Source organism: Mesorhizobium sp. CA12, from assembly GCF_020165255.1.
In the GTDB taxonomy this organism is placed as follows: Bacteria; Pseudomonadota; Alphaproteobacteria; order Rhizobiales; family Rhizobiaceae; genus Mesorhizobium.
The window spans coordinates 281296-395871 of sequence record NZ_JAIUHT010000002.1; the positions used below are offsets into that span (position 1 = coordinate 281296).

General features: G+C 64.2%; 108 protein-coding genes, 1 tRNA gene and 1 pseudogene (2 of these 110 cut by a window edge). 78 read left to right on the plus strand and 32 right to left on the minus strand.

Features of this window, described 5'->3' with window-relative positions:
* Positions 1 to 3: the end of a helix-turn-helix transcriptional regulator gene (locus LB520_RS05470; RefSeq protein WP_140541759.1), read on the plus strand. The gene continues 768 nt to the left of window position 1, outside the view; the window shows 3 of its 771 coding nt (coding positions 769-771); the start codon falls outside the window, past its left edge; it ends in the stop codon at positions 1 to 3.
* Positions 4 to 164: 161 nt separating this feature from the next.
* On the opposite strand, the gene LB520_RS05475 is transcribed toward LB520_RS05470, so the two are convergent.
* The 6 genes from LB520_RS05475 to motA are packed head-to-tail and all read right to left on the minus strand — an operon-like array spanning position 165 to position 5049.
* Positions 165 to 602 (minus strand): hypothetical protein, encoded by a 438-nt coding sequence (locus LB520_RS05475; RefSeq protein ID WP_095766394.1) that lies wholly within the window; start codon positions 600 to 602, stop codon positions 165 to 167.
* 17 nt (positions 603 to 619) lie between these two features.
* The gene (flhB, locus tag LB520_RS05480) at positions 620 to 1702 is read right to left on the minus strand and encodes a flagellar biosynthesis protein FlhB (RefSeq protein ID WP_224636732.1); all 1083 of its coding nucleotides are present in this window, start codon (positions 1700 to 1702) and stop codon (positions 620 to 622) included.
* Between the two features lie 24 nt (positions 1703 to 1726).
* Complete coding sequence (locus tag LB520_RS05485; RefSeq protein ID WP_224626682.1) at positions 1727 to 2749, minus strand: flagellar motor switch protein FliG; 1023 nt, start codon at positions 2747 to 2749, stop codon at positions 1727 to 1729.
* 43 nt (positions 2750 to 2792) lie between these two features.
* Positions 2793 to 3173: a flagellar motor switch protein FliN gene (gene fliN, locus LB520_RS05490; protein WP_224636733.1), complete on the minus strand. Its 381-nt coding sequence runs from the start codon at positions 3171 to 3173 to the stop codon at positions 2793 to 2795.
* Positions 3174 to 3203: 30 nt separating this feature from the next.
* The gene (locus LB520_RS05495; protein WP_224603454.1) at positions 3204 to 4139 is read right to left on the minus strand and encodes a FliM/FliN family flagellar motor switch protein; all 936 of its coding nucleotides are present in this window, start codon (positions 4137 to 4139) and stop codon (positions 3204 to 3206) included.
* A gap of 34 nt (positions 4140 to 4173) precedes the next feature.
* Positions 4174 to 5049 (minus strand): flagellar motor stator protein MotA, encoded by an 876-nt coding sequence (gene motA / locus LB520_RS05500; RefSeq protein WP_095766389.1) that lies wholly within the window; start codon positions 5047 to 5049, stop codon positions 4174 to 4176.
* Positions 5050 to 5197: 148 nt separating this feature from the next.
* Here motA and LB520_RS05505 point away from each other — a divergent pair, with 148 nt between their 5' ends.
* From LB520_RS05505 to LB520_RS05660, 32 genes are all read left to right on the plus strand, one after another.
* Positions 5198 to 6319 (plus strand): DUF1217 domain-containing protein, encoded by a 1122-nt coding sequence (locus LB520_RS05505; RefSeq protein WP_224636735.1) that lies wholly within the window; start codon positions 5198 to 5200, stop codon positions 6317 to 6319.
* Positions 6320 to 6326: 7 nt separating this feature from the next.
* On the plus strand, positions 6327 to 7049 hold the full coding sequence (gene flgF / locus LB520_RS05510; protein ID WP_224543323.1) for a flagellar basal-body rod protein FlgF: 723 nt from the start codon (positions 6327 to 6329) through the stop codon (positions 7047 to 7049).
* Positions 7050 to 7053: 4 nt separating this feature from the next.
* Positions 7054 to 8460, plus strand: coding sequence for a flagellar protein export ATPase FliI (gene fliI / locus LB520_RS05515; RefSeq protein WP_224636736.1), 1407 nt, complete (start codon positions 7054 to 7056; stop codon positions 8458 to 8460).
* Positions 8441 to 9217, plus strand: a complete 777-nt coding sequence (locus LB520_RS05520; RefSeq protein WP_224636737.1) for a hypothetical protein — start codon at positions 8441 to 8443, stop codon at positions 9215 to 9217. The genes fliI and LB520_RS05520 overlap by 20 nt, the downstream gene beginning before the upstream one ends.
* A 195-nt stretch (positions 9218 to 9412) precedes the next feature.
* Positions 9413 to 9793: a flagellar basal body rod protein FlgB gene (gene flgB, locus LB520_RS05525; RefSeq protein WP_140542872.1), complete on the plus strand. Its 381-nt coding sequence runs from the start codon at positions 9413 to 9415 to the stop codon at positions 9791 to 9793.
* A gap of 2 nt (positions 9794 to 9795) precedes the next feature.
* Complete coding sequence (gene flgC / locus LB520_RS05530; protein ID WP_095766383.1) at positions 9796 to 10212, plus strand: flagellar basal body rod protein FlgC; 417 nt, start codon at positions 9796 to 9798, stop codon at positions 10210 to 10212.
* Positions 10212 to 10541 (plus strand): flagellar hook-basal body complex protein FliE, encoded by a 330-nt coding sequence (locus LB520_RS05535; protein WP_224636738.1) that lies wholly within the window; start codon positions 10212 to 10214, stop codon positions 10539 to 10541. The genes flgC and LB520_RS05535 overlap by 1 nt, the downstream gene beginning before the upstream one ends.
* 4 nt (positions 10542 to 10545) lie before the next feature.
* Positions 10546 to 11334, plus strand: a complete 789-nt coding sequence (gene flgG / locus LB520_RS05540; protein ID WP_095766381.1) for a flagellar basal-body rod protein FlgG — start codon at positions 10546 to 10548, stop codon at positions 11332 to 11334.
* 6 nt (positions 11335 to 11340) lie between these two features.
* Positions 11341 to 11862: a flagellar basal body P-ring formation chaperone FlgA gene (gene flgA, locus LB520_RS05545; protein ID WP_224636739.1), complete on the plus strand. Its 522-nt coding sequence runs from the start codon at positions 11341 to 11343 to the stop codon at positions 11860 to 11862.
* 149 nt (positions 11863 to 12011) lie between these two features.
* Positions 12012 to 13100 (plus strand): flagellar basal body P-ring protein FlgI, encoded by a 1089-nt coding sequence (locus LB520_RS05550; RefSeq protein ID WP_224636873.1) that lies wholly within the window; start codon positions 12012 to 12014, stop codon positions 13098 to 13100.
* A gap of 2 nt (positions 13101 to 13102) precedes the next feature.
* Positions 13103 to 13714, plus strand: a complete 612-nt coding sequence (locus LB520_RS05555; protein ID WP_411969859.1) for a MotE family protein — start codon at positions 13103 to 13105, stop codon at positions 13712 to 13714.
* Complete coding sequence (gene flgH, locus LB520_RS05560) at positions 13711 to 14415, plus strand: flagellar basal body L-ring protein FlgH (RefSeq protein ID WP_095766377.1); 705 nt, start codon at positions 13711 to 13713, stop codon at positions 14413 to 14415. The genes LB520_RS05555 and flgH overlap by 4 nt, the downstream gene beginning before the upstream one ends.
* A gap of 18 nt (positions 14416 to 14433) precedes the next feature.
* A complete protein-coding gene (fliL, locus tag LB520_RS05565) occupies positions 14434 to 14928 on the plus strand; it encodes a flagellar basal body-associated protein FliL (RefSeq protein WP_095766376.1) in 495 nt (164 codons plus the stop codon).
* The gene (fliP, locus tag LB520_RS05570; protein WP_095766375.1) at positions 14925 to 15656 is read left to right on the plus strand and encodes a flagellar type III secretion system pore protein FliP; all 732 of its coding nucleotides are present in this window, start codon (positions 14925 to 14927) and stop codon (positions 15654 to 15656) included. The genes fliL and fliP overlap by 4 nt, the downstream gene beginning before the upstream one ends.
* Before the next feature lie 244 nt (positions 15657 to 15900).
* Positions 15901 to 16887: a flagellin gene (locus LB520_RS05575; RefSeq protein WP_095766374.1), complete on the plus strand. Its 987-nt coding sequence runs from the start codon at positions 15901 to 15903 to the stop codon at positions 16885 to 16887.
* Positions 16888 to 17146: 259 nt separating this feature from the next.
* Positions 17147 to 18217: a flagellin gene (locus LB520_RS05580; RefSeq protein WP_224524346.1), complete on the plus strand. Its 1071-nt coding sequence runs from the start codon at positions 17147 to 17149 to the stop codon at positions 18215 to 18217.
* Between the two features lie 173 nt (positions 18218 to 18390).
* Entirely contained in the window at positions 18391 to 20049 is a 1659-nt protein-coding gene (gene fliF, locus LB520_RS05585) for a flagellar basal-body MS-ring/collar protein FliF (RefSeq protein WP_224636741.1), read from the plus strand.
* Positions 20050 to 20052: 3 nt separating this feature from the next.
* Complete coding sequence (locus LB520_RS05590; RefSeq protein WP_224636742.1) at positions 20053 to 20679, plus strand: hypothetical protein; 627 nt, start codon at positions 20053 to 20055, stop codon at positions 20677 to 20679.
* A complete protein-coding gene (locus LB520_RS05595) occupies positions 20676 to 22061 on the plus strand; it encodes a MotB family protein (RefSeq protein ID WP_224636743.1) in 1386 nt (461 codons plus the stop codon). The genes LB520_RS05590 and LB520_RS05595 overlap by 4 nt, the downstream gene beginning before the upstream one ends.
* 122 nt (positions 22062 to 22183) lie before the next feature.
* A complete protein-coding gene (locus tag LB520_RS05600) occupies positions 22184 to 23620 on the plus strand; it encodes a chemotaxis protein MotC (RefSeq protein WP_411969862.1) in 1437 nt (478 codons plus the stop codon).
* Complete coding sequence (locus tag LB520_RS05605) at positions 23617 to 24966, plus strand: flagellar hook-length control protein FliK (RefSeq protein ID WP_224636746.1); 1350 nt, start codon at positions 23617 to 23619, stop codon at positions 24964 to 24966. Before LB520_RS05600 ends, LB520_RS05605 begins: the two co-directional genes overlap by 4 nt.
* Complete coding sequence (locus LB520_RS05610; protein ID WP_224524331.1) at positions 24896 to 25486, plus strand: transglycosylase SLT domain-containing protein; 591 nt, start codon at positions 24896 to 24898, stop codon at positions 25484 to 25486. The genes LB520_RS05605 and LB520_RS05610 overlap by 71 nt, the downstream gene beginning before the upstream one ends.
* A gap of 222 nt (positions 25487 to 25708) precedes the next feature.
* Positions 25709 to 26377 (plus strand): response regulator transcription factor, encoded by a 669-nt coding sequence (locus LB520_RS05615; RefSeq protein WP_095766367.1) that lies wholly within the window; start codon positions 25709 to 25711, stop codon positions 26375 to 26377.
* Positions 26378 to 26591: 214 nt separating this feature from the next.
* Positions 26592 to 27845 carry a flagellar hook protein FlgE gene (locus LB520_RS05620; RefSeq protein ID WP_224636748.1) on the plus strand — a complete coding sequence of 418 codons (1254 nt, stop codon included), beginning with the start codon at positions 26592 to 26594 and terminating at the stop codon, positions 27843 to 27845.
* Between the two features lie 29 nt (positions 27846 to 27874).
* The gene (flgK, locus tag LB520_RS05625; RefSeq protein WP_224636750.1) at positions 27875 to 29326 is read left to right on the plus strand and encodes a flagellar hook-associated protein FlgK; all 1452 of its coding nucleotides are present in this window, start codon (positions 27875 to 27877) and stop codon (positions 29324 to 29326) included.
* A 3-nt stretch (positions 29327 to 29329) separates the two neighbouring features.
* On the plus strand, positions 29330 to 30379 hold the full coding sequence (locus LB520_RS05630; protein ID WP_224636752.1) for a flagellar hook-associated family protein: 1050 nt from the start codon (positions 29330 to 29332) through the stop codon (positions 30377 to 30379).
* 31 nt (positions 30380 to 30410) lie between these two features.
* Positions 30411 to 30758, plus strand: a complete 348-nt coding sequence (flaF, locus tag LB520_RS05635) for a flagellar biosynthesis regulator FlaF (protein WP_040989989.1) — start codon at positions 30411 to 30413, stop codon at positions 30756 to 30758.
* On the plus strand, positions 30755 to 31192 hold the full coding sequence (gene flbT / locus LB520_RS05640; RefSeq protein ID WP_095766363.1) for a flagellar biosynthesis repressor FlbT: 438 nt from the start codon (positions 30755 to 30757) through the stop codon (positions 31190 to 31192). The genes flaF and flbT overlap by 4 nt, the downstream gene beginning before the upstream one ends.
* Before the next feature lies 1 nt (position 31193).
* On the plus strand, positions 31194 to 31601 hold the full coding sequence (gene flgD / locus LB520_RS05645) for a flagellar hook assembly protein FlgD (RefSeq protein ID WP_140632323.1): 408 nt from the start codon (positions 31194 to 31196) through the stop codon (positions 31599 to 31601).
* A gap of 121 nt (positions 31602 to 31722) precedes the next feature.
* Positions 31723 to 31989, plus strand: coding sequence for a flagellar biosynthesis protein FliQ (fliQ, locus tag LB520_RS05650; RefSeq protein ID WP_095766361.1), 267 nt, complete (start codon positions 31723 to 31725; stop codon positions 31987 to 31989).
* Between the two features lie 159 nt (positions 31990 to 32148).
* Positions 32149 to 34014 (plus strand): asparagine synthase (glutamine-hydrolyzing), encoded by a 1866-nt coding sequence (asnB, locus tag LB520_RS05655; RefSeq protein WP_224524325.1) that lies wholly within the window; start codon positions 32149 to 32151, stop codon positions 34012 to 34014.
* Between the two features lie 150 nt (positions 34015 to 34164).
* Positions 34165 to 35808, plus strand: coding sequence for an MFS transporter (locus LB520_RS05660; RefSeq protein WP_224636754.1), 1644 nt, complete (start codon positions 34165 to 34167; stop codon positions 35806 to 35808).
* Between the two features lie 99 nt (positions 35809 to 35907).
* On the opposite strand, the gene LB520_RS05665 is transcribed toward LB520_RS05660, so the two are convergent.
* Entirely contained in the window at positions 35908 to 37689 is a 1782-nt protein-coding gene (locus LB520_RS05665; RefSeq protein WP_224636756.1) for a chloride channel protein, read from the minus strand.
* A gap of 322 nt (positions 37690 to 38011) precedes the next feature.
* Positions 38012 to 38311 carry a putative quinol monooxygenase gene (locus LB520_RS05670; protein WP_224636757.1) on the minus strand — a complete coding sequence of 100 codons (300 nt, stop codon included), beginning with the start codon at positions 38309 to 38311 and terminating at the stop codon, positions 38012 to 38014.
* A 123-nt stretch (positions 38312 to 38434) separates the two neighbouring features.
* Between LB520_RS05670 and flhA the strand changes: the two genes are divergently transcribed.
* The 7 genes from flhA (at position 38435) to LB520_RS05705 (ending at position 43765) form a co-directional block, all read left to right on the plus strand.
* Positions 38435 to 40522 (plus strand): flagellar biosynthesis protein FlhA, encoded by a 2088-nt coding sequence (flhA, locus tag LB520_RS05675; RefSeq protein ID WP_224524281.1) that lies wholly within the window; start codon positions 38435 to 38437, stop codon positions 40520 to 40522.
* Positions 40519 to 41271 carry a flagellar biosynthetic protein FliR gene (fliR, locus tag LB520_RS05680; RefSeq protein WP_224636758.1) on the plus strand — a complete coding sequence of 251 codons (753 nt, stop codon included), beginning with the start codon at positions 40519 to 40521 and terminating at the stop codon, positions 41269 to 41271. The genes flhA and fliR overlap by 4 nt, the downstream gene beginning before the upstream one ends.
* Before the next feature lie 5 nt (positions 41272 to 41276).
* The gene (locus LB520_RS05685; protein ID WP_224524279.1) at positions 41277 to 41663 is read left to right on the plus strand and encodes a hypothetical protein; all 387 of its coding nucleotides are present in this window, start codon (positions 41277 to 41279) and stop codon (positions 41661 to 41663) included.
* Positions 41664 to 41733: 70 nt separating this feature from the next.
* On the plus strand, positions 41734 to 42303 hold the full coding sequence (locus LB520_RS05690) for a rod-binding protein (RefSeq protein ID WP_224524267.1): 570 nt from the start codon (positions 41734 to 41736) through the stop codon (positions 42301 to 42303).
* An 8-nt stretch (positions 42304 to 42311) separates the two neighbouring features.
* Positions 42312 to 42731, plus strand: a complete 420-nt coding sequence (locus LB520_RS05695) for a hypothetical protein (RefSeq protein WP_140542843.1) — start codon at positions 42312 to 42314, stop codon at positions 42729 to 42731.
* 30 nt (positions 42732 to 42761) lie between these two features.
* A complete protein-coding gene (locus tag LB520_RS05700; RefSeq protein WP_224543362.1) occupies positions 42762 to 43289 on the plus strand; it encodes a hypothetical protein in 528 nt (175 codons plus the stop codon).
* A 191-nt stretch (positions 43290 to 43480) separates the two neighbouring features.
* Entirely contained in the window at positions 43481 to 43765 is a 285-nt protein-coding gene (locus LB520_RS05705; RefSeq protein ID WP_224636759.1) for an SCP2 sterol-binding domain-containing protein, read from the plus strand.
* A 120-nt stretch (positions 43766 to 43885) separates the two neighbouring features.
* Here the strand turns inward: LB520_RS05705 and LB520_RS05710 are convergent, their stop codons facing one another.
* On the minus strand, positions 43886 to 44476 hold the full coding sequence (locus tag LB520_RS05710; RefSeq protein WP_140842274.1) for a GNAT family N-acetyltransferase: 591 nt from the start codon (positions 44474 to 44476) through the stop codon (positions 43886 to 43888).
* A gap of 277 nt (positions 44477 to 44753) precedes the next feature.
* Positions 44754 to 45887, minus strand: coding sequence for an ornithine/lysine decarboxylase (gene odc2 / locus LB520_RS05715; protein ID WP_224636760.1), 1134 nt, complete (start codon positions 45885 to 45887; stop codon positions 44754 to 44756).
* A 539-nt stretch (positions 45888 to 46426) separates the two neighbouring features.
* Here odc2 and LB520_RS05720 point away from each other — a divergent pair.
* The 5 genes from LB520_RS05720 (at position 46427) to LB520_RS05740 (ending at position 50991) form a co-directional block, all read left to right on the plus strand.
* The gene (locus tag LB520_RS05720) at positions 46427 to 47623 is read left to right on the plus strand and encodes an amidase (RefSeq protein WP_224636761.1); all 1197 of its coding nucleotides are present in this window, start codon (positions 46427 to 46429) and stop codon (positions 47621 to 47623) included.
* Positions 47624 to 47625: 2 nt separating this feature from the next.
* On the plus strand, positions 47626 to 48525 hold the full coding sequence (locus tag LB520_RS05725) for a LysR family transcriptional regulator (protein ID WP_224636762.1): 900 nt from the start codon (positions 47626 to 47628) through the stop codon (positions 48523 to 48525).
* Positions 48526 to 48603: 78 nt separating this feature from the next.
* Positions 48604 to 49272: a DUF1007 family protein gene (locus LB520_RS05730; RefSeq protein WP_140688713.1), complete on the plus strand. Its 669-nt coding sequence runs from the start codon at positions 48604 to 48606 to the stop codon at positions 49270 to 49272.
* A 154-nt stretch (positions 49273 to 49426) separates the two neighbouring features.
* A complete protein-coding gene (locus LB520_RS05735) occupies positions 49427 to 50494 on the plus strand; it encodes a nickel/cobalt transporter (RefSeq protein WP_263483622.1) in 1068 nt (355 codons plus the stop codon).
* Between the two features lie 143 nt (positions 50495 to 50637).
* Positions 50638 to 50991, plus strand: a complete 354-nt coding sequence (locus tag LB520_RS05740; protein WP_224603415.1) for a hypothetical protein — start codon at positions 50638 to 50640, stop codon at positions 50989 to 50991.
* Positions 50992 to 51014: 23 nt separating this feature from the next.
* Here LB520_RS05740 and denD read toward each other — a convergent pair whose 3' ends face one another.
* Genes denD through LB520_RS05760 form a run of 4 tightly spaced genes read right to left on the minus strand, consistent with a single transcriptional unit; the run spans position 51015 to position 53938 of the window.
* Positions 51015 to 51983, minus strand: coding sequence for a D-erythronate dehydrogenase (gene denD / locus LB520_RS05745; protein ID WP_224636764.1), 969 nt, complete (start codon positions 51981 to 51983; stop codon positions 51015 to 51017).
* Positions 51984 to 51985: 2 nt separating this feature from the next.
* Positions 51986 to 52192 (minus strand): hypothetical protein, encoded by a 207-nt coding sequence (locus LB520_RS05750; RefSeq protein ID WP_095766345.1) that lies wholly within the window; start codon positions 52190 to 52192, stop codon positions 51986 to 51988.
* A gap of 50 nt (positions 52193 to 52242) precedes the next feature.
* Complete coding sequence (locus LB520_RS05755) at positions 52243 to 53238, minus strand: cation diffusion facilitator family transporter (protein ID WP_224636765.1); 996 nt, start codon at positions 53236 to 53238, stop codon at positions 52243 to 52245.
* Between the two features lie 13 nt (positions 53239 to 53251).
* A complete protein-coding gene (locus LB520_RS05760; protein WP_224636767.1) occupies positions 53252 to 53938 on the minus strand; it encodes a GNAT family N-acetyltransferase in 687 nt (228 codons plus the stop codon).
* Between the two features lie 82 nt (positions 53939 to 54020).
* Here LB520_RS05760 and LB520_RS05765 point away from each other — a divergent pair, with 82 nt between their 5' ends.
* Positions 54021 to 55205 carry a pyridoxal phosphate-dependent aminotransferase gene (locus tag LB520_RS05765; protein WP_224603410.1) on the plus strand — a complete coding sequence of 395 codons (1185 nt, stop codon included), beginning with the start codon at positions 54021 to 54023 and terminating at the stop codon, positions 55203 to 55205.
* A 12-nt stretch (positions 55206 to 55217) separates the two neighbouring features.
* Here LB520_RS05765 and LB520_RS05770 read toward each other — a convergent pair whose 3' ends face one another.
* The 3 genes from LB520_RS05770 to LB520_RS05780 form a co-directional block, all read right to left on the minus strand.
* Positions 55218 to 55979, minus strand: a complete 762-nt coding sequence (locus LB520_RS05770; RefSeq protein ID WP_140688699.1) for an SDR family oxidoreductase — start codon at positions 55977 to 55979, stop codon at positions 55218 to 55220.
* A 238-nt stretch (positions 55980 to 56217) separates the two neighbouring features.
* A complete protein-coding gene (locus tag LB520_RS05775; RefSeq protein ID WP_224636768.1) occupies positions 56218 to 56949 on the minus strand; it encodes a tellurite resistance TerB family protein in 732 nt (243 codons plus the stop codon).
* Positions 56950 to 57071: 122 nt separating this feature from the next.
* Positions 57072 to 58001, minus strand: a complete 930-nt coding sequence (locus LB520_RS05780) for a rhodanese-related sulfurtransferase (RefSeq protein WP_224636876.1) — start codon at positions 57999 to 58001, stop codon at positions 57072 to 57074.
* A 245-nt stretch (positions 58002 to 58246) separates the two neighbouring features.
* On the opposite strand from LB520_RS05780, the gene LB520_RS05785 reads away from it, so the two are divergent.
* Positions 58247 to 58885 carry a 2-dehydro-3-deoxy-phosphogluconate aldolase gene (locus LB520_RS05785; RefSeq protein ID WP_224636769.1) on the plus strand — a complete coding sequence of 213 codons (639 nt, stop codon included), beginning with the start codon at positions 58247 to 58249 and terminating at the stop codon, positions 58883 to 58885.
* A gap of 71 nt (positions 58886 to 58956) precedes the next feature.
* Here the strand turns inward: LB520_RS05785 and LB520_RS05790 are convergent, their stop codons facing one another.
* Positions 58957 to 60822, minus strand: a complete 1866-nt coding sequence (locus LB520_RS05790) for a DUF882 domain-containing protein (RefSeq protein WP_224636770.1) — start codon at positions 60820 to 60822, stop codon at positions 58957 to 58959.
* Positions 60823 to 61201: 379 nt separating this feature from the next.
* Positions 61202 to 62749 carry a sigma-54-dependent transcriptional regulator gene (locus LB520_RS05795; protein ID WP_224636771.1) on the minus strand — a complete coding sequence of 516 codons (1548 nt, stop codon included), beginning with the start codon at positions 62747 to 62749 and terminating at the stop codon, positions 61202 to 61204.
* Between the two features lie 148 nt (positions 62750 to 62897).
* On the opposite strand from LB520_RS05795, the gene LB520_RS05800 reads away from it, so the two are divergent.
* The 11 genes from LB520_RS05800 (at position 62898) to LB520_RS05850 (ending at position 76118) form a co-directional block, all read left to right on the plus strand.
* A complete protein-coding gene (locus LB520_RS05800) occupies positions 62898 to 64736 on the plus strand; it encodes a M3 family oligoendopeptidase (protein ID WP_224636772.1) in 1839 nt (612 codons plus the stop codon).
* 353 nt (positions 64737 to 65089) lie between these two features.
* Positions 65090 to 65794: a proton-conducting membrane transporter gene (locus LB520_RS05805; RefSeq protein WP_224636773.1), complete on the plus strand. Its 705-nt coding sequence runs from the start codon at positions 65090 to 65092 to the stop codon at positions 65792 to 65794.
* 386 nt (positions 65795 to 66180) lie between these two features.
* The gene (locus LB520_RS05810) at positions 66181 to 67326 is read left to right on the plus strand and encodes an aminodeoxychorismate synthase component I (protein WP_224636774.1); all 1146 of its coding nucleotides are present in this window, start codon (positions 66181 to 66183) and stop codon (positions 67324 to 67326) included.
* Complete coding sequence (locus tag LB520_RS05815; protein WP_224636775.1) at positions 67275 to 67937, plus strand: aminotransferase class IV family protein; 663 nt, start codon at positions 67275 to 67277, stop codon at positions 67935 to 67937. The genes LB520_RS05810 and LB520_RS05815 overlap by 52 nt, the downstream gene beginning before the upstream one ends.
* Before the next feature lie 39 nt (positions 67938 to 67976).
* Positions 67977 to 68912, plus strand: a complete 936-nt coding sequence (locus tag LB520_RS05820) for a heme-dependent oxidative N-demethylase family protein (RefSeq protein ID WP_224636776.1) — start codon at positions 67977 to 67979, stop codon at positions 68910 to 68912.
* A gap of 132 nt (positions 68913 to 69044) precedes the next feature.
* Entirely contained in the window at positions 69045 to 70490 is a 1446-nt protein-coding gene (locus LB520_RS05825) for a homospermidine synthase (RefSeq protein ID WP_095766334.1), read from the plus strand.
* A 188-nt stretch (positions 70491 to 70678) separates the two neighbouring features.
* On the plus strand, positions 70679 to 71053 hold the full coding sequence (locus LB520_RS05830) for a hypothetical protein (protein ID WP_095766333.1): 375 nt from the start codon (positions 70679 to 70681) through the stop codon (positions 71051 to 71053).
* A gap of 190 nt (positions 71054 to 71243) precedes the next feature.
* On the plus strand, positions 71244 to 73337 hold the full coding sequence (locus LB520_RS05835; RefSeq protein ID WP_224636777.1) for a bifunctional metallophosphatase/5'-nucleotidase: 2094 nt from the start codon (positions 71244 to 71246) through the stop codon (positions 73335 to 73337).
* Between the two features lie 145 nt (positions 73338 to 73482).
* Complete coding sequence (hemH, locus tag LB520_RS05840; RefSeq protein WP_224636778.1) at positions 73483 to 74547, plus strand: ferrochelatase; 1065 nt, start codon at positions 73483 to 73485, stop codon at positions 74545 to 74547.
* Positions 74548 to 74682: 135 nt separating this feature from the next.
* On the plus strand, positions 74683 to 75633 hold the full coding sequence (locus LB520_RS05845; RefSeq protein WP_224636780.1) for an SPFH domain-containing protein: 951 nt from the start codon (positions 74683 to 74685) through the stop codon (positions 75631 to 75633).
* 20 nt (positions 75634 to 75653) lie between these two features.
* Positions 75654 to 76118 (plus strand): NfeD family protein, encoded by a 465-nt coding sequence (locus tag LB520_RS05850; RefSeq protein ID WP_095766329.1) that lies wholly within the window; start codon positions 75654 to 75656, stop codon positions 76116 to 76118.
* A gap of 56 nt (positions 76119 to 76174) precedes the next feature.
* On the opposite strand, the gene LB520_RS05855 is transcribed toward LB520_RS05850, so the two are convergent.
* Positions 76175 to 77176 carry an SIS domain-containing protein gene (locus LB520_RS05855; RefSeq protein WP_095766328.1) on the minus strand — a complete coding sequence of 334 codons (1002 nt, stop codon included), beginning with the start codon at positions 77174 to 77176 and terminating at the stop codon, positions 76175 to 76177.
* A gap of 158 nt (positions 77177 to 77334) precedes the next feature.
* Between LB520_RS05855 and LB520_RS05860 the strand changes: the two genes are divergently transcribed.
* Positions 77335 to 79128, plus strand: coding sequence for an outer membrane beta-barrel protein (locus LB520_RS05860; RefSeq protein ID WP_224636781.1), 1794 nt, complete (start codon positions 77335 to 77337; stop codon positions 79126 to 79128).
* Between the two features lie 158 nt (positions 79129 to 79286).
* Here the strand turns inward: LB520_RS05860 and galU are convergent, their stop codons facing one another.
* Positions 79287 to 80192 carry a UTP--glucose-1-phosphate uridylyltransferase GalU gene (gene galU / locus LB520_RS05865; protein ID WP_140842140.1) on the minus strand — a complete coding sequence of 302 codons (906 nt, stop codon included), beginning with the start codon at positions 80190 to 80192 and terminating at the stop codon, positions 79287 to 79289.
* Positions 80193 to 80425: 233 nt separating this feature from the next.
* Here galU and LB520_RS05870 point away from each other — a divergent pair, with 233 nt between their 5' ends.
* The 3 genes from LB520_RS05870 (at position 80426) to LB520_RS05880 (ending at position 83511) form a co-directional block, all read left to right on the plus strand.
* On the plus strand, positions 80426 to 81646 hold the full coding sequence (locus tag LB520_RS05870; RefSeq protein WP_224543544.1) for a lytic murein transglycosylase: 1221 nt from the start codon (positions 80426 to 80428) through the stop codon (positions 81644 to 81646).
* Between the two features lie 112 nt (positions 81647 to 81758).
* Positions 81759 to 82976: a DUF459 domain-containing protein gene (locus LB520_RS05875; protein WP_224636782.1), complete on the plus strand. Its 1218-nt coding sequence runs from the start codon at positions 81759 to 81761 to the stop codon at positions 82974 to 82976.
* 88 nt (positions 82977 to 83064) lie between these two features.
* Positions 83065 to 83511, plus strand: coding sequence for an MAPEG family protein (locus tag LB520_RS05880; protein WP_224636783.1), 447 nt, complete (start codon positions 83065 to 83067; stop codon positions 83509 to 83511).
* A gap of 42 nt (positions 83512 to 83553) precedes the next feature.
* Here LB520_RS05880 and LB520_RS05885 read toward each other — a convergent pair whose 3' ends face one another.
* On the minus strand, positions 83554 to 85008 hold the full coding sequence (locus tag LB520_RS05885; protein ID WP_140842147.1) for a glutamate synthase subunit beta: 1455 nt from the start codon (positions 85006 to 85008) through the stop codon (positions 83554 to 83556).
* Positions 85009 to 85205: 197 nt separating this feature from the next.
* Entirely contained in the window at positions 85206 to 89942 is a 4737-nt protein-coding gene (gene gltB / locus LB520_RS05890; RefSeq protein ID WP_224636784.1) for a glutamate synthase large subunit, read from the minus strand.
* Between the two features lie 490 nt (positions 89943 to 90432).
* Between gltB and LB520_RS05895 the strand changes: the two genes are divergently transcribed.
* Entirely contained in the window at positions 90433 to 91482 is a 1050-nt protein-coding gene (locus LB520_RS05895; RefSeq protein WP_224636785.1) for a threonine aldolase family protein, read from the plus strand.
* 25 nt (positions 91483 to 91507) lie between these two features.
* The gene (locus tag LB520_RS05900) at positions 91508 to 92401 is read left to right on the plus strand and encodes an MBL fold metallo-hydrolase (RefSeq protein ID WP_224636786.1); all 894 of its coding nucleotides are present in this window, start codon (positions 91508 to 91510) and stop codon (positions 92399 to 92401) included.
* A 10-nt stretch (positions 92402 to 92411) separates the two neighbouring features.
* Here LB520_RS05900 and LB520_RS05905 read toward each other — a convergent pair.
* The 3 genes and pseudogenes from LB520_RS05905 to LB520_RS05915 form a co-directional block, all read right to left on the minus strand.
* Positions 92412 to 93172 (minus strand): annotated as a pseudogene (locus LB520_RS05905) (sulfite exporter TauE/SafE family protein).
* Between the two features lie 124 nt (positions 93173 to 93296).
* A complete protein-coding gene (locus tag LB520_RS05910) occupies positions 93297 to 93764 on the minus strand; it encodes an Hsp20 family protein (protein ID WP_095766320.1) in 468 nt (155 codons plus the stop codon).
* A 200-nt stretch (positions 93765 to 93964) separates the two neighbouring features.
* Entirely contained in the window at positions 93965 to 94399 is a 435-nt protein-coding gene (locus LB520_RS05915; protein WP_224636787.1) for a hypothetical protein, read from the minus strand.
* Here LB520_RS05915 and LB520_RS05920 point away from each other — a divergent pair.
* On the plus strand, positions 94382 to 95338 hold the full coding sequence (locus tag LB520_RS05920) for an alpha/beta fold hydrolase (protein ID WP_224524175.1): 957 nt from the start codon (positions 94382 to 94384) through the stop codon (positions 95336 to 95338). The genes LB520_RS05915 and LB520_RS05920 overlap by 18 nt on opposite strands.
* A gap of 10 nt (positions 95339 to 95348) precedes the next feature.
* Here the strand turns inward: LB520_RS05920 and hisN are convergent, their stop codons facing one another.
* Positions 95349 to 96122 (minus strand): histidinol-phosphatase, encoded by a 774-nt coding sequence (gene hisN / locus LB520_RS05925; protein WP_224636788.1) that lies wholly within the window; start codon positions 96120 to 96122, stop codon positions 95349 to 95351.
* Positions 96123 to 96480: 358 nt separating this feature from the next.
* Positions 96481 to 97437 carry an N-formylglutamate amidohydrolase gene (locus LB520_RS05930; protein ID WP_095766700.1) on the minus strand — a complete coding sequence of 319 codons (957 nt, stop codon included), beginning with the start codon at positions 97435 to 97437 and terminating at the stop codon, positions 96481 to 96483.
* 150 nt (positions 97438 to 97587) lie between these two features.
* Here LB520_RS05930 and cpdR point away from each other — a divergent pair, with 150 nt between their 5' ends.
* From cpdR to LB520_RS05945, 3 genes are all read left to right on the plus strand, one after another.
* Positions 97588 to 97950, plus strand: a complete 363-nt coding sequence (cpdR, locus tag LB520_RS05935; RefSeq protein WP_006199474.1) for a cell cycle two-component system response regulator CpdR — start codon at positions 97588 to 97590, stop codon at positions 97948 to 97950.
* Positions 97951 to 98065: 115 nt separating this feature from the next.
* Positions 98066 to 98140: transfer RNA gene (locus tag LB520_RS05940), tRNA-Val, on the plus strand.
* Positions 98141 to 98347: 207 nt separating this feature from the next.
* On the plus strand, positions 98348 to 99016 hold the full coding sequence (locus LB520_RS05945; protein ID WP_224636790.1) for an outer membrane protein: 669 nt from the start codon (positions 98348 to 98350) through the stop codon (positions 99014 to 99016).
* 40 nt (positions 99017 to 99056) lie between these two features.
* Here the strand turns inward: LB520_RS05945 and LB520_RS05950 are convergent, their stop codons facing one another.
* The 4 genes from LB520_RS05950 to LB520_RS05965 all read right to left on the minus strand — a co-directional run bounded on the left by LB520_RS05950 (position 99057) and on the right by LB520_RS05965 (position 103797).
* A complete protein-coding gene (locus tag LB520_RS05950; RefSeq protein WP_224636791.1) occupies positions 99057 to 100487 on the minus strand; it encodes a hypothetical protein in 1431 nt (476 codons plus the stop codon).
* Positions 100474 to 101442, minus strand: coding sequence for a GDP-L-fucose synthase (gene fcl, locus LB520_RS05955; RefSeq protein ID WP_224636793.1), 969 nt, complete (start codon positions 101440 to 101442; stop codon positions 100474 to 100476). Before fcl ends, LB520_RS05950 begins: the two co-directional genes overlap by 14 nt.
* A 12-nt stretch (positions 101443 to 101454) precedes the next feature.
* The gene (gene gmd / locus LB520_RS05960; protein ID WP_224636795.1) at positions 101455 to 102561 is read right to left on the minus strand and encodes a GDP-mannose 4,6-dehydratase; all 1107 of its coding nucleotides are present in this window, start codon (positions 102559 to 102561) and stop codon (positions 101455 to 101457) included.
* Between the two features lie 81 nt (positions 102562 to 102642).
* Positions 102643 to 103797 carry a dihydrodipicolinate synthase family protein gene (locus tag LB520_RS05965; protein WP_224636797.1) on the minus strand — a complete coding sequence of 385 codons (1155 nt, stop codon included), beginning with the start codon at positions 103795 to 103797 and terminating at the stop codon, positions 102643 to 102645.
* Between the two features lie 240 nt (positions 103798 to 104037).
* Here LB520_RS05965 and LB520_RS05970 point away from each other — a divergent pair, with 240 nt between their 5' ends.
* The 10 genes from LB520_RS05970 to LB520_RS06015 all read left to right on the plus strand — a co-directional run.
* Positions 104038 to 105081 carry a LacI family DNA-binding transcriptional regulator gene (locus LB520_RS05970; RefSeq protein WP_224636877.1) on the plus strand — a complete coding sequence of 348 codons (1044 nt, stop codon included), beginning with the start codon at positions 104038 to 104040 and terminating at the stop codon, positions 105079 to 105081.
* Entirely contained in the window at positions 105078 to 106094 is a 1017-nt protein-coding gene (locus LB520_RS05975) for a Gfo/Idh/MocA family protein (RefSeq protein ID WP_224636799.1), read from the plus strand. Before LB520_RS05970 ends, LB520_RS05975 begins: the two co-directional genes overlap by 4 nt.
* Positions 106091 to 107692, plus strand: coding sequence for an acyl CoA:acetate/3-ketoacid CoA transferase (locus LB520_RS05980; RefSeq protein WP_224636800.1), 1602 nt, complete (start codon positions 106091 to 106093; stop codon positions 107690 to 107692). The genes LB520_RS05975 and LB520_RS05980 overlap by 4 nt, the downstream gene beginning before the upstream one ends.
* Positions 107685 to 108458 (plus strand): enoyl-CoA hydratase/isomerase family protein, encoded by a 774-nt coding sequence (locus LB520_RS05985; RefSeq protein ID WP_224636802.1) that lies wholly within the window; start codon positions 107685 to 107687, stop codon positions 108456 to 108458. Before LB520_RS05980 ends, LB520_RS05985 begins: the two co-directional genes overlap by 8 nt.
* Positions 108459 to 108468: 10 nt before the next feature.
* Positions 108469 to 109980, plus strand: coding sequence for an aldehyde dehydrogenase family protein (locus LB520_RS05990; protein ID WP_224636803.1), 1512 nt, complete (start codon positions 108469 to 108471; stop codon positions 109978 to 109980).
* A gap of 58 nt (positions 109981 to 110038) precedes the next feature.
* Positions 110039 to 111292, plus strand: a complete 1254-nt coding sequence (locus tag LB520_RS05995) for an ABC transporter substrate-binding protein (protein ID WP_095766309.1) — start codon at positions 110039 to 110041, stop codon at positions 111290 to 111292.
* Positions 111293 to 111417: 125 nt separating this feature from the next.
* A complete protein-coding gene (locus LB520_RS06000) occupies positions 111418 to 112377 on the plus strand; it encodes a carbohydrate ABC transporter permease (protein ID WP_224603331.1) in 960 nt (319 codons plus the stop codon).
* A complete protein-coding gene (locus tag LB520_RS06005) occupies positions 112374 to 113318 on the plus strand; it encodes a carbohydrate ABC transporter permease (protein WP_224636804.1) in 945 nt (314 codons plus the stop codon). The genes LB520_RS06000 and LB520_RS06005 overlap by 4 nt, the downstream gene beginning before the upstream one ends.
* Before the next feature lie 21 nt (positions 113319 to 113339).
* The gene (locus LB520_RS06010) at positions 113340 to 114455 is read left to right on the plus strand and encodes an ABC transporter ATP-binding protein (protein WP_095766306.1); all 1116 of its coding nucleotides are present in this window, start codon (positions 113340 to 113342) and stop codon (positions 114453 to 114455) included.
* Between the two features lie 6 nt (positions 114456 to 114461).
* Positions 114462 to 114576: the 5' portion of a GMC oxidoreductase gene (locus LB520_RS06015; protein ID WP_224636805.1), read on the plus strand. Its footprint extends 1388 nt past the window's final position; only the first 115 of its 1503 coding nucleotides appear in the window; the start codon lies at positions 114462 to 114464; its stop codon lies beyond the right edge, outside the window.

Consider the following 114576-nt stretch of genomic DNA (forward strand, 5'->3'; position numbering starts at 1 on the left):
TGACGTCACGCCTGCGGCGCTGAACGTGCCGCGGCTAAAGCATGTCTCCCGAAAGTGGGAACCGGTTTCGGGGCAAAGACATGCGCAAAATCAAAAGCCTAAAGCGCAGGGAGCGAATCCAAAAGATTGCGACGCGCTTTAGATTGGCTCGCCTGCTATCAATCTCAGGGGAATGCCAGCGGCTCGGTCCTGCGGATGCGAGCCTCTTCGATCGCGTCCTCGAGCAAGGCCGTGTTGTGCTCGGGCGTCTCGCCAGGCTTCTCGAACGACACGTAGTTGACCGTCACAGCTGCCTCGTGCTCGATCAGCGTAAGCTGGAAATAGACCGTCACGCCGCGCGGCCGAAGCTCGAGGTCGAGCACGATGCGCGGGCTGCCGCTCCAGTCGACATGCGCCTCGCCGCCATGGCCGAGCCGCAGCATGCCCGGCCGGAAGTAGAGCTCGGCCGCCGAATCCACCAGGTCCGAGAGGCAGGCGAAATGCTCAAGCCGGATGAAGGCGATATAGTCGGCAACGTCGATGAGCCTCAATTCGCCCACCACGGGCTCGATGGCGCTGGCGACGATCAGCTCGCGGGAATTGGCGTGTGGTTGCCGGTCCATGGGTTAGCGGCGTCCGTTCATTGGGTTGCTTTTCGCGCTGCCTTCTTCGAGTAGACGATCCGCACCAACTCGGCGACCGCCTGGTAGAATTGCGACGGGATCACGCTATCAACCGAAACTTGCTTGTACATGGAGCGCGCGAGCGCCACGTCCTCGAAGATCGGGATGTTGTTCTCCCTGGCGATCTCGCGGATCTTGAGCGCCACCAGGTCCTGTCCCTTGGCCAGCACGATCGGCGCGGAATCTTCCTCGCGCACATATTTCAGCGCGATCGAATAGTGCGTCGGGTTGGCGATCACCAGCGTCGCGCGCGGCACGGCCGTCATCATGCGTTTGCGCGCCCGGTCGCGCGCCAGCGAGCGCAGCCGCGACTTGACGATCGGATCGCCTTCCGACTGCTTCAGCTCGTCCTTGACTTCCTGCTTGGTCATGCGCAGGTCGCGCCGCCAGTGGAAACGCGACCAGACGATGTCGACCACCGCGATCAGCCCCATGACGAAGACGATCGCAACCAATATGTCGACGAAGATGCCGCGTATGACCAGGCCGAACGAGGCCGGATTGGTGATCATGCCGGCGAGCAGCTTGCGATGATCTTCCGAGAGCGTGAAGGTCAATACCGCGATAGCGAAGCCGAGCTTGGCCAGCGACTTCAGGAACTCGACCCAGCCCTGCACGCCGAACATCCGGCTCCAGCCCTTGGCGATCGAGATGCGCGACAGCTGCGGCCTGATCCGCTCGCCGACGATTTGCGGCATGTTCTGGAACACCGAGGCGCCGATGCCGGCAACCGTCAGCAGCACCAGCAGGCTGACGACGGCGCCGCCGATCTCGACCAAGACCTGCTTGTAGAGCGAGATGACGTCGGTCTCGGTGTCCATCGGCCAGGCTTCCGGCTTTTCCAGGAACGTCGACAGGAACATGCCGAGATCGACGATCGCGTCCTTGGCGTAGAAGACGGCGAAAACCAGTATGGCGAGGAAGGAGGCAAAGATCGCGGTCTCACGCGAATGGGGCAGCTTGCCCTGTTCGATCGTGTCGCGGATCTTCTTTTCTGTGGCTTCCTCTGTTTTGGAATCCTTGTCGACCGCTTCAGCCATGGCGTCCTGACCGGGCTATGATCGTCAGGCGGCTTCGGCGGTGGCGGTCTGCATCGAGGGCAGCTCGAAAGCCCCTTCGCGCGACAGCCGGATGGCGGCGACCGATATGCTCTTGCGCGCCGCCATGATGTCGGCAAGGGCAATGCCTTCCGATCCTTGTCCGAGCTCGGATTCGATCATGCGGCGGGAGCGTGCGCCGATCGCCGAGAGCACCGATTCGGCGAGTTCCGGCGGCGCGCCGCGCAGCGCCAGCGTGACGAGCTCCGTCGACAATCCGTCGAACAGCAGAACCCGGGCTTTCTGCGGCAGCAGCGGCAGATCGTCGAAGGCGAACAGCCGCGACCTGACGCCGGCGAGATCTGGCGTGCCGGCTTCCTCCAGGTCCTGCATAAGGTCGTCCAGTTCCGGCTTCGCCATTTCATTGAGCATGCTGGCGACGCGCTCCTGGCCGGCAGTGGTGTCCCGGCTGGCTTTCTGCGACAGCACGCTCACGCGCAGCTGGTTCTCGACGATCCGCGATGCCGCGTCCGGGATGTTGGCCATTGTCACCATGCGCTTGATGATCTGGCTGCGCATCGGTTTTTCCATGGTGAGCAGCACGTTGGCGGCTGTCTGCGGCGCAAGCTTCGACAGCACCATGGCCGATGTCTGCGGATGCTCGCCCGCAAGGAAGCTGCCAAGGCGCGCCGGCTCGAGCTTCTCGAGGTCCGGCCAAATCGGCGCGGGTCCTTCCGGGACAGGCTCGAACTTCTTGTCGCCCATGATGGCGCTCATTTCCTCGGGCGACAGCGATTCGTTGAGGATCGTGTCCATTCGGTCGGCTGAATCGAGCAGGCCGGCGCCCTCGGTGAACTCGGCTTCGAACTCGGCGACGATCCGTTCCAGATCAGCCTGCGGAATGGTGCGTAGGAGACGCGCGCCCTCGATCAGCGCCTTCAGCTCGTCCTGCTTGAAGAATTTGAGCAGGCGGCTGGCCGCGGGCTTGCCCATGGCCACCAATATGGCCGCCGCCTTTTGCGGACGTGTGAGCGCCAATGCCGTCGTCATGCGTGTTGTCCTCGCTGCCGATTGGTCCGCCCGCCGGCCATTCTCAGGCGCTCTTCGTCGCGGCGATGATTTCGGTGAGCCGGATACCGAAACGCGTCGGATCGCTTTCCAGCACCGTGATCTCGCCGCGCGCTATTCTGCGGCCGTTGACCACGACGTCGACCGGCTCGCCGATGCGGCGGTTGAGCGCGACGGTGGAACCCTTTTGCAGCGCCATCAGCTCCGACACGGGCATCTCCGTGCTGCCGAGCATGATCTGCACGTCGACCGGAATGGTCATGATGATCGAGGAATTGGCACCCGAATACAGCGCCCCATCCGGGCGCTTTTCCTCTTCCCGCAGCACGCCGCGCAGTTCCTCGATGGCCCGGTCGAGCTGTTCGTCGGGCTGATCGGGTTCGGCTTCCACCTTGGTTTTTGCCATCTGTCGTCTCCATGAATCCCGTGCCTGGCGTCAGCCCGGCATCAGTCCGTCGATGAAATCCTGCCCGGCGTCATGCGGATGGCTGATGCGGACGGTGTAGTTCTGCCCCAGCTTGCCGAACTCGCAGACAAACAGGGTCTTGTCGCGGGCGCTGAGCCTGGCGTTGAGCTGGGCGTTCTCCTCCAATTCGATCACCTGGCCGGGCTCGAACGCGGCGAGGTCGCCGAGCGTCAGCCGGGCGAGGGGCATCGTCGCTTCGAGCCGGACGGTCGAGCGCATCACCTCTTCGGAGAAGCGGGCCCGCCAGTCGAATTCACTGGCTTCGCCTTCTTCGGTTCTGGCGGTGGCTCCGCGCGTAGACAGAAGGACGCGCTGCGGAATCATCACCGTGATGGTGCCGGTATCGGTCGGCGTGGAGACACCGAACACGATGCGGACCGCGGCGCCGTCGCGCAGCACGCGCCGCCTCGCTTCGCCGCCAGACGTCGCCTTTGGCACCGGCAGGCGCAGCTCGAGCGAGCGCTTGCCGGATCCGTTGAGCGCCGCCGCGACCTCCTGGAACACCATGGTCGCGACATCGGCCTCGATCTGCGACAGGTCGCGCTCGATCGGCGCCACCGGCTGGTCGGGATCGCCGCCGAACAGCGCGCTCACCATGACGGCCACCGCATGCGCATCCATCACCAGCGTCATAGCGTCGGCCGAGGCCGGCGAGGACACGATGGTCAGCGCGAAGGCATCGCCGGCGCGCGAACGCGCCTCTGGAACGCGGCCGACCTCTACCACTTGCAGATCGACGGTCACCGCCGCGCCGAGTTCTGCGACAAGCGCCTTCTGCAGCAACGGCAGCGCCCGCTCGGCCATGCCGCGGCCGACGCCGATCACCTGCGCCGCCTCGCCGCTGTCGCCGACGAGCCGCTCGATGATCAAGGCCCGCGTTTCTGACGGACTGGCCGGACTGGTCATGACGGCAGGCGGCCCTGTCTGCGATGGAGCATGCTCAGGCCGCCTTCTTCTCGGCGGTGCCGGCGTTCATGGTGCTCTGCTCCACCGCATCGATCGTCGGACGTTCGTAAGAGGATATGGTCTTGCGGCCGAATTCGATCGCCACCTGCGGCAGGGCGCCGTTCATATACGCAAGCAGTGTCTGTTTGACGATGATGTAGAGGCGGTTCTTCTTTTCGCGCACCGTCTTGATCTTGGTGGCCACCGGACCGACCACAGCATAGGACAGGAAGATGCCGAGGAAGGTTCCGACGAGTGCCGCGCCGATCAGGCCGCCGAGGATCTCCGGCGACTGGTCCAGCGCGCCCATCGCCTTCACCACTCCGAGCACGGCCGCGACGATGCCCAGCGCCGGCAGGCCGTCGCCGACCGCGACCATCGCGTGGTAGGCCTTCAGCTTGTCGGTACGGATCGTCTGGATCTCCTCGTCCATCAGCGCCTCGATCTCATGCGAGCGGGCGTTGCCGATGATGATGATGCGGCAGTAGTCGCAGATGAAATGGGTCAGGTCGTGGTTCTTCAGCACGGTCGGAAAGGCCTGGAAGATGGCCGACTCCTCCGGATTGTCGATATGCGCTTCGACCTCGCTGCGCGACTTCGAGCGCAGCTCGCGCATCAGGCTGTGCAGGACGCCCAGCGTCTCGAGGTAGTCGCGCTCCTTCGGCACCGCCTGCTTGAAGGCTTCGAGAATGCCCTTGCCGGTATCCTTGACCGTCTTCATCGGATTGGCGACGAGGAAGGTGCCGAGGGCGGCGCCGCAGATGACCACCGCTTCCCACGGCTGCAGCAACACATGCAGATGGCCGCCCATGGCCATGAAGCCGCCGAGAACGCAGCCGAGCGTCACCACAAGTCCGATCAGAATGCCCACGACAGGTCCTTCCGCATGTCACATCGTGGATCAGGGATAGTCCTCGTGCCTTGTGTGAGGCTTGAATCGAACGCATCGAACGCGATTCAGCTTCGCGCAAGGAAGTGACGCTATTGTGCGGGGATAGCTTCGGCCGGAGGCATGCCCTTTGCTTAGCACCTACATCAGCTACCAGTTGATCGCCAAAGACATCCCTAAGTCTATCGCCCGCATCGAGCAGCAGCCGACGGTCGATCGCGATACCCAATACTATCTGGCCAACATCACCAAGGTGAAATCGATCGACGATTTCGTCAAAAACGACCGGCTGTTCAAATACGCCATGAAGGCTTACGGGCTGGAGAACATGGACTATGCCAAGGCCTTTATGGTCAAGGCGCTGAAGGAAGGCATCTCGAATCCCGACAGCTTCGCCAACAAGCTGACCGACAAGCGCTACGCCCAATTCGTCCGCGCTTTCAACTTCGCGGCGGATGGTGCCGATGCGACGGTCTACAATCCGGCGCAGCAGCTGGTCACGAAGAACTACGCAATGCAGGCTGAGATCGCCGGTCTCGACCCGGATTCGGACTATGTGAAGGGCGAGACGACATATTATCTCGCCAACATCACCAAGGTGAAATCGGTCGACGACCTGATGTCGAACGACCGGCTCTACACCTACGCGCTGGCCGCATTCGGTCTCGACTCCGCCACCGAAGACAAGGACCTGATCAGGCAGGTCCTTGAGGGCGGTGTGCGCGATCCGGACAGCGTTGCCAACAAGCAGACCAACAAGGCCTATGCCGGGCTGGCCTCGGCCCTCAACTTCGAGCAGTACGGCGCAAATGCCACCACCTATGTTCCAGCGCAGCAGCCGACCGTCGACAAATACCTGCGCCAGACCTTGGAAGAGGACGCCGGCCAGACCAACGAGGGCGTGCGACTGGCGCTCTATTTCCAACGCAAGGCGCCGGACATCACCAGCTGGTACGACGTGCTGGCCGACACCGCTTTAGCCAGCGTGGCGCGGACCGCGCTCGGCCTGCCCGATTCCTTCGCCACCGCCGACATCGACAAGCAGGCGCAGCTGTTCGAGCAGAAGCTTGACATCAAAGACTTCACCGACCCCGACAAGCTCAGCAAATTCCTGACCCGCTTCACCAGCATGTACGAGATCAACCACCCCACCTCGACGGCGGTGACGTCGGTCAGCGTGCTCTTCGCGCAGCCGACCAGTGTCGGCATATCCACCGACCTGATGATGGCCATGCAGCAGTTGAAGTTCTGAGAAGATCATGCAGGACAGCCTTTACGTCGCCCTTTCCTCTCAGATCGCGCTCGAGCGCCGTCTCGACACCATAGCCGACAACGTCGCCAACGCCTCGACCATCGGCTTTCGCGCCACCGGCGTGAAGTTCGAGGACGTGGTCTCGGGCACCGGGCCGAAGTCGGTTTCCTTCGCCTCTTCCGGCAAGACCTATCTTTCCGGCGCGCATGGCGCGCTGACCGAAACCGGCAACCCGTTCGACTTCGCCGTCCAGGGCGACGCCTGGTTCGCCATCGAGACGCCCGCCGGCACGGTGATGACGCGCGACGGCCGCTTCTCCATGAACGAGAACGGCGAATTGATGTCGATCGAAGGCTACCCCGTCCTGGACGGCGGCGGCGCTCCGATCCAGCTCGATCCGCGCAACGGCCCGCCCAAGGCAGGCGCCGACGGCTCGCTCAGACAGAACGATCAACTGGTCGGCGCGATCGGCCTCTACAATTTCGACCCCGGCGAGAATTTCGTCCGCTATGGCAATTCGGGTGTCGTTCCGGCGCGCACGCCCGAACCCGTCACCGACCGCTCGGACGTCGGTATCGCCCAAGGGTTTCTGGAAGAGTCGAACGTCAACCCGGTGCTGGAAATGACTCGGCTGATCCAGGTGCAGCGCGCTTTCGAGAACACGGCGGCGCTGATGCGGCAGGCCGATTCCTCCACCGACGACGCGATCAAGACGCTCGGCTCGAAGTGACGGCATGACGACCGGCTCGTCCCTGTTGCGCGCTTCCGACAGCCCGGCGGCCACCGAACGGACCGACAGGCTGGCCGCGCTCGAACGCGTCTGGCGGCGGTTCGACGATCCGCAGGCGCTGCTTTCACGCGGCGGCCGCGTCGCCGAGATATCGCCGACGCATTACAAGGTCCGCGGCCTGTCCGGGATTGCCAGGCTCGGCGACATCGTCGAGCAGCGCGGCAAGGCCGGCGCACGCCGCGGCGAGATCGTCAAGATCGGCAGCGACGAGGTGGTGGTCGCGCCTTTCGAACGCAGCGCCGACGCCGGCATCGGCGACGTCGTTTTCCGCCGCGGCCCGCTCGCGGTCGCACCGCATGTCTCCTGGCGCGGGCGCGCCATCGATGCCTTGACGCGGGTCATCGACGGCGGACCGCCGCTGATCAGGCCGAATGCCGCCGGTGCTGCGGACGGGGCGACACCCGGCGCCTTGGCACGTCAGCGCGTCGGCACCGGCTTCCTCACCGGCGTCAGGGTCATAGACATCTTCACGCCGCTCTGCTTCGGCCAGCGGCTCGGCATCTTCGCCGGCTCCGGCGTCGGCAAGTCGACGCTGCTTGCGATGCTGGCCGGCGCCGAGGCCTTCGATACGGTGGTCGTGGCGCTGATCGGCGAGCGCGGCCGCGAGGTGCGCGAATTCCTCGAGGATACGATCGGCGCCCACAGCATGGCCAAGACCGTCGCCGTCGTCGCCACCAGCGACGAAAGCGCCATGATGCGCCGGCGCGCGCCCGACACCGCCATGTGCGTGGCAGAGCATTTCCGCGACCAGGGCCATCGCGTGCTGCTGGTGCTGGATTCCATCACCCGCTTCGCCCATGCGCTGCGTGAGGTGGCGACCGGAACCGGCGAGCCGCCGGTCGCGCGCGGCTATCCGGCCTCGGTGTTCACCGACCTGCCGAAGCTGCTCGAGCGAGCCGGGCCGGGGGCCGAAGGCAAGGGTTCGATCACCGCCATCATTTCCGTGCTGGTCGACGGCGACGACCATAACGATCCGGTCGCCGATTCGGTGCGCGGCATCCTCGACGGCCATGTCGTGCTCGACCGCGCACTTGCCGAGCAGGGTCGTTATCCGCCGGTCAATCCGCTGTCGTCGATCTCGCGCCTCGCCGACAAGGCTTGGAGCGCGGAGCAGCGCATGCTGGTGACAAGGCTGAAATCGATGATCGCGCGCTTCGAGGACACGCGCGACATCCGTCTGCTGGGCGCTTACCAGAGCGGCGCCGATGCCGAGCTCGACATCGCGGTGCGCCAGGTGCCGCTGATCTACGAGGCGCTCACGCAATCGCCGAGAGACCGCGCATCGGCCGATCCGTTCGCCGACCTCGCCCGCCACCTCAAGGGGAAGCTGAATGGCGATCAAGGAGACTGAGCTCCAATACACCGAGCGCATGTTGCGCGACATGCTTGCCGAGGCCGAGGCAGCTGAGAAAGCCGCTGCCGATGAAGCAAGAATTGCCAGGAACAGAGCCGCGCGCGCCAGGACGGAGAAGGCGACGGCTCTTCTAAGCAGCGCCAACAGGCCGCATCCGCCGAGGGCGACCGCCGATATGGCACAGGCCAGCCGCGATTCGTTGCTCGATGGCCTTTTTCCCCGCACCGAGTGGCCGGAACCGCCGAAAACCCAGTTCCCGCGCCTCGCCGACAAGAGCGCGGACCGCCGCAGCGATTTCGTCATCGCCGCGCTCGGCATCACGCTCGGGCTGATCTGCGCCCTGTTTCCCTGGTACATCTTCTTCAACCAGGAGCAGTTCGGCGTCCAGGCCATCAAGTTCGGCGGCAGCGGCAGCAATTCCGGACGCGACGGCGGCGGCGTTGTGGCCGAACGCAGCGGGCCGCTGACGGTCAAGGACATTCCAAATGCCGATATCGACCTGTTTGCCACCGGAACGGTGCAGGACGACCCCGCGCCGGCGCCCGGCGATCAGCCTTTCCCGGCCGCCGCTTCGGAATTCAAGATGGTGCATGCCGCCAACGGCCGCGCCATGATCGAGGACGATACCGGTCTGTGGATCGTGCAGCGCGGCTCCGTCCTGCCGGATTCCAGCCGCGTCGCCTCGATCGAGCAGCGCGGCGGCAAATGGGTGATCGTCACCAGCGCCGACAAGGTGATCCAGCTCTCGAAGTAGCCGCTAGAGCATGATGCCGAAAAGTGTGAAGCGGTTTTCGGACGACGTCGTGCTCTATTCCTTGATGTAGAAGCGGATTCAGATTTCAGGTCCATAGACCTGAAATCATACGGCTCCAGGGCGCAAGCCCACCCCGCGCAAGGTCCACGCAAGACTGGCCGCCTAGTCTTGCGCGTACTTGCCCGGGAGATTCCCATGGAACCCGTAAATCTTTTCGATCTCGCCACGCGGCAGTCGCAATGGCTGGCCGTGCGCCAGTCGGCGATTGCCTCCAACATCGCCAATGCCAACACGCCCGGCTACACCGCCAATGACGTCGAGCCCTTCGAAAAGGTCCTCGACCGGACCGCGGTGACGCTTGCCGCCACGCAGACTGGCCACCTTGGCGCCGAAAGGGCCAATGCCGGCTTCAACGTCAAGCCCGAGGACCCTGACGGCGCGATCATGCCGTCGAAGAACACCGTGGTTCTCGAACAGGAGTTGATGAAAGCCGGCGAGGTTCGCCGCTCCTTCGAGCTCAACACGGCGATCGTCAAGGCCTTCCACTCGATGATGACGATGGTGGTGAAGAGCTGATCATGGATGCGCTGACTGCAGCCCTCAAAGTCGCGGCATCCGGCCTTGGCGCCCAGTCCGAGCGGCTGCGCGTGGTCTCGGAGAACCTTGCCAACGCCCAGTCGACCGGCAGCACGCCCGGCGCCGATCCCTATCGCCGCAAGACCATCACCTTCCAGTCCGAGGTCGACCGCGCAACCGGCGGCTCGCTGGTGGAAGTCAACGCGATCTCCCGCGATCCTTCGGACTTCCCGATCGAATTCCAGCCGGGCAACGAAGCCGCCGACGCCAAAGGGTACGTCAAGATGCCCAATGTCAACACGTTGGTCGAAATGGCCGACATGAGCGAGGCGAACCGCTCCTATGAAGCCAACCTGCAGGTCATCAAGCAGGCTCGCGATCTGATTTCCATGACCATCGACCTGATGAGGAACCAGTAATGATCGGCGGTATCGGGGCAATACAATTCAAGACGGCGGTTGATGGGGCGGAGCAGGCGTCACCGAACCTGCTGCAGGGCGGCGTCGGAACGCAGGCCGGCGAAAGCGTCGGCAGCAGCTTCGCCGAGGTGCTCAGCCAAGCGGCGACGAAGACCGTCAACACCCTGCAGGGCGCCGAGCAGATGTCGATACAGGCCCTGAAGGGCGACGCCGATACGCGCCAGGTCGTCGATGCGGTGCTGAGCGCCCAGCAGGCGCTGCAGACCACCATCGCGATCCGCGACAAGGTCGTCTCGGCCTATCTCGAAATCAGCCGCATGAGTATCTAGCGTCATGAAAGCCCTTGCCATCGCCGCCACCGGCATGAATGCCCAGCAGACCAACCTGGAAGTCATCGCCAACAACATCGCCAACATCAACACCACCGGCTACAAGCGGGCGCGGGCCGAATTCTCCGACCTGCTCTACCAGGTCGACCGCACCCAAGGGGTGCCCAATCGTTCCAACACCTCGCTGGTGCCGGAAGGCGTCTCGATCGGTCTTGGCGTCAAGACGACGGCGGTGCGCAACGTCCACACGCAAGGCGAGCTGACCAGCACCGGCAACAGCTTCGACCTGGCGTTGACCGGCAGGGGCTGGTTCCAGATCGAGGGCGCCGATGGAGCCACGCTCTACAGCCGCGCCGGCGCCTTCAACACCAACGCCACCGGGCAGCTCGTGACGGTCGACGGCGCCAATGTCATTCCGGCCATCTCTGTGCCGACCGACGCGGTCGAGGTGATCGTCAACAAGACAGGCCAGGTCTTCGCCCGCATCCAGGGCCAGACCGACCTCCAGCTGCTCGGCCAGCTTCAGATCGCCAACTTCGCCAACGAGGCGGGCCTGGCGCCGCTCGGCGACAACCTCTTCCAGGAAACGGCCGCCTCAGGCCCGGCCAATGTGGGCGTCCCCGGCGATCCGGGCTTCGCCACGATCCAGCAGGGCTATCTCGAATCCTCCAACGTCGATCCGGTGAAGGAAATCACCGAGCTGATTTCGGCGCAGCGCGCCTACGAAATGAATTCCAAGGTCATCCAGGCCGCCGATGACATGGCCTCGGTGGTCTCAAAGAACATCAGGTAACGGATGATGGCCTGGCCGATCTCCTCCGCACTTCGTCGCGCCGTGCTGGCCACCGTCCTGGTGGCCGCCGGCACGCCGGCTTTGGCGCAGGACCCGACCGGCCAGTCGGCAAACCAGATCGCCGCCGGCCAGGCCGTCGGCGAGGCCGTGCTGATCCCCAACCGGGTCATCTATCCCGGCGAGACCATCGAGCCCGCCTCGCTCAAGCAGGTGACGCTCATCCCCGGCAAGCACAAGCCGGACGGCATGGCGACGCGCTCGGAGGAGCTTCAGGGCAAGGTTGCCAAGCGCACGCTGCTGCCCGGCCGCTACATCCCGGTGACTGCCATCCGCGACGCCTGGCTGGTCGAGCAGGGCGCTTCCGTCCAGGTCTATTTCACCGCCGGCTCGCTCACCATTTCGGCCGCCGGCGTTACGCTGCAACCAGGTGCTGCCGGTGACCAGATCAAGATCCGCAACACCGACAGCGGCAAGATCATCTCCGGCACGGTGATGGCCGACGGCACCATCAAGGTCGGCGCTTCGTGATGCGCGCCTTTGTTCTTCTGCTGAGCGCCGCCATCGGCCTGCAGCCGGCATTCGCGGATGGGCTGACGCCCAAGGCCAAGCGGGAGCTCGCGCAGAAAAACGGCGGTGTCTACGACGATCCGGAATACGATCCGGCCACCACCCAGCGCATGTTCCGGGTCTCGACCGGGCCAAGCACGCTGCCGCCCGGTCAGGTCGCGGCGCGCATCAAGGACATCGCCCAGCTGCAGAGCGCGCGCGACAACCAGCTCGTCGGCTATGGTCTGGTCATCGGCCTCGCCGGAACCGGCGACAGCCTGCGCAACTCGCCGTTCACCGAACAGTCGATCCGGGCCATGCTGGAGAATCTCGGCATTGCCACCGAAGACGGCCGAGCGCGCGCCAAGAACGTGGCCGCCGTCATCGTCACCGCCAACATGCCGCCCTTCGTCCAGTCGGGCAGCCGTATCGACATCGACGTCTCCTCGATGGGCGACGCCACCTCGCTCGCCGGCGGCACGCTGGTGATGACGCCGCTGAAGGCGGCCGACGGCGAGATCTATGCCGTCGGGCAGGGCTCGGTGATCGTCGGCGGTTTCACCGCCCAGGGCCAGGCCGAGCAGTTGACGCAAGGCGTGCCGACCGCCGGCCGCGTGCCGAACGGCGCCATCGTCGAGCGCTCGGTGCCGGCCGAGTTCGATGACCAGGGCGTGTTGACGCTGCAATTGCGCAATCCCGATTTCTCGACCGCCATTCGCATCGCCGACGCCATCAACGACTACACCTCGCAGCGCTTCGGCATGCGGGTCGCCGCCGAACGCGATGCCCGCACGGTGCAGATCAGGCGGCCGAGGAATGTCTCGGCCGCGCGTTTTTATGCTGAGATCGAAAATCTCGTCGTCGAATCCGACGCCCCTGCCCGCGTCGTCATCGACGAGCGCACCGGCACCATCGTCATCGGCAGCAATGTCAGGATCTCGCGCGTGGCGATCAGCCACGGCACCCTCACCGTGCGCATCACCGAAGCGCCGAAGGTGGTTCAGCCGGAACCCTTCTCCAAGGGTCACACCGCCGTCGAGCCCTTCACCGCCATCGAGGCGAGCCGGCCCGACGCCCGCGTTGCCGTGCTCGACGGTCCCGACCTCGAAACGCTGGTCTCGGGCCTCAATCGCCTCGGCGTGAAGCCCGACGGCATCATCGCCATCCTGCAAGGCATCAAATCGGCCGGCGCCTTGCAGGCCGATCTGGTTCTCCAATAGGCATGCCGATGATCGCGCTTTCCTCCCTAACACCCCGCCGTCACCTGAGCTTCCGGGCCATCGCAGCAATGGTTGCTCTGCTTGGCGGCACCGCTGCCCATGCGGACGAGGTACGACAGATGTTGCCGGGCGGTCAGGCGCCGGTTCAGCCGGCACAGCTCACACATGAAAACGCGCCGCTTCAGCCGGCTGCGCTCGCAGGCGGCAAGGCGCCGGACGAAAGCGAGATCCAGCGCTTCTGTTCCAACATCGCGGACGCCGCGCGCGACCGCCGCTACGCTCTCCAGGCCGAGGAATTGAAGCAGCTGCAGGCCGGCATCGACGAGCGCATGAAAGCGCTGGAGGCAAAGCGGGCCGAATACGAGGAATGGCTGAAGCGCCGCGAGGTGTTCCTGGCGCGTGCCGAGGACGGCGTCGTCAAGATCTATGCCGGCATGAAGCCCGATGCCGCCGCCGAACGTCTGGCGATGGTCAACGCCGAGCTCGCGGCGGCCATCCTGATGAAGCTCGATTCGCGCAAGGCCGGCGTTATCCTGAACGAAATGGACCAGAAGGCGGCGGCGACGCTCACCGGCATCATGGCCAGCGCGGCGCGAAGGGTCGATCCGTCATGAAGTTGAAATTGCTAGCCCTGATCGCCCTCGCCACCCTGGCCGGCTGCGGTACCGATCTCAGGGAGGTCGGCAGGGAGCCCGCTTTGTCGCCGGTCGGCTCCGGCATCGGCGAAGGCGGTTCCGGCCCTTACAGCTACCCCGAGCCGCCTGTCTCCCGGCCGAAGAAATTCTCGCTGTGGGACGATCGCCAGAGCCGGCTGTTTACCGATCCGCGCGCGCTGCGCGCCGGCGACATCCTGACCGTCAACATCAGGCTCAACGACAAGGCCAATTTCAAGAACCAGAACGACCGCAGCCGCACCGCCGCGCGCAAGCTTGGCTATGACATCAATCTCGGATGGGAAAAGGCAAGCACCAGCGGCAAGGGCGACGCCGGCCTGAGCTCCAGCACCGAGACCAATGCCGACGGAGAGATCAAACGCTCGGAAAACCTCGAGCTCAATGTCGCCGCCGTCGTCACAGACGTGCTGCCCAACGGCAATCTGATGATCAGGGGCTCGCAGGAGGTCCGCGTCAATTACGAGCTTCGGGTGCTGACCATCGCCGGCATGGTCCGTCCGTCCGACATCGGCGCGGAAAACACCATCCCCTACGAGCGCATCGCCGAGGCGCGCATTTCCTATGGCGGCCGTGGCCGTGTGAGCGAGGTCCAGCAGCCAGCCTATGGCCAGCAGATCCTCGACCAGGTTCTTCCTTTCTAGGGCCGGGAGAGCGCTGCCGTGGCAAATGTCGAGCAAATCCAGCCCAAGAAGGGACCTTCCCTGGCGATCCAGCTCGCCATGCTGTTGGCCATGACCGGCGCGGCCGTCGGCATGGGTTGGCTTTCCGGCGGCTATCTCAAGCAAGGCGAAACGCCGGCAGCGGTGCCCGCAGCTCCGGAAAACGCCGGTGCCGCGGAAAAACCCGCCGAAGGCGGCAAGGTGGGCGCCGGGCCAGCGCTGGTGCAGCTGGCGCCGATCACCACCAATCTCGCCTCGCCGTCGGAAGTCTGGATCCGGCTGGAGGCGTCGCTGCTCTACGATGCCCCGCAGCCGCAGGAGATGACCGAGCAGATCCACCAGGACCTGCTCGCCTATGTGCGCACGCTCAAGCTGCATCAGATAGAAGGCGCCAGCGGCTACCAGCATCTCAAGGCCGATCTCGAGGAGCGCGCGGCGCTGCGCAGCGGCGGCCACGTCAAACAGGTTCTCGTCAGGACGATGCTGCTCGAATGAGAAAGTTCCTCATAGCCACGGCGCTCATCGTCGTCACCACCTCCGTCGCCGCGGCTCAGCAGCTCGATCTTGGCGGCATCGGCAAGGCCGACGGCACGACCGTCGGCTATCTGATTCAGATGTTCGGCCTGCTCACCGTGCTCTCGGTGGCCCCGGGCCTTTTGATCATGGTGACGAGCTTCACCCGCTTCGTCATCGCCTTCTCGATTCTGCGCGCCGGCATCGGTCTGCAATCGACGCCGGCCAACCTGATCCTGATCTCGCTGTCGCTGTTCATGACGTTCTATGTCATGGCGCCGACCTTCGACCAGGCCTGGAACACCGGCGTCAAGCCGCTGATGGACAACCAGATCACGCAGGGCGAGGCGTTCGAGAAGATTTCCGGCCCGTTCCGCGACTTCATGCTGCACAATGTGCGCGACAAGGATTTCGACCTCTTCGCCGACCTCGCTCGCGAGCGCGGCCAGACCGTCTCGCGCGAGACTGTCGACCTGCGCATCCTGGTGCCGGCCTTCATGATCTCGGAGATCCGCCGCGGCTTCGAGATTGGCTTCCTCATCGTCCTGCCGTTCCTCGTCATCGACCTGATCGTTGCCACCGTCACCATGGCCATGGGCATGATGATGCTGCCGCCGACGGTGGTATCGCTGCCGTTCAAGATCCTGTTTTTCGTGCTGATCGACGGCTGGAACCTTCTGGTCGGCAGCCTGGTACGATCCTTCACCTGATCGTTCCCGCCGGACCGCACAAGCATGCCGCGCCACGCCTCGACAGCTTGAGCAAGCTGCGCGCAAATCTTCCAACATTATTTTCGATTAACCGTCCGATTTAGGTCTTTGGTAGCAACTTGCCGCCATAGTCGCCTGCAGATGGCGGGTGACCCAATTGAGCGGTCATTGGCATGATGCCGCACCGTCATACCGGACATGCCGGTATGTCAAAAAATCCGTGTAAAAATAAGGTACGAGTACCATGGCCAGTATCATGACCAATGCCTCGGCGCTGACCGCGCTGCAGAGCTTGAACGCCACCCAGAAGAACCTCGACACCACCCAGTCCCGCATCTCGACGGGTTATCGCGTTTCCCAGGCTTCCGACAACGCCGCTTACTGGTCGATTGCCACCACGATGCGCTCCGACAACCAGGCCATGTCCACCGTTTCGGACGCGCTCGGCCTCGGCGCCTCGAAGGTCGACACCGCCTACACCGGCATGGACAGCGCGATCACGACCATCAACCAGATCCAGCAGAAGCTGACCGCTTCCTACGGCCAGACGGATGCTTCGAAGGAAAAGACCCAGGTCGAAATCGCCGCTCTTCAGAAGCAGCTGAAGGCCTATGCCGACGGCGCCACCTTCTCCGGCACCAACATGCTGTCCGTCTCGACGGCTTCAGGCACGGCGGCGGACGTCAAGATCGTCTCGGCCTTCAACCGCAGCGCCGCTGGCGCGGTTTCGATCTCGACGATCGACGTCAATGTGGAAAGCATCAAGCTCTATGACTCGGGCGCTGCCCCGACCTCGAAGGGTATCCTCGATGCGGCTCGCCTCGGCACCACCGGCGCGACGACCGCCACGGCTCAGAACCCGACCTTGGGTGCAGCTCCCGCAGCCGGCGATACCTATTCGGTTGCCAGCCTGGCCATCTTCTCGGGCACCACCGCTGCCAGCGACGCTCAGATCCAGCAGATGATGAACGTCGTCGACGCCGCGCTCAAGGACATGACCAACGCCGCCACCAAGCTCGGCGCCGCCAAGAGCTCGATCAACCTGCAGAAGACCTTCACCTCGAGCCTGATGGACTCCATCGATCGCGGCGTCGGCCAGCTCGTCGATGCCGACATGAATAAGGAATCGACCCGCCTCCAGGCGCTGCAGGTTCAGCAGCAGCTTGGCGTCCAGGCGCTGTCGATCGCCAACGGCTCGTCGCAGTCGATCCTGTCGCTCTTCCGCGGCTGATCGCTTCATACTGACCGGACCAAAGCATCGGGCCGCGCCAAAAGCGCGGCCCGATTTGCGTTTGCTCAAGGCTCGCGCAACCCTCGTTCCCTAACCTCTCGGAAGCCTACTTTTAACAGGCCATTAACCATATCGCGCTAGGTATGGTTAACCAATCACTTAGGTTGTCGAATCGGCCCGACCGGCACGATTCGCAACCCATGGACAGGTCGAGACCCGGCCTGCGTGGCATGCCGGCTTTTGAGAAGGAGCGAGTTTCTTGGCGAGCATCATGACGAACGCTGCGGCGTTGACTGCACTTCAAAGCCTCAACGCCACCAACAAATCGCTCGAGCAGACGCAGGCCCGGATCTCGACCGGCTACCGGGTCTCCGAGGCCTCCGACAACGCCGCCTACTGGTCGATCGCCACCACCATGCGCTCCGACAATTCGGCGCTGTCGACTGTGCAGGATGCGCTCGGTCTCGGCGCCTCGAAGGTCGACACCGCCTATACCGGCATGAACAACGTCCTTTCGACGATCGGCCAGATCAAGACAAAGCTTTTGTCGGCTGTCGGCCAATCGGGTGCCAACAAGGCCAAGACGCAGACCGAAATCACCACGCTGCAGGCGCAGATGAAATCCTTCGCCGATGCCGCCACCTTCTCCGGTTCGAATTACCTTTCGGTCACGTCAACCCAAGTCGCGGCCGCCAATGACGGCGTCCAGCCCGACGCCCAGATCGTCTCCTCGTTCAACCGCTCCTCGTCCGGCGCCATCTCGCTCGGCACCATCGACATCAATGTCGAGAGCACCAAACTATTCGATTCCGGCCTCGCGACGGCCGTCAAGAACCAGGGCATTCTCGATCGCAAGACTTCGATCTATTCCACCGCCGCGGACCAGTCGGCATATGATGCCGCTTACGCGGCCTCGATCGCCGGCGGCGCCACCGACATCGCCGCCAACACCGCGGGCCAGGCCGCTGTGTCGGGCTCGCCCGTCAAGATCGACAACGTCTCCGCCTTCAATCTCGACATCACGGCGACGGGCGTGACCGACGACATCATCACGCAGATGGTCACCAAGATCGACAACGTCATGAGTCAGCTTACCGACGCCGCCACCGTGCTCGGCGCCGCCAAGAGCTCGATCGACCTGCAGAAGACCTTCACCCAGAGCCTGATGGACTCCATCGACCGCGGCGTCGGCCAGCTCGTCGATGCCGACATGAACAAGGAATCGACCCGCCTTCAGGCGCTGCAGGTGCAGCAGCAGCTCGGCATCCAGTCGCTGTCGATCGCCAACAGCTCCTCTCAGTCGATCCTGGCGCTATTCAAGAACGGCTAATCGGCAGAAATATTCCGACCGGCGAAAGGCCGCGCCTCGGGCGCGGCCTTTTTCGTTTTTCGATAAGAGCCGGGTCGACGCTTTGCTGGACCTTCGGCGGCACGCCTATCATCCTCGCACAAGCTTCGCGGTCTAGTCTTCCGGCGGACAGTCATGCTGGGAGCGGTTGAATCGTGCCGGAACAGATCCAGAGCATCATCGCGAATTTGAAGAGCTTCGGCGTGAGGCGTCTGGCGCTCATGGGCGGCATCGCGGCCCTGGTCATGGCCGTCATCGGCATCGCGTCGGTCTATCTCAACCGTCCGGCCTATGAGACGCTCTATGTCGGCCTCGAGCGTTCCGACGTCAATCAGATCGGACTGGTGCTGGCCGACGCCGGCATCGGCTTCGACGTCGGCTCCGACGGCACATCCGTGATGGTGCCGGCCGGCACCACCGCGCAGGCGCGCATGCTGCTTGCCGAGAAAGGCCTGCCGACCAGCGCCAACGCCGGCTATGAGCTGTTCGACAATGTCGGCTCGCTCGGCCTCACCTCCTTCATGCAGCAGATCACCCGCGTGCGCGCCCTGGAAGGCGAGATCGCGCGCACCATCCAGTCGATCTCCGGCGTCAAGGCGGCTCGAGTCCACATCGTCATGTCCGAGCGTGCCAATTTCCGTCGCGACGAGCAGCAGCCCTCCGCCTCGGTGGTCATCCGCTATGCGGGCAGCGATGCCGAGAAGAGCGCCATGTCGATCCGCCACCTCGTCGCCGCGGCCGTTCCCGGCCTCTCGGCCGACAAGGTCACCGTGCTCGATTCCAACGGCAACCTTTTGGCCGCCGGCGACGACCCGTCCAACACGAGCGCCGCGCGCACGCTGGGCGTCGAGCAGACGGTCGAGGCGCAGATCGGCGACAACATCCGCCGCGCGCTCACCCCTTATCTCGGCCCGGACAATTTCCGCGCCAGCGTCAAGGCCGACGTCAACACCGACACGCGCCAGACCGAGGAGACGATCTTCGATCCGAACTCGCGCGTCGAGCGTTCGGTGCAGTCGGTGAAGACCAACGAGGCCAGCAACCAGAAGCAGGCTTCGACCCCGACCAGCGTCGAGCAGAACCTGCCCGAGACGCAGACCACCACCACCGAGGGCCCGCAATCCACATCGCAGAACGACCGCAAGGAAGAGATCACGAACTACGAGATCAATTCCAAGAAGATCGCCACCGTCTCCAACGGTTACACGGTCAACAAGATGTCGATCGCGGTCGTCGTCAACCAGGATCGCCTGAAGACCATCCTCGGCAAGGACGCCACGCCGGAGCAGATCGCCAAGCGAGTCGCTGATATCCAGAAGATGGTCGCCTCGGCGACCGGCTTCGACGACAAGCGCGGCGACATCATCGACGTCTCGGCGGTCGAATTCATCAACGGCCTCGACGGCGAGCCGATAGATCAGCCTGGCATTCTCGCCTCGATCGGCACCTATACCGGCACGCTGATCAATGCCGGCGCCTTCATCGTCGTCGTCTTCCTGGTGGCGTTCTTCGGCCTCAAGCCGATGGCCGCCGCGCTGACGGCGTCGGCAAGGCCTGCGGCCATTGCCGGCCCGAGCTTCGACGACGTGCAGCGTTCTTTGCCGACGCCCGATGCGCCGGTCGCCGCGATCACCGCCGAGGCCCCGGCCGGCGCCCTGCCCGGCGCGCGCGCCGGTACAACCCCGCTCGATGACCTGCGCCAGAAAATCCGGCCGGCGCCGCAGGACCGGCTTGCCCGCATGGTTGACCTCAACGAGGAGCGCACCGCGCAGATTCTGCGCAAATGGGCAGCCGTCCCGGAAGCCGTGGGTTAGGCCATGGCCTCCGCAGCCCTCTTCGATCTCCTGCCCGATTTTGGTTCGCGCACGCCGCGTGCCAATCAGGCGCCGACCGCGCGCGACGCCGAGCATCTGCCGGCCGCGCCGGAGCCGCAGGCCGATATCGGCGCGCTGATCGCCGAGGCCGTGGCCGACGCGGAGGTAGCGCTCGAGGCGCGCCTCGCGCTGGCCCATCAGGCAGCGCTCGACGCCGAGCGCCAGGCCAGCGACCAGGCCGCGCAAACTTTCCTTGAGAGCTTCGGCGGCGATCTCGGCGTCGCCGTCGCCACGCGCATCGAGGCCATGGAGCAGCGCGTTGCCGAGCTTGCCGGCGCAACCGTCGCCCGTATCGTCGGCGGCCTTCTCAGCGACGACCTGCAGAAGCGTTCGCTCGCCGCCCTTTCCCGCGCCATCAGTGCGGCGGTCGCCGACAGCGAGGCCGTGCGCATTGCTGTCCGCGGGCCGTTGTCGCTGTTCGAGCCGCTGAAAGAAGCGCTCGGATCCCGCGCCGCCAATCTCGACTTCACCGAGGCGCCAGGCTTCGACCTGACCGTCACCATCGACGAAACCGTGTTCGAGACGCGTATCGCCGAGTGGTCGGCGTCCTTGTCGGAGGTCCTGTCATGAGCGCCGTCGAGCATGCCGATCCCCGGCACGAGATCATCATCGTCAAGCGCAATCACGACGGTCATGACGACGCTCACCATGGTGGCGTGTGGAAGATCGCCTTCGCCGACTTCATGACGGCGATGATGTGCTTCTTCCTCGTCATGTGGTTGATCAACGCCGCCAACGAGCAGACCAAGGCAGCCGTCGCCAGCTATTTCAACCCGGTCGAGCTGATCGATCGCAACTCCAGCCGTAAGGGCCTGGAAGACCTCGGCGACGGCCCGAGCAAGGTCGGATTGACCGCGGATAACCCGCAGCAGGGCGCGACCAAGGCGGGCGATGACGGCAAGGGCGGCGCCGGTTCCTCCGAACGCCGGCAGACCAAGGCCGGGGCGCAGGATGCCCAGCTTTCCGACGAAAAGCTGTTCGCCGATCCCTACGCGGTGCTGGCGGAGATCGCCGCCGATACGGGCGTGATGCAGAACGTCAGCGCCAAGGGCGAAGGCGGCGCCCAGGCGGCGGGTCCGGCAACCGGCGCATCCGGCGGCGAATCCTATCGCGATCCGTTCGCGCCGGATTTCTGGTCGCAGCAAGTGGCGGCGCCTGGCGCCGAGGCCACCGCCGAACGCGCCAGGATCGAAGGCGATCCGGTCAAGCCCGGCGAGAAGGTCGCCGCCGCTCCTGCCCTGACGGCCGCGCCGCTGGAGCCGCTGGCAACCCCGCAAAAGACCGACGCCAAGAGCGAACCAAAGGCCGCGCAAAGCGGGGCCGAGACGCTGTCGGGCGAAGCAAACAAGACCGAGAAAGCCCAAGACGGGAAAGCTGAAGTCGACAAGCGCGAGGATGCAGCGGCCGACACCACGGCCGAAACCGCGAAGGCGGAAAAGACCGAACCCGAGCAAGCCGCCGACAAAAGCGACAAGGCGCCGAGCAAAGCCGCTCTTCAGGAAGCGGCGGATATCAAGAAGGAGCTCGCCAAGGCATTCCCGCCGGGTGAAAAGCTTGCCGACGGCGTCTCGGTCGAGGCCACCGACAAGGGCGTCGTCATTTCGATCACCGACCAGCTCGATTTCGGCATGTTCGAGATCGGCTCGGCCATGCCGCGCCGCGAGCTGGTGCTGGCGATGGAAAAGATCGGCCGCATCGTCAACGAGAAGAAGGGCACCATCACCATCAGCGGCCACACGGACGCGCGGCCGTTTCGCAGCGACACTTACGATAACTGGCGGCTGTCCACCGCGCGCGCCCATTCGGCCTACTATATGCTGGTGCGCGGGGGCGTCGACGAAAGCCGCATCACCGAGGTCGCGGGCTTCGCCGACCGGAAGCCAAAGATCGCCTCCGATCCGATGGCTGCCGCGAACCGACGCATCGAAATCCTGATGGCGGCCGGCGGATGAGGGCCAGGACCGTCATCGGCCGTTCGATGAAGCGCTTCACCGTGTCAGCGAAACGGCGAACCGCTCCATCTCTTTGCCTTGGCGCAATTCCGAACGGAAAACCGCATCACGCTTTTGCTGGGATGGCGCTGGCGCTGGCGCTGTTCGTTGCCGGGCCGTCATCGGCGGCCTTCGCGCAGGACGCCCTGCAACCCTATCAGCTGGTGCGTTCGCTGCAGCTGATCCAGGATCGTATTGCCGGCGGCGATCATGCCGCGTTGCCGATGCAGGCAAAACTCCTCGAAATGATCGACGCCCGGATGCGCAATGCCGATGCCGAGGATTTCAAGGAGCCGAAGAACTTCCGCGCTCTGCTCGTCTACGGCATGAGCGGCGGCAACCCGGTGACGGTCGCGGCGGCGGCTTCGCGCGCGGCAACCGACCCGCAAAGCCTGGCCATCGCCAGAGGCGTCGTCGCCTATCTGAGCGGCCGGCCGGCCGAGGCGATCGAAATGCTGAAGCCGATCGATCCGTTGGGCGTGCCCGCCGACCTCGGCGCCTTCCTGGCGCTGGTCAAGGGCTCGCTGCTTGCGACGGATGATCCGGCGGCAGCGCTGAACCTGCTCGACGAGGCGCGCCTGCTCAGCCCCGGCACGTTGGTCGAGGAGGCAGCGCTTCGACGCTCCGTGGGCATGGCGGCCGCGCGGGGCGATGCCGCCCGTTTCGCGCTGGCCTCGACCCAGTATGTCGCGTCCTACCTCTATTCCCCTTACGCCAGCCAGTTCGCCGATGCCTTTGTTTCCGGCGTCATTACGCTGCACATGGCGATCAGCCAGGACAAGATCGCCGACATCACCTCGATGATGGATCCCGAGCGCGAGAAAGTGATCTACCTGCGCATCGCGCGCCGTGCCGCGATCGACGGGATGACCGAGCTCTCGGCTTTCGCCTCAGCGAAGGCCGAGCTGGGCCGCAACGGCAGCGGCAGCCGGGACGACCCGCGCACTCAGCTCTATTCGAGCCTTTCCATCATGACATCGGCCAATGTCGATGAAGTGCGCGCCAAGCTCGGCAAGATCGATCGCGGCAAGCTTTCGCAAAGCGACCGCGACCTGCTCGACGCCGCGCAGGCCGTGGCGGGCGAAGTGATGGCGCCGGTGAAAGCGCCCGCAAACGCCGAAACCGCACCGACAATCGTTGCAAGAGGCGACGGAGGGAAATCCGCGACCGAGGGCTCAGCCGACCCGGCCAATGCGGACTTGCCTCCCGTGGAAGGAGCGATGCCCGAACAGCCACCGGTCGCGGCACCCGATCCCGCGGTCGCGGTGAGCGATCCGCCGGTCGCGCCGAGCGACCAGGCGAAAGACACGTCCGCCGCTTCGCCGCCCCCTGTCCCGCAGCCTGCGCAAGCATCGGCTGGAACCCTGGCCGCCGCTCCGGCTCCGACCGGCGCCGCGCCGGTGGTTAAGGCATCCGCACCGGCGACGCCCGATATGCAAGACCCGATCGATGCGGCGGTCACCAGCACGCGGCGTCAGCTCGACCAGATCGACCAACTCCTCGGAGCAGCCCCGAAATGACCAGCGTCAACCAGACCTTGCCGGGCTTTGCTTCGACACAGTCCCCGTCCCGGCAGCACACTGCCGGCGACAAGGATGGGGATCAGAATTTCGGCAAGATGGTGCATGGGACCGAGAGCCCACAGGACAAGCACACGGCCGGACCGGTAATACCGAACGCGCATCCGGCAAGGCGCTTGCCGGCCAATGCCGGCAGGCATGAGCCGGACCAGGACCCGCAGGGGAAAACCGGTTCGCAGAAGGCGACGGGAAAGTCCGCGAAGACCGACGGGCAATCCTTATCCGCGAAGCAGACCGCGGATAAGGATACCGCGGCGCAAGCCGATGATTCCACGCCGCTGCAGGACCGCTTGCCATTGCTGATGGCGCTGGGCGACATGAAGCATTTCGCGCAATCGTCGGGCGCGGGCGGCGCTGATGGTGAAGAAGCCGCCGGCGACCACGGATCGCTGGAACTGCGGCTGCGCGCCGGCAAGCGCACGGCGATCGACAGTTCCGCCGAGCCGCTGTCGCGATCCACCCGTTCGACGGCAGCGGACGATTCCGGGCCCGATTTTGGGCAGAAGCCGGTGAAGGCGCAAATGGCTCTCGATATGCCGGGCCGGCGTGATGCCGATGCCTTGCCGGCGCGAGGGGATGATCCGACGGCCGGTAGCCCGTTGCCGCCGCAGGGCTGGCGGCCGGCTTCCGCATCCAAGGCTTCGCTGCAATCGCAGTCGGCCGCGCAGCAGACTCCGGGCAAGCCGTCTTCTTCCGCCGGACGCATGGAAGTCGTCAGCCAGCAGAGCTTCCCGGTGCCGGCGCAAAACCCGATCGGCCAGACGGTATCGGCGCTGGTTGAAGGGCTTGCCTCCGACCATGGCGTCCAGCAAGCCTTTGCAAGCGCCTCGACGGGCTCCCAGACGACCAATTCTGTTGCCGTTCCGACACACGTGCTGAAGATCGAGCTGCACCCTTCGGAGCTCGGATCGGTTGTCGCCAGCCTGCGGCTCTCGGGGGAGCGACTTTCGATTGAGATGAAGCCCGAGACACACGAGGCATACCGCCGTCTCGCCGCCGACAGCGACGCCGTCGTCAAGTCGATGCGCAGCCTCGGCTTCGACGTCGACAAGGTCACCATCCTGCAACCCTCGATAGCAGCCCATGCGGCCAGCCGCGCCGACGCAACCAGCGCCATGCCGATGTCGACAGGCCGCGACCAGCCTTCGTTCCAGCCTGGGAACTCGGGCGGCAACGGCGCGGGCGGCGGCCGGCAACCGGGAAGGAACAATGGCGATGGCGCACAGGAATTCGGTCGACCCGCTTCGCCTCTTCGCGAGCGTGCTGACGACGATATGTATATCTAGTTTCGCTGCCGGCGCGGCCAGCGCCGCAGCCAATCCCTGCGAGCCGGAGATCCTGCGCGCCGCCGATCGCTACGGGGTGCCCGCCGGAATCCTGTACGCCGTCGGCCTGACCGAGACCGGAAAGAAGGGCAGCCTTCAGCCTAATGCCTTGAATATAGAAGGAAAAGCTGTGTTTCCTCGCAGTCGCGGCGAAGCGCTCGCCGCATTCGAGAACGCGCGTCGCGAGGGCAAGACGCTGATCGATCTCGGCTGCATGCAGATCAACCATCGCTATCACGGCGCGCAGTTCCGCAGCGTCGAGGACATGCTCGACCCGCATCGCAATGTCGACTACGCGGCACGCTTCCTGGTCAGCCTGCATGCCCGGCACATGACCTGGTCGATGGCCGTCGCCCGCTATCATGCCGGCCCCGACAATGACCCGGCGCAGAAGGTCTATGTCTGCCGCGTCATCGCCAACATGGTCGCCACCGGCTTCGGCAAGTGGACGCCGAATGCCAGCACTTTCTGCAATCAGTAGTTGTTGTACCTGAGAGTCGGTCGACCTTCGCCAGCCTGTCCCGCCGGCGCCGATATTCGTCGGTCAGCAGCTGGCGCGAACACACCAGCGCAACCGCTTTTATTACGGCTCCCAAAAAAACTCCCAAGAAAATAGCTACAAGAAATGATGGTTTTCCAGGATTCGTCGAGCCGGGTACGCCTTTCCGCACGGGGCAAGTGAAATGATTCGGAGGGCGGGCCGATGATCGTGATCGTTGACGAGCGAGAGCTCGTGACAGAGGGCTACTCTTCACTTTTCGATCGCGAGGGGGTGGCCACTGCCGGCTTCGCGCCAGGCGAATTCGGCGAGTGGGTGAGTTCCGCCGCCGACACCGATCTCAGATCCGTCAGGGCCTTTCTCATCGGCGACTGCCGCGAAGGCGCGATATCGCCGCGCCAGATCCGCGACCGCACCGGCGCGCCGGTGATCGCGCTCAGCGAACATCACTCGCTCGAGCACACGCTGCGGCTGTTCGAAAGCGGCGTCGACGATGTCGTCCGCAAGCCGGTGCATATCCGAGAGATTCTCGCCCGCATCACCGCCATCCGCCGCCGCGGCTCCGAAGAGGCCGCCTATACCGAGGTCGGGTCGATGCGGATCTTCATGGACGGCCGCGATCCGGAGATCAACGGCGAGCCGCTGCCGTTGCCGCGGCGCGAGCGACGCATCCTGGAATATCTGGCCGGCAACCGCGGCCGGCGCGTGACCAAGACCCAGGTCTTCAACGCCATCTACGGCATCTTCGACGAGGAGGTCGAGGAGAACGTGGTTGAGAGTCACATCTCGAAGCTGCGCAAGAAGCTGCGCGAGAAGCTCGGTCACGATCCGATCGATTCCAAGAGGTTCCTCGGCTACCGGCTGGTGTTTTGATGGCCGCCCTCGAGCGTGATCCCGAACCGAAGGTCAGCGAAAGCAAAAAGTGGGAACCGGTTTTCGGACAAGGATCATGCTCCAACGAAGAGTCAGAGCGCGTTGGCGATTCAACGAAGCGCCATCGCGGTCTAGGCCCATCCCGCGCCAGCCTCGCGCAAGACACGAGGCATAATTTTACGGCCTGCTACCCAGGCACTGCGGAGATCCATCGATGAGCCTCTACGGAATGATGCGGACCGGCGTTTCCGGCATGAACGCGCAGGCCAACCGCCTCTCCGCGGTGGCCGACAACATCGCCAACTCCGACACCACCGGCTACAAGCGCTCTTCGGCCGAGTTCTCGTCACTGATCATGCCCGGCACCGGCGGCGCCTATAATTCCGGTGGCGTGACCACCACGATCCGCTCGGCCGTCGGCACGCAAGGCGTCATGACCTACACCACCTCGGTGTCCGATCTTGCCGTCAACGGCGACGGCTTCTTCGTCGTCCAGGATGCCGGCGGCACGCCCTATCTCACCCGCGCCGGTTCCTTCGTCCCGGATGCGCAGGGCCGGCTGGTCAACGCCGCGGGCTACCAGCTCATGGCCTACGACTACGCCAATGGCGATCCGGCAGCGACCGCCAACGGCTTCGAGGGCCTCGTGCCGGTGCAGATCTCCGATCAGCAAATGACGGCGACGCCGAGCACCGAGGGCCTGTTCTCCGGCAACTTGCCCGCGGGCGCGACGCCGCCCTCCGGCCCGCTGCCGTCCAGCAATAGCGCGACCGCCGAATACACGTCGAAAACCTCGCTGGTCGCCTATGACAATCTCGGCAACAAGAAGCTGCTCGACGTCTATTTCACCAAGACCGGCACGGGAACATGGGAAGTCTCGGTCTTCGATCAGTCGAAGGCGACCCCCGGCACCTCCTTCCCCTATACCGGCGGTGCGCTGGGATCGGCCAACCTCACCTTCGACACCACCACCGGCAAGCTCAGCGGCACGACCACGGGCGTCTCCTTCACGGTTCCGGGCGGCCAGACCCTCAACCTCGATCTCTCCAAGCTGACCCAGCTCGGCACCGGCTTCACCGTCGCCGACGCCAAGGTCAACGGCAACGCCCCGAGCTCCATCCAGAAGGTTCAGATCGGCCAGGACGGCGTCATCTACGCTCAGTTCGCGGACGGCTCGACCAAGGCGCTTTACAAGATCCCGCTTGCCGACGTTCAGAGCCCCGACAATCTCACCGCAATGCCCGGCAACATCTATGTGCAGAGCACCGACTCCGGCGCCGTCCACATCGGCTTTGCCAATGAGGGCAAGCTCGGCTCCATCGTCTCCGGGGCGCTCGAAAACTCCAACGTTGATATCGCCGAGGAACTGACCAACATGATTGCGGCGCAGCGCAGCTACACCGCCAATTCCAAGGTCTTCCAGACCGGCTCGGACCTGATGGACGTCCTCGTCAACTTGAAGAGATAAACGACGGGCGCCGCCCGTGAAAGATCAGCATGTCGCTTTCCTCCGCACTAAGCATTGCCCAATCGGCGCTCCTGGCCACGTCCAAGCAGACCAGCGTCGTATCGCGCAATGTGGCCGACGCGTCGAACCCTGACTATACCCGCCGCATCGCCGTGGTGACCAGCACGGCGCCGGGCGCCCGGGCGGTGGAAATCCAACGCGCCGCGAACGAGCTCCTGTTCCGCCAGAACCTTTCGGCGCTGTCGGCATGGAGCGGCCAGAGCGCGCTTTACAACGGCATGGATCAACTCGAACTGTCGGTCAACGGGGTCGACAACGCGTCCTCTCCCTCGACGGCCATCGCCAAGCTGCAACAATCTCTGCAGCTTTACGCCACGACGCCATCGAACCAGAACCTCGGCACCAGCGTCATCGATGCCGCCAAGCAGGTGGTGAATTCTCTCAACAGCGGCACCAAGGCGATCCAGGACTTCCGCACCCAGGCCGACAGCCAGATCGCCACCGCCGTCGACGACCTCAACTCCCTGCTCGGCCAGTTCCAGGATGCCAACAAGGCCGTCATCTCCGGCACGCGATCTGGCACCGACGTGTCCGACGCGCTCGATCAGCGCGACGCGCTCCTGAAGAAGATATCGGAATATGTCCCGGTATCGACCTTCACGCGCGGCGACAACGACATGGTCGTCACCACCAAGGACGGCACGACGCTGTTCGAGACCGTGCCGCGCTCGGTGACCTTCGCGCCGTCGGCCGGCTATTCGGCCGGCACGCCCGGCAACACGGTCTACATCGACAACGTGCCGGTCTCGGCCGGCACTGGCGACAACGCGACCGCCGAAGGCAAGCTTGCGGGCCTGCTGAAGCTGCGTGACGGCGTCGCCTCAACCATGCAGAGCCAGCTCGACGAAATCGCGCGCGGCCTTGTCACCGCATTTGCCGAGACCGCGCCGTCGCAGCCCAATGCGGCCGGCCTGTTCACATGGTCCGGCGCGCCGGCAATCCCGGCCGCCGGCACCCTGGTCGACGGCCTCGCCGGATCGATCGGCGTCAACGCCGCCTTCGATCCGAGCGCTGGCGGCAATCCCGCGCTGTTGCGCGACGGCGGCGCCAACGGCGCGGCCTATGTCGTCAACACCGGCAACGCATCCTATTCGGACCTTCTGATCAGCTACGGCAACAAGCTCGATCAGCCGATGGCCTTCGATGCCTCGGCCGGCATCGCCGTCAGCTCCGGCGTCTCCGACTACGCGGCCAACGCCATCGGATGGTTCGAAGGCGTGCGCCAGCAGGCCTCGACGAATGCCGACAGCAAGCAGGCGCTGGCGGCGCGAACGGCCGAGGCGCTGTCCAACGATACCGGGGTCAACGTTGATCAGGAGATGTCCCTGCTTCTCGACCTCGAGCACACCTATCAGGCCTCGGCGCATATGATGAAGACCGTGAGCGACATGCTGGACGCCCTGATGAGCGCGGTAGGATAATTCATGAAAGCGACAGCCGTTTCCTCAGCCTCCATCTCCAACGCCCTGCGTTATCAGCAAGCGAAAATGCAGGCCGACCTTGTGAAGGCGACGACGGAATCCACGACCGGCAAGGTCGCGGATGTCGGTCTGGCGCTTGGCGGGCGCACGACCCAGGCCGTCACCTTCCAGCGCGACCTCGACCGGCTGAACGGCATCGTCGATTCCAACGCGCTCGTCACCGCGCGACTGACATCGACCCAGGATTCGCTCGGCCAGATCGCCGGTGCCGCGCAGAGCTTCCTGTCGGCGCTGACCAGCGGCGTGTCGGGCGACTCCTCGACCAGCATCCTGCAGACCGCCGGCGCCTCGGCGCTGCAGCAGATGACGGGTATTTTGAACACGAGCGTCAACGGCGAATATCTGTTTGCCGGCACCAACACCGACGTCAAGCCGATCGACGATTTCAACGCCACGGGCTCGCCGGCCAAAGCCGCCTTCGATGCCGCCTTCTCGAGCTATTTCGGCTTTGTCCAGACCGCCCCGGCGGCGGCCAACATCACCGCTGCCCAGATGGACGACTTCATCACCACCAAGGTCGAGCCGCAATTCCTGGGCGCCGGCTGGCAGGCCAACTGGTCGAGCGCCACCGATGAGCAGATCACCAGCCGCATCTCGCTCAACGAAACCACCCAGACCTCGGTCAGCGCCAACGAACAGGGTATCCGCAAGCTCGCCATGGCGTCCGCCATGGTCAGCAGCCTGCTTACCGGCAGCATCAGCGAGGCCGCCCAGAACGCGGTCGTCAGCCGCGCGCAGGCGCTGGTCGGCGAAGCCATCGGCGGCATTACCCAGGTGCGGGCCGAAACGGGCCTTGCCCAGCAGCGCGTATCCGACGCCAGCGACCGCATGAAAACCCAGGTCGACCTGTTCGAGAAGCATATCGTTGATCTCGAAGGCGTCGATCCCGCGGAAGCCGCTACCCGGGTCGCCGACCTGACACAGCATATCGAGACCTCCTTCGCCTTGACCGCGCGTCTGCAGCAGCTCAGCCTGCTGAACTATCTGACTTGAACACGTAAACCGGAACGCCAGAGCGCCGACGATGTATCAATTCTCCTACGCCGACATCCAGACCGACTCCGTCGCCGATGCCAAGGACCGGGAGCGGCAGCTGCTCACCCGGTCGATCGACATGCTGGCGGCGGCAGCAGCCGTTGGCACCGAGTCGATGGAAGCCGTCGAGGCGCTGCATTTCACCAACCGCATCTGGACCACATTTGTCGAGGATCTCGGCTCCAGCGACAACGCCCTGCCCAAGGAACTGCGCGCCAACCTGATCTCGATCGGCCTATGGCTGCTGCGCGAGACGGAAGACATCCGCCAGGGCCGCACCAATAATTTCGAAGGACTGATCGAGGTCTCCCAGATCATCCGAGACGGCATCCAATGACCAACACGCTGAAGATCTCGCTAAAGCCCAACGAGAAGATCTATATCAACGGCGCGGTCATCCGCGTCGACCGCAAGGTCACCATCGAGCTGATGAACGACGTGCAGTTCCTGCTCGAAAGCCACGTCCTCCAGGCCGATCAGGCCTCTACGCCGCTCAGGCAGCTTTATTTCATCGTGCAGATCATGCTGATCAACCCGCTCGGCGCCCCCGAGGCGCGCGAGATGTTCCGCCGCTCGCTGCCGATGCTGATCGCAAGCTTCGACAACCAGGACATCTGCAAGAGCCTGAAGCAGATCGACCGGATGGTCGGCGAGGATGAGATCTACGAGGCGCTGAAAGCGATCCGCGCGCTCTATCCGCTCGAGCGCAGGGTGCTCGAAGACGATGACGACATTTCCCAAACGCCGCGCGCATTGGCTGTAGGAGCATAAAATGGCCGTCGACATGACGACAACGATCCCGGTTGGCGCCAACCAGGCCAGCCAGAAGACTTCCAAGACGGCGGTTGACTACCAGTCGTTCCTGAAGCTCCTGATCGCCGAGATGAAGAACCAGGATCCGACCAAGCCGATGGATTCCACGCAATATGTCGCGCAGCTCGCCACCTTCTCCCAGGTCGAGCAGTCGGTGCAGACCAACACCAAGCTCGACCAGATCATGCAGTCCTCGGCATTGTCGCAGGCCGATGCGCTGATCGGCCGCTCGATCACCTCGGCCGACGGCAAGACAACCGGAACGGTGGCTTCGGTGACGCTCTCCAGCAGCGGCCTGATCGCCGTGCTGCAGGACGGCACCCAGGTTCCCGTCGGCGCGGGCGTGTCGATCAAGCCGGCCGCCTGAGCATGTCTCACGAAAGTGGATCCGGTTTCGGGGCAAAGACATGCTTAAATCAAAACCAAAAACAGGTCGCGTGAACTGTTTTTCATGCGACCCGCTTTAGCGGGCTCGCGAGAGGTCAGCCATGAACGAGGCCGATGCCCTCGACATCGTCCAGTACGCCGTGTGGACGGTTCTTACCGCTTCCGCTCCCGTGGTGCTGGTGGCGATGGTCGTCGGCATCGGCATCGCGCTCATCCAGGCGCTGACACAGATTCAGGAAATCACGCTGACCTTCGTGCCGAAGATCGTCGCCATCATGCTCGTGGTGGCGCTGACCGGTCCCTTCATCGGCGGCCAGATCTCGGCCTTCACCAACGTCATCTTCGAACGCATCGAGCACGGCTTCTGACGCAAGGCCGCGAGCGTCGGGTGGCCTCCGCCCCGACCCGGATGATCTTGCAGCGGCATCTGTAGCAGCTAGATTGTGAAGCGCGCCGGCATCGGTCGGCGCCCTCGTCCTAGGCCACTTTCAGGAAGCGATGCATCAGGCAAGAACGGCCGGCGGGCCATGTGCGCAATAGCCGGCGTCTGGCGAAAGCGCGATCCGATCGGCAGCGGCGATCGTCGCGACGTCGCGCGCATGATGCAGGCATTGGCGCATCGCGGTCCCGACGATCACGGCAACTGGAACGACGCCCGCCTGGCGCTCGGCCATCGCCGGCTGACCATCATCGACCCATCGCCCGCCGCGCGCGAGCCGATGCTGACCGCGTCCGGCGACGGTGTGCTGTGCTACAATGGCGAGGTCTATAATTTTCGCGCATTGCGCAAGTCGCTGGAGGCGGAAGGCCTGACGTTCCGCACGGTGTCCGACACCGAGGTGGTGCTTCAGGCCCTGCATCACTGGGGCCCGCAAAAAGCGGTGCCGTTGTTCGACGGCATGTTCTCCTTCGCCTATTTCGATGCCAGCGCCGGCGCCTTGTGGCTTGCCAGGGACAGGCTGGGCATCAAACCGATGTCGGTCGCCGAGACCGGCGACCGACTGCTGTTCGCCTCAGAGGACAAGGCGATCCTCGCCTGCCACGACTTTACCCGCCGGATCGACACGCGCGAGCTGACGCTGCGGCTGGCCTGGCAGAGCCGCGATTCGAGCTACAGCGTCTTCGACGGCATCGAGCGCCTGCCGCCGGCCGGCCTCTGGAAGATCACGGCGCAGGGCATCGAGAAGCGCCGCTTCTGGCATGTCCTCGACGTCCTGGAGACCGCGCGCATCTCCGGCGACAAGACATCCGACGCCGAACATATGGCGACGCTCCGGACGCTGCTCGAGGAAAGTGTCGAGCTGCATTGCATCGCCGATACCAGCCTTGCCACCGCCTGCAGCGGCGGCATCGATTCCGGCCTGATCACCGCGCTTGCCAAACGCTTCAGGCCTGAGATGCATGGTTACGTCGTCGACCCGAAGCTCGGCCGCAGCGAGGCCGAGGATGCAGAGCGGACCGGTCGGCATGTCGGCGTAAGCCTGCGTCGGGTGCCTTTGGACAAGGACCGGTTCCTCGAGCTCTGGCCGCGCGCGGTCTGGCACCTCGAAACCGACGGGTGGCATGCCAGCCACGCGGCGCTGCTGGCGCTTGCCGAGCAGTGCCGCGCCGATGGCGTCAAGGTGCTGCTGACCGGCGAGGGTTCCGACGAGCTTTTCGGCGGCTACAAATGGCAGGCATCGACGGTCAGGCTCTGGCGCCAGTCCTGGCTGCAGCGCCTGTTCCGGTCGAAGGCCGGGCGTGACCGCAAATTCGCTGAATTGCGCCGCGCCCCGTTCCGCAACTCGATCGGTCGCGGCTCGCCGACGGACCGCGCCATGGCGCTCAGAGCCCTGTCGCCCGAGCTGAATTTCCTGCAGACCAAGCTGTTCGACAGGTTGGACGGCGTCGCGCAGCCCGGCGATCGCGCCTTCCTGGCAAGCTGTTTTTACGACCTTTACTCGCATCTGCAGGACCTGCTGCACCGGCACGACCGGTTGAGCATGGCGGCGTCCGTCGAGCTCAGGGTGCCGTTCCTCGAGAACCGGCTGATCGACTTCGCCCTTCATTTGCCGCGCCGGCAGAAATACCGCGACGGGACCGGCAAGTGGCTGCTCAAGAAGGTCGCCGAACGCCATCTGCCGCGCGAAAACATTCGCGCCGCAAAGAACGGCTTCGAGATGGATGCCGCTTTTTCGGCTGGCACGCAGGGCCTGCTGCGCGGTGGCCTGCTGCGCGACGCGATGAAATGGTCTGCTTCCGAATTGGACGACCTGATCGACATGGCAAGCAGCCAGGAAACGTCGCGCCTGCGTCTCGTCGGCATGGAAATGCTGCTCAGGCTTTACATGAATGGCGAGACAACAGGCGCGTTGACCGAGGCCCTGCATGCCGAGGAGAGAGGTGCGAAATAACCCAAAGTTGGTCCAGACAGGCCAGATGCTTGGCTTAAAGCTTCGCCGACGCATTTTCGCCTTTGCCATCCTGTTGTTGGGTCGCACTCTTTGGCGAGTCGCCCGCCTGCGCGGGCGCGGCGAGCCTCTATAGCGGATGAAGGCGCAACCATGATCGACGACGAGCCGGAAAGCGAACGCGTCTCCGCGCTGGCGCCGTTCCGGCACGGCATCTTCCGCGCCGTCTGGTCGGCCAGCCTAGTGTCGAATTTCGGCGGCCTGATCCAGGGCGTGGGCGCCGCCTGGATGATGACCACGATCGCCACCTCGCCCTACCAGGTGGCGCTGGTCCAGGCCTCGACTACCTTGCCGATCATGCTGTTCGCGCTCGTTGCCGGCGCCATCGCCGACAGCTTCAACCGCCGCAAGGTGATGCTGGTGGCGCAGACCTTCATGCTGGTCGTCTCGGCGCTGCTGACCTTGTTCACCTGGCAAGGCTGGATGACGCCCTGGACGCTGCTTGCCTTCACCTTCCTGATCGACAGCGGCACGGCGCTGAACAGCCCGTCATGGCAGGCCTCGGTCGGTGACATGGTGCCGCGCGCCAAGGTGCCGGCGGCGGTCGCGCTCAATTCGCTGGGTTTCAACATCACCCGCAGCGTCGGCCCGGCCATAGGCGGCGTCATCGTCGCTGCCGCGGGTGCGGCGGCCGCCTTCGCCGCCAATGCCGCGAGCTATATCGGCCTGATCGTCGTGCTCGCCCGCTGGAAGCCGGCGCTGCCCGAGCAAACCCTGCCGCGCGAGTCACTCGGCGCGGCAATGGGCGCCGGCCTGCGCTATGTCGCCATGTCGCCCAACATCGCCAAGGTGCTGGTCCGAGGTTCGGCCTTCGGCTTCAGCGCCGGCGCGGTGCTGGCGCTTCTTCCCCTGGTGGCGCGCGATGTCGTCAAGGGCGATGCGCTGACCTACGGCATCATGCTCGGCGCCTTCGGCATCGGCGCGGTCGGCGGCGCGCTGATCAGCGTGCGGCTCAGGCAGCTGCTGTCCAGCGAGACGATGGTGCGCATGGCCTTTAGCGGCTTCGCGCTCTGCGCCCTCAACGCCGCAGTCAGCCGCAATGCCTGGCAGACATCGGCGGGCCTGCTCATCGGCGGCGCCTGCTGGGTGATCGCGCTCTCGCATTTCAACGTCACGGTGCAGATGTCGACGCCGCGCTGGGTGGTCGGCCGCGTGCTGTCGATCTACCAGACGGCGACCTTCGGCGGCATCGCGCTGGGCAGCTGGATCTGGGGCGTCGTCGCCGACGCGCATGGCGCGGAGACCGCGTTGACCGCTGCGGCGGTCGCGATGCTCGCCGGCGGCGCCATCGGCTTCGTCCTACCCTTGCCGCGGCAGACGGTGCTCAACCTCGATCCGCTCAACCGTTTCAAGGAACCGATGCTGGCGCTCGACCTCAAGCCGCGCAGCGGCCCGATCGCTATCATGATCGAGTACATCATCCGCGAGGAGGACGTGCCGGAATTCCTGGCGACCATGGCCGAGCGCGGCCGCATCCGCCGCCGTGACGGCGCCCGCAACTGGACTTTGGCCCGCGACCTCGAAAATCCGTCGGTGTGGATCGAGCACTACCACACGCCGACCTGGGTCGAGTATATCCGCCACAACCGGCGCGCCACCCATGCCGACGCCGTGGTCGGCGAACGCATCCGCGCGCTGCACAGCGGCGACAACCCGCCGCGCGTGCGCCGCATGATCGAGCGTCCGACCACCGCGGGCACGACGCTTGTCTCGCCGAAGGGGCCGATCGATCACTGATCGCACGTCGTCCGAAGCCTGCTTCGGCGTGCAAAGGGTCGACGATCAGTCGGCGCTCTGGATGATGTAGAGCTTGCGAGTGGCTGTGCCGTCGACCGACTAGCCCTCGCCGGAAAGATCGCGGCGCGCCTTGTCGAGCTCTTCGGCATAGCGGCGCATCAGATGGCTCTCGGTGAGCAGGCCGAGCACGATGCGCTCGTCGAAATCCTCGACCACCGCCAGCTCCTCGGCCCCGGTGCGCTGGAAGGTCTCGGCGGCGGTCTGGACATTCATCGACGGCACCAGCACCGCGTCCTTGAACTGGGCGAGCGCGCTCACCGGCATTTCGCCATCGGAGCGATCGCTGTGCAGTTCCGGCACCAGCAGCATGCCGACATATTGGTCGGCCTGCTCGACGGCGATGACCCGCTGCGCCGAGCCGAGCGGGATCTCCTTGCGGAATTCGGAGAGCGAGGTCGAGGCAGGGACGGTGCGGACGTCCTTGCGCATCATCGTGCCGACGGTGAGGCTGCGCATCCAGCCGACGTCATGGGCGCTGCGGATCGTTTCGCCGCGCAGGTGGAAACGCCAGGTCGAGAAGGAGTAGCCGAAGGTCTCGCGCACCAGGATCGCCGACATGATCGAGGCGGCCAGCACCACGCCGGTGAGCGTCAGGTCGCGGGTGGATTCCAGCGCCAGGAACGTCATGGTCAGCGGACCGCCGACGACGCCCACCGCAAGCGAGGTCATGCCCACGACGGCGGCGACCGCCGGGTCGATGCCAGCCGACGGCGCGGTCAGCGCCATGACGCCGGCAAAGACCTTGCCGAGCAAGGCCCCCAGAAACAGCGAGGCGAAGAACAGGCCGCCGCGGAAGCCCGAGCCGAGGGAGATGGCGGAGGCCGCCAGCTTCATCACGAAGACGCTCGCCACCACGGGAAGGGCATAATTCATGGCGAACTCGCGGTGTAGCGCGCCATGGCCGCTGGAGAGTACCTGCGGCGTGACCAGCCCGAGCAAGCCGACGAAGATGCCGCCGATGAACGGCCTGACCGACACGTCGATCGACAACCGTACAAAGAGCCGCTCGACGATGCTCACCAGATGCATGATCGCGATCGAGGCAGCCCCGCCGAGCAGCCCCAGCAGCAAGAATGGCACATACTCGCCGGCGGTCAGATTCGGCAGACCTGAGAGTTCCAGCGGGAACGGTACGCCGCCGAACATTTCCGCCGTCAGCGAAGCGGCGATCGCCGCCGCCATCACCGGCGCCACATTGGCGACGGAGTAGATGCCGATGACCAGCTCGAAACCGTAGAAGGCGCCGGTCAGCGGCGCGTCGAAGGCGGCGGCGATCGCGCCGGCCGCGCCGCAGCCGACCAGCATGCGGACATCGTTGCGGCGCAGCCGGAAAGCGCGGGCAAGTCGGGAAGCTACGCCGGAGCCGATCTGCGTGTAACCGGCTTCCAGCCCGACTGAGGCGCCGAAGCCGCTTGAGATCATCGTCTGCGCCACGATGATGAAAGTATCCGTGAGCGACATGCGCCCGCCATAGAGGGCGTTGGCTTCGATCGGGTCGACAGGTGTGCGGAACTTGCGCTTTCTGAGCCAGATGAGGGAAAGGCCGAGCAGCAGGCCGCCGATCGCCGGGAACATCGCCTGCACCGGATCGGCAAGCGAGAACATCGCCGAAAGCCGGCCGCCTGGCTGCACGTCGAACAGCAGGTAATGCATGCCTTGCACCAACGCGCTCATGCCGGTGACCAGCGCGCCCGCGATGACGCCGACCATGCCGGCCATCAGCACGATCACGATGCCGCGCGCCTCGAGCACGGGGATCGAGCTGATCAGCACCGCGCGAAGCCGGCGGGCGTAAACTTGTGGGTCGTTTCTGGCAGGCAACGAAGCGGCTCGCCGGTATGCGAAAGATAAGAACTGCCGTGCCTGATACGCGCGGCGGCTTTGCGTGGCAATCGCAATGCCGACCGCATGTGGCGCCATTTTGGCGTTGCGCCGCATTAGTCTTAAGCAAGACTTGCCGCGTGACCAGGAGATAGACTTAGTCGGGCACCGGTATGGTGAAAGGGCCGGAATCGTCTTGTACAACGAAGATCGCCAGCAGCTCCGCCCGCCGGCCTCTCCGCCGAGGAGGAACGCGCTGTGCGGCGCTGGCTGGTCGCCGTCGCGACCGCGGATGCGGCACAGCCGTAAATGCCTCACACGATCAGGTCGGCGCGCCGCCGTCCGTCTCGAAAAGCGTGAGCTTGCGCTCGCCGATGCCGAGCTCGGCCCAGCTCGCGCGCCATTCGGCGATATGCGCCGATTTGAAATGCGCTTCGAGCGCGGCGCGGTCGCTCCAGGCCTCCGAGACATGGATGAGCCCGGCATCCAGCACATCCTGCGCGTAGGAATAGCCGAGGCAGCCGGGCTCGGCGCGGCTCGCCGAGATCATTCGCTGCATCGCCGGCTTTGCCTGTTCGAGCCTGTCGCGTGGCAAGCGGATCGTGCCGATGATCAGGAGCATGCGATTTCCTTCCGATAGGTGGCTCAGGCGCCGTAGCCGCTCTCCCACCTTCGCGCAAGCTTGGAGGGTTACGGTCGAGGGCCTGTCCTGTGCGTGGCGGACGGCCTGGATTTTGAGGACGACATGGCGATCAGCGAAACACTACCGTCCGGCCTGGCGGTCAAGAACGGCCGCGACATCTTCTTCGCGCTGGGCATCGTCTTCATCTTGGCGGTGCTGTTCCTGCCGATTCCGGCCTTCCTGATCGATATCGGCCTCGCCTTCTCGATCGCGCTTTCGGTGCTGATCCTGATGGTGGCGCTGTGGATCCAGCGGCCGCTCGACTTCTCATCTTTCCCGACCGTGCTGCTCATCGCCACCATGCTCAGGCTATCGCTCAACATTGCTACCACGCGCATGATCCTGTCGCACGGCAACGAGGGCACGCATGCCGCCGGCTATGTCATCTCGGGCTTCTCGAAGCTGGTGATGTCGAGCGACTTCGTCATCGGCCTCATCGTCTTCATGATCCTGATCGTGGTGAACTTCATCGTCATCACCAAGGGCGCGACCCGTATCGCCGAGGTCGGCGCGCGCTTCACGCTCGACGCCATTCCCGGCAAGCAGATGTCGATCGACGCCGACCTTTCCGCCGGCATGATCGATGAGAAGACCGCGCAGCTGCGCCGCCGCGAGCTGGAGGAGGAGAGCTCCTTCTTCGGCTCGATGGACGGCGCCTCGAAATTCGTGCGCGGCGACGCCATCGCCGGCCTGATCATCACCGCCATCAATATCGTCGGCGGCATCGCCATCGGCTATCTGCGCCACGGCATGGGCCTTGGCCAGGCGGCCGACGTCTTCATCAAGCTGTCGGTCGGCGACGGCCTCGTCACCCAGATCCCGGCGCTTATCGTCTCGCTCGCCGCCGGCATGCTCGTCTCCAAGGGCGGCACGCGCGGCTCGACCAACCAGGCGGTGTTCGGCCAGCTCGGCGCGCATCCGCGCGCGCTCTACGTCGCGGCCTCGCTGCTGGTCATCCTCGGCCTGATGCCCGGCCTGCCCCTGTTCCCCTTCTTCGCGCTTGCCGGCGGCATGGCCGGCCTCGGCTACATCATCCCGCTGCGCCAGAGCCGCGAGCGCGCCGCCGCCGAAGCCCTGAAGACGCAGGAAAAGGCGAACAAGGTCGAGGAGGAGAAGAACTCGGTCAAGGCCTCGCTGGTCACCGCCGAGATCGAGCTTCTGATCGGCAAGCAGCTTTCGACCAGGCTGATGGTGGCGCACCAGGAACTGGTGTTCCGCATGTCGAAGATGCGCAAGAAATTCGCCCAGCAATATGGCTTCGTGGTGCCGGAGGTGCGCGTCGCCGACGACTTCGCCATCCCGCCGAAGAGCTATCAGATCAAGGTGCACGGCACTGTGGTCGCAGAATACCAGATGCGCGTCGGCGAGATCATGGTGCTGCTCGGCACGCGCGGCGTGCCGGAAATCCCCGGCGAGGAAATCCGCGAGCCGGCCTTCGGCATGCGCGCCTATTCCGTGCTCGAAACCTTCGCCGAGGATCTGAGACGCGAGAACTTCACCTTCGCCGACAACATGTCGGTGCTGCTCACGCATCTCTCCGAGGTCATCCGCAACAACCTGCCGCAGCTTCTGTCCTACAAGGACATGAAGGCGCTCCTGGAGCGGCTCGACCCGGAATACCGCAAGCTCGCCGACGAGATATGCACCTCGCACATCTCCTATCCAGGCCTGCAGGCCGTGCTGAAGCTGCTGCTCGCCGAGCGCGTCTCGATCCGCAACCTGCATTTGATCATCGAGGCGATCGCCGAGATCGCGCCGCATGTGCGCCGCACCGAGCAGATCGTCGAGCACGTGCGCATCCGCATGGCGCAGCAGATCTGCGGCGACCTCTCCGAAGGCGGCACGCTCAAGGTGCTGCGCCTGGGCAACCGCTGGGACCTGGCCTTCCATCAGAGCCTCAAGCGCGACGCCAAGGGCGAGGTACGCGAGTTCGACATCGATCCGCGTCAGCTCGAGGAATTCGGCCAGGACGCCACCAAGGCGATCCGCAAGCATCTCGAGGCCGGCGAGCGTTTTGTGCTCGTCACCGCGCCCGACGCCCGTCCCTATGTGCGCATGATCATCGAGCGGCTGTTCACGACGCTTCCCGTTCTCAGCCATGTCGAGATCGCCAAGGGCGTCGAGATCAAGGTGCTCGGAACAATCTCGTGAACGCGCTCTCGCAAGGCGTCGTCATCGCCGCCTTCCTCGCCTTCTGCCGTATCGGCGCCTGCTTCATGCTGATGCCCGGCCTGTCCAGCGCCCGCGTGCCGCTGCAGATCCGGCTGTTCGTTTCGCTCGCCGCCACCGGCGGCCTGCTCGCTTTCCTGTGGGACCGCATCTACCCGTTCGTCGATCCGCGCCCGCAGGTCCTGGCGCCGATGATCGTCTCGGAGCTCTTGGTCGGCGGTCTGATCGGCGCCATGACCAGGCTCTACATGGAGGCGCTGCGCTTCATGGGCTCGGCCATCGCCATGCTGATCGGCTATAGCGGCTCGGGCGGACCGGCGATCGAGGAGCCGGAACCGCAGGCGGCCCTTGCCGCCATCATCTCGTTCTCGGCGCTGCTTCTGCTCTTCGTCTTCGACTTCGACCACGAGATCGTCAAGGCGCTCGTCGCCTCCTACACGGTCGCTCCGGTCAACGTGTTCTTCAACCCGCAGGCGGCGCTGGTCGACGTCACCGACACGGTGTCCGACGCCTTCTTTCTGGTCATCCGCCTCGGCAGTCCCTTCGTCGCCTATGCCATCCTGGTCAATCTGACGATCGGCTTCGTCAACAAGCTGACGCCGCAGATCCCGGTCTATTTCATTTCGCTGCCCTTCGTCATCGCCGGCGGAATGATCATCTTCTATTTCGCCGTCGGCACCTTGCTGTCGCTGTTCGTCGACGGCTTCGTCGACCTCACCCTGGCGAGATAGGCTCCATGACCGTGCGAAAGGACCGCCTGAAGAAACTGGTCAAGGTGCAGGAGCAGTTGAAGGCGCTGCACGAGACCCGCCACGCCGGCTTCCTCGCCGCCGCCGTCAAGGCCGAAACGGAGGCCAAGGAGCTGATCGAGCGCTTCGACACCGACAGCTCGCTGGGTTCCCTCTTTCCGGAAATCTACCACCGCCGCATCACTGACGCGCTCGGCCGTCAGGAACGGAACCTCGAGAACGCCCGCCAGGAAGTATCGCTGATCGCCACTGCGACGGCGCGCACCAACATGGTCGAGCGCGCCTACAAGGACGAGCGCCGCCGCGACGAGCGCGAACGCTCCGACCGCGAGCGGCTCGATCTGATCATGCAGAAGCGAACCTCCGACCGCTGATCATCGCAAGCCTGCCACAAGCTTCTTCAGTCATTGTGCAACTAACAAAACCGACAAAGGGCGGACTTTCTTGGCCATTTCCCCACCCAGCGACATCGTCATGGACGTTGCCCGCGCAGCGGAGCCGGCCGATGTCGAGGCCGCGCGCGCGGCGCTCGCGAGAAGGGCGAATGGCACCTCGGCGCCTTTCTCTGTCGATCCATCCGCGACGGTCGATGCCGGCTCCATTCTCTCGCGCGCAACGGCCGACAAGGCGGAAGCCGCCAATCCGGCGAAGAAGTTCCAGCGCTTCGAGGCGATGGTGCTGACCACCTTCATCCAGAACATGATGCCCAAGGACACCGAGGGTGTTTACGGCAAGGGCCTGGCCGGCGACATGTGGAAGTCGCAGCTCGCCGAAAAGGTGGCCGATGTCATGGCCGCGCATGGCGGCATCGGCATCGCCAGATCCATGCTTGCCGACCATTATCTCGACGGCAAGCACAAGGTGCCGGTCGGCCCCATTGCCGGTGGAGCGCAGAAAACCGAGATCGACCGGCAGACCCGGCTTTCGACCTCGATGATCGAGGAGCTTGAGCGCAAAGCAGCACGGTCGATGACCGGCGACGAGACGATCATAAAAACAGATATCAAGATCTAGGGACCTACATGGCCGACCAAACGGAGCTTTCCAACCTTCCCGCACGCACCAGCGCAATGGAGGCGCCCGCCGCCGCGCGACCCGGCAACCTCGCCGCCATCATCGGTCGCATCGAGGAAGTCGTGGACGAGGAAACCGCCGGCATCCGCAGCGGAACGGCCTATGATCTCAAGGCCTCGAACGCGCGCAAGAGCCGGTATCTCTACGAGCTGAACCGCGCCATGAAGGGCGCCAACGAGATCGAATTCCTCGAGCAGCATCGCGAAGGCCTGCTGCGGCTGCGCCAGAAGCTGGCCAGGAACGAGGCGGCGATCCTTGCCCATCTCAACGCGGTCAACGAAGTCGCCACGCTTTTGAGGAACGCCATCCAGCGCGCCGATACCGACGGCACCTATTCGGCCGGTGAGTTCGGAATGGCGCGAGCCTGATGAGATGATCGAGGCGCAAGGACAGACCCGGTGATAAAATTCATCGCCGCCGCGCTGTGGATCTGCGCCGTGACGCTCGGCGCGGTCTTCTATTCCTTCCAGGCGGCGGGCCAGCGCGGCGCGGCCGAGCCGCCGAAGCCGATGCTGGGCGGCCTCGACTATGTCAAGACCGACATGATCTCGGTGCCGTTGCTGCGCGACGGGACGATCGAGGGCTATTTCCTCACCAAGCTCGTCTACACGGTGGAGCCGGACCAGATAAAGAAGCTGTCGATCCCGGCGCAGGCGCTGATGACCGACCAGGTCTATTCCTATCTCTATTCCAACCCGCAGATCGATTTCACCAAGAAGGAATCGATCGATCTCGACGCTTTCCGCAAGTCGATCCGCGACACCATCAACACCCGCGTCGGCGTCGAGCTGGTGCACGACGTGCTGATCGACCAGGTCAACTTCCTGTCCAAGGACGATATCCGCGACAACGCGCTTCGGCGCCGCAAGAATGCCGGCGACACCGCGGCGGCGATGACCAAGCCTTTCCAGGCGCCGGAGCATTGACTGCCTAGCCGCGTGCGCCGGCGATAGACATGGCCCAGTTTCCCTAAGCGATATGACGCATGGTGACCGCGTTGACGTAAACGTCAACTCGAAGCTATATGCGCCTGTGGTCGCGCTGGAGCGCGGCGCGTCTACCTCGCCCAGCGGCCAAGCGCCGGTGCGCGTCAACGCAACCAACGAGGAGAACCGCCATGGGCGTTCAGGAGATTGCCGACAAGATCAGGTCGCGCGTGGCAAGCGCCGGCTTCGAGCATTCGGTCAAGTTCGACACCGGCAGCGACGGCGTCATCGTCATCGACGGCGCGACCGTCTCGACCACCGATGCGCCGGCCGATTGCACCGTCAAGCTGTCGCTTGACGATCTGGATTCGCTGATTGCCGGCGACCTCAATCCGACCATGGCCTTCATGTCCGGCAAGCTGAAGGTCGAGGGCGACATGACCGTCGCCATGGCGCTCAGCCAGTTGCTCGGCTGATCCTTCGCAAAAACAGCAACGCCGCCCGATGGGCGGCGTTCCTGTTCTTGTCGAACCTAAAGCAATTCCAGGAAAAGTGCGTAGCGGTTTTCCGTCCGGAATTGCGTGAAAACAAAGGCTTCAGGCGACGAAACCCAGCGCCTGTCCTTTGATCTTGCGGCCGGCGGCCTTGATCGTGCCTTTGGCGCCGTCCAACGCGCCTTCCTGCAGTTCCAGCGCCAGAAGCCGGTGCCGCTCATAGGGGCCAGGCATGGCAAGCGCCCCCGTGCGGTCGGCTGAGAAGCCGAACCGCCCGTAATAGGGCGCATCGCCGACGAGCAGGATCGCGCCATGGCCGAGCCGCGCCGCTTCGGCGACTGCATGCCGCATCAGCGCCGAGCCGATGCCGCCGCTCTTCAATCCCGGCTCGACCGCGAGCGGGCCGAGCAGCAGCGCAGCCGGACCGCCCTCCCCCAACCTCACATCCCACAGCCGCACCGTGCCGACGACCGCGCCCGACGCATCGCGGGCGACAAAGGCCAGGCCTTCCGAGGGCCGGCGGCCGCGCCGCAGCTTCTCGGATGACTTCTTCTTGCGCTTCGGCCCCATGGCGCGGTCGAGCAGCGCTTCGCGCGCCGCGACGTCGCCCGCGCCTTCGCCAAGAATGACGAAGGCCGGCGCCTGGGCGGCCCCCTCGTCCGGCGCGCCGCGCGAGCCAGCCTGTGCCCGCAGGGCCAGGGAGGGCGCAAACCCATTTTCAGGCGAAGTGGAAACCGGTTCGCCGTAAGAAAATGCGCCGAGAAGCGCTGCCGTCGAGCCGTTCTCCCCCGCGGAGAAAAGCTCAGCCAACGGTCCGGACGAGGGGGCAATTTCAGTGGCCGCGAAGGCCGATTTGGTCAGGTATTCCATGTCCGCGATCCTTCACGAGCGGAGATCTGTCCCACAAGCGAGCCCGGGCGGGCGACATGCGCCCGCGCCGGTTTGATCTGAGCGGTTTCTTGCGAACTGCTCAGATCACGTAGGATCGGAGAGGTTCGAAGCCGTTGAAGGCGACCGCCGAGTAGGTGGTCGTATAGGCCCCGGTGCCTTCGATCAGCACCTCGTCGCCGATGGTCAGCGACAAGGGCAGCGGATAAGGCGTCTTCTCATACATCACGTCGGCCGAATCGCAGGTCGGGCCGGCGAGCACGCAGGGCGCGGTCTCCGAGCCGTCATGGCGGGTGACCAGCGGATAGCGGATCGCCTCGTCCATGGTCTCGGCGAGACCGCCGAACTTGCCGATGTCGAGGAACACCCAGCGCACATTGTCGTTGTCGGCCTTCTTCGAGATCAGCACGACTTCCGACTTGATGACGCCGGCATTGCCGACCATGCCGCGTCCCGGCTCGATGATCGTCTCGGGTAGCGCGTTGCCGAAATGCTTGCGCAGGGCCGAGAAGATCGCCTGGCCGTAGGCCTGGGCCGCCGGCACGTCCTTCAGGTAACGGGTCGGGAAGCCGCCGCCCATGTTGACCATCTTCAAGACGATGCCTTCCTCGGCGAGCGTCGCGAACACCTTCCTGGCGTCGCCCAGCGCGCGATCCCAGGCCGACAGGTCGGTCTGCTGCGAGCCGACATGGAACGACACGCCATAGGCATCGAGGCCGAGGCCCTTGGCATGACGCAGCACGTCGACGGCCATCGCCGGCACGCAGCCGAACTTGCGCGACAGCGGCCATTCCGCGCCTTCGCCGTCGGTCAGCACGCGGCAGAACACGCGCGAGCCGGGGGCGACGCGGGCGATCTTCTCGACCTCTTCGACGCAGTCCACCGCGTAGAGGCGAATGCCGAGTTGGTAGGCGCGTGCGATGTCACGCTCCTTCTTGATGGTGTTGCCGAAGGAAATGCGGTCCGCCGGCGCGCCGGCATCCATCGCCATCTCGACCTCGGCAACCGATGCGGTGTCGAAGGACGAGCCCATCGCAGCAAGCAGGCGCAGGATTTCCGGCGCCGGGTTTGCTTTCACCGCATAGTAGATCTTGGAATCGGGCAACGCCTTCTCGAAGGCGCGGAAATTGTCGCGCACGACATCGAGGTCGACGACGAGGCAAGGGCCGTTCGGACGTCGGGTGGCGAGGAAATCAAGGATGCGCTGGGTGGCCATCGGGTCTCTCCATAACGCCTTTCGGCGTGCAATAAGGCTGCGGGACGCGGGCTGTCGGCCTCGCGAACACGCGGTGGACAAAGGCGGGACGTCAAATCCATGGGACCAGCCGGTGGAGACCCCGGAACCATGAAATGCCGTCTCGCGGCGATGAACCTTGGCCTTGCCCGGCCTCGGTTCGCTTTGTCTGCCTTGGCTTGGATGGGAGACCCGTCCGCACTGCCGGCAATGAAGGTGTGCCTCTTTAGTAACCCCGGTCTTTGGACAACCGGAAGAGAACCAGAAAGGCCCGCACCGTCGTTGCTTCAAGGTGTCCTCGGTCTTGTGGTTGGCCACTGACCGACTGGAGGGGCTGGCTCCAGTTACCTTACCGATTGCCCTCACCATTCGAGGATCGGCGGACACCCACAGGCACGTGCGACTTTGGGCAAACGCGATATAGGAGCGAAGGGTTTCACAATCAATAAAAATCGTAAGTGCAGGTTGTAAAATTTCTGGCATCGAACAATGCTTGCCGCACTGTATTCGGATATCGAACGATGCCAGGAACTCAAGGACCGCTCAACGCCTTCCTAGATCTGCGCCAAATGCCCGTGGCGAATGCGGAATTGGGCCCGCTCGCAGGCCTTCGCCTGGCCGTCAAGGACATCTATGACGTCGCCGGCTACCGCACAGGCTGCGGCAACCCGCAAAAATTCGAGGAGGCGCACGCTGCCTCGCGCACGGCGCAAGCGGTGCAGACGATCCTCGACGCCGGCGCGCGATTCGTCGGCAAGACCCAGACCGACGAGCTGGCCTTCTCGCTGTTCGGCCAGAACGCGCATTTCCCGTATCCGGTCAATCCCGCCGCGCCCGAGCGCGTCACCGGCGGCTCCTCCTCCGGCTCGGCGGCCGCGGTTGCCGGCGGGCTGGCGAACATCGCCACCGGCTCCGACACCGGCGGCTCGATCCGCGCGCCGGCGAGCTTCTGCGGCCTGATCGGGCTGCGCACCAGCCATGGCCGCATCCCGCTCGACGGCGCGATGAAGCTGGCATCGAGCTTCGACACTTTCGGCTGGTTCGCCGACGACATCGAAACCTATGAGACGGTCGGCAAGCTGCTGCTTGGCCGCGATCCGCACCGGCACCCGCTCAACCGGCCGCTGTCGATCCGCTGGCTTGACGCCTTCGTCACCGGTCCAGCCGAAGCCGCCGAATATGCGCGTATGAAGGCGTCGGCGGCGGCCGTCGTCGGCCAGCCCGCGGAGACCGAATACGCCTTCGCCTCGTTTCCCGACGAGCTTTACTGGTGCTTCCGCCGCCTGCAGGCCTTCGAGGCCTGGCGCGAGCATGGTCCCTGGATTTCGGCCGGCGGCCGGCTCAGCCCGGGCGTCGAGGAGCGTTTCGGCTTCGGCCGCGCCATCGACGCCAAGACTGCCGCCACCGAAGCCGCGCGCCGCCTGGCGTTCCGGGCCGAATTCGGGGCGCTGCTCGGCAACAACGGCTTTCTGGTCCTGCCCACCGTTCCCGGCGCGGCGCCGCTCGCTTCAGGCGCACCCGAACAGTTCCAGGCCTATCGCGAAAGGGCGCTGCATCTCTTGTGTCTTTCCGGTCTCTCGGGCTTTCCGCAGATCACCTTGCCGATCGGCTCCGTCGACGGCGCGCCCTTCGGCCTTTCGCTGCTCGGCCCTTCCGGCAGCGACGTTGCCCTGATACGGCTCGGCCGCAGGATTCTCGACGCGGCACGAAAGGTCTGACCATGGATACATTGACGCGCATGCGCGCCTTCATCGACGTGGTCGAGGCGGAAGGCTTTTCGGCCGCGGCGCGCAAGATCGGCCGCTCCAAGGCGCTGTTGTCGAAATATGTGCGCGAGCTGGAGGACGAGCTCGGCGCGCTGCTGCTCAACCGCACCACGCGCCAGTTCTCGCTGACCGAAGCCGGCCACACCTATTATCAGCGCGCCTCCGAGATCGTGCGCGAGGTCGACAGCCTCGCCGAGGCTGTGCGCCAGTCTTCCGGCGACGTTCGCGGCAGGATCAAGCTGTCGGCCGCCCGCACCTTCGCCGATGCCCCGATCGGCCAGTCACTGGTCGACTTCGCCAGGCAGCATCCCGACATCGTGCTCGACATCCATCTCGACGACCGCTTCGTCGACCTCGTCGAGGAAGGTTTCGACCTTGCCGTGCGCATCTCGCGGCTGGAGAACTCCTCGCTGATCGCCAGACGGCTGGCGCCGTTCTCGGTCAGGCTTTGCGCGTCGCCGGAGCTGATCGCCAGGCATGGCAAGCCGACACGACCCCAAGATCTCGCCAACATGCCCTGCATCGTCGACACCAACGGCCGCTCGCTGTCCAACTGGCGCTTCAAGGGCGAGGGCGAGGACTCCATCAGCGTCGCCGTTTCGGGCCCGATCGAGGTCAACAGCCCGATCGTGGCGAGAGCCGCCGCGCTCTCCGGCCTGGGCTTCGCCATGCTGCCGGATTTCATCGCCGCCCCCGACGTTGCGTCCGGCAAGCTGGTCACCGCGCTCGACGATCGTCTCCCGACGGGCACCGGCATCTTCGCCGTCTACCCGCACCGCCGCTATCTGCCGGCCAAGGTAAGGGTCCTTGTCGATTTCCTGGTGCAGTGGTTCAAGACGCGCGACGCAGCGTGATAACCCGCGTCCCAATTTCGCCCCCTTTATGTTAACTCTCGGGCCTCACTCCCGAAGTCGATGGAATCGCGGCCCGGAATGCATCTGAAACGGCAAGCAACCATGCTGGCTTCGGCCATAGTGGCCACGTTCGCCTCGGTCGAGCAGGCCGAGGTGCACCCGCATGTTTTCGCCGAGGCTCGCCTCGACGTGATCCTCAGCCAGGATCACCAAAGTGTGACGGCGCTGCGCCACCTTTGGCGCTTCGACGACCTGTTTTCGAGTACGGTGATGATGGAGTTCGACAAGAACTCCGATCTGAAACTTGACGACAAAGAGCTCAAGGAAGTGGCCGACACCGTCCATTCCTCGCTTGCCGAGTTCAATTACTTCCAGCTCGTCACCCAGGACGGCAAGGACGTGCCGATGGTGCCGCCGCCGCATCTGATGGCGAACTTCGACAACGACCAGCTGATCATCCTGTTCGAGTCGCAGCCGAAAACCCCGATCAAGCTCGCCGGCAAAGTCGACATCGGCGTCTACGATCCGACCTTCTATACGGCGATTGACTTCACCGACGACGCCAACCTTGCCGTCGAAGGCCTGCCATCGACCTGCACCAAAAAGGTCATCCGGCCCGATCCTGACGAGGCGATCAAGGAAAACCAGAAGACCCTGACGGAGGCGTTCTTCAACGATCCGACAGGCACCAACATGAGCAAGATTTTCGCCACCAAGCTCGAGTTGAACTGCCCGCCGGAAGGATGATTTGGTGATGAAACCGTCGCTGCGCGCAAGCAGGTTCCGCAAAAGTGTCTCACGGTTTTGCGATCGGAACCTGCGACAAACAAGGGAATCCAAGCGGATATTCGTGGGGCATCCCACGAATATCCGCTTGGCCCTCGGGCTCTTGGCCGCTGCCTTGATTGTGACCCATCTGCCTGTCGCGGCGCATGCGCAAAGCTCGCTCGGCATCGGCACCAATGACGGCATGGCTCCCACCACCACCGGTCCGTTCGCCCATATCCTGATGTGGATCAATCTGCGTCAGCAGGAGTTCTACCATTCGCTGGCGGCCGCCATGAAGGCGATGCGCCAGGACGGCAGCAAGCTTTGGCTGCTGATCGGCTTGTCCTTCGCCTATGGCATCTTCCACGCCGCCGGCCCCGGCCACGGCAAGGCGGTGATCTCCTCCTATATGGTCGCCAACGAAGTGGCGTTGAGACGCGGCATCATGCTCTCCTTCGTCTCGGCGATGCTGCAGGGGCTGACGGCGGTGGTCGTCATGATGCTTGCCTATTTCGTGCTGCGCGGCACCGCGATCTCGATGACCGACGCGGCCTGGTTCCTCGAAATCTCGAGCTACGTGCTGGTGACGCTGTTCGGCGCCTGGCTGTTGTGGCGCAAGCTCGGTCCGTCGATCCTGCGCCTGTTCGGCAGGACGCCTGCCTACAGCCTGTCGGCCGCTCATGCCGGTCATTCGCATGGCGGGCATGCGGGCCACTCGCACGCTCATGCGCATGCACTGCACGTGCATGACGATCATGATCATTCGCACGGTCACGATCACATTGATCACGACCACCACGACCACGGCCCAGGCGAAGTCTGCGACGCCTGCGGTCATTCGCATGCGCCGGACCCGGCGATGCTTTCGGGCGACCGCTTCGACTGGCGCACGGCCTGGTCGGCGGTGGCCGCCGTCGGCATCCGCCCCTGCTCCGGCGCGCTGATCGTGCTGAGCTTCGCGCTGCTCAACGGCCTGTGGGTCGGCGGACTGCTGTCGGTGCTGGCGATGTCGATCGGCACCGCGATCACCGTCTCGGCGTTGGCGACGATCGCAGTGCTGGCGAAGAACTGGGCGGTCTATTTCGCCGGCGACGGACGCCTCGGCAACCGCATCCATTCGATTGTTGAGATCGGCGGCGCCGCCTTCATCTTCCTGGTCGGATTGCTGCTGTTGTCGGCGAGCGTAGCGACGGGTGGATAAAGCAGTCCATCATTACGTGGCGATACTGAGCACCCGAAGTCAGCATAAGATTTCTCGGTTGCCATCCGACCCCTTGGCCTGAAGAGCTATTTTAACGATTGTCCTCTTTGATGGATACCTGCCGACACGGTGGGAATCCCAAAATGAATCAAGACATCAGGACGCTACTGTTCCGTCTTTCAATCAGCGCCCTTGCCAGTGTCGTGGGCGTTGTATTTCGCCCGTTTTGGCTGTCCTACTGGGGCATGCCCACCTTCATTTTTCTGGCTTGGCTGACCATATCGGTCGCATTGGGATGGGTCGGAAGAAGCCAGCCAAATTCATTTCGTTTCGGATTCATCGCGGGAAGCGGCTTTGCTTCATCCCTTATCGCGACAGTTCTGACTAAGAGCGTAGTTGTCGGAGCAGGGTTACTTATCGCTTTGGCTTACATTGGCATAAAAACAAAATTCTTTGCCCGATGGGGCGGCGAGTCGGGTTCTCATCCGAAACAATAGCATTCGCTGCGAAAACGCATCGCTCAATTGCCGCCGAGCTCATCCTCGATATGCGCGCGGATGATTTCGTCGAAACTGCTTTCGGCGGCGAAACCGAGTTCCCTCGCCCGCCTGGCCTCGAAGCGTGTCGGCCAGCCTTTGACGATCGCCCAGACGGTCTCATCGGGCTGCTCGCGGATCCGCTTCGCGACCTCGGCGCCGGCGATGCGTTCCAGCGCCTCGATCTGCTCGCCGACCGTGACGGCGACGCCCGGCATTGTGAGGTTGCGGCGCGGACCAACCTTGTCGCCGTCGATCTCGGCTGCATGGATGAGGAAATTCACCGCCGAACGCGGGCTGGCATGGGTGTGCAGCACCGATCGCGGCACCGGCAGGATCGCCTCCTGGCCGGCGAGCGGCTCGCGGATGATGCCTGAGAAGAAGCTCGACGCCGCCTTGTTCGGCTTGCCGGGGCGAACGCAGATCGTCGGCAGCCGGATGCCGATGCCGTCGAAGAAGCCGCGCCGCGTATAGTCGGCGAGCAGCGCTTCGCTCATCTGCTTCTGCGTGCCGTAGGAGGTGAGCGGCGTCGGATGGAATTCGTCCGGGATGACGTCCGGAAACGGCGCGCCGAACACGGCGATCGACGAGGTGAAGACGAGGCGCGGCGCGAACGCCGCCAGCCGCACGGCGTCAAACAGGGTGCGCGTGCCGTCGAGATTGACGCGATAGCCGAGGTCGAAATTAGCCTCTGCCTCGCCCGAGACGATGCCCGCCAGATGGAAGATCACATCCGGGCGCGGAGCCACGAGAGCGGCCATGGCGCCGGGCGCGGAAAGATCGCCGGTGTGGATCGAAACATCGGCGCCCGCGAGCGCCGGCGCCTGCGGCGCCACGATGTCATGCAGGTCGAGCGCCGTGATCTTGCGCCCGCGCAAGGCGCCGTCCTTGGCGAGCCGCGCGATAAGCTTGCGGCCGACCATGCCGGCCGCGCCCGTGATCAGAATTCTCATCTTCAGAGACCTTTCTTGCGCTGGCTGCGTCCGCGCAGCCACAGGACGACGAACAGACCGACCATGAAGATCGCGGCGATGACGGCCGCGAGCACCGTCGACACCTTGCCGGCGGCCAGCATGATGGCCGGCAGGAAATAGGCGGCGAGGCCGAACACGAGCAGTATCACGGCCGCGGCCGTCGCCGCGTTGCGGGTGTCACGATCCATCAGCTGGCTTCTTCAGTTCGAGGCTGTTCGGGTTCATCATCACGCCGCGATCAGTGATAGTGCCGGCGATCGCGCGGCGCATCATGCGCATGGTCGTGATCATGATGGTGGTCGTGCTCGTCATGGCTGTCCGCGCATTGGCCGAATTCGGGTTCGACAGTGGCATGCTCGATGCCATGCTCGGCCGCAAGCCGTTTCTTGATGGCGCTCACCGCCACATGCGCATCGACGCCGTCATTCAGGCAAGCATGCAGCGTCGCCATGTTGGAGGTCCCGTCGAGAGACCAGACATGCATATGGTGCACCTCGCGCACGCCCTTGACAGCGCCTTCGATGTCCTTGGCGATCAGGTCGCGATCGAGGCTGGCCGGCACGCCTTCGAGCAGGACGTGGGCCGCCTGGCGCATCAGCGACCATGCCGTCGAGAGAATGAGCAGCGACACCAGCACCGACAGGATCGGATCGATGGGCGTCCAGCCGGTTGCCAGGATGATGAGGGCTGCCGCGATTGCCGCGGCCGAGCCAAGCAGGTCGCCCAGCACATGCAGGATGGCGCCGCGCATGTTGAGGCTTTCCCGATCGCCGCCATGCAGCACGAAGAAGGAGGCGATGTTGACCAGAAGGCCTGCCACCGCCACCACCAGCATCGGCCCGCCGAGCACCGGTGCCGGGTTCATCAGCCGCCCCCAGGCCTCGTAGACGATCCAGAGCGCGATGACGAAGATGGCGATGCCGTTGGTGTAGGCGACCAGCGTCTTCACGCGGGCGAAGCCATAGGTGAGGCGGCCGGTGGCCGGACGGCCTGTCAGGTGGAAGGCATACCAGGCAAGACCGAGCGCGATGGCGTCGGCCAACATGTGCCCGGCATCGGCGACCAGCGCCAGCGACCCGGTCAGCCAGCCGCCTAGCGCCTCGGCGACCATGAAGCCCGCGGTCAGGCAGGTCGCGATCAGCACCCGTTTCTTGTCGGTCGAGCCATGCACATGGCCGGCGGCATGGCTGTGACCAGCCGAGCCATGAACGTGCGAGCCATGGTCATGCGCCATCGCTGAACTCCTGTCACGCGCCGAAATCAGCGCGGAAATCCTCGAGCCGCCGCTTCTGAGCGCCTTCGCGGTCGAAATTCGCCGGATCGAGCCAGCCCTCATAGGCGTTGCGCAAGGCCGGCCATTCCTTGTCGATGATCGAATACCACGCCGTATCGCGGTTTTCACCCTTGACCACAAGGTGTTGCCGGAAGATGCCTTCGAACCTGAAGCCGAAGCGCTCGGCGGCGCGCTTCGAGGGCTCGTTGCGGTTGTTGCACTTCCACTCGTAACGGCGGTAGCCGAGATCGTCGAAGAGATATTTCGCGAACAGGAACTGCGCCTCGGTCGCGGCCGGTTTGCGCGAGATCAGCGGACCCCAATAGATGTTGCCGATTTCGCCGACGCCGTTGGCGGCGTCGATACGCATCAGCGTCTGACGCCCCGCGATCTTGCCGCTCGCCTTGTCGATGACGGTGAAGAACAGCGGGTCCTCGCTCGCTTCGGCCTTGTCCAGCCAAGGCTGGAAGGCCGCGCGGGTCTCCGGCGGATAGTCCGGCAGCCAGGCGAAACGTCCGCCGGCATCCGAAACCGAGGAGGCCTCGTAGAGGCCATCGCCATGCTTTGCCGCGCTCAGCGGCTCGAGCCTGACGGTGCGTCCCTCTATCGCTTTGCGCTTCGGCCGCGGGCGCGGCTGCCAATTCTTCAGATCTTCCGACACGGCCATTCCAATCCGTTTGACTTTTGCCTGCGGACGGTCACAAAAACGCTCGCTCACAGAAAGAACCACAGGAACGGGAAAAATGCTCCACACGATCGCGGCCTTCGACCGTCTCGGCGAGGAAAATGCCTTCGCGGTGCTGGCGAGGGCCACCGCGCTTGCCCATCAGGGTCGCGACATCGTCAACCTCGGCATCGGCCAGCCCGACTTCAAGACGCCCCAGCACATCGTCGAGGCGGCGATCAAGGCGCTGCGCGACGGCCACCATGGCTACACGCCGGCAAACGGCCTCTTGGCCACCCGCGAGGCCGTCGTGCGCCGCACGCTGACCACCACCGGCGTCGAGGTGTCGCCCGAGAACGTGATGATCCTGCCCGGCGGCAAGCCGACCATGTTCGCCGCGATCCTGATGTTCGGCGAGGCCGGCACCGAGATCCTCTACCCCGATCCCGGCTTTCCGATCTACCGCTCGATGATCGAGTTCACCGGCGCCACCCCGGTGCCGGTGCCGATCCGTGAGGAGAACGGCTTTGCCTTCTCGGCCGACGAGACGCTGGCGCTGATCACGCCCAGGACCAGGCTGCTGATCCTCAACTCGCCCGCCAATCCGACCGGCGGCGTTACCCCGCGGGCCGAGATCGAGAAGCTGGTCAAGGGCCTGGAGAAGCACCCTGAGGTCGCCATCATGTCCGACGAGATCTACGACGTCATGACCTATGACGGCGAGACCCACTGCTCGCTACTCAATTTCCCCGAGATCCGCGACCGGCTGATCGTGCTCAACGGCTGGTCGAAGACCTGGGCGATGACCGGCTGGCGCATGGGCTGGTCGATCTGGCCGAACGGCGACAAGGGCGCGCATCTCTACGACAAGGTTCGCAAGCTGGCGGTGAACTGCTGGTCCTGCGTCAACGCGCCGAGCCAGTATGCCGGCATCGCCGCGATCGACGGCCCGCAGGACGACGTCGAAAAGATGATGCGCGCCTTCGACAACCGCAGGAAGATCGTGGTCGAAGGGCTGAACGCGCTCCCCGGCATTTCCTGCATCACGCCTAAAGGTGCCTTCTATGCCTTCCCCAATGTCTCGAAGACCGGATGGAAGGCGAAGAAGCTTGCCTCGGCGCTGCTCGAGGATGCCGGCGTCGCTTTGATCGGCGGCCCCGATTTCGGCGTTCTCGGCGAAGGCTATATCCGGCTTTCCTACGCCAATTCGGAGGAGAACATCCTGCGCGCGCTGGAGCGGATCGAGGCGTTCCTGAACAAGTGATCGATCAGGCGCTCATCCGCGCCCGACGAATGGCATCTTCGTCGCCATCACCGTCATGAACAACACATTGGCATCGAGCGGCAGGCTGGCCATATGCAGCACCGCGTCGGCGACGCGCTGCACATCCATCACCGCTTCGGCGGCGATCGAGCCGTTGGCCTGCGGCACGCCCACCGTCATCGGCTGCGCCATCTCGGTCAGCGCATTGCCGATGTCGATCTGGCCGCAGGCGATATCAAAGGGCCGACCGTCGAGCGCCAGCGTCTTGGTGAGCCCGGTGATCGCGTGCTTGGTCGCCGTATAGGGCGCTGAGCCTGGGCGCGGTGCATAGGCCGACACAGAGCCGTTGTTGATGATGCGGCCGCCCATCGGCTTCTGCCGCCGCATCGCACCGAAGGCTGCGCGAGCGCACAGGAACGATCCGGTGAGATTGACGCCCACGACATCGTTCCACACCTCGACCGGAATCTCGTCGATCAGCGTCGACTTGTAGCCCATGCCGGCATTGTTGAAGAGCAGGTCGACGCGGCCGAAGCCTTCGAGCACGGTCTCGAACATGTCGTCCACTTCCTCGGCCTTGCTGATATCGCAGGCGACGGCCAATGCCTTGGCTTGCGTCTTGCCCGCATCGGCGATCGCCTCTTCCAGCAGCGTCTTGCGGCGGCCGCAGAACACCGTGTTCCAGCCTGCCTTGAGCAGCGCCGTCGCGACGCTCTTGCCGATGCCGGTACCGGCGCCGGTAACGATGGCGGTCTTCTCTGCTATGGCTGTCATCGCCGTCCTCCGGTCATGGATGGAAAGACGTGGCATCGCAAATGCCTGGGGTCATGGCAAGCCGCTGTTGGCAATAAAGAAAGGCCAACAAAAAGGGCGGCCATTGGCGACCGCCCCGATCTGAACCGTGCTTGGGAGGAAGAAAAGCCGGTCCGACTGCTTAGAATGATGCGCTTGCTGGGTTAACGGAAGATTAACGACCGGCAAGGCCTCCCCGAAGGACGTTTACCACGCCGAATCACCACGGCGAATTGGGCGCCGTTCCTGCCGGCACCTTGGCCGCCGAAACCGTCGCCTCGACATGATCGACCAGGGCGTCCGGCAAGCCGAGGCGGCCGGCGAGCAGGTCGAGATAACCGCGCTCGGTGCGCGTGTCGGGATCGATGGTGAGCCGCGAGGCGGTATAAAGCTCGAGCTTCTGCGCATCGGTCTTGGCGCCGGCGACCAGCGTGTCGAGATCGAGCGGGCTTTCGAGCTCGGCAAGCAGGAATTTTTCCGCTTCGGCGCCGATGCCCGCGAGCTTGAGCTTGTCGGCGATCTTCTTACGCTCGTCATCGTCGACATGGCCGTCTGCCTTCGCCGCCGAGATCATTGCCCTGACCAGCGTCAGCGTGAACTCGGCCTCGCCCTGCGGCGCCTGCGAGGGGTGGAAGGCCGTGTCGGCCGGCGGCGGCAGCAGCTCTGGCTCGCCGGCGGCCGGCGCCTGCGCCGGCTCCTTGCCGGCCTTGTAGTTCTGATAAGCCTTGTAGGCGAGGCCTCCGATCGCAGCCAGGCCGCCGAGCTTGACGGCCGCGCCCGTCACCTGCCGGCCAGTGCCGGTGCCGAGCAGCACGGCTGCCAGCGCGCCGGCGGCGAGCGGATTGTCCTTTGCCATCTGCACCGCCTGCCCCGCCTTGTCGCGGACAGTCGAGCCGGTCCCGGGGATTTGCGAGCCGAGAAGGTCGTCGAGCAGCTTCTTGGGATCGAGCATCAATGCCTCCAGAATGGGCCCGGCCGAACGCGCCCGGGCAGGGTTTCGGACCGGCAAGAGGTAGGCCCCGTGCATCGACATTACAATGACGGGGCCAGCTTTCGCTCGCAGAACTGGCCGCTCTAATTGCCGATATGGCGCTTGCCGCCGCGCGCTTGCGCCAGCTCGACCTGGCGGTGGCGTTCGGCATAGCGCTCGCGATCCTCGTCGGACCGCGCTTCAAAGCAACGCGGGCATGAGACGCCGATTGCGTATTTCGGCGACAGCCGGTCCTCGACCGTCAGCGGATGCCGGCAAGCCCGGCAGAGCTCCGCCTCCCCCTCGACCAGACCATGCGAGACGGAGACCCGCTCGTCGAACACGAAACATTCGCCTTGCCAGAGGCTCTCTTCGGCCGGCACGTCCTCCAGATATTTCAGGATGCCGCCCTTGAGATGGAAAACGTTTTTGAGGCCGAGCGACTTCACATAGGCCGTCGCCTTCTCGCAGCGAATGCCGCCGGTGCAGAACATCGCCACCTTGCGACCTTCGAGCTCTCCACGATGCTGCTCGACCCAGGCGGGGAACTCGCGGAAGCTGGTGGTCTTGGGATCGACCGCACCCTGGAAAGTGCCGAGCGAGACCTCGTAGGCGTTGCGGGTATCGATGACGAGCGTGTCGGTGTCCGAGATCAGCGCGTTCCAGTCGGCCGGCGCGACATAGGTTCCGGCGCTCGCCGCCGGATCGATATCCTCGACGCCCATGGTGACGATCTCGCGCTTCAGCCGCACCTTCATGCGGTGGAACGGCATTTCGGCGGCGGCGCTGTATTTGACTTCGAGACCGGCAAGGCCTTCGATGGCCTGCAGATGGTCCACAAGCGCGGCAATCGCTTCCTCGCTGCCGGCGACGGTGCCGTTGATGCCTTCACGCGCCAGAAGCAGCGTGCCCTTGATGCCGCGGCCGCAGCAGAAGGCGGCAAGCGGCGCGCGAAGGGCCTCGTATCCGTCGAGCCGCGCGAATTTGTAGAGCGCGGCGACGCGGACTGGCTGAATATCCATGGCTGTTGTCATGGTCATGCCATAGAGCAATTCCAGGAAAAGTGCGACGCGGTTTTCCGTCCGGAATTGCGTGAAACAAAAAGATAGAGCGGTTTGCCGTTTCGATGAAACGGCAATCCGCTCTAGACCGTGCTGAAAGCCGTTTCAAGGCGACCGATATTCAGCTGGCCACGCGGCATCACGACACGCCGGGTTTCGTGGACTTGGCATATCCCTTCTGCTAATCGGTTTAAAACGATCGAGATGGAGACCAGCACATGACCAGCAAGACCGAAAAGCTCCTGTCGCTCCTCAATGGTCAGCCGGTCATCCCGGTGCTCAAGATCGCCAACGTGGCAGATGCCGTGCCGCTCGCCCGCGCGCTTTCGCGCGGCGGTTTGCGGGCCATCGAGATCACCTTGCGCACCGCCGATGCGCTGGAAGCGATCCGCCGCGTCGCCGCCGAGGTCGAGGACGCGGTCGTCGGCGCCGGCACCATTCTCGATGCCAAGCAGTTCGACGAGGCAGCCGCCGCCGGCTCGAAGTTCATCGTCAGTCCGGGCATCACCAGCCAGCTTCTCGACGCGGCCAAGGACAGCTCCGTGCCGCTGCTGCCCGGCGCCATCACGCCCGGCGAGATCATGGCCGCGCGCGAAGCCGGCCTGCGCTTCCTGAAATTCTTCCCGGCCGAGCAGTCCGGCGGCATCGCTTCGCTGAAGGCTTTCGCCTCGCCGCTCGCCGACGTGAAATTCTGCCCGACCGGCGGCATCACGGCCAAGAATGCCGCCGACTATCTGAGCCTGCCCAACGTCATCTGCGTCGGCGGTTCCTGGGTCGCGCCCGACGATCTCATCAAGGCCGGCAAGTGGGACGAGATCGAGGCGCTGGCGCGTGAGGCGAGCAAGCTCAAGAAGTAATCGGTCCGCCCCATAAAGCAAAAGCCGCGCTGGCGGGCCAACGCGGCTTTTCAGCGGCCACGCTGGCTCGCCTATTTCGTTTGGAAGCGCGCGATTGAGAGGAACTTCACCGCGTTGCCCGTGAACCGGCTTGCGTCCGGCACCCCGCCATCCGCCTGGAAGCCGGCCGTATACACTTCGCTCGGCGGCGTATGCACGATGTTATAGGCATAGCGCGGCGCTGTCGTCGGGTCGGATACCGTGGCAATGTTGACGCCGCTGCCCAACGCCCAGCGCGCGGCTTGCGGCGGCGTCGCCACCACCATGGCCTTGGGCCCGGGCTTCAGATCGTGGGCTGACGCCCTGGCTTCCTTGGCCGTCGTCTTCACGCCGGCGCCAATCGCCTGCGCCGGATCGCTCCCGGCCGGGAGCGCGGCAATGGCCTGGCGCGGCGAGGCCGCATCGACGCCCGACGGATCGTTGAATGCGGAGCGCGGCTCCGGCTCGGTCAGCGACGCAAGCTGATATTCGGCGCCGCCGACGCCATCGGCCTCGACGGTGGCATTGGCCTGTTCGAGAACGGCTTTGACCTCGTCCTGCTTGCCGGGCTGCGGCCGTGCGGTCGGCAGCACGGAGAACGCGTCGGTCGCGCTCTTGTCCTGCGAAGCCGTTTCGGCCAGCGCCAGAAGCACGCTCTTGTCCTTCGGCGCCAGATCGGCCGGCGTCGCTGAGCGGTCGGGACGCCAGGTCGGCAGCGGGATGTTGTTGACCGCCAGCTGGGCCGGATCGGTGCTCGCGGTCTCGGCGGCGCTGGCCGTGGCGAACGGAACCTTGTCCGGCACCGGCGCCTGCGCAGTCGAAACCGCCTGCTCCGTCGTCGCCGAGGCATCCGCCATGGCGAACGGCACGTTCTGCGGCGTCTGCTGGCCGACATCGACCTTCGGACGCGGCGCGAAGTCGGGCAGCGGGATTTCCTTGGGCGGCAGGGCGGCGATGATCGTCTCCGGCGTATCCTGCTGCGGCTGCTGCTGCTCGTCGGCGCTGTCATCCGCGATCTGCGGGATGCTGGCGCGCTTGGCATCCTTCGGCGAAACAATCGCGATGCCCGGAAGATTGCTGTCGCGTGCCGTGGCGGCGCTCGCGACCTGAACCTGCTTCACGGCCTTCCGCTGGGGCGTCGGGGCACTTTCGTCGGCGGCGTCGTCGGCCTCGTCGGCACCGCCGCCGAACAGGGCCGCGAGCAGGCCGCCGGAGCGCTTGGTCGAGCCGCCGGCGTTGGCCAGTTCGATGTTCGGGGTGCCGGCCCCCTTGCGGGCCTGATACGCTGCGACTGCTTGCTCATAGCCGGGCAGCGGGCGTCCGTCGCTCGGCACATGCAGCGTCTTGCCGTTGGGGAACAGGCTGACCAGTTCCTGGCGGCTGATGCCCGGCCAATGGCGCACGTTGCCGACATCCATATGCACGAAGGGCGACCCGGAAGTCGGGTAATAGCCGACGCCGCCGCCCTGCATCTTGAGGCCGATGTTGCGCAGTTTCTTCAACGGCACGCCGGGGATGTAGAAATCCATCGCCTTGCCCAGCATGTGCTGGCTCTTCTCGGCGACGCCGCGGCTGCGCGAGCGCAACAGCGCGTTGGTCGACGGCGAGCGATAGCCGCAGACGACCTGGATATAGTCGGTCGCGCCGCTTTCGCGATAGGCTTCCCAGACGAGGTCGAGCAGCCGTGGGTCCATCTTGGTCGGCTCGTTGCGGCGCCAGTCGCGCAGGATGATGTTGATCTTGCGCAGGCCTTCGGGATCGTAGCGACCATTGCGCTTGTAGACGATCTCGGCCTTCTCGTGGGTGTGCAGGTGATAGAGCTTGAGCGTACGAACCTCGGCCCGGGCGCCCGACGTCGCCGCGGACAGAAAACCGACGGCCAAAATCACGAACGCCAGCCACCTCGGCCAGACGCTCATGTGAAAATGCCGCCCGTTGTTGTGTCGTTCGACTTTGTTCAAATCAAATGGCCTTGCAGGCTGCCGTTTGTCCCCGGATTTGACCAAACGGATGCGTCGTTTTCACATCCGAATATCGATCCTAATGGTTAATCATCGTTTATTGAAGCCGAAATGCGGTAACACCGTGGCGATATCCCGTCAAAAATGATGCACAGCATTTCGTGGTAAACCGCTGGTTTATATCAAGAATCTGGCCTCGCCCAGAACACGATCTGTTACCGTTAGCGTTAATGCGTGATCCTCGGCAACGCCAACCGCTGAAAACCAAGCGTTTTCAGGTCAAAAGCGACAATTTGATTCGGATTTTAGGCAGGCAAGCTGGTTCGAGGCTTGCCTCTCATGAGGCAAGCCGGTCGACGCGACCAGCTTCGGGATCAATGCCATATTCCTTCAACTTGCGGTAGAGTGTCGAGCGGCCGATGCCCAATCGCCGGGCGACTTCGCTCATCTGGCCGTTGTAATGGTCGATCGCAAGCTTGATCATCTCGAGCTCGACGTCGGCCAGCGCCCGCACATTGCCGCGCTCATCGAGCGCACGGAGCGTTCCGAAACGCGGCTGCGGCCTGGCTGACGCTTCGCCGTCGGACAAGCCGGCTCCCATTGCATCTGCGACAGTCTCATCCCCTTGGCGAGTCGTGTCCGCAACCGTATCGGTGATGGCGGATGCCGGTTCCGCTCCGAGATTCACGGTTCCTTCCACCTGCGCCCGGATCTGCGGGAATTCCTCCTCGGTCAGCACGTCGCCCTCGGCAAGCACCGACGCCCGGAAGACCGCATTCTCCAGCTGGCGGATGTTGCCCGGCCAGTCATAGGCCTGGAGCATCGCAAGCGCCGTGGCCGATATGCCGGCAAGGCGGCGGCGCGGATCGGTCGGAGCGACCTTCTCCATGAAATGCCGGACCAGGTAGGGAATGTCGTCGCGGCGGTCGCGCAGCGGCGGCACGAAGATCGGGTAGACGTTCAGCCGGTAGAACAGATCCTCGCGGAACCTGCCGTCCTTGACCTGCTGCAGAAGGTTGCGGTGCGTGGCCGAGATCAGCCTTATATCGACCTTGACGGTCGAGCGGCCGCCGACCGGATCGACCTCGCCTTCCTGCACGGCGCGCAAAAGCTTGACCTGGACGTCGAGCGGCAGGTCGCCGATCTCGTCGAGGAACAGCGTACCGGAATTCGCCTCGACGAATTTGCCGATGTGCTTATCGGTGGCGCCGGTGAAGGAACCCTTCTCGTGGCCGAACAGGATCGATTCGACCAGATTGTCGGGGATAGCGCCGCAATTGACGGTGACGAAGGGCTTCGAGCGACGATCGCCGCTGCCCTGGATGGCGCGCGCCACCAGCTCCTTGCCGACGCCGGATTCGCCCTCGATCAGGATCGGGATGTTGGAGGCCGCCGCCTTCTGCCCGAGGCGTATCACGCGGTCCATTGCCGGGCTGCGCGTGATCATGTCCTTGAAGGTGAGGTGGCCGCCGCCGCGCCGCCGCGACGCACGCTTCATCTCGTCCTCGACGGCTTCCACCTTGAGGGCGTTGGAGATCGCGGTCTGCAGCCTGTCGGGCGAGGCCGGCTTGACGACGAAGTCGAAGGCGCCGTGCCGCATCGCCGAGACGACGGTTTCGATGCCGCCCTGGGCGGTCTGCACGATGACGGGGATGTTGATGGCGCGCTCGCGCATCGCCTTCAGCACGCCGATGCCGTCGAGACCGGGCATGACGAGATCGAGAATGACGACCGAGACCTCGCGCGCATTCGGCCCGTCGAGCACGTCGAGGCCGGCGGCGCCGTTATCCGTGACGATCGCGGTGTGGCCGAACTTGGTCAATGCGGCCTCGACCAGCCTGCGCTGCACCGGATCGTCATCGACTATGAGTATGGAACCTGTCATGACTGTTCCGCCCGAGAAAATCCCATGGATCATCTTGGCACAGGGTTCTAAATAAGGTTTCAAAAAACCCGGTGAACGAATTCCTTAGGATTTGACCGGCTTCTCCTTTCCCTTTGATTCTGGCCTTGGTTCAAAGAAGGTATTGTCGATGCGCATGATGTTTGGCCGGCGGCTTGCGGCCCCAGCGTCCGGCCAGGGCGCGGCGGAGCTTGGCGACCTGCCGGAGTGGAATCTCGCCGATCTCTATTCGGGCATGGAAGCGCCCGAGTTGAAGCGCGACATCGCCAAGGCGGCCAGCGACGCCATTGCCTTCGAAGCCCGCTGGAAGGGCACTTTGGCCACCGAAGCCGGGCGCGGCGGCGCCGGCCGGCTTGGCGAGGCGCTGAAAACCTATGAGGCGCTCGAGGAACTGATCGGCCGCATCGTCTCCTATGCCGGGCTCGTCTATGCCGGCAACACCGCCGATCCGCAGCGCGCCAAGCTCTATGGCGACGTCCAGGAAAAAATGACGGACGCCAGCGCCCATCTCTTGTTCTTCGCGCTCGAGCTGAACCTGATCGACGATGCGGCGATCGAGAACGCCTTGGCCGCCGACAAGGACTTCGGCCACTACCGGCCCTGGGTGCTCGACCTCAGGAAGGACAAGCCCTACCAGCTCGAGGATCGCATCGAGCAGTTGTTCCACGAAAAGTCGGTCACTGGGCGGGGCGCCTGGAACCGCCTGTTCGACGAGACGATGACCGACCTGCGCTTCGACGTCGACGGCGAGGAGCTGACGCTTGAGCCGGCGCTGAACCGACTGCAGGATGCCAATGGCGAGGTGCGGCGCCGTGCTTCCGAGGCGCTCGCGGCGACCTTCCGCAAGAACCTGCGCACCTTCACTCTCATCACCAACACCTTAGCCAAGGATAAGGAAATCTCCGATCGCTGGCGCGGATTCCAGGACATCGCCGACTCGCGCCACCTCGCCAACCGCGTCGAGCGCGACGTCGTCGACGCGCTGGCCGCGGCCGTGCGCGAGGCCTATCCGCGGCTGTCGCATCGCTATTACGCGATGAAGGCGCGCTGGCTCGGCATGGAGGTGATGAACCATTGGGACCGCAACGCGCCGCTGCCGGAGACGCCGCAGGCGGTGATCCGCTGGGACGACGCCAGGGACACGGTGCTTTCCGCCTATCAGCGCTTCTCGCCCGACATGGCCGAGATCGCCCGCGGCTTTTTCGATCGCAGATGGATCGACGCGCCGGTGCGGCCGGGCAAGTCGCCCGGCGCCTTCGCCCATCCGACGGTGCCGTCGGCGCATCCTTATGTGCTGCTGAACTACATGGGCAAGCCGCGCGATGTGATGACGCTGGCGCATGAGCTCGGCCATGGCGTGCACCAGGTGCTGGCCGCCGGCCAGGGCGCGCTGATGGCCTCGACGCCGCTGACGCTGGCCGAGACCGCCTCCGTCTTCGGCGAGATGCTGACCTTCCGTTCGCTGCTCGAGCAGACCGCTGACCGCCGCGAGCGCAAGGCCATGCTCGCCCAAAAGGTCGAGGACATGATCAACACCGTCGTGCGCCAGATCGCCTTCTACGAGTTCGAGCGCAAGGTGCATGCCGAGCGCAAGAACGGCGAGCTGACCTCAGACAGGCTCGGCGAATTCTGGCTGGAGGTGCAGGCCGAGAGCCTGGGGCCCGCGATCAAGCTGCGCGAGGGCTACGAGGTCTTCTGGACCTACATCCCGCACTTCATCCACTCGCCTTTCTACGTCTATGCCTATGCCTTCGGCGATTGCTTGGTGAATTCGCTCTACGCCGTCTACCAGAATGCCGAGCGCGGATTTCAGGAGAAGTATTTCGAGATGCTGCGCGCCGGCGGCACGAAGCATCATTCGGAGCTTCTGGCGCCCTTCGGCCTCGACGCCACCGATCCCGCTTTCTGGCAGATCGGCCTTGGCGTGATTGGTTCCCTGATCGACGAGTTGGAAGCGCTCGAGAGGTGAACAGCAACGAAGGACGCATCGGCAGCTATAGTTTAGCCGCAACGCATATTAGCAAGAATCTATTCTTGCCCTAAATAGCTGTTCTTGAATAACTCTCCGGCGCATTTTTCAACTGGCTTTCGACAAGCCATATGATAGCGTCCGGCCTCAAGCTCAGCCGGACGCATCGCGCAGGCCAGAGATGGCTGGTCGCGCCGCTACGGCGAATGCGATGACGGCCGTCGGCTTCGGACAAGGCCAACGCCGATGGCTCGATTGAAGCCGGCGATTGCGCCGATCACGGAACCTTTGACGATCCCTGGCGTGAGCTCGCCTTTCCGGGCCTCGGCCGACAGATCGGACTGGAGAGGGAAATGAGCACTTTTTTCTACATGCTCCTGGCGTTCGTTGTGGGTATCCTGGTCGGCTGGTTCATCTGGGGCCGTCTGCGCGGCGAGCTCGACAGCGTGCGTGGCGATCTCGACCGCACGCGGAGCGAGCGCGACGGGCTGCGCGCCGATAGCGATCGGTTGAAGGGCGAGCTCGACGCCAGCGGCCGTGCCCGCGCCGATCTCGAAAGCCGGTTGCGCGATACGCCTTCCGCCAAGGCCGGCGCCGACAAGGCCGCCACGCCGGCGCCGTCGGCGCTGATGCCGACGACATCGGCGACGGCAAAGGCCGGGCCCGCAAAGCCCGCCGCTGCAAAGAAGCCGGCCGCAACGAAGACTGCAGCGGCACCGAAGCCGGCGGCCAAAGCCGCCGCGCCGAAGAAGGCGGCAGCGCCCGCGGCAAAGAAGGCGGCAGCGCCGCAGGCCGCGTCCGGCAAGGCAGACAATCTGCGCCGCCTCATCGGCATCGGGCCGGTCAATGAAAGGCTGCTCAAAGGCCAAGGCGTCACCACCTACGCCCAGATCGCCGCCTGGACCGCCGCCGACGTCAAACGCATCGAGGAGGTGCTCAATTTCGACGGCCGCATCGCGCGTGAAAAGTGGATCGAGCAGGCAAAATTGCTGGCTTCGGGCAACGAGGCCGAATTCGCCCGCCAGTTCCCGACGGCCGGAACCGCAAATAACACCTGAACATCTAGCCGGCGTCGCAAACGCCGTCCATTGGCCAGAGACACCCGCCACTTCGTCATCCTATGGCGTAGCGAGGAGCGAAGCGACGCAGCGCAGACCATAGGATCCATTCCGTGAAGTCGAGGCGTTGCCACGCTGCAGAATTCTGCTCCGCAGCACCCTACGATTAAGATCACGGAATGGATCCTCGGGTCTACGCGTCCGCTTTCGCGTCCGCTCCGCCCGTGGATGACGAAGTTCGGGCGTTTCCGCCATCCCTGCAGGATCAGCTACCGAAGCTTCCGCGCCAACGGGACGCCTTTACGCCGTTCGACGCCGTTCCCTCGATTGCGCCACGCCGAACCCCCATATAGAGCGGTCGGCTGAATTGTCCGCATCCGAGGCTTATGTCCCTGCCCGCAGCCATTTTCCGCAACGACGCGACCGCTCGTCAGCTGGTCTTCGATCGGCCGGATGAGATCATCGTCGCGCACGAGGCTGAAGAGTTCGGGCCTGCGCTTGAAAGGGCCCAGGCCGCCTCCGACTCCGGCAAATGGCTGGCGGGCTATTTCTCCTACGAAGCAGGTTACCTGCTCGAGCCGAAACTGGTGCCGCTGCTGCCGGAAGGCCGCCGCGCGCCGTTGATTTGCCTCGGCGTATTCGATGCGCCTATCGACCAGGCGGTGCCGAAAAATGCGGCGCCCGCCAGCAACGGCCCGATCTTCGATGCCCGCGCAGCCTGGTCCGCCGACGACTATGCAAGCCGCTTCGCGCGCCTTCACAACCACATCCGCAAGGGCGATTGCTACCAGGGCAACCTCACCTTCCCGGTCCGTGCGCAGTGGTCCGGAGATCCACTTGCGGCCTTCGACGCGCTTACCGAACGCCAGCCGGTGAAATACGGCGCGCTGGTCTCGCTCGGCGATCCGATCGTCCTGTCGCGCTCGCCCGAACTGTTCTTCGAGATCGATGCCGACGGCATGATCGAGACGCATCCGATGAAGGGCACCGCGCCGCGCGGCGCGACCAAGGCCGAAGACGCCCGGCTGAAGGCCTTCCTGCGCAACGACGAGAAGAACCAAGCCGAGAACCGGATGATCGTCGACCTTTTGCGCAACGACATCTCGCTGATCAGCCAAGTCGGCACGCTCGACGTGCCGGAACTGTTCCGCATCGAGACCTATCCGACGGTGCACCAGATGGTCAGCCGCGTGCGGGCAAGGCTTTTGCCTGGTATCGGCATCCGCCAAATCTTCGCCGCGCTCTTCCCTTGCGGCTCGATCACCGGCGCGCCGAAAATCCGTGCCATGGAAATCCTGCATGAGCTGGAAGATGCGCCGCGAGACGTCTATTGCGGCGCCATCGGCTGGATCGCGCCGGGCGGCAGGATGCGTTTTTCGGTGGCGATCCGCACCATCTCGCTCTTTGCCGACGGCGAGGCCGTCTACAATGTCGGCGGCGGCGTCGTCTTCGATTCCACCGCCGAGGAGGAGTATCGGGAGTGCCTGTTGAAAGCCCGCTTCGCGACGGGAACGGTGCCGGCTTCGAGCTGATCGAGACCATGCGCTGGGAGCCAGGCTCGGGCTTCCTGCGCTTCGAGCGCCACCTTGCGAGACTTTATGCGTCCGCCGCCGAACTCGGCTTCGTCTGCGATCCTGAACGGATCGGCGAAGTGCTTTCGAACACCGTTAGCGGACACGGAGTTGCCTTGCGCGTGCGCCTTGCCTTGCAGCGCAATGGCGAAGCGACGGCCGTGGCTCAAGCCTACGAACCGCTGCCAGCGGACAAGGTCTGGCGGCTGCAGCTGGCGCGAATACGGCTCGATTCGGCCAACAAGCTGTTGCGCCACAAGACAAGCCTGCGCCAGGTCTACACGCAGGCGCGCGCCGAATATCTCGCCACCCGCGCCGACGAAGTGCTTTTGGCCAACGAGCGCGGCGAGCTCTGCGAGGGCACGATCACCAATCTCTTCGCCGACTTCGGCGACGGCCCGCTTGCCACGCCGCGGCTCGACTGCGGCCTTTTGCCTGGAATATTGCGCGGCGCGCTTCTGGACGAAGGCCGCGCCGTGGAAGCGATCTACAGCTTCGACGATCTGAAGACAGCGAAGGCGATCTTCGTCGGCAACTCGCTGCGCGGGCTGATCCCGGCGCAGCTTGGCTGACCGCGCCGGAGACATAAACTGGATAGCACCCAAACAGGCATGACCATCCGCCAGCCGACCCACACGCCCTATGACGGGTCCTCGAAACTCTTCACCATCGGGCTGAAGCCGCTCGACTTCGACCGCTGGATCGAGGTCGACGAATTGCTGCTGCCGCATCTGGCCGAGAAGCAACGGCTCTATGCGGAAATCCCGGAAAAGGTCTTTGTCGAAGAAGACGGCACAAGCGAGGCTCAGCGCGAAGTGCTGGACCTGCTCGCCGCGCATCTCGAAGCCGCGCACCCCGGCACGCACCGCCGCAGCGGAGCGGATGTCGAGCCGATTGGTTTCGAGGAGACGATCGACAGGCTGCCTCCTGCCCTGCGCGAGGCGCCGCTGGCCAAGGCTTCGCTGCTCGTCCAGGAAGACCTGATCCTGATGCGCCGCGGCGAGCACGGCTGGCGGCTCGCCGCCGGCTCGCTCTGCTTCCCTTCGTCCTGGTCGCTGCAGGAAAAATTCGGCAAGCCATTGCAGGAGATTCATAAACCGGTGCCTGGATTCGGGCCCGGCACGCGGCCGGCCGAGCTCATCAACCGCATGTTCGACGGCCTGCAGGGCCAGGCGGTCGAGCGCTTCAACTGGTCGATCCAAGCCGACGATGCGCTCTATCATCCGCTCTCCAATGTCGAACGCATCGACCGCGCCACGAACCGCCCGAGCCGCTTCGCCGACGGCGATGTCGACGCCCACGCCTTCATCCGCGTCGAACGCCAGACTCTGCGCAAGCTTCCCCTGTCGCGCGACATCCTCTTCACCATCCGCATCCATCTCGATCCGCTCAAGCTGCTCATTCGCCATCCTGACCGGGCAGCCCTCGCCGTCTCCTTCGCGGAGCAGCTCCTGGCTCTCGACCAGCAACAACTCGACTACAAGGGCCTGACCGCGGACCGCGACCGGCTGGTCGAATTCCTCAGCGGCATGGCCTGCACGCCTTAACCAAGGTGCCAGCCGGGCCTGGCCGGCGGTTGGTGCTTTTCGCTGGTTTATGACAATGATCTGTGGTTGTAGCGCTTGGCCGTCGGGCAAAAGGCCCCGGTTTTGCGCGTGTTTGAAGGAGTGTGCGAAAAAATGGCGAACGAAAACTGGCCCGTTTACGGTGAAATCACCGGCCCTGTCGTGATGATCGGCTTCGGCTCGATCGGACGGGGAACGCTGCCGCTGATCGAGCGCCATTTCAAGTTCGACAAGTCGCGCATGACGGTCATCGACCCGCGCGACACCGACCGCAAGCTGCTCGACGAGCGCGGCATTGCCTTCATGCAGGACGCGGTGACCGAGAAGAATTACAAGAAGCTGCTGACGCCGCTTCTGACCAATGGCGGCGGCCAGGGCTTTTGCGTCAACCTGTCGGTCGACACCGGCTCGGTGGACCTGATGAAATTGTGCCGCAAGCTCGGCGTGCTCTACATCGACACCGTCGTCGAGCCGTGGCTCGGCTTCTATTTCGACACCGAGGCCGATAATGCCAGCCGCACCAACTATGCGCTGCGCGAGGCGATGATCAAGGAAAAGCAAGACAAGCCGGGCGGCCCGACGGCGGTCTCCACTTGCGGCGCCAATCCCGGCATGGTCTCGTGGTTCGTCAAGAAGGCGCTGGTCAACCTCGCCACCGATCTTGGTCTCGAGTTTTCCGAGCCCGCGCAGGAAGACCGCGAGGCCTGGGCCAGGCTTATGAAGAAGGCCGGCGTCAAGGGCATCCATATCGCCGAGCGCGACACCCAGCGCACGAAGAAGCCGAAGCCGATGAACGTGTTCTGGAACACCTGGTCGGTCGAAGGCTTCATCTCGGAGGGCCTGCAGCCGGCCGAGCTCGGCTGGGGCACGCATGAAAACTGGATGCCTAAGAACGGCAAGAAGCACAAGCACGGCTCCAAAGCGGCGATCTATCTGGAACAGCCCGGCGCCAACACGCGCGTGCGCAGCTGGTGCCCGACGCCCGGCGCGCAATACGGCCTGCTGGTGACGCATAACGAGTCGATCTCGATCGCCGACTTCTTCACCGTGCGCTCGAAAAAGGGCAAGGTCCAGTATCGCCCGACCTGCCACTACGCCTACCATCCTTGCAACGACGCCATGCTGTCGCTGGACGAGATGTTCGGCGCCGCCGGCAAGTCGCAGCCCGTCCACCACGTGCTCGACGAGAACGAATTGGTCGACGGCGTCGACGAGCTCGGCGTGCTGCTCTACGGCCACGACAAGAACGCCTACTGGTATGGCTCGCAGCTGTCGCTGGCCGAGGCGCGCAAGCTCGCCCCCTACCAGAACGCAACCGGCCTGCAGGTGACCTCGGCTGTGCTCGCCGGCATGGTCTGGGCGCTGGAGAACCCGACCGCCGGCATCGTCGAGGCCGACGAGATGGACTACCGGCGCTGCCTCGAAGTGCAACTTCCCTATCTCGGGCCGGTCAGGGGCTACTACACCGACTGGACGCCGCTGGATAACCGGCCGGGTCTCTTCCCCGAGGACCTGGACAAGGACGACCCGTGGCAGTTCCGCAACATTCTGGTCCGATAGCAGCCGGACCTACCGGAGCAATTCGAGGAAAAGTGTGAAACGGTTTTCCGTCCGGATTTGCGTGAAAACAAGGGGATAGAGCGGTTCGCTGTTTCCGCGAAACGGTGGAGACGCTCTCCCTCTGCGCCTTGCAATCGCCCGGAAATCGGGCGATTGAGTATCGGCGGACTGAGGAGAGGATTTTCAAAATGACCATTGCGCGCAAACTGCTTTCGGCAGGCGCCGCGGCAAGCCTTCTGGCTGCGGCCGCCTGCACCACCACCGGCCCCGCGGACCAGCCTTCGATGGCGGCGCCGAAGGGCGTCGAGGGCAACTGGATCGACGCCAAGGGCACCGGCCTGTCGACCTTCGCGGCGGGCAGCTTCACCACCGTCGCCACCGACACCGGCCAGAAGCTGTCGGAAGGCAGCTACACCATGACCGGAGCGACCTCGGTCGAGATCCACGGCACCTCGCTGATCCGCCAGACGCCGGTCAGCTTCAACTGCCTGATGGTCTCCATCAGCCAACTCAATTGCACCAGCGCCAGCGGCCAGAATTTCGTGCTGACGCGCCGAGCTTGAGCGTTCGCAAATCGTCAGCCGACAGGGCCGGCGGCGCAAGCCGCCGTCCTTTTTTGTGCCGGCAAACATCTCCCTGATTTGTGCTTGCATCGACCGGAACCCGATGTGAACATGACCGGAGCTGACTGTTATTTTCCAGTCAAGCGAGGGCGCTAAGCATATTCCAAGTCAGCTTATCCGGGAGACGAAGATGAAGAAGATTGCCGCGATCCTAGCCCTGTCGGCCTCGGCGCTCGGCCTGTCGGCAGGCGCGTCTTTTGCCGACTACACGCTGAACATCCTGCATTTCAACGATTGGCACAGCCGCATCGAAGGCAACAACAAATACGAGTCGACCTGCTCCGCCGATGAAGAGACCAAGGGCGAATGCATCGGCGGCGCCGGCCGGCTGATCACGGCGATCGCTCAGGAGCGCAAGAAGCTCGAAGGCCAGAACCTGCTGCTGCTCAATGCCGGCGACAGCTTCCAGGGATCGCTGTTCTACATCACCTACAAGGGTGCGGCGGAAGAGGAATTCCTCAATCAGATCAAGCCCGACGCGGTAACGCTCGGCAACCACGAGTTCGACGACGGCGAGACCGCGCTGGTTCCCTATCTCGACAAGGCGAAATTCCCGATCGTCAGCGCCAATGTCGTGCCCAACGACAAGTCCGGCGCCAAGGACAAGATCAAGCCTTCGATCGTCGTCGAGGTCGGTGGCCAGAAGATCGGCATCGTCGGCGCCGTCACCAACGACACGCCGGAACTCGCCTCGCCCGGCCCGAACATCGCCATCGCCGACGATGTCAAGTCTGTCACGGCCGAGGTCGAGAAGCTCAAGGCACAAGGCATCAACAAGATCATCGCGGTCACCCATATCGGCTACAGGCGCGAGCGCGAAGTCATAGCGAAAATCCCGGGTGTCGACGTGGTGGTCGGCGGCCACAGCCACACCCTTCTGTCGAACACCGATCCGAAGGCCGAGGGACCGTACCCGACGATGGTCGACAACCCCGACGGTTACAAGGTGCCGGTGGTGCAGGCGGCGTCCTATTCGAAATATCTCGGCGAGTTCAAGGTCGTGTTCGACGACAACGGCGTCGTCAAGGAGGCGAGCGGCGCGCCGATCTATCTCGACAAGTCGATCACCCCCGATCCCGCCGTTCTTGCCCGCATCAAGGAGCTCGGCGCACCGATCGAGGCGCTGAAGAACAAGGAGGTGGCCGAGACCACCAAGGCCATCGACGGCAGCCGCGAGAATTGCCGCGCGCGCGAATGCGAGATGGGCAATCTCGTCTCCGACGCCATTCTCGAGCGCACCAAGGGCCAGGGCGTCGAAATCGTCATCTCGAATGGCGGCGGCCTGCGCGCCTCGATCGACCAGGGCACGGTGACTATGGGCGAGGTGCTGAATGTGCTGCCCTTCCAGAACACGCTGGCCACTTTCAAGATCTCGGGCAAGGACCTGGTTGCGGGCCTTGAAAACGGCCTCAGCCAGATCGAGGACGGCGCCGGCCGCTTCCCGCAGGTTGCCGGCATCAAATATTCCTTCGACAGATCCGTCGCGCCCAATGCCGGCCGCGTCAAATCGGTCGAGGTGATGGAGAACGGCGCCTGGACGCCGATCAGCCCGGACAAGCAGTACCTCGTCGCCACCAACAACTACGTCCGCCAGGGCGGCGACGGCTACAAGGTTTTCGCCGACAAGGCGACCGACGCCTATGACTACGGCCCCGGCCTGGAGCAAGTGGTGGCCGACTACCTCGGCGCCCACCGTCCCTACACGCCGAAGCTCGACGGCCGCATCACCGAGATTGCGGCAACGACGGCGGCGGCCGAGCCGGCCAAGCCTGCGGAACCGGCGAAGCCTGCCGAGACCGCCCCCGCCACCCAGGCGCCTGCGAACGGGGCAGCAAAACCAGCCGAGACGTCGCCGGCAAGCGGCGAGCCCGCCATGCCCGCTCCGCCTTCCGGTTCCAGCGACATAGCTGGCACGCCGCCGGCGGTTTCTACTGAAACCGCGCCCGCGGCGCCGGCCGCGGAACCGGCAAAGCCCGCCGAGACCGCCCCGGCAACGCCTCCTCCCGCAGCCGAGCCGGCCAAGCCGGCGCAGGCAACGCAGGCCGAAGCGAAACCGGCCGAGACCAGCCACACCATCGCCGCCGGCGATACCTATTGGGACTTGGCCAAGAAAGCCTACGGCGACTCAACCAAGTGGAAGCTCATCTCCGAAGCCAACAAGGATTATAAGCCGCGGCGCCTGCCGCTCGGCGCGACGCTGACCATCCCGCCGGCCGCGAAGTAACCGGTCATCCGGAAAGCATGGCACCCGCTCGGGCAACCGGGCGGGTGTTCCTTTTTGAGGTCCTGACGCGATAAGGTGCGGCCAGACGCAGCATTGAAAACCGGCAGGGCATCGCTAGGTTCCGCGGCGCTACCGGAGACTGTTGATGACCGTTGCCGACCCCACCGATGCCAAAGCCGCAAAGGCCGTCGGCCTGCCGCCAGCGCATGCCGCGCCGGTCAGGCCGGGCAAGATCGGCATCATGCTGGTCAATCTCGGCACGCCCGACGGCACAGACTTCAGGCCGATGTGGCGCTACCTGCGCGAATTCCTCTCCGATCCGCGCGTCATCGAGCTCAACAAGGCGATCTGGTATCCGATCCTGTATGGACTGGTGCTGACGACCCGGCCGAAAAAATCCGGCGCCAACTACGCCCGTATCTGGAACCGGGAGATGAACGAGTCGCCGCTGCGCACTTTCACCCGCGCTCAAGGTCAGAAGCTGGCCGCCGCACTTACCGATCTGCCCGATGTGGTGGTCGACTGGGCGATGCGCTACGGCAATCCCTCGACGGCAAGCGTCACTCAGAAGCTGGTCGACCAGGGCTGCGATCGCATCCTCACCTTCCCGCTCTATCCCCAATATTCGGCGACGACGACGGCGACCGCCAACGACCAGCTGTTTCGCGCGCTGATGAAGATCAGGCGCGCGCCGGCGATCCGCAGCGTGCCGCCCTATTATGACGAACCGGTCTATATCGACGCGCTTGCGCGTTCGATCGAGCAGCACCTGGCGACCCTCGATTTCGTGCCGGAGGTGGTGATCGCCTCCTATCACGGCATCCCCAAGCCCTATTCCGACAAGGGCGATCCCTACGGGACGCATTGCCTGGAGACCACGCGGCTGCTGCGGGCAAGGCTCGGCTGGGACGAGAACAAGCTCATCACCACCTTCCAGTCGCGTTTCGGCGCGCAGGAATGGCTGCAGCCTTACACCGATGTCACCGTCGAGCAATTGGCCAAGGACGGCGTGAAATCGATCGCCATCGTCAATCCGGGCTTCTCCGTCGACTGCATCGAGACGCTGGACGAGATCGGCCGCGAGGCCGCCGAAACCTTCCATCACGCCGGCGGCGAGAATTTTGCGCACATCCCCTGCCTCAACGACAGCGCCGAGGGCATGGCGGTCATCGAAGCGCTGGCGCGGCGCGAGCTTTCCGGCTGGGTGTGACCGGCTTCACCGACAGGCTTGAAACCGGTGCGCAAAAGCCTTCGCTAACCAATATTCCCGATCACCTGATTGTAACGCTGCGGAAACACACTTAAGTGATTCCGTGAGGTCGCCGCCTTTTGAGGGAGAAACGAAATGGGCTTCAGCGGTTTCGATATTGCCATCATTGTTCTTGTCTTCCTGGTCATCATCCTTCTTTTCAAAGGCATCAAGACGGTGCCGCAAGGTTATAATTACACGGTGGAACGCTTCGGCCGGTACACCAAGACGCTGACGCCTGGCCTGAACATCATCAACCCCATCTTCGAGCGCGTCGGCGCCAAGATGAATATGATGGAGCAGGTGCTCGACGTGCCGACGCAGGAGATCATCACCCGCGACAACGCCATCGTCGGTGTCGACGGCATCGCCTTCTACCAGATCCTCAATGCCGCGCAGGCCGCTTATCAGGTGGCCGGGCTGCAGAACGCCATTCTCAACCTGACCATGACCAACATCCGCACCGTCATGGGCTCGATGGACCTCGACGAATTGCTGTCCAATCGCGACGCCATCAACGAGCGCCTGTTGCGCGTCGTCGACGAGGCGGCGCATCCGTGGGGCATCAAGATCACCCGCGTCGAGATCAAGGACATCAATCCGCCGGCCAATCTGATCGAATCTATGGGCCGCCAGATGACGGCCGAGCGCAACAAGCGCGCCCATATCCTGGCCGCCGAAGGCCTCAAGCAGTCGCAGATCCTCGAGGCCGAGGGCCGCAGGGAAGCAGCCTTCCGCGACGCCGAGGCGCGCGAGCGCTCGGCCGAAGCGGAGGCCAAGGCGACGCAGGTCGTGTCGGAAGCCATCGCCAAGGGCGACGTGCAGGCGCTCAACTACTTCATCGCCCAGAAATATACCGAGGCGTTGACCAGGATCGGCTCGGCCACGAACAGCAAGGTGGTGCTGATGCCGCTTGAAGCCTCGTCGCTGATCGGAACGCTCGGCGGCATCGGCGAGATCGCCAAGGAAGTTTTCAGGAGTGAAGGTACGGCCGGCGCGCAGCGGCAGGCCGCACGCCCGCCGCTGGTTCGGCCGAACGAAACCTGAGATCATAGGAGGCTGCTCCCATGTTCGACCGTATCGTTTCCGAACTCGGCCCGTGGAACTGGATGGTTCTGGGCTTCGTGCTCCTGGTGATGGAGATCGTCGCGCCGGGCGTCTTCATGCTGTGGATCGGCATCGCCGCGCTCATCGTCGGCGCCGTGTCGCTGGCGATATGGGACGCCGCTTTCTGGACCTGGCAGGTGCAGGTGCTGGCGTTCCTGATCCTGTCGCTGATCTCGGCTTTCGTCGGCAAGAAACTGATGGCCGGCCGCCACGACGACGCCGACCAGCCGCTGCTCAACCGCCGCGGCGCGCAGATGGTGGGCAAGCTGGCGACGCTGGCCGAGCCGATCAAGGACGGCCGCGGCCGCATCAAGCTCGGCGACACGCTGTGGCGCGTTTCCGGTCCTGACCTCCCTGCCGGCACGCAAGTGCGCGTTGTCGGCGCCGCCGACACCGACCTGGAGCTGACGGTCGAGGCGGCTTGAACCGAGACAGGTATCGGACGGGCTGAGACTAAGGCAATTCCTGGAAAAGTGCGTGACTAGGCTGCGCCAATGCGCAGCAGGTCGTGGAAGTGAACTACGCCCACCGGCATTTTGTCTTTGGTCACGACCAGTGCGCCGATATTGTGCTCGTTGAGCATGGCGATCGCCGTGCCCGCCAGCGTCTGCGGATCGATCGTCTTGGGCGTGCGGGTCATGACCTCATCGACGGTCACGTCGGCCAGATTGCGATGCAGATTGCGTGCAACGTCGCCGTCGGTCACGATCCCGACCAGTTTGCCGCTCGCATCGACAATGCAGACGCACCCGACTTTCTTCTGCGACAGCGTCATCACCGCTTCCGGCATCTTGGTGCCGAGCAGGGCGAGCGGCACCTGATCGCCGGTCCGCATGATCTCCGACACCAGGGTCAGGTTGGCGCCAAGCTGCCCGCCGGGGTGCAAGGTTCGGAAGTGATCCGGCGTGAAGCCCCGCGCTTCGAGCAGAGCGATGGCCAACGCGTCGCCCAGTACGAGTTGGAGAAGCGTCGATGTCGTCGGAGCCAGCCCGTGCGGACAAGCCTCGGGCACGACCGGCAGCAGCAAGACCACATCGGCCGCACGCGCCAGCGCCGAGCTCTCGCCGGAAGTAATGGCGATCAGCGGGATGGAAAAACGCCTCGAATAGGCGACGATGCCCATCAATTCCTTGCTTTCGCCCGACCACGACATGGCGATGATGGCGTCGTCCTTGGCGATCATGCCGAGATCGCCGTGATTGGCCTCGGCGGGATGGACGAAAAAGGCTGGCGTGCCGGTCGAGGCAAGCGTCGCGGCGATCTTGGCGCCGATATGGCCGCTCTTGCCGACGCCGGTGACGATGACGCGGCCCTCGATCCGCGAGATCAGGTCGATCGCGGCGGCAAAAGGCTCGGTCAGCCCGTTTGCGAGCGCGGCGGCCAGGGCCGCCACGCCGGTCTGCTCCGTCGCCACCGTTCTCAGCGCCGATTCGATCACGGCCTGCCTGTCCGGCTGCTTTCTTTCTGGGGACCCCGCATGCATGGCGCAAGCGATTAGCGCTTTGCCGCGCCCCTGTCCAACGGAATTGCCTTCAACCTCCGATTGGGGGCCCAGAGGCGGGTCTCTCAACCCTCCGTTAACCATCCGCATTTACGGTTCGGTAAGTATGGCGCAACCGCGCCGCGCAAGCAGTGGTGACGATGTCCGGGGGCCAGTCTGAAACGAAAATCGGCCGAAGCGGCCTTGCCCTTGCAGCACTGCTGCTGACGGCAAGCGCGCTAGCCTTGCTGCATCCCGCGCCGGCATTCTCGCAGGAAACCGAGCTGCGCGGCGAGGTCTCCGAGTCGGCCATACTCGCCGACCAGCAGCGCAAGGCCAGGCAGTTGCGGGCGCGGGAATCGCAGGGTCAGACCCCGCCCGCCGCCGCTGCCGTCCAGGACACGGCATCGACGACCTATCAGCCGTCAAGCCCCGGCGCCGTTCCCGATGACGATCAGACGGCGGGCGCGACGGACAGCATCTTCGACCAGCCGCAGGCAACGGATGATCCATTGGCCGACACGAAGGCTCCGGTAAAACCCCGCCGACCTTCGACGGCAAAGCAGCGTGCTCAGGACGCCAAGGCCGGCGCCAAAACCGCCGACAAGAAAAAGGCCAAGAAGAAAACCGGCGAAGCGACGGACAGCACGACCACCGCCGCGACCGCCGGCACAGGCAACCGGACCGACGCCGCGGCCACCGGCGATGAAGACGGCAGCAACCGCCGTGCCGTCACCATCGACAGCGTCGACAAGCAGAAGCTGGACCCCGGTCAGGAGCGCACCGCCTCCATCGAAGGCCTGAAAGTCAAGCCGGAGGAGGATCCCTTCGCCGCGCCGGGCATCAAGGTCGGCACCTTTCTCTTCCGGCCGACGCTCGAGCAGGGCTTCACCGCGACCTCCAATGCCGATTCCAGCAGCACCGGCAAATCGGCGGTTCTGTCCGAGACGGCGCTGCGCTTCACCGCGACCTCCGACTGGCGGGAGAATTCGGCTTTGATTACCGGCTACGGCCAGTTCCGCAATACCGTCTCTGGCCAGAAGATTAACGACGCGCAGGGCCGTATCGAGGGCCAGCTCAATGTTGACCTCGACAACGAGCTGCGCGCCATCGCCAAGGTGGGCTACGAGGCCGCGCCAGAATCGGCCTCCTCGCCGGATGCGATCGCCGGTGTCACCCAACAGCCGCTGCGCCAGACCGTCGACGGCAGCGTCGGTCTCGAAAAGAGTGTCGGCAAGATGCGCTACGCGCTGACCGGCGCGGTCTCGCATGATTTCTACGGCGATGCCGAGCTCTCCGACGGCACCACCGTTTCACAGAAGGACCGCGACTCCACGCTCTACACGGCAACCTTGCGCACCGGTTACGAGATTTCGCCGGCGCTGACGCCGTTCACGGAAGTCGAGGCCGGGCGGCGCCTCTATGACCTGCGCGTCGACACCGACGGCTTCCAGCGATCCTCGACCAGGCTTGGCGCGCGCGCCGGGCTCGAGCTCGACATGGGCGAGAAGCTGTCCGGCGAATTTTCCGTCGGCTGGCTGCGCGAGGCGATCGACGACAACCGCCTTCCGGCGGTAGCGGGTCCGAGCATCGATGCCGACCTCAAATGGTCGCCCGAGCGCGGCACCACTATAGGCCTGACCGGCAAGACCAGGGTCGAAACAACCACGACGGCTAATGAGAGCGGCGATATCCTCTACTCCGGCCGTCTGACCGGCGAGCGCCAAATCCGCGCCAATCTGACGGCGAACTCGGCGCTCGGCCTCGACTGGCGCGATTACACCGGCTCCGACGGCCACGATTTGATCCTGAGCGCCGAGGCCGGGCTGACCTGGTGGTTGAACCGCTATGCCGGGGTCACCACCAGGGTAAGGACGGAGAAGCTGACCAGCAATCTGCCTGGCCGAGACTATACGACCAACAGTGTCTATCTCGGCCTGAAGGTCCAGCGCTGAAGAGCAGCAACCGCCAAGCCTATGCCGAGATTCAGGTCAGGCCGAGTCGAGAACGGTGGCTTCCGAGAACCGGAGCTGAGCGTACTCAAAGTACGCGAGCACCGGAAGCGCAGGAAACTGCCGTTCGCAGACCGGCCTCACCTGAAAATCGGCATAGGCTAAGACGCGGCGCCGCGCCGCTCTACTGGCCGCACCTCGTCCAGCAGCGTGCGAATGACGCCGGCCATGCTTCCGTTCATGTCGCTACGCCAGAGCGCGAAGGCGACATTGGCCTCGACGAAACCTTCCGGCGAGCCGCAATCGAACGTGCGCCCCTTGTAGTGGTAGCCGTAGAAGGGCTGCTCTTTCTCCAGCTTCAGCATCGCGTCGGTCAGCTGAATCTCGTTGCCGGCGCCACGCTCCTGGCTCTCCAGGATGCCGAAGATTTCCGGCTGCAGGATGTAGCGGCCGTTGATGTAAAGATTGGAGGGCGCGGTCCCCTGTTTCGGCTTCTCCACCATGCCGGTGATGCGGAAGCCGTGATGCGCGTCCTCGCCGCGGCCGACGATGCCGTATTTATGCGCTTCCGCCGGATCGCATTCCTGCACGGCGACGATATTGTTGCCGGTCTCGGCATAGAGTTCGACCATACTCCTCGTGCAGCTCTTTTCCGACTGCATGATCATGTCCGGCAGAAGCAAGGCGAACGGCTCCTCGCCGACCAGCTCGCGGGCGCACCAGACGGCGTGGCCAAGGCCCATCGGCACCTGCTGGCGCGTGAAGCTCGTCTGTCCCGGCGCCGGCTGCAGCCGCTGCAGGCGGGCGAGCTGATCGTCCTTGCCGCGCTGGGCAAGCGTGTCATAGAGCTCGAACTGTACGTCGAAATGGTCCTCGATGACCGCCTTGTTGCGTCCGGTCACGAAAATGAAATGCTCGATGCCGGCCTCGCGTGCCTCATCGACCACATATTGGATGACCGGCCGGTCGACGACGGTGAGCATTTCCTTCGGGATGGCCTTGGTGGCCGGAAGAAACCGCGTGCCGAGGCCGGCGACCGGGAAAACTGCCTTGCGAACGCGCTTCATGCTGACACCCCCTGCGTTTCAGCCAATTATCCGCTCGGCGGCACGCTCCGCAATCCCCAAACATTTCCCGACGGAAATCATTTTCACGCCGGAATGTTGGATTAAGGGCGAGCAGTGAACGTGAGAACTAAAGCCGCGACACCTCTTTTCGTTCCCCGCGGGACCTATGGTAAACCAAATGCTAACCCGGTTCGGCGTTGAATGATCTTCCTGATTTGACGAAGGAGGAAATGATGTCCGTTCGCAACACCGCGAGGCGCCTGACGGCACTGGCGACGGCCGCCGGCCTCACGCTGGCCTTGCTGATGCCCGCCGGACCCGCTTTCGCCGATGCCGGATTCCGCCAGTGGGTCTCGGATTTCCGCGCAACCGCGGTGGCGGGCGGCGTTTCGGGGGCGGTCTACGATCAGTCCATGAGAGGCATCGAGCCCGACCCGGTCGTGCTGGAAAAGGCCCGTACCCAGCCGGAATTCACCGCGCCCGCCTGGGACTATTTCGACAACCGCGTGCACGACCAGGCAGTCGCCAACGGCCAGGCGATGGCGAAGAAATGGAGGCCGTGGCTCGACCGCATCGAGGCGCGGTTCGGTGTCGACCGCAACATCCTTTTGGCCATCTGGTCGATGGAATCGAACTATGGCGAGACGCTCAAGCGCGACGACATCATGCGCAACGTCGTCCGCTCGCTGGCGACGCTTGCCTATGGCGATCCGAAGCGGTCGAAATATGCCCGCACCCAATTGATCGCGGCCTTGAAGATCCTGCAGACCGGCGACATCGATGAAAGCCATCTGATGGGCTCCTGGGCAGGCGCGATGGGCCAGACCCAATTCATCCCGACCAGCTACCAGCGCTATGCGGTCGACATGGACGGCAATGGGAAGCGCGACATCTGGAGTTCGATCCCCGACGCGCTGGCGACCTCCGCCAATCTGCTCAAGAAGAACGGCTGGCAGGCCGGCAAGACCTGGGGCTATGAGGTCTCCATACCAGCCGGCAAATTGCCCGGCGGCGCAAAGACGATCGCCCAATGGCAGGCGCTCGGCGTCGTCAGGGCCAGCGGCAAGCCGTTCAAGAACCTGACTGACAAGGCGACGTTGAAAGTGCCGGACGGCCGAGGTGGACCCGCCTTCCTGATGATCAGGAATTTCTCCGTCATCAAGGCCTACAACAACGCCGACAAATACGCTTTGGCCGTGGGCCTTCTGGCCGACGAGATCGCCGGCGGCACCGGCCTGGTGCAGGACTGGCAGCGGCCTTTCACCAAGCTCAGCTTCGAGGAACGGCAGGAACTGCAGAAGCGGCTTTCAGATCACGGCTACTATGACGGCAAGTTCGACGGCAAGATCGGCGATGGCTCGAAAGCCGCCATCATGGCCTACCAGGCCAAGGTCGGCTTGAACCAGGATGGCTATCCGAGCCTGGAAGTGCTCAAATGGCTCCGCAAGCAGTAAAGCCTGGGGAAGCGCCAGTATCCTCTCAAAGACGGCAAGGATGCTGTAGCGCTTCGGCTTGCGCATGACTTTCCCACGTCTGCCGGTCATGCGCCAAGGGATGGAGAGGTGTTTGGTTTCGGTTGCGCGTATCAGGCAGGGCATTCGCCGGGCGCCGATCCTGGTTCTCGCCCTGGCCATGCTCGTCGTCACTGCCGTCGGCGCCTTCCACGCACCGGCATTCGCGCAGGAGGAAAGCCGCGGCTGGTCGTTGCGTGACCTTCTGTTCCCGCGCCGCAGCGAACGCGTCGAGCCACCGTTCGAAATCCAGAAATCAAGGCCGAAACCGAAGAAGAAATCCAAGCCGCGCCCGCCGGCCGAGCCGGAAACGCCGATCGTCGAGAAGACGAACGACGCCCATGTCGTGCTGGTGGTCGGCGATTTTCTGGCGGGCGGGCTGGCCGAGGGCCTGGACACCGCCTTTGCCGACAATCCCGCCGTCAGGATCGTCGCCCGCGCCAACGGGTCGTCGGGCTTCGTTCGCGACGATTTCTATAACTGGCCTGTCGAGATCAAGTCGCTGATCGAGACCGAGAAGCCGTCGGCCGTGATCGTCATGCTGGGCTCCAATGACCGCCAGCAGATGCGGGTCGGCGAGGTGCGCGAGCAGCCTCGCTCGGAGAACTGGACCAAGGAATACGAGCGCCGCGCCGATGCGCTCGGCGAGGCCATCCAGGACACCAAGGTGCCGTTCCTATGGGTCGGCATGCCGGCTTTCGGTGTGTCGAAGATGAACTCGGACATGCTCGCCTTCAACGACATCTACCATTCGGTCGCCGAAAAGCATGGCGGCGAATTCGTCGACGTCTGGGACGGCTTCGTCGACGAGAACGGCGCTTTCGTCACCTCCGGCCCGGACATCAACGGCCAGCCTGTTCGCCTGCGTTCCGATGACGGCATCAACGTCACCAAGGCCGGCAAGCGCAAGCTCGCCTTCTATACGGAAAAGCCGCTGGCGAAGATCCTGGGCCTGGCGGCGCCCGGAAGCGTCACGACCGTGTCGGCGCCGGCCGGCGCTCCGGTCGAGGCGCCGAAACCGGCCGCGGCGCCCGTCATCGTCGACCGCACCGCGCCGATGCTTCTCGGCGACCCGGCGCTCGACGGCGGCACCGAGCTGCTCGGCGCCACGCAGCCGGCCAGGGCCGATCCGAACCTGCCAGGCGAAAAACTGATCGTCGAAGGCAAGGCGCCCGCCGCCTCGCCGGGCCGCGCCGACGATTTTTCGCGGCCGCCGAAGACGCAGCCGGCGACAGCAACTGTCGAGTCGGACCCCACGCCCGCCAGCCCTTAATCGACATCCATCGGATTCGTCGGGATATCCGTTAAGGAGATCGCCCTTAGATCGCCCTGCGTGAAAGGATTTCACGCCAGGCCGAACAATGGCATTGTTCTATTCCGCTGGGATTACAGGGGCGAACATGTCGGCGACGGGCTATGCCTTGCTTGGCTTCGTAACTTGGACCCTCCTCCTGCTTGTATGGATGGAGATCCTGCGCACCCATCTTGTGGTGAGTGGGCGCGTCCCGGCAAATGGCTTCACGCCGGATAACGCAGGTCTTTCGCCCTTTTTGCAGCGGCTTGCGCGAGCCCACGCCAATTGCATTGAGGGACTCCCGATATTCGGGGGCCTCATGGGCGTGGCCATGATGACTTCGCGGACGGGGATCACCGACTCCCTTGCATACTGGTTTATCGCCGCGCGGCTAATCCAGTCGGCCATTCATCTGGCGTCGACAAGTCCAAACGCGGTCAAGGCTCGATTTTCCGCGTTCGCTGTCCAGATGGCCATCGGCCTCTACTGGGCGGTAAAGCTGCTGGCCGGTTAGGCGCTTCAAGAAGCTTACGGCTCAGTGAGTGCTTTGAAAATCTTACCGCGGCAGCACCGTCGATCCCATCAGCGCCTCGTCGATCGAGCGCGCCGCCTGGCGGCCCTCGCGGATGGCCCACACCACCAGCGACTGGCCGCGGCGCACGTCGCCCGCCGCATAGAGCTTGTCTACGCTGGTCCTGTAGTCGCGATCGTTGGCCTCGACATTGTTCGAGCGGCGGCTGTCGGTGACGACTTTGATCTTGCCGTCGAGCTCCTTCATCAGGCTGTCGCCCGCAGGACCGGCGAAGCCGATGGCGATGAAGGCGAGATCGGCGCGGATGACGAACTCGCTGCCGGCGATCGGCTTTCGCTTGTCGTCGACCTCGCAGCAGCGAACACCGGTCAGCTGGCCTTCCTCGCCGATGAACTCGAGCGTCGCCACCTGGAATTCGCGCTCGGCGCCCTCGGCCTGCGAGGAGGACGTGCGCATTTTCGTCGCCCAGTAGGGCCAGACGGCAAGCTTGTCTTCCTTCTCCGGCGGCTGCGGACGGATGTCGAGCTGCGTCACGCGCACCGCGCCCTGGCGGAAGGCGGTGCCGATGCAGTCGGACGCGGTGTCGCCGCCGCCGACGACCACGACATGCTGGCCACCGGCAATGATCGGGTGCGAGGGCCAGGCCACCGACTGGATCGGCTCGCCGCCGACGCGGCGGTTCTGCTGCACCAGATAGGGCATGGCGTCATAGACGCCGCTGAGGTCGCTGCCTGGAATGCCGGCCGGACGCGGCGTCTCCGAACCGCCGCAATAGAGCACAGCGTCGAATTCCCCGAGCAGATCGGCCGCTTTGATGTCGACGCCGACATTGACGCCGCAATGGAAGGTCACCCCCTCGCCCTGCATCTGCTCGATGCGCCGGTCGATATAGTGCTTCTCGATCTTGAAGTCCGGTATGCCGTAGCGCATCAGCCCGCCGGGGCGGCTCTCCCGCTCATAGACATGCACGTCATGGCCGGCGCGGCCGAGCTGCTGCGCCGCTGCCATGCCGGCCGGGCCGGAGCCGATGACGGCAACCCGCTTGCCGGTCTTCCTCTCCGGCGGATAGGGCCGGATGTGGCCGGTCTCATATGCCTTGTCGGCGATCGCCTGCTCGACCGTCTTGATGGCGACCGGAATGTCCTCGAGATTCAGCGTGCAGGCTTCCTCGCAAGGCGCGGGGCAGATGCGGCCGGTGAACTCCGGGAAATTGTTGGTCGAGTGCAGGTTGCGGATCGCGCTGTCCCAGTCGCCATTGTAGACGAGGTCGTTCCAGTCCGGGATCTGGTTGTGGATCGGGCAGCCGGTCGGCCCATGGCAGAATGGAATGCCGCAATCCATGCAGCGCGCGGCCTGTTTCTCGACCTCCTTGTCAGACATCGGCAGCGTGAATTCGCGGAAATGCCGGATGCGGTCGGAGGCCGGCTGGTACTTGTGCACCTGCCGGTCGATCTCGAGAAAGCCTGTTACCTTGCCCATAGTCCAGTCCCTGCTGTCCGAAGGCACGCTTTTGTCGCGCACCCGTTAACCCCATAAGGCTGCCGTGGCAACCGCATCTGTTGGAGCATGACCTTCGCCGAAAACCCGTTCCCACTTGTCGGGATCATGCTCTGGAGGTCAGGATTGTTGGTGAGGAGGCCGGCCGGAAAGTCATCTTCCCGGCCGTGCCCGAAAACCTATTCCGCCGCCACGCTCATGCGCATGCGTTCCATCTCGATCAGCGCGCGGCGATATTCCACCGGCATGATTTTCCGGAATTTCGGCCTAAAATTCTGCCAGTCGTCGAGGATTTCGCGGCCGCGCACCGAACCGGTGAAATGCACGTGGTTCGAGATCAGCTGGTAGAGCCGTTCCTCGTCATGGCTGGTCATGTCGCCCGACACGTCGACGCGGCCCTTGTGGTCGAGGTCGCCGCCGTGATGGAGCAGCTTCTCCATCAGGTCGTCCTCTTCCGGGACAGGCTCGAGCTCGACCATCGCCATGTTGCAGCGCTCGGCGAAATCGCCCTTCTCGTCCAGCACATAGGCGACGCCGCCCGACATGCCGGCCGCGAAGTTGCGCCCGGTCTTGCCGAGCACGACGACGATGCCGCCGGTCATGTATTCGCAGCCGTGGTCGCCGACGCCCTCGACGACGGCCGCCACGCCGGAATTGCGCACCGCGAAACGCTCGCCGGCGACGCCGGCGAAATACGCCTCGCCTTCGGTGGCGCCGTAGAGCACCGTGTTGCCGACGATGATCGAGTCCGCCGCGACGATCTTGGCCTCTTGCGGCGCGCGGATGACGATGCGGCCGCCCGACAGGCCCTTGCCGACATAGTCGTTGCCGGCGCCGACCAGATCGAAGGAGACGCCGCGCGCCAGGAAGGCGGCGAAGGACTGGCCGGCGGTGCCGGTCAGCTTCACCTTGATCGTGTCCTCGCGCAGGCCCTTGTGCTTGAAACGCTTGGCGACTTCACCCGACAGCATGGCGCCGACAGAGCGGTCGACATTGCGGATCGGCAGCTCGATGGTGACCGGCTGCTTGGCGTCCAGCGCCGGCTTCGCCAGCTCGATCAGCTTGCGGTCGAGCACGTCGTCAATCGGATGCTTCTGCCGCTCGGTCCAGTGCAGCGCCTCATGCGGCGCGTGCGGCTTGAAGAACATCTTCGAGAAATCGAGCCCGCGCGCCTTCCAGTGTTGGATGACGTCGCGCTTTTCCAGGAGATCGGTGTCGCCGATGATCTGGTCGATATGGGTGAAGCCCATCTCGGCAAGCAGCGCACGCACCTCTTCGGCCACGTAGAAGAAGAAGTTGATGACGTGCTCGGGCGTGCCCTTGAAGCGCTTGCGCAACACCGGGTCCTGCGTCGCCACGCCGACCGGGCAGGTGTTGAGGTGGCACTTGCGCATCATGATGCAGCCGGCCGCGATCAGCGGCGCGGTCGAGAAGCCGAACTCGTCGGCGCCGAGCAGCGCGCCGATGATGACGTCGCGCCCGGTGCGCAAGCCGCCATCGACCTGCAGCGCGACGCGCGAGCGCAAGCCGTTGAGCACCAGCGTCTGATGCGTTTCGGCAAGGCCCATTTCCCACGGGCTGCCGGCATGCTTGAGCGAGGTCAGCGGCGAAGCGCCGGTGCCGCCGTCATAGCCCGAGATGGTGATGTGGTCGGCGCGCGCCTTGGCGACGCCCGCCGCGACCGTGCCGACGCCGACCTCCGACACCAGCTTGACCGAGACGTCGGCCGCCGGATTGACGTTCTTCAGATCGTAGATCAGCTGCGCCAGATCCTCGATCGAATAGATGTCGTGATGCGGCGGCGGCGAGATCAGGCCGACGCCGGGCGTCGAGTGCCTGACCTTGGCGATGGTCGCGTCGACCTTGTGTCCGGGCAACTGGCCGCCCTCGCCGGGCTTGGCGCCCTGCGCCACCTTGATCTGCATGACATCGGAATTGACCAGATATTCCGCCGTGACGCCGAAGCGGCCCGACGCGACCTGCTTGATCGCCGACCGTTCCGGGTTCTTGCCGCCGCCGGGCAGCGGCAGATAGCGGTCGGCCTCTTCGCCGCCCTCGCCGGTGTTCGACTTGCCGCCGATGGCGTTCATAGCACGCGCCAGCGTGGTGTGCGCTTCCCTGGAGATCGAGCCGAACGACATCGCCCCGGTCGAGAAGCGCTTGACGATCTCGGCCGCCGGCATGACGTCCTCGATCGCGACCTTCTTGCGGCCGGTCTCGTCCGCTGTTCTGATCTTGAACAGGCCGCGAATGGTCTGGGCGCGCGCGGTCGCGCTGTCGATCTGCGCCGAATAGTCCTTGAACGTGTCCCATGAGCCCTGCCGCACGGCGTGCTGCAGGCTGGCCACCGCGTCGGGCGACCACATATGCGCCTCGCCGCGCATGCGGAACATGTATTCGCCGCCAACCTCGAGGTTGTTGCGCAGCACCGGATCGCTGCCGAAGGCATCGCTGTGGCGGCTGAGCGTCTCGGTGGCGATCTCGTCCAGGCCGACGCCTTCGATCAGCGTCGCTGTGCCGGTGAAATACTTCTCGACGAAGTCCGACTTCAGCCCGATGGCATCGAAGATCTGCGCGCCGCAATAGGACTGGTAGGTCGAGATGCCCATCTTGGACATCACCTTGAGGATGCCCTTGCCGATCGACTTGATGTAGCGCGAGACCACCTCGTATTCGTCGACCTCTTCCGGCAGCTCGCCACGCATGTGCATGTCGAGCAGCGTGTCGAAGGCGAGATAGGGATTGATCGCCTCGGCGCCGTAGCCTGCCAGGCAGCAGAAATGATGCACCTCGCGCGGCTCGCCGGATTCCACCACGAGGCCGACCGCGGTGCGCAGGCCCTTGCGGATCAGGTGATGGTGCACGGCCGCCGTCGCCAGCAGCGATGGGATCGCGATGCGGTCCGGGCCGACCTGGCGGTCAGACAGGATAATGATGTTGTAGCCGCCGGCGACCGCCGCCTCCGCGCGCTCGCAGAGCCGGTCGATGGCGCCTTGCATGCCGGCGGCGCCCTCGTTCGAGCCATAGGTGATGTCGATCGTCTTGGTGTCGAACCTATCCTCGGTGTGGCCGATCGAGCGGATCTTCTCCAGATCGCCATTGGTCAGGATCGGCTGGCGCACTTCGAGCCGCTTGCGGCGCGACGTGCCGACGAGGTCGAAGATGTTGGGCCGCGGCCCGATGAACGATACCAGGCTCATCACTAGCTCCTCGCGGATCGGGTCGATCGGCGGGTTGGTGACCTGGGCGAAGTTCTGCTTGAAATAGGTGTAGAGCAGCTTCGACTTGTCCGACATGGCCGAGATCGGCGTGTCGGTCCCCATCGAGCCGACGGCTTCCTGGCCGGTGGTGGCCATCGGCGCCATCAGAAGCTTGGTGTCTTCCTGCGTGTAGCCGAAGGACTGCTGGCGATCGAGCAGGCTGACATCCTTGCGCAGCGCGCGCGGCTCGACCGGCTTCAGATCTTCCAGGATCAGCTGCGTGTTGGCGAGCCAGGTCTTGTAGGGGTGCCTGGTCGCGATCTCCGACTTGATCTCCTCGTCGGAGACGATGCGGCCCTTGGCGAGATCGATGAGCAGCATGCGGCCGGGCTGCAGCCGCCACTTCTGCACGATCTTTTCCTCCGGCACCGGCAGCGCGCCGGCCTCCGACGCCATGATGACGCGGTCGTCGTCGGTGACGATATAGCGCGCCGGGCGCAGGCCGTTGCGGTCGAGCGTAGCGCCGATCTGGCGGCCGTCGGTGAAGACCACCGCCGCCGGTCCGTCCCACGGCTCCATCAGCGCCGCATGGTACTCGTAGAAAGCCTTGCGGTCGGCGTCCATGAGCTTGTTGCCGGCCCAGGCTTCCGGGATCAGCATCATCATGGCGTGGGTGAGCGAGTAGCCGCCCTGGAACAGGAACTCGAGCGCGTTGTCGAAGCACGCCGTGTCCGACTGGCCTTCATAGGAGATCGGCCAGAGCTTCGAGATGTTGTTGCCGAACAGCTCGGAATCGACCGAGGCCTGGCGCGCCGCCATCCAGTTGTTGTTGCCGCGCACGGTGTTGATCTCGCCGTTATGCGCGACCATGCGATAGGGATGCGCCAGCTTCCATGACGGGAAGGTGTTGGTCGAGAAGCGCTGGTGAACCAGGATCAGCGCCGTTTCGAAGCGCGGATCCCTGAGGTCCTTGTAATAAGCGCCGACCTGGTAGGCCAGGAACATGCCCTTGTAGACGATGGTGCGCGCCGACAGCGACACGCAATAGGCGCCGACATCCTTGTTGTCGTTCTCGGCATAGATGCGGCCCGAGATCACCTTGCGCAGCAGATAAAGCCGCGCCTCATACTCCTCGTCGTCCGGGATGTCGGCCGTACGGCCGATGAACACTTGCCGATGGAAGGGCTCCGACGCCACGATATCCGGCGCCTTCGACAGCGACGAATTGTCGACCGGCACGTCGCGGAAGCCGATAAGCGGCAGCCCTTCCGACTGCGCGGATTCGGCGATGATCTCTTCGATATGGGCGCGCAGCGCCGCGTCCTGCGGCATGAACCAGTGGCCGACGCCATATTGGCCGGCCGGCGGCAACTCGACGCCCACGACCGCCATTTCTTCGCGGAAGAAAGCGTCCGGGATCTGCACCAGCACGCCGGCGCCGTCGCCGACCAGCGGATCGGCGCCGACGGCGCCGCGATGGGTGAGGTTTTCCAGCATCGCCAGGCCGTCCTCGACGATCCGGTGCGACTTCAAGCCCTTCATGTTGGCGATGAAGCCGACGCCGCAGGCGTCGTGCTCGTTGCGCGGATCATAGAGGCCCTGCGCGGTCATGCCGTTGGCGGTTCGCAGCCCTTTGGTCAGGACGGTATTTTTAACGGCTGCCGCTTTCGTCTGCGCGGCCTGGCCGTTGATCGCAGATGGCGTCAGTTCCGTCATCGTCCTATCCTCCGTTCTCCACCTTGGCCCCGACTGTCTCAGGACGCTGGTTTGCCTTGGGAAGCATGATGCTTCCCCTTCATGTTGCTGCACGTCTCGCGAAATCCACCGAACCAAACGGCTATACGCCCGGTTCGCATCCGGTATCGTACAGGCCAGAGCCGGGCCGTCTACCCGCCGCTCGCGACAATGGCCGGAATGGCAGCGATGATACGCCAGTCCGGCCTGTTTTGTGCGACAAAATAAGACAGCACTACTGTCCTAAATTTTTTATGGCAGAAATCAGACAGCCGCACAAGACCGATTCACAAAAAACTTGGGCGCTGCGCGACACAAAATTTCGTGAAAGGCGCCGGAAACGCAAGCTTTGGTCCAGGCATTTTGCCGTCGATTGCTGGCTTCACCGCTTTGCCGACGATTGGCCCTTGCGCTTCGACTGCCGAAGCGGTCAAGTCCCGCCGCTTTCGCCAATCACGATACGGATTTCTCGATGTTCTTTGCATCCGACAACTGGGCGGGCGTCCATCCCGACATTTCGGCCAACCTGTCGCGCCATGCCGCAGGCATCGCGACCGCCTATGGCGACGGCGATCTGGACCGCGCCGTCTATCGTCGCTTCAACGAGATCTTCGAGCGCGAGGTGCAGGTCTTCTTCGTCGCGACCGGCACGGCGGCCAACGCGCTTTCGATGGCTGCGTTGAACCGCATCGGCGGCATCGCGCTTTGCCATTTCGAAGCGCATATGAATGTCGACGAGTTCGGCGCGATGGGTTTCTACACCGGCGGCGCGCGCATGGCGCCGGTGGCGGGACCGCTGGGGCGCATGACCCCGGAGGCTCTCGACCGGACCATCAAGCGATATTCGCAGGACCTGGCCCCCGCCGGCCAGCCGATGGCGGTCACCGTGACCCAGGCGACCGAGGTCGGCACGGTCTACAGCGTCGACGATGTCAAGGCGATCGCCGAGGTCAGCCGCCGCCACAAGCTGCCGCTGCACATGGACGGCGCGCGCTTCGCCAATGCGATTGCCGCGACCGGCGTCAGCCCGGCCGAAATGACCTGGAAGAGCGGCGTCGATCTTATCTCCTTCGGCGGCACCAAGAATGGCTGCTGGATGGCCGATGCGGTCGTGGTTCTCAATCCGGACGCCGGCAAGAATCTGCGCCTGCTGCGCCAGCGCGCCGGACAGACTTTTTCCAAGGCCCGCTTCATCTCGGCCCAGTTCGAGGCCTATTTCACCGACGATCTGTGGTTGAGGATGGCAGGCCACGCCAATGCGATGGCCGCGCATCTGGCCGAGACGATCGAGGATGCGCCGGCCGGCAAGCTCGCCTGGCTGCCGCAGGCCAACGAAGTGTTTGCCATCCTCGCCCGGGCCACCGCGGAAAAGCTGCAAGCGGCCGGCGCCAAATTCTACGAGTGGGGCGTGCCGCAGGGGTTCGATGGCCACCTCGGCGACAATGAAGCGATCTACCGCTTCGTCGCCAGCTTCGCCACCACGAAGCAAGAGATCGACCGTCTCGGCCAGTTGCTTGGCTGAACTTGCGGCACTCGGGAGCAGCCAGATGACCAAGCCGTCTCTCGGCTCGACGATGCGGCTGGTCCGTCCGGCGCCGAACGTGCTGGGCTTCTATGACGGCCGCATCGAAGGCGTTCGCATCTGGTCGGACGAGCCGAATTGGCTTGACGACGGCGCTTACACGCTTGGCATCTGCACCTATGCGATCGTCGATGGATCGCAGGCGCTTGTCTATGACACGCACATATCCCTGCTCCATGCCCGCTTCGTCCGGAAAACCCTCCAAGAGATGGGCGTGACCTCGATGCGCGTCGTGCTCAGCCACTGGCACGATGATCATATCGCCGGCAACGAGGTGTTTAAGGATTGCGAGATCATCGCCAACCGCCTCACCGCCTTGGCGCTCGAACGCGGCCGGGCCGACATCGAGGGCGGTAATCCGCCGATCAAGCCGCTTGTGCTGCCCAACAGGGTTTTCGACAACAGCCTCAGCCTGACGGTCGGGGCGGTCCCCATCGAACTGCGCCAGGTCGAGATCCACAGCCATGACGGCACGGTGCTGCTGATGCCCGACGCCGGCCTGCTTTTGGCAGGCGACACGCTGGAAGACTCGGTCACCTATGTGTCGGAGCCGGAGCGCCTGAACGAGCATCTGGTCGACCTTGGGCGCATGTCCAGTTGGCAGTTCGACCGGATCCTGCCCAACCACGGTTCCTTTGAGGCGATCGAAGCCGGCGGCTATGACAGAAGCTTCATCGACGCCACCGAGACTTACGTCCGAAAGCTGCTTGCCTGCCGGCAAGACCCCGACCTAGCCAAGCAGGATCTGCGGACCTTCGGCGCCGAGATTTTCGCCACCACGGCGACCGAGTATTTCGCGCCATACGAAGCCGTTCACCGGCGGAATGTCGAAGCCGTTCTTGCGGCAAATAATAAGTAGGCCCCTGCAGCTAGGCAACAAAGGGCCGCAGCAACAACTCGACGCCGAGCAGGACCAGAAAAATCAGGAACCAGCGGCGAAAAGTTGCCGGGCTGATCTTCCGGCGCAGGATTTGCCCCAGCCACATGCCGAACAGGGCCGGCAGCACGGCAAGCGAGGACATCGCCAGATGTCCCGCCTCGAAGACGCCATGGAGGCAAGGCCCAGCGCCAGGGCGATCGTCGACACCGTGAAGGAAAGACCGAGCGCCTGGATCAGATCGTCGCGGCTCAAGCCGAGCGCCTGGATGTAAGGCACGGCAGGCACCACGAAGACGCCGGTGCCGCCCGTGACCAGGCCGGTGAGGAAACCCACGGCCGGCGACGACCAGCGCTCGCTTTTCTCGGGAACGACAGGCTGCCGCGCGAGCAGGCTATAGGCGGCATAGACGATCAATGCCGCGCCGAGGCCGGCGGTCGTCCATTTGACATTGTCGCTGGCGAGCAGCCGCGAGCCGGCGATCGTGCCGATCAGAATGCCCGCCATCATCAGCCAAAGCCGGCGCAGGACCGCCGAAAAACTCGGGCCGGCGAAAAGCTGCCAGACATTGGTGACGAAGGACGGCACGATCAGCAGCGACGCCGCGGTCACCGGCGGCATGATTGTGCCAAGCAATCCCATGGCCAGCGTCGGCAGGCCCATGCCGGTAACGCCCTTGACGATACCGGCGAGCAGGAAAGTGATTGCGACGGTGAGTGTCAGCAGCACGGAAAATCGGACATCGCCCTTCATGATCCGCCGCTGCATGCTTCAAAAGAGCCAGAACGGCGCGTTGCCGGTGGCACAATAAAAGCGGCGCCTCGCGGCGCCGCTTTCGTCTCGGGAGGGAGACGTTGTCTACTACGGGCCCCGCGGGTTACGCGGCGGCCTTGGTTTCGATCTGCTTGGCCTTGTCCGCGGACGAGGTGATCGCGATCTTGCGCGGCTTCAGCTCCTCGGGAATGTTGCGCTTGAGATCGACGAAGAGCAGGCCGTTCTTCAGCGTGGCGCCTTCCACTTCGACGTGGTCGGCGAGTTGGAAGCGGCGCTCGAAGGACCTCGAGGCGATGCCGCGGTAAAGCAGCTCGGAACCCTCGCTGTTGTTCTCTTCCTTGCGCTCGCCCTTGACGGTCAGCACGTTGCGGTGGGCTTCGATCGAAATCTCGTCTTCCGAGAAGCCAGCAACGGCCATCGAGATGCGATAGGCGTTCTCGCCCGTGCGCTCGATATTATAGGGCGGATAGGTCTGCGCGGTCTCGGGCTGGCCGAGCGAATCGAGCATGGTGAACAGCCGGTCGAAGCCGACGGTCGAACGATAAAGCGGGGAAAAATCAACGTGACGCATGAGTGTTCTCCTTTTGAGCAACATGGTTTGCGTATGACCCGGTGCGAAACCCTCGAAAGGCGTTCCGGATAGGCCAGCGGCCCCGACATCGGCAGCCACAGCATTCATTTGGGAAGCTCCAAAAGCCATTTCAAGGTTTTCCTTGGTCGCAATGCAGCCACGTTCATGAACGGTGGATGAACCACGGCTTCGGCATCCGTTCAGTCATGCGGCATTAGGCTTCGGTCAAGTTCGAGCAATTCCAGGAAAAGTGTGAAGCGGTTTTCCGTCCGGAATTGCGTCAAGACAGAGAGACAAGCGGCGCCCCCTTCCCTGCGCCGCGACGAGGCCGAACCGGGTGCAACGTCCCTTCCTCCCGGATCGACAGAGGCCGGAAGTGCACCGCAGGCACTTCCGGCCTTCCCCGCGCTACAGCGCCGCGCGTCCTCTGGACGCGCTAAGGACGCAGTAGCACTTTTGATGATTTGCGCATGATCCTTTCCGAAATCGATTCCGATTTTCGGGGTCATGCGCGGCAACTGCGTAAATCCTCGCAACGCCTTTGCTTTTGCCGCCTGGCCGTCTATCACCATGCCGACGCCTCGCCCGTCCGGGCAAAGAACAAGCAACGACGCCGCATGACGGATCTTTTCCATCTGACCGAGGACAATCCCGCGCCGCAGAATGCCGCGGGCGGCTTCTTCACCACACGCGACGGCAAGAAGATCCGCTATGGCGTCTTTGCCGCTGTCAGCCGCCCGCTGCAGGGCACGGTGGTTCTGCTGACCGGGCGCAACGAATGCATCGAGAAATATTTCGAGACCATCCGCGATCTCGCCGATCGCGGCTTCGGCGTCGCCATCCTCGACTGGCGCGGCCAGGGCGATTCCAGCCGCCTGCTGCGTGACCGCCAGCGCGGCTATGTCCGCAGTTTCCGCGACTATACGCGCGATCTCGAGCAATTCTTCGAGGAGATCGTGCTGCCCGACTGCCGCGGCCCCTATTACATCCTCGCGCACTCCACGGGCGCGGTGATTGCGCTGCTTGCCTCGCCGTCGATGGTCAACCGGGTGCGACGCATGGTGCTGCTGGCTCCTTTTCTCGAGGTGCCGGACCTGCCGGTCTCGATCGCCACGGTCCGGCGCGTCTGCACGGTTTTCTGCGCGCTGGGTCTCGGCCGGCTCTATGCCGCGCTCGGTCCGCGCCCGAAAGTGCCGCCCGCTTTCGAGGTGAACAAGGTGACCTCGGATCCTGCGCGCTACCGGCGCAATGTCGGAATCTACGAGGCCTGGCCGCAGCTCGCGCTCGGCGGTCCAACCATCCGCTGGCTGAGGGCCGCCGCCGCGGCCGCGAAAGCCGTCAGCGATCCGGATTTCATGGCAAGGGTGAAGGTGCCGATGCTGATCGTCGCCGCCGGCGCCGACCGGGTGGTCTCGACCAAGGCGGTGGAGGCCTATGCCAGGAAACTGCGTGTCGGCTCGCTGTTGATGATTGACGGCGCGCAGCACGAGATCCTGCAGGAGAAGGACATCTACCGCGAGCAGCTCCTGGCGGCTTTCGACGCCTTCATCCCCGGCACGGGTGATGCTCCCTGAGCGCGCCCGATCAGCCGCGCAGCGCCGCCATCGCTGCCGCGTGAAGCTCGGGCGTCGCGGCCGCCAGTATGTCGCCGCCCTTCTCTGCCGGTCCGCCTTCGAAAGTGGTGATGACGCCGCCGGCCTTCTCAATGATCGGGATCAGCGCGACGATGTCGTAGGGCTTCAGGCCCGGGTCGGCGACGATGTCGATGCTGCCGGCCGCCAGCATGGCGAAGGCGTAGCAATCGGTGCCGTAGCGGGCGAGCTGCACCTTTGTCTCGAACTGGTCATAGCGTTTGCGCGCGTCGCCCTGAAACAATGCCGGCGTAGTCGTGAACAGCGTCGCTTGCGCGAGTTCGGTCGTCTTGCGGGTCGCGAGCCGGCGCGGGCCGCCAGGTCCTTCATAATGCGACCCGGAAGTGTTGGCGTAGAACAGCTCGCCGGTGAAGGGTTGCGACATCATGCCGGCGACCGCCTCGCCGTCGACGGTCAGCCCGACCAGCGTTCCCCACACCGGGATGCCGGAAATGAACGCGCGGGTGCCGTCGATCGGGTCGATCACCCAGACATGTCGGCTGGCGAGGTTGTGGCTGCCATGCTCCTCGCCGAGGATGCCGTGCTCGGGATATTCGGATGAAATCAGCGCCCGGATCGCGCGTTCGGCTTCGCGATCGGCCTCGGTTACCGGGTCGAAGCTTCCCGCAAGCTTGTTGGTGATCGCCCCCTGGCTGCGGAAGCGCGGCAGGGTTTCGGCGGCGGCGGCATGCGCGATGCGCCGCATGAAATCGGTGCTGATATCCAAGTCGCTCTCCCCCATCGCGGCCGTTGCCGGCTGCCTGTTTCTCGCCGAACAGGAGCGCTGAAGACCGGTCAGACGCCCGTTTTCTGTTGCCCGAATGTCACATCTGAGCCGCCGAAGCGGAATTTCCACATCATATTGAATTAAAAAAGCCCGCTGTCGATTGACATTTGTGCGGCGCACAATAATTTTGTCATCGGACAGGTTTTCCTGTCCATGCCCTCCTTGGGCGTTTCCTCCCTAGACTTCGACCGTGTCGTGAAAACGATGCGGTCTTTTTTTCAGGCAATTCCAGGAAAAGTGTGAAGCGGTTTTCCGTCCGGAATTGCGTATACAAGAACTCGGCGCGCCAACCGCGCCGTCATTCCGCCGCAAGTGGCAAATCGACGAAATGGTGGTCGGGCATCGACATCAGGTCGGCCGAGAAGCGGGTCAGGTCGCAGGCCAAGGCGTCGAAGCCGGCCGATTTCTGGAACGTCCGCTCGTCCATGTAAAGCCCGCGATTGACCTCGATCTGCAACGCATGCAGATGCCGCGCCGGCCTGCCGTAATGTTCGGTGATGAACCCTCCCGCATAGGGCTTGTTATGCGCGACGGTGTAGCCCATGCGGACAAGCAGGCCGATGGCCATCTCGGTGAGCGCCGGCGAGGCCGAAATTCCGAACCGATCGCCGATGATGAAGTCGGGCCGCACGCCGTTGTCGCCGACGCGTATGCTGGCCGGCATCGAGTGGCAGTCGATCAGCACGGCATAGCCGAACCTGGCATGCGTTCTGGTCAGGAGCCGCTTCAGCGTCTCGTGATAAGGCTTGTACACCGCTTCGATGCGCGCCACGGCCTCAGCCAGCGGCAGGCGGCCGGGATAGATATCGAGGCCTTCGCCGACAAGCTTCGGCACCGTGCCCAGCCCGCCGGCGACACGCGCCGAACGGATGTTGCAGAAGGACGGGACCGGCTCCGCGAACATGCGCGGATCGAGTTCCCACGGCTCGCGGTTGACATCGAGATAGGCGCGCGGAAAATTGGCCGCCAGCAGTGGCGCGCCGAGCGGCACGGCGCCGCCGAAAAGCTCCTCGACATAGCAGTCTTCCGACCGGCGGATGGCGTTGCGGTCAAGCCGCGCCATGGCCAGGAAGCGCTCCGGATAGTGGCGGCCGCTATGCGGTGAGTTGAACAGGAAAGGGACGCGCTGCTCGGCGCCCGATCGGATTTCGAAGGGTGGGACGACCGAAAAATCCTCGGCTGCCGTTTTCAATTTGCACGAACCAGGAAACAGCACTGCATCATGACGTAAAACTTGCCACCTTGCGTGCGGCATGTCCAGCATTTCGGGCGACGAAACCGCAGCTTGAACCGGATGCGGGACGCCCTTCATTCACTTGATGTTTACCGACACATCCTCATATACAGCATGGTTAACAGCCTTGCCCGGCGGCAGGCTTGGGGCGGGTGATTCGGACGGGATATGATGGCACGCATTCTGCTGGCGGAAGACGACGACGATATGCGCCGCTTCCTCGTCAAGGCGCTGGAACGCGCCGGCTACCAGGTAAGCGATTTCGACAATGGCGCCAGCGCCTATGAGCGGCTGCGCGAAGAGCCTTTTTCGCTGCTCCTGACCGACATCGTCATGCCGGAGATGGACGGCATCGAGCTTGCCCGCCGCGCCACCGAGATCGATCCGGACCTCAAGGTGATGTTCATCACAGGCTTTGCCGCAGTCGCGCTCAATCCGGATTCCAAGGCGCCCAAGGACGCCAAGGTGCTGTCGAAGCCCTTCCACCTGCGCGATCTCGTCAATGAGGTCGAGAAGATGCTGCAGGCGGCCTGAGCCACTTCGGCAGGCATCGACGATGCGCCGCGCCGATGCGACAAACGGAAGCCGTCTTTCCACATTCCCGCTATTGACGCGCCGGATCAAAAGTGGTGTATGCGCGGCTTCGGATGGGCGTGTAGCTCAGCGGGAGAGCACTGCATTGACATTGCAGGGGTCACAAGTTCAATCCTTGTCACGCCCACCATCCTACCACTAAATTAGCCGATCTCCGCCAGTGGACCCCGAGCACACCGGCTAGGTATATTGCAGCCTCCGCCCGGCTCTGGTCGCGCGGGGCACGTCAGGGCTAAGCTCCTCCAGCGCCACTGTTGCCGCCGTGTTACAGCGCAACCCTGAAAGCCATGCTATCAACCCTTAGGTGCAATGGCGGATCGGGAGCGACAGGCGAATTATGAGGAAAGTTCTACTCACGTCGGCAATGCTTGCTGGGTTTTGTTCGCCAGCCTTTGCTGCGGATGAATTGTCGGTCGAGCCCACGTCCTACAATTGGACAGGCGCCTATATCGGCGCAGTGGCCGGCGTCAATTTTCTCCAGGGCGATGTGACGATCCCCAATAACGATCCTAGCGAATACGATGGTGATAGCACCTCGGCATCGGTTGGCGGCCAAGTAGGCTATCAATACCAGTTCGACAACAATTTCGTTCTCGGAGCGGAGGCCCGCCTGGTTGCGGTGTTCAACAAGAAGACGGTGCCGACAATCGACGCTGAAACGTTCGAGACCGCTGCCGATTGGCAAGGCGATATCGTTGCGAAGGCCGGATATGCGATGGGCAATTTCCTACCCTACGTTAAGGGCGGCGTGGCCTTCCTGCACCTGCACGATACCGGATATAGCGTTCTCGGTTTTGGCGATACCAAGTTTGACAGGACTTATACCGGCTGGACGATCGGTGTCGGCGCCGACTACGCGCTCAATGACAAATGGGTTGTCGGCCTTGATTACGCCTACGCGCATTTCTCGGATCATAATTTCCAAGACGACAGCGCGTTGGTTGGTCCAACATTCGTCAAGCCCAGCACCCATACGGTTTCTCTGAGTCTGAACTACCGCTTTTGATCTCCTAATGCAGCCGCGGCAAAGACCGCAGCGGCGGTCCCTATATTCGGATCCCCGCCTTCCAGAGTCGCAGCCGCGCCTTCGCCAGAGGACCGGACTGAGGCGTCGTCAATGGCCGTATGTGCCGTTTGATTCTCTTGAACAAGGCATTGGCCGGTTCCGCCTCCAGCGATCTTGCAATCATCCGCAGAGCCGGCTTCACCTTCCCGAATGTTGCATGGAGGATATGCGCCGAGCACGCTGCGGCGTAGGGATGCCCCTCTGCGGCCGCCGCGAAGAAGGACTCGAAATCTTTCGACATGACATCGCCGCGCCATGTCCGGCAGACCAGCACGCCAATCGCTCGCAACGGCATTGCGGAAGAGGCTTCGAACTGTCTTGTCATGAGCGCCTTCAAAACGGCCTCGCCGGACAGGTAGTCGCGTTCGTGAAAAAAAGCCGCCGCGATTTTGAGCGGATAGACGTCGTTGGGCGGATCCAGCGCGTGAGCCTTTTCCAGGATGTCTCTTGCTCGCGCGGGATTGATTTGATCCTCGAGATCGAGAAACGCGGTTTGATAGCCGAAGGCCGCCTCGAGCGGGTGGTAATCGCCCTGATGTCGGCTGAGTTCGGCCAGAATCATTTCCGCGGCTCTCGAACCGTCGAACAAGGTTTTCGGATGGACGAGACCGACATCGCCCATCATCGATGCGACGGACGCATAGACGCTGCCGCCTGCATAGATTTTCTGGCACCGCGCCATCAGCCTCATCTCGAAGAATGCCTTGAGCGTCTCATCTGCGAATTCCGCCGATCCCAGATCGTCGCCCAGCAAGGCTCCCGTTTCCGACCGCAGATATTCGAGCGTTTCACGATCCTGACCGATCAGAAGAGTTGTCAGGCCTTTTGACGAAAGCTCCGACGCGACAGCCTTGACCAAGGTCGAGGCCACTACCTTGTCGCTGAAATGCAGCATGAAGCGATATTTGCCGCGCACGATGTCGCCGCTGCGAAGATGTAAAGCGGCGATCGGCCCCGGAAACGGGCATCTGTCGGCGGCGTCGAGCGCCTGGTTCACGGCCCTGGAAAAACCGAAACCTCGCAATGTCTCCGATCGTCGGACGAATTGGGGTCCGCCCTGAAAATGATCCAGTATCTCAAACTCGTTGCAGATCCAGCCGCGAAACCTTCGCCGTGCCGCCGCAGCATCGAGACTGGCACGGCTAAAGGCTACCTCTCCGAGAACATCGAAACCCAATGGTTCGACCGTCTCCCCCAGCCAGTGCTTCTCGATGAAATCGGCGGAGAATATCTTGTCGACTTTCTCGACCGAGTGAAATTTGTCGTCATTGATCGGCTTCCAGGCAAAGCCGAAGCGATAGCCGAGCGAGTCGGCAAGCGCCTTGGCGTTGACCATAGCCAGAAGCCGGCCGCCCAAACCGTCCTCCCTGGTCGCCGCGATGAGTTTCGATTGAGAATCATGCAGCGCCAAGACGGATATCGCCTTTCTCGACATGGTCGAGGAACCAGGCATAGGTCTGTTCCAATCCATCTCGAAGCGAATAGGCCGGCCTCCAGCCGGTCTTGAACAGCCGCGAGACGTCCATCAGCTTGCGCGGCATCCCGTCCGGCTTCGTCGGATCGAACGCGATCTCGGCGCCGGCGCCGACGACCGATACGACGGTGCCGGCAAGCTCCGCGATGGTGATGTCCTCACCGCTACCGACATTGACGTGGCCGTCGCCGGAATAAGTCTTCAAAAGCCAGACAAAGGCGTCGGCGGCGTCGTCGACATGCAGGAATTCTCGCATCGGCCGGCCCGAACCCCACACCTGCAGGGTCTTTTGACCGGTTAGCTTCGCCATATGCGCCTTGCGCATCAGCGCAGGCACGACATGACTGCTGTCGAGGTCGAAATTATCGCCCGGACCATAGAGATTTGTCGGCATGGCCGAGATGTAGTCGACGCCATGTTGCCGCCGGTAGGCCTGGCAAAGTTTCAACCCGGCGATCTTGGCGACGGCGTACCATTCGTTTGTGGGTTCGAGCGGGCCGGTGAGCAGCGCGTCTTCCGGGATCGGCTGCGGCGCAAGCTTCGGATAGATGCAGGACGAGCCCAGGAACAGGAGCTTCTGCACCCCGCTGCGAAAGGCGGCCTCGACGACATTGGTCTGCACGACGAGGTTTTCGTAAAGGAAATCCACCGGGAAGCTGTCATTGGCCAGGATGCCGCCGACCTTGGCGGCCGCCATGATCACGGCGTCCGGCCGCCGGGCCTCCATCCAGCGGCGCACGCCGGCCTGGTCGAGAAGGTCGAGCTCGCTGCGCGCCACGGTCACGATCTCGCAATCCTCGCCAGCCAGGCGGCGCACCAGGGCCGAGCCGACCATGCCGCGATGACCGGCAATGAAAATGCGCTTTCCTTTGAGATCGAAACTCTTGTCCATAAGCGCGGAGTCCTAGGTTGAACGGCCGTTGCGCCAAGTAGCGCCGGCGGCGCGCATCAGATCGGCCCGAACCATTTCCGCCACCAGGTCCTTGAAGCCGATGGTGTGCGACCAGCCCAAAACCTTTCTTGCCTTGGCGGCGTCGCCGACCAGCGTATCCACTTCGGTCGGCCGGAAGTAGCGCGGATCGATCCGCACAAGCGCGGCGCCGGTGGCTGCGTCGATGCCGACTTCATCGGCGCCGCTGCCCTGCCAGCGAATGCGGTGTCCGGCCTCGGCGAAGGCGAGTTCCACGAATTCGCGCACCGAATGCGCCTCGCCGGTCGCGAGCACGAAATCGTCCGGCTCGTCATGCTGCAGGATGCGCCACATGCCCTCGACATAGTCGCGCGCATGGCCCCAGTCGCGACGTGCGTCGATATTGCCGAGATAGAGCGTGTCCTGCAGGCCGTGATGGATCGCGGCAACGGCGCGCGTGATCTTGCGGGTGACGAAGGTTTCGCCACGCGTCGGGCTCTCGTGATTGAACAGGATGCCGTTAGCGGCGAACATGCCATAGGCCTGGCGGTAATTGACCGTGATCCAGTAAGCATAAAGCTTGGCTGCCGCATAGGGCGAGCGCGGCCGGAACGGCGTGCTCTCGTTCTGCGGAGCTTCGACCGCATCGCCATAGAGCTCCGAGGTCGAGGCCTGGTAGAAGCGCACCGATTTCTCGAGGCCGAGAATGCGGATCGCTTCGAGAAGCTTGAGCGTCCCCAGCGCATCGGCATTGGCAGTGTATTCCGGCGTCTCGAAGCTCACCTGGACATGGCTTTGCGCGCCGAGATTATAGATCTCGCTGGGCTTCGTCTCCTGCACAAGGCGGATCAGATTGGTCGCGTCGGTCAGATCGCCATGATGCAGAAAGAAGCGCGCGGCGCTCTCATGCGGATCGACATAGATGTCGTCGACGCGCTCGGTGTTGAAGGAAGACGACCGGCGTTTGACGCCGTGGACGACATAGCCCTTGCCGAGCAGCAGCTCGGCCAGATAAGCCCCGTCCTGCCCGGTAACCCCGGTGACAAGCGCAACCCTGTTTGCCAGGGCGACCTTGTCTGCCGGGGCGACTTTGTCCGCCATTGCCATGTGCGCCCGCGCCTATTTTTCGGCAAGCGAATACGATTTATCGCCGAAACGCAAATCCCCGCACGGGGAACCGGCTTAAACGCCCGCGACCGCCAGCAGGGTCTTCATCCTGGCGATGGCAAGATCGGGGTCGGCCAGCAGCCCGGCCTGATCGGAGAGCCGGAAGACATCCGCGTAGTGGCATATGCCGCGCGCCGATTGCATGCCGCCCACCATCGTGAAGTGGTCCTGATGCCCGTTCAGCCAGGCCATGAAGACGATGCCGGCCTTGTAGTATTCGGTCGGCGCCTCGAAGATTTTTCGCGACAGCGGCACGGTCGGCGCCATCAGCGCGTCGTAGCCGGCCTTATCGCCCTCCGCCAGCTTCGCCAGCGCGGCATTTGCCACCGGCGCGATGGCGTCGAAGATGCCGAGCAGCGCGTGCGAGTGTCTCCTGCCATCGCCGGCGATCAGTTCGGGATAGTTGAAATCGTCGCCGGTGAACATCACCACCCCTTCGGGCAGCCTATCGCGCAGCCGCACTTCCTTCTCCGCGTCGAGCAGCGATATCTTAATGCCTTCGACCTTGCCCGCATGCCGCTCGATGATGGCGACGACCGTGTCGAGCGCCGCGTCGAAATCGTTGCTGCCCCAATAGCCCTTGAGTGCCGGATCGAACATGTCGCCCAGCCAGTGCAGGATGACCTTGCCCGATGCCTGGGACAGCATGCGCTCATAAACGCGGGCATAATCGTCCGGCCCTTTGGCCACCGCCGCCAGCGCGCGGCTCGCCATCATGATTGCCTTGCCGCCCTCGCCTTCGATGAAGGCGAATTGCTCTTCATAGGCGCCGATGACGTCGTCGAGCGTCTTGGCCGCCGCCGGCGCCAGGTGATCGGTCCCCGCCCCCGAGGCGAGGTCGGCGCCCGGCACAGTTTTGGCTTCCGCGATCGAGCGGCGGATCAGCTCCTTCGCGTTCGCCCAGTCGAAACCCATCCCGCGCTGAGACGTGTCCATGGCTTCGGCGATGCGAAAGCCGAGCCGCCACAGATGATGGCGGAACGCCATCGTCCTGTCCCAGTCGACCGCCGGCCGCGACCACGGATCGGTCATGGCGATGGGATCGGCAACGACATGGGCGGCGGCATAGGCGATGCGCGAAAAGCGTGCGCCCTCGATCGGTTCGACCGGTTTGCCGACAAGCCGGTAGCTGACGCGCTCGCCGTTTGCCGCAGGCAAGGTGATGTCCATGGAACTCTCCCGTGCGGTCGCTATAAATGGAACGTTCCAATAAATCAAGAACCTTTATGATTCCCGGCATCCAAGCCGGAAGACATTGCGTCTCCTTTGAAATAGCCCTTACATTCATTGAGGTTTTGAACCGCTCCAATCAATTTTTCGAATCTCAGCGGAATCGTGATTGACTCGGATTTGGATCGATGATTAGAACGTTCCAATAGATCTTCTCGAAACTAGGAGGACATGACGAGGATGGCCAGCCGGGCCAAGGCGACGATCCTGGACATCGCCCGCGAGGCCGGCGTGTCCAAATCGACGGTGTCGCTCGTGCTGCAGGGCAGCGGGTTGATCCGGCCTGAAACCGCGACCAAGGTGCGCAAGGCGATCGAGGATGTCGGCTATGTCTACAACCGCGGCGCCGCCAATCTGCGCAAAGCCCATTCCAATGTCATCGGCATGGTGATCAACGATCTCACCAACCCCTTTTTCGCCGAGTTGGCGGTCGGCATGGAGCGCGTCTTCCAGGCGGCGGGCGTCGTCCCCTTCATCGCCAACACGGCGGAAAACCCGGTACGTCAGGAAGAGGTGCTGAAGTCGCTGATGGAACAGGGCGTCGCCGGCCTGATCGTCTCGCCGGCGCGTGGCACGTCGCCCGGCACCTTCCGCCGCATCGAGACGGCCGGCGTCCCGATCGTCTTCACCATGCGCAGGCTGCCGGACAGCCGCATTCCGGTGATCGCGCCGGACAATCATCGCGGCGCGGTGCTTGCCGCCGAACATCTGATCCGCAGGGGCCATCGCCGCCTGGCCTTCTTCGGCGGTTCATCCGATCTCGTTGTTTATCAGGAGCGCCTGGGGGGCTTCCTCGAAGCCTGCGAAACGCTCGGCATCCCAGCTTCCGACCGGCTGATCGTCGAGGGCGAGACCAGCCGCAAGGGCGGCATGGCCTGCCTGGAGACGGCTCTTGCCGTGCCGCAACCGCCGACCGCGGCGCTGTGCTTCAACGATGCGGTAGCCTTCGGCGTCATGCTGGCATTGCGCAAACGCGGTCTCGAGGCGGGCGCAGACTTTGCCGTGGTCGGCTTCGACGACGTCGCCGAGGCCGAGCACTACAGCCCGGCGCTGACCAGCGTCGCCGTCGACACCGCGGGCCTCGGCGAGCGCGCGGCGCACGTCATGCTGAAGATGATCCAGTCGCGCACCACGCGCGCCGAGAACCATATCGGTGCCGTCAGCCTGGTCGTGCGGGAAAGCAGCGGCCCGGACCGCAACAGCCAAGTGGGAGACGCGGCGTGAGCGTGCGATGGGGACTGATCGGCGCCAGCACGATCGCCAGACAGTTCATGATCGATGCCATCCGCGCGCAGGCCGACGGCGAGGTCGCCGCCGTGATGAGCTCCAGCCCGGAACGGGCCGAGACCTATGCAAGGGAAAACGGCATCGCACGCGCCGTCTCGTCTCTCGACGCGCTGCTCAACTCGGATATCGACGCCGTCTACATCTCGACCACCAACGAATTGCACCTTGAGCAGGGGCTTGCCGCGATCAAGGTCGGCAAGCATGTGCTGTGCGAGAAACCGCTGGCGCTGACCAGCGCCGATGCGCGTGAGATGGTTGTCGCCGCGAAAGCTGCCGGCATCGTCTTCGCCACCAACCACCATCTGCGCAATGCCGGCGCCCACCGCGCCATGCGCGAGGCGATCGCCGCCGGCCGCATCGGCAAGCCGATCGCCGCACGCGTCTTCCACTCCGTCTACCTGCCGGAGAACCTGCAGGGCTGGCGCATCGCCAAGCCTGAGGCCGGCGGCGGCGTTGTGCTCGACATAACCGTGCATGATGCCGACACGCTGCGCTTCGTGCTGGACGACGACCCCGTCGAGATTTCGGCCTTCACGCAAGCCGCCGGCATGGCCGGCGGCGGACTGGAGGACGGCGCCATGTGCATCTGGCGCTTCAAGTCCGGCATCATCGCGCAGTCGCATGAGGGCTTCACCACGAAATTCGCCGGCACCGGCTTCGAGGTGCATGGCTCGGAAGGCTCGCTGATCGCCGCCAATGTGATGACGCAGAAGCCGGTCGGCTCGGTGCATCTGCGCAGGGCGAGCGGAGAAGAAGAGCTGAGCTTCGACCGCGAGGATCTCTACACCCGCTCGCTGCGCCACTTCCATGCCGCGATCCGCGGCGAAGGCCAGCCAGCCGCCACCGGCGAGGACGGCGTCTGGTCGCTGGCGTCGGCCGAAGCAGCACTGCAATCGTCGAACACCGGCAAGGCCGTCGCTATCGACCCGCAACTTGGGGGCATCGCGTGAGCAAGCTCGTCTCGGCGGCCTGTGCCGCCAGCCTGATCAAGGACGCCATGGTCGTCTCGGTGTCGTCGTCGAGCGGCCTCGGCTGCCCCGACGCCGTGCTTGCCGCGATCGGCGAACGTTTCGATGCGGAAGGCCATCCGAAGGCGATCACCACGCTGCATCCGATCGCCGCCGGCGACATGTACGGCATCAAGGGCATCGACCATCTCGCCAAGCCGGGCCTGCTCAAGCGCACGCTCTGCGGCTCCTATCCGTCCGGCCCCTCCTCTGCCGAGCCGCCGCAGATATGGAAGATGATCGGCGACAATTCGGTCGCCGCCTACAACGTGCCGTCCGGCATCCTGTTCGACATGCATCGCGAGGCCGCCGCCAAACGTCCCGGCGTGCTGACCAAGGTCGGCCTCGACACATTTGCCGATCCGCGCCACCAAGGTTGCGCCATGAACGCCGCGGCCACCGAGCCGATCGTCTCGGTCGAGCAGTTCGATGGCGAGGAATGGCTTTATTTCCGCGCCATCGTGCCCAACGTCTCGATCATCCGCGCCACCACGGCCGACGAGCGCGGCAACCTCACGTATGAGCATGAGGGCGCCTATCTCGGCGGGCTGGAGCAGGCGCTGGCCGCCCGCAACAATGGCGGCATCGTCATTGCGCAGGTCAAGCGCGTCGTCGAGAACGGCACCCTGAAGCCGCACGATGTGCGGGTGCCCGGCGTGCTGGTCGACCATATCGTCGTGGCGCCCGACCAGTTGCAGACCACGCAGACGCCTTACGACCCGGCGATCTCGGGCGAGATCTTCCGGCCGCTGTCGACCTTCCGCACGCCGGAGATGAACATCCAGAAGGTCATCGCGCGGCGCGTCGCCATGGAATTGCGCGACGGCATGGCCGTCAACATCGGCTTCGGCATCTCGGCCAACGTGCCGCGCATCCTTCTCGAGGAAGGCCAGCACGGCAAGGTCACCTGGGTGATCGAGCAGGGCGCGGTCGGCGGCGTGCCGCTGCTCGACTTCAAGTTCGGCTGTGCCTCCAACGCCGAGGCGATCATGCCCTCGCCGCACCAGTTCATCTATTTCCAGGCCGGCGGCTTCGACGCCTCGCTGCTGTCCTTCCTGCAGATCGACCGCCACGGCTCGGTCAACGTCTCGAAGCTCTCGGCGCGGCCGCATGTGACCGCCGGCGCCGGCGGCTTCGTCGACATCACCGCGCGCGCGAAGAAGATCGTCTTTTCCGGCTTCTTCAATGCCGGCGCCAAGCTGTCGCTGGCTGGAGGCGCGATCCGCATCGACCAGGAAGGCAAGGTGAAGAAGGTGGTCGCGGAGGTCGAGCACATCTCCTTCTCCGGCAAGCGGGCGGTCACCCAGGGGCAGGACATCACCTATGTCACCGAGCGCTGCGTGATGAAGCTGACGCCGGACGGGCTGATGGTGACGGAACTGGCGCCCGGCATCGACCTCGAACGCGATGTGCTGGCGCAGGCCGAGATCCCGCTCGCTGTGGCGAACGACCTCAAGGTCACGCCTGCGGCGCTTTATCGGGACCGGCCGATCGGCCTGTCGCTCAATGGCGGCGCTTCGCTCGGAGGCGCGCATGGCTGAGCTTGTCACCTTCGAGCGGGACGACGCCATAGGCATCGTCACGCTGCGCCGGCCGGAAAAGTTCAACGCGCTCGACATCCCGATGCTGCGTGCGCTCGAAGCGGCGCTCGACAAAGCGGAACTGGCCGAGGGCGTTCGCGCCGTGCTCATCCGCGGCGAAGGCAAGGGCTTCTGCGCCGGCGGCGACGTCGAGGCCTGGGGTGCCATGAGCGCCGCCGACTTCCAGGTGCAATGGGTGCGCTACGGCCACCGCGTCTTCGATCGGCTGGCGCGGCTCAGGCAGCCGACCATCGCCGTGCTCTCCGGTCATGCGCTGGGCGGTGGGCTGGAACTGGCGGCGGCCTGCGATTTCCGCGTCGCCGAAATGCAGGTCAAGCTCGGCTTCCCCGAAACCTCGATGGGCGTCGTTCCCGGTTGGTCGGGCACGCAGCGCGCGGTACGCCGCTTCGGCGCACAGATCGTGCGCCGGATGGCGATCGGCGGCGAGATTTTCCTGGCATCCGACGCGCTCGCGCACGGTGTCGTCGACCGACTGGTCGAAACAGGCAAGGCTTTCGAGGAAGCCAAAGCCTGGGCCGAAAAGATCGCCGAGCGCGGTCCGCTGGCGACGGAGGCCGCGAAGCTGATGATCGGCGTTGCCGAGGGCGAGGAAGATGCGGCCGCGACCGAGGCGCTGGCCAGCGGCTTCATCGCGCTCACCGCCGACCTTAAAGCCGGCATCGGCGCTTTCAAGGCCAAGCAGAAGCCGGCCTTTTCGAGATCCTAGAGAAGAGACGATGAACGCACCCCTCAACATTGCCATGCCGGCCGAGGCGTCTGGGGCGCCGAAGGCCTACAAGCTGCTGATCGACGGCAGGCATGTCGATTCCTGCGACGGCCGCAGCATAGAGCGCGCCAGCCCAGGCCACGGCTTCGTCGTGTCCCGTTATGCGCAAGCGGGCGCGGCGGAAGTCGAGGCGGCGGTGCAGGCCGCGCACAAGGCGTTCGAGACCGGTCCGTGGCCGCGCATGAAGGCATCGGAACGCACGGCGGTTCTGCTGAAGGCTGCCGACCTGATCGAGGCGCGGCTGGAAGAGATCGCCCGCCTCGACGCGCTGGAATCCGGCAAGCCGATCGCCCAGGCGCGCGCAGAGATCGGCGGCGCGATCGACATCTGGCGCTATGCCGCCTCGCTTGCCCGCACGCTGCATGGCGAAAGCTACGCCAATCTCGGCGACTCCATGCTGGGCGTAGTGCTGCGCGAGCCGATCGGCGTTGTCTCGATCATCACGCCGTGGAATTTCCCTTTCCTGATCGTCAGCCAAAAGCTGCCCTTCGCGCTCGCCGCCGGCTGCACGGCGGTGGTGAAGCCGAGCGAGATGACGTCCGCTTCCACTTTCGTGCTCGGCGACATCCTGCTCGAGGCCGGGCTGCCGGCTGGCGTCGTCAACATTCTCGCAGGCTACGGCGCCGATGTCGGCGCGCCGATGGTCGTCCATCCGCTGGTCGAGATGGTCTCCTTCACCGGATCGACCCGTGTCGGCAAGACAACCATGGCCGCCGCTTCCGATTCCTTGAAGAAGGTCTCGATGGAACTCGGCGGCAAGAACGGCCAGATCGTCTTCCCCGACGCCGACCTCCAGGCCGCAGCGGATGCCGCGGTGTTCGGCGGCTTCTTCAACGCAGGCGAATGCTGCAATGCCGGCAGCCGCCTGATCGTGCATAAGGCGATCGCCGACGACTTCCTCAACGCGGTCAAGGCGCTGTCCCAGAAGGTCCGCGTCGGCGATCCGCTCGACGACCGCACCAAGGTCGGCGCGATGATCTCGGCCGACCATATCGAAAAGGTAGCCGGCTATGTGACGGCGGCGAAGACCGACGGCGGCAGCGTTTTCGCCGGTGGCGCGCGGCTTCCATCCAATGCCGGCCAATATCTCGATCCGACCATTATCCGTGACGTCACGGAGGATATGGCGATCGCGCGCGAGGAAGTGTTCGGACCAGTGCTGTCCGTGCTCACTTTTGAAACGATTGAAGAGGCATTGCGCATTGCCAACAACACGCCCTATGGTCTGTCTGCAGGGGTGTGGAGCGCCGGTATCGACACGTGCATGTCGGTGGCGCGCGGCGTGCGTTCGGGGACGGTTTGGGTGAATACGTTCATGGAAGGTTATCCCGAACTGCCCTTCGGCGGCTACAAGCAGTCGGGTCTGGGACGCGAACTCGGCAAACGCGCTGTCGAGGATTATACCGAGGAAAAGACTATCCAGTTTCATCGCGGCCAGCGCACCGGATGGTGGGTCGGCTGAGTTGGGAGACCCCGGCGGACACCCGCCGGTTCTGTGAATGCAACAAGGGAGGTAGTACATGTTGCGCAAACTGCTTATCGGAACGGCTCTTGCGACGAGCTTTGCGTTCTCGGCGCACGCCGCGGACGTCAAGGAAGTGCAGATGCTGCATTGGTGGACGTCGGGCGGCGAAGCGGCTGCTCTGAACGTGCTGAAGCAGGATCTGGCCAAGGAAGGCTATGCCTGGAAGGACGTGCCGGTGGCCGGCGGCGGCGGCGATGCCGCCATGACCGCGCTGAAGGCGATGGTCGCGGCCGGCAACTATCCGACCGCCTCGCAGATGCTCGGTTACACCGTGCTCGACTATGCCGCCGCCGGCGTCATGGGCGACCTCACCGAGACCGCCAAGAAGGAAGGCTGGGACAAGTCGGTTCCGGCCGCCCTGCAGAAATTCTCCGTCTATGACGGCAAATGGGTCGCCGCCCCGGTCAACGTCCACTCGGTCAACTGGCTGTGGATCAACAAGGCGGTGATGGAGAAGATCGGCGGCACCGAGCCGAAGACCTTCGACGACTTCGTGGCGTTGCTCGACAAGGCCAAGGCCGCGGGCGTCATCCCGCTGGCACTCGGCGGCCAGAACTGGCAGGAAGCGACCATGTTCGATTCCGTCGTGCTGTCGACCGGCGGACCGGAATTCTACAAGAAGGCGATGAACGACCTCGACGAAGAGTCGCTCAAGTCCGACACGATGAAGAAGTCGTTCGACAACCTCGCCAAGCTCGTCAAATATGTCGACCCGAACTTCTCGGGCCGCGACTGGAACCTCGCCACCGCCATGGTCATCAAGGGCGATGCGCTGGTCCAGGTCATGGGCGACTGGGCCAAGGGCGAGTTCCACGCCGCCAACAAGACCCCGGGCACCGACTTCCTGTGCTACCGCTTCCCGGGCACCGACGGCTCGGTGATCTACAACTCCGACATGTTCGGCATGTTCAACGTGCCGGAGGACCGCAAGGCCGCTCAGGTGGCACTCGCCACCGCCACTTTGTCGAAGAGCTTCCAGTCGGCCTTCAACGTCGTGAAGGGTTCGGTCCCGGCCCGCACCGACGTGCCTGATACCGACTTCGATGCTTGCGGCAAGAAGGGCATCGCCGACCTGAAGAAGGCCAATGAGGGCGGCACGTTGTTCGGCTCGCTGGCGCAGGGCTACGGCGCCCCGCCGGCCGTCGCGAACGCCTACAAGGATGTCGTGTCGAAGTTCGTCCATGGTCAGATCAAGACCTCCGACGAGGCCGTGACCGAGCTGGTCAAGGCTATCGACGACGCCAAGTAAGCCGTTGCTTGAACTCGGATCTCCCCCGCTTCGGCGGGGGAGGTCTCCCGTCGACAAAGGCGCGGGAAAGACCCTGGCGCGTTTCGCGCCGGGCGGTTTCCGACCAACCGGTACTGGACGAGCCTATGAGCACAGTTGCCGAAACCCGGATCAAGCTGACACCGGAGCATGACGCCCGTCCTGGCGCGTCGGTTCGGTCGCGGCTGCAGGATCTGCTGCCGAAGATCGTTTTGGCGCCGAGTTTCGCGGCGACGATCGTCTTCGTCTATGGCTTCATCCTGTGGACGATCTATCTGTCCTTCACCAATTCCAAGACATTCCCGTCCTATGCCGTCACCGGAGCCCGCGCCTATCAGCGGCTGTGGCGCTGGACCTTCGAGAGCGACCCGCCGTCGAGCTGGTACACCTCGATCACCAATATGGGCATATTCGGCTTCCTCTACATTCTGATCTGCCTGGCGCTTGGCCTGTTCCTGGCCATCCTGCTCGACCAGAAGATCCGCGGCGAAGGCGTGCTCAGGCCGATCTACCTCTACCCGATGGCGCTCTCCTTCATCGTCACTGGCGTCGCCTGGAAATGGTTCCTCGATCCCGGCCTCGGACTGGAACAGACGCTGCATCAGTGGGGCTGGACGAGCTTTCATTTCGACTGGATCAAGAACAAGGATTTCGTCATCTACACCGTGGTGATCGCCGGCGTCTGGCAGGCGTCCGGTTTCGTCATGGCGATGTTCCTGGCCGGCCTGCGCGGCATCGACGGCGAGATCATGAAGGCCGCGCAGATCGACGGCGCTTCCACCTTCCAGCTCTATCGCCGCATCGTCATCCCGCTGCTCAGGCCCGTCTTCCTATCGGCCTTCATCGTGCTCGCGCACCTGGCCATCAAGTCCTATGACCTTGTCGTGGCGCTGACCAGCGGCGGGCCCGGCGGCTCAGCCTGGCTGCCGTCCAACTTCATGTATGAGTTCACCTTCAAGCGCAACGAAATGGCAGTCGGCTCGGCAAGCGCGGTGATCATGCTGATGACCATCACCGCCATCATCGTTCCGTATCTCTATTCCGAGCTCAGGGAGAAGTCGCGATGAGCGCCGTCGCTTCACCCGCCAGCCAAGCCGCAAGCGGCGCCCGTGCGAGGACAATCAACCGCATCGTCATCTACGGCCTGCTTGGGCTGTTCGCGATCTTCTATCTGATGCCGCTTTTCGTCATGCTGGTCACCTCGTTCAAGACCATGGACGAGATCCAGAACGGCAACATGCTGTCGCTGCCGCATGCGCCGACTTTCGCGCCATGGATAAAGGCGTGGAGCGAAGTCTGCTCGGGCCTGACCTGCGTCGGCATGAAGGGCTATTTCTGGAACTCCATCAAAATGGTCGTGCCGGCGGTGCTGATCTCGACGCTGCTCGGCGCGCTCAACGGCTATGTGCTGACCAAATGGCGCTTCCGCGGCCACACGCTGGTCTTTGCCATGATGCTGTTCGCCTGCTTCATCCCGTTCCAGTCGGTGCTGTTGCCGATGGCCACGATCCTCGGCAGCCTCGGCCGCTTCGGCGTCACCCTGCAGAACGCGACCGGGTTCAACTTCGGTCTCGGCAATTCGACCGTGAACCTGGTCTTCGTCCATGTGGTCTACGGCCTCGGCTTCACAACGCTGTTCTTCCGCAATTATTACGAAGCCTTCCCGACCGAGTTGGTGAAGGCGGCACAGGTCGACGGCGCGTCCTTCTTCCAGATATTTCGGCGCATCATGCTGCCCAATTCGCTGCCGATCATCGTTGTGACGGTGATCTACCAGTTCACCAACATCTGGAACGACTTCCTGTTCGCCTCCGCCTATGCCGGCTCCGGCGACGTGATGCCGATGACGGTGGCGCTGAACAACGTCGTCAACACCTCGACCGGCGTGGTCGAATACAACGTCAACATGGCGGCGGCGATGATTGCCGCGCTCCCCACCCTGATCGTCTATGTCGTCGCCGGCCGCTATTTCGTGCGCGGGCTGATGGCGGGCGCGGTCAAGGGCTGACCACATTCGGAAGGAACGACCATGGCTTTTCTGGAAATTGATGGGCTGAAGAAGCGCTTCGGGAATGTCGAGATCCTGAAGGGCATCGATGTCGAGCTCGAAAAGGGCGGCTTCCTGGTGCTGGTCGGCCCGTCCGGCTGCGGCAAGTCCACGCTGCTCAACACCATCGCCGGGCTGGAGCAGATCACCGAGGGCGAGATCCGCGTCGACGGCCGCGCGATCAACGACCTGCATCCTTCGAAGCGTGATATCGCCATGGTGTTCCAGAGCTATGCGCTGTACCCGAATATGACGGTTGCCGGCAACATCGCCTTCGGCATGGAGATGCGCGGCGTGCCGGCGGCGGAACGCCAGGCGGCGATCGACAAGGTGGCGAAGATCCTGCAGATCGGCCATCTCCTCAACCGCAAGCCCAGTCAGCTTTCCGGCGGCCAGCGGCAGCGCGTCGCCATGGGCCGGGCGCTGGTCCGCGACCCGAAACTCTTCCTGTTCGACGAACCACTCTCCAATCTCGACGCCAAGCTGCGCGTCGACATGCGCATCGAGATCAAACGCCTGCACGCCACGACCGGCACGACCATTGTCTACGTCACGCATGACCAGATCGAGGCGATGACGCTGGCGACCAAGATCGCCGTCATGCGCGACGGCGAGGTGCAGCAATTCGGCACGCCGGCCGAAATCTACAACAACCCGACCAACATCTTTGTCGCCGACTTCATGGGCTCGCCGGCGATGAACCTGATCCCGGCCAAGATCGATGCTAACGGCAGCGGGCTGTCGGTGGTTCTGGACCGCGAAGCGCGCCAACCGATCGTGCTGCCGATGCCCGGCGCGCCCACCGGCCTTGCGGCCTTCAAGGACAAGCCGGTGATCTTCGGCGTGCGCCCCGAAGCGCTGACCGACCCGGAAGGTGCGGAACGCAACGGTTCGAACATCGCCACCGCCGACTGCCATATCGAAGTGGTGGAGCCGGCGGGATCGGATACTTTTGCCGTCACCAATCTGGGCGGCAAGGGCGTGGTGGCGCGGCTGAGAGCTGATGCGAATATCCAGCCCGGCACCAGCACGCCTTTGGCCTTCAACCTCAGCAAGGCGGTGTTCTTCGACCCGGCGACCGAGAAGCGCATCCTTTAAAAAGCTATGGCAAACCCGGATATCGTCATCATCGGCTCCGGCATCGGCGGCGCCACGATCGCCTCCGGCTTGGCCGGCAGCGGCGCCTCGATCCTGATCCTGGAGCGTGGCGAGCCGCTGC

What these genes read in the sequence shown, in the direction of transcription:
- LB520_RS05795 (WP_224636771.1), bottom strand. Translation starts at nt 62,749, where the DNA reads ATGACAGGTTCCATACTCATAGTCGATGACGATCCGGTGCAGCGCAGG.
- LB520_RS06005 (WP_224636804.1), top strand. Translation starts at nt 112,374, where the DNA reads ATGAGCGCCGTCGCTTCACCCGCCAGCCAAGCCGCAAGCGGCGCCCGT.
- fliP (WP_095766375.1), top strand. Translation starts at nt 14,925, where the DNA reads ATGAGAAAGTTCCTCATAGCCACGGCGCTCATCGTCGTCACCACCTCC.
- hemH (WP_224636778.1), top strand. Translation starts at nt 73,483, where the DNA reads ATGACCGTTGCCGACCCCACCGATGCCAAAGCCGCAAAGGCCGTCGGC.
- LB520_RS05740 (WP_224603415.1), top strand. Translation starts at nt 50,638, where the DNA reads ATGAATCAAGACATCAGGACGCTACTGTTCCGTCTTTCAATCAGCGCC.
- flgB (WP_140542872.1), top strand. Translation starts at nt 9,413, where the DNA reads ATGGAACCCGTAAATCTTTTCGATCTCGCCACGCGGCAGTCGCAATGG.
- flgD (WP_140632323.1), top strand. Translation starts at nt 31,194, where the DNA reads ATGGCCGTCGACATGACGACAACGATCCCGGTTGGCGCCAACCAGGCC.
- flhA (WP_224524281.1), top strand. Translation starts at nt 38,435, where the DNA reads ATGGCGATCAGCGAAACACTACCGTCCGGCCTGGCGGTCAAGAACGGC.
- LB520_RS05550 (WP_224636873.1), top strand. Translation starts at nt 12,012, where the DNA reads ATGTTCCGGGTCTCGACCGGGCCAAGCACGCTGCCGCCCGGTCAGGTC.
- LB520_RS05535 (WP_224636738.1), top strand. Translation starts at nt 10,212, where the DNA reads ATGATCGGCGGTATCGGGGCAATACAATTCAAGACGGCGGTTGATGGG.
- flgH (WP_095766377.1), top strand. Translation starts at nt 13,711, where the DNA reads ATGAAGTTGAAATTGCTAGCCCTGATCGCCCTCGCCACCCTGGCCGGC.
- LB520_RS05855 (WP_095766328.1), bottom strand. Translation starts at nt 77,176, where the DNA reads ATGCATGCGGGGTCCCCAGAAAGAAAGCAGCCGGACAGGCAGGCCGTG.
- LB520_RS05915 (WP_224636787.1), bottom strand. Translation starts at nt 94,399, where the DNA reads ATGGAAAAGATCCGTCATGCGGCGTCGTTGCTTGTTCTTTGCCCGGAC.
- flgG (WP_095766381.1), top strand. Translation starts at nt 10,546, where the DNA reads ATGAAAGCCCTTGCCATCGCCGCCACCGGCATGAATGCCCAGCAGACC.
- LB520_RS05705 (WP_224636759.1), top strand. Translation starts at nt 43,481, where the DNA reads ATGGGCGTTCAGGAGATTGCCGACAAGATCAGGTCGCGCGTGGCAAGC.
- LB520_RS05810 (WP_224636774.1), top strand. Translation starts at nt 66,181, where the DNA reads ATGTCCCTGCCCGCAGCCATTTTCCGCAACGACGCGACCGCTCGTCAG.
- LB520_RS05970 (WP_224636877.1), top strand. Translation starts at nt 104,038, where the DNA reads ATGGCCAGCCGGGCCAAGGCGACGATCCTGGACATCGCCCGCGAGGCC.
- LB520_RS05725 (WP_224636762.1), top strand. Translation starts at nt 47,626, where the DNA reads ATGGATACATTGACGCGCATGCGCGCCTTCATCGACGTGGTCGAGGCG.
- LB520_RS05660 (WP_224636754.1), top strand. Translation starts at nt 34,165, where the DNA reads ATGATCGACGACGAGCCGGAAAGCGAACGCGTCTCCGCGCTGGCGCCG.
- LB520_RS05475 (WP_095766394.1), bottom strand. Translation starts at nt 602, where the DNA reads ATGGACCGGCAACCACACGCCAATTCCCGCGAGCTGATCGTCGCCAGC.
- asnB (WP_224524325.1), top strand. Translation starts at nt 32,149, where the DNA reads ATGTGCGCAATAGCCGGCGTCTGGCGAAAGCGCGATCCGATCGGCAGC.
- LB520_RS05895 (WP_224636785.1), top strand. Translation starts at nt 90,433, where the DNA reads ATGTTCTTTGCATCCGACAACTGGGCGGGCGTCCATCCCGACATTTCG.
- LB520_RS05615 (WP_095766367.1), top strand. Translation starts at nt 25,709, where the DNA reads ATGATCGTGATCGTTGACGAGCGAGAGCTCGTGACAGAGGGCTACTCT.
- LB520_RS05830 (WP_095766333.1), top strand. Translation starts at nt 70,679, where the DNA reads ATGACCATTGCGCGCAAACTGCTTTCGGCAGGCGCCGCGGCAAGCCTT.
- LB520_RS05765 (WP_224603410.1), top strand. Translation starts at nt 54,021, where the DNA reads ATGCTCCACACGATCGCGGCCTTCGACCGTCTCGGCGAGGAAAATGCC.
- LB520_RS05985 (WP_224636802.1), top strand. Translation starts at nt 107,685, where the DNA reads ATGGCTGAGCTTGTCACCTTCGAGCGGGACGACGCCATAGGCATCGTC.
- LB520_RS05775 (WP_224636768.1), bottom strand. Translation starts at nt 56,949, where the DNA reads ATGCTCGATCCCAAGAAGCTGCTCGACGACCTTCTCGGCTCGCAAATC.
- LB520_RS05825 (WP_095766334.1), top strand. Translation starts at nt 69,045, where the DNA reads ATGGCGAACGAAAACTGGCCCGTTTACGGTGAAATCACCGGCCCTGTC.
- fliQ (WP_095766361.1), top strand. Translation starts at nt 31,723, where the DNA reads ATGAACGAGGCCGATGCCCTCGACATCGTCCAGTACGCCGTGTGGACG.
- galU (WP_140842140.1), bottom strand. Translation starts at nt 80,192, where the DNA reads ATGAAGCGCGTTCGCAAGGCAGTTTTCCCGGTCGCCGGCCTCGGCACG.
- flgK (WP_224636750.1), top strand. Translation starts at nt 27,875, where the DNA reads ATGTCGCTTTCCTCCGCACTAAGCATTGCCCAATCGGCGCTCCTGGCC.
- LB520_RS05620 (WP_224636748.1), top strand. Translation starts at nt 26,592, where the DNA reads ATGAGCCTCTACGGAATGATGCGGACCGGCGTTTCCGGCATGAACGCG.
- LB520_RS05930 (WP_095766700.1), bottom strand. Translation starts at nt 97,437, where the DNA reads ATGCCGCACGCAAGGTGGCAAGTTTTACGTCATGATGCAGTGCTGTTT.
- LB520_RS05755 (WP_224636765.1), bottom strand. Translation starts at nt 53,238, where the DNA reads ATGGCGCATGACCATGGCTCGCACGTTCATGGCTCGGCTGGTCACAGC.
- fcl (WP_224636793.1), bottom strand. Translation starts at nt 101,442, where the DNA reads ATGGACAAGAGTTTCGATCTCAAAGGAAAGCGCATTTTCATTGCCGGT.
- LB520_RS05630 (WP_224636752.1), top strand. Translation starts at nt 29,330, where the DNA reads ATGAAAGCGACAGCCGTTTCCTCAGCCTCCATCTCCAACGCCCTGCGT.
- LB520_RS05790 (WP_224636770.1), bottom strand. Translation starts at nt 60,822, where the DNA reads ATGAGCGTCTGGCCGAGGTGGCTGGCGTTCGTGATTTTGGCCGTCGGT.
- flgF (WP_224543323.1), top strand. Translation starts at nt 6,327, where the DNA reads ATGCAGGACAGCCTTTACGTCGCCCTTTCCTCTCAGATCGCGCTCGAG.
- LB520_RS05575 (WP_095766374.1), top strand. Translation starts at nt 15,901, where the DNA reads ATGGCCAGTATCATGACCAATGCCTCGGCGCTGACCGCGCTGCAGAGC.
- LB520_RS05555 (WP_411969859.1), top strand. Translation starts at nt 13,103, where the DNA reads ATGCCGATGATCGCGCTTTCCTCCCTAACACCCCGCCGTCACCTGAGC.
- LB520_RS05860 (WP_224636781.1), top strand. Translation starts at nt 77,335, where the DNA reads ATGTCCGGGGGCCAGTCTGAAACGAAAATCGGCCGAAGCGGCCTTGCC.
- LB520_RS05800 (WP_224636772.1), top strand. Translation starts at nt 62,898, where the DNA reads ATGCGCATGATGTTTGGCCGGCGGCTTGCGGCCCCAGCGTCCGGCCAG.
- LB520_RS05600 (WP_411969862.1), top strand. Translation starts at nt 22,184, where the DNA reads ATGGCGCTGGCGCTGGCGCTGTTCGTTGCCGGGCCGTCATCGGCGGCC.
- LB520_RS05785 (WP_224636769.1), top strand. Translation starts at nt 58,247, where the DNA reads ATGACCAGCAAGACCGAAAAGCTCCTGTCGCTCCTCAATGGTCAGCCG.
- LB520_RS05605 (WP_224636746.1), top strand. Translation starts at nt 23,617, where the DNA reads ATGACCAGCGTCAACCAGACCTTGCCGGGCTTTGCTTCGACACAGTCC.
- fliN (WP_224636733.1), bottom strand. Translation starts at nt 3,173, where the DNA reads ATGGCAAAAACCAAGGTGGAAGCCGAACCCGATCAGCCCGACGAACAG.
- LB520_RS05595 (WP_224636743.1), top strand. Translation starts at nt 20,676, where the DNA reads ATGAGCGCCGTCGAGCATGCCGATCCCCGGCACGAGATCATCATCGTC.
- LB520_RS05885 (WP_140842147.1), bottom strand. Translation starts at nt 85,008, where the DNA reads ATGGGCAAGGTAACAGGCTTTCTCGAGATCGACCGGCAGGTGCACAAG.
- LB520_RS05730 (WP_140688713.1), top strand. Translation starts at nt 48,604, where the DNA reads ATGCATCTGAAACGGCAAGCAACCATGCTGGCTTCGGCCATAGTGGCC.
- LB520_RS05835 (WP_224636777.1), top strand. Translation starts at nt 71,244, where the DNA reads ATGAAGAAGATTGCCGCGATCCTAGCCCTGTCGGCCTCGGCGCTCGGC.
- LB520_RS06010 (WP_095766306.1), top strand. Translation starts at nt 113,340, where the DNA reads ATGGCTTTTCTGGAAATTGATGGGCTGAAGAAGCGCTTCGGGAATGTC.
- flgC (WP_095766383.1), top strand. Translation starts at nt 9,796, where the DNA reads ATGGATGCGCTGACTGCAGCCCTCAAAGTCGCGGCATCCGGCCTTGGC.
- LB520_RS05495 (WP_224603454.1), bottom strand. Translation starts at nt 4,139, where the DNA reads ATGACCAGTCCGGCCAGTCCGTCAGAAACGCGGGCCTTGATCATCGAG.
- LB520_RS05610 (WP_224524331.1), top strand. Translation starts at nt 24,896, where the DNA reads ATGGCGCACAGGAATTCGGTCGACCCGCTTCGCCTCTTCGCGAGCGTG.
- LB520_RS05900 (WP_224636786.1), top strand. Translation starts at nt 91,508, where the DNA reads ATGACCAAGCCGTCTCTCGGCTCGACGATGCGGCTGGTCCGTCCGGCG.
- LB520_RS06000 (WP_224603331.1), top strand. Translation starts at nt 111,418, where the DNA reads ATGAGCACAGTTGCCGAAACCCGGATCAAGCTGACACCGGAGCATGAC.
- LB520_RS05485 (WP_224626682.1), bottom strand. Translation starts at nt 2,749, where the DNA reads ATGACGACGGCATTGGCGCTCACACGTCCGCAAAAGGCGGCGGCCATA.
- LB520_RS05945 (WP_224636790.1), top strand. Translation starts at nt 98,348, where the DNA reads ATGAGGAAAGTTCTACTCACGTCGGCAATGCTTGCTGGGTTTTGTTCG.
- fliI (WP_224636736.1), top strand. Translation starts at nt 7,054, where the DNA reads ATGACGACCGGCTCGTCCCTGTTGCGCGCTTCCGACAGCCCGGCGGCC.
- LB520_RS05850 (WP_095766329.1), top strand. Translation starts at nt 75,654, where the DNA reads ATGTTCGACCGTATCGTTTCCGAACTCGGCCCGTGGAACTGGATGGTT.
- LB520_RS05770 (WP_140688699.1), bottom strand. Translation starts at nt 55,979, where the DNA reads ATGACAGCCATAGCAGAGAAGACCGCCATCGTTACCGGCGCCGGTACC.
- flaF (WP_040989989.1), top strand. Translation starts at nt 30,411, where the DNA reads ATGTATCAATTCTCCTACGCCGACATCCAGACCGACTCCGTCGCCGAT.
- LB520_RS05995 (WP_095766309.1), top strand. Translation starts at nt 110,039, where the DNA reads ATGTTGCGCAAACTGCTTATCGGAACGGCTCTTGCGACGAGCTTTGCG.
- LB520_RS05695 (WP_140542843.1), top strand. Translation starts at nt 42,312, where the DNA reads ATGGCCGACCAAACGGAGCTTTCCAACCTTCCCGCACGCACCAGCGCA.
- LB520_RS05880 (WP_224636783.1), top strand. Translation starts at nt 83,065, where the DNA reads ATGGCATTGTTCTATTCCGCTGGGATTACAGGGGCGAACATGTCGGCG.
- LB520_RS05820 (WP_224636776.1), top strand. Translation starts at nt 67,977, where the DNA reads ATGACCATCCGCCAGCCGACCCACACGCCCTATGACGGGTCCTCGAAA.
- denD (WP_224636764.1), bottom strand. Translation starts at nt 51,983, where the DNA reads ATGAGAATTCTGATCACGGGCGCGGCCGGCATGGTCGGCCGCAAGCTT.
- gmd (WP_224636795.1), bottom strand. Translation starts at nt 102,561, where the DNA reads ATGGCGGACAAAGTCGCCCCGGCAGACAAGGTCGCCCTGGCAAACAGG.
- LB520_RS05845 (WP_224636780.1), top strand. Translation starts at nt 74,683, where the DNA reads ATGGGCTTCAGCGGTTTCGATATTGCCATCATTGTTCTTGTCTTCCTG.
- LB520_RS05870 (WP_224543544.1), top strand. Translation starts at nt 80,426, where the DNA reads ATGTCCGTTCGCAACACCGCGAGGCGCCTGACGGCACTGGCGACGGCC.
- LB520_RS05965 (WP_224636797.1), bottom strand. Translation starts at nt 103,797, where the DNA reads ATGGACATCACCTTGCCTGCGGCAAACGGCGAGCGCGTCAGCTACCGG.
- flgA (WP_224636739.1), top strand. Translation starts at nt 11,341, where the DNA reads ATGGCCTGGCCGATCTCCTCCGCACTTCGTCGCGCCGTGCTGGCCACC.
- LB520_RS05780 (WP_224636876.1), bottom strand. Translation starts at nt 58,001, where the DNA reads ATGACAACAGCCATGGATATTCAGCCAGTCCGCGTCGCCGCGCTCTAC.
- flbT (WP_095766363.1), top strand. Translation starts at nt 30,755, where the DNA reads ATGACCAACACGCTGAAGATCTCGCTAAAGCCCAACGAGAAGATCTAT.
- LB520_RS05520 (WP_224636737.1), top strand. Translation starts at nt 8,441, where the DNA reads ATGGCGATCAAGGAGACTGAGCTCCAATACACCGAGCGCATGTTGCGC.
- LB520_RS05990 (WP_224636803.1), top strand. Translation starts at nt 108,469, where the DNA reads ATGAACGCACCCCTCAACATTGCCATGCCGGCCGAGGCGTCTGGGGCG.
- LB520_RS05685 (WP_224524279.1), top strand. Translation starts at nt 41,277, where the DNA reads ATGACCGTGCGAAAGGACCGCCTGAAGAAACTGGTCAAGGTGCAGGAG.
- odc2 (WP_224636760.1), bottom strand. Translation starts at nt 45,887, where the DNA reads ATGGCCACCCAGCGCATCCTTGATTTCCTCGCCACCCGACGTCCGAAC.
- LB520_RS05750 (WP_095766345.1), bottom strand. Translation starts at nt 52,192, where the DNA reads ATGGATCGTGACACCCGCAACGCGGCGACGGCCGCGGCCGTGATACTG.
- flhB (WP_224636732.1), bottom strand. Translation starts at nt 1,702, where the DNA reads ATGGCTGAAGCGGTCGACAAGGATTCCAAAACAGAGGAAGCCACAGAA.
- LB520_RS05720 (WP_224636761.1), top strand. Translation starts at nt 46,427, where the DNA reads ATGCCAGGAACTCAAGGACCGCTCAACGCCTTCCTAGATCTGCGCCAA.
- LB520_RS05670 (WP_224636757.1), bottom strand. Translation starts at nt 38,311, where the DNA reads ATGCTCCTGATCATCGGCACGATCCGCTTGCCACGCGACAGGCTCGAA.
- gltB (WP_224636784.1), bottom strand. Translation starts at nt 89,942, where the DNA reads ATGACGGAACTGACGCCATCTGCGATCAACGGCCAGGCCGCGCAGACG.
- LB520_RS05910 (WP_095766320.1), bottom strand. Translation starts at nt 93,764, where the DNA reads ATGCGTCACGTTGATTTTTCCCCGCTTTATCGTTCGACCGTCGGCTTC.
- cpdR (WP_006199474.1), top strand. Translation starts at nt 97,588, where the DNA reads ATGGCACGCATTCTGCTGGCGGAAGACGACGACGATATGCGCCGCTTC.
- LB520_RS05805 (WP_224636773.1), top strand. Translation starts at nt 65,090, where the DNA reads ATGAGCACTTTTTTCTACATGCTCCTGGCGTTCGTTGTGGGTATCCTG.
- LB520_RS05590 (WP_224636742.1), top strand. Translation starts at nt 20,053, where the DNA reads ATGGCCTCCGCAGCCCTCTTCGATCTCCTGCCCGATTTTGGTTCGCGC.
- LB520_RS05920 (WP_224524175.1), top strand. Translation starts at nt 94,382, where the DNA reads ATGACGGATCTTTTCCATCTGACCGAGGACAATCCCGCGCCGCAGAAT.